The organism is Labrys methylaminiphilus subsp. lupini, from assembly GCF_051161885.1.
Classification (GTDB): domain Bacteria; phylum Pseudomonadota; class Alphaproteobacteria; order Rhizobiales; family Labraceae; genus Labrys.
On record NZ_JBMDIH010000001.1, the window covers coordinates 1,073,056 to 1,185,488 of the forward strand.

At 62.3% G+C, this 112,433-nt stretch carries 107 protein-coding genes, 1 tRNA gene and 1 other RNA gene (2 of these 109 only partly in view); 51 read left to right on the forward strand and 58 right to left on the reverse strand.

The genetic code is table 11. The features are described from left to right. The 3 genes from ACN6KF_RS04975 to ACN6KF_RS04985 all read right to left on the reverse strand — a co-directional run. Positions 1-23, reverse strand: the 5' end (the start) of a protein-coding gene (locus ACN6KF_RS04975) for a quaternary amine ABC transporter ATP-binding protein (protein ID WP_434955771.1). The gene continues 1,054 nt to the left of window position 1, outside the view; 23 of the gene's 1,077 nt are visible here — the first part of the coding sequence; it begins with the start codon at positions 21-23; its stop codon lies off the left edge, out of view. Between the two features lie 232 nt (positions 24-255). Beyond that, the gene (locus tag ACN6KF_RS04980) at positions 256-1,227 is read right to left on the reverse strand and encodes an ABC transporter substrate-binding protein (protein ID WP_434955772.1); all 972 of its coding nucleotides are present in this window, start codon (positions 1,225-1,227) and stop codon (positions 256-258) included. A 108-nt stretch (positions 1,228-1,335) separates the two neighbouring features. Then, positions 1,336-1,515, reverse strand: coding sequence for a hypothetical protein (locus ACN6KF_RS04985; RefSeq protein ID WP_434955773.1), 180 nt, complete (start codon positions 1,513-1,515; stop codon positions 1,336-1,338). A 32-nt stretch (positions 1,516-1,547) separates the two neighbouring features. Between ACN6KF_RS04985 and ACN6KF_RS04990 the strand changes: the two genes are divergently transcribed. Then, the gene (locus ACN6KF_RS04990; RefSeq protein WP_434955774.1) at positions 1,548-2,357 is read left to right on the forward strand and encodes a DUF817 domain-containing protein; all 810 of its coding nucleotides are present in this window, start codon (positions 1,548-1,550) and stop codon (positions 2,355-2,357) included. On the opposite strand, the gene ACN6KF_RS04995 is transcribed toward ACN6KF_RS04990, so the two are convergent. Further along, positions 2,340-2,858 carry a thioesterase family protein gene (locus ACN6KF_RS04995; protein ID WP_434955775.1) on the reverse strand — a complete coding sequence of 173 codons (519 nt, stop codon included), beginning with the start codon at positions 2,856-2,858 and terminating at the stop codon, positions 2,340-2,342. The two genes, ACN6KF_RS04990 and ACN6KF_RS04995, sit on opposite strands and share 18 nt — an antisense overlap. 303 nt (positions 2,859-3,161) lie before the next feature. Between ACN6KF_RS04995 and ACN6KF_RS05000 the strand changes: the two genes are divergently transcribed. Further along, a complete protein-coding gene (locus tag ACN6KF_RS05000) occupies positions 3,162-4,574 on the forward strand; it encodes an FAD-binding oxidoreductase (protein ID WP_434955776.1) in 1,413 nt (470 codons plus the stop codon). 312 nt (positions 4,575-4,886) lie between these two features. On the opposite strand, the gene ACN6KF_RS05005 is transcribed toward ACN6KF_RS05000, so the two are convergent. Next, on the reverse strand, positions 4,887-5,048 hold the full coding sequence (locus ACN6KF_RS05005; protein ID WP_156771335.1) for a hypothetical protein: 162 nt from the start codon (positions 5,046-5,048) through the stop codon (positions 4,887-4,889). Between the two features lie 722 nt (positions 5,049-5,770). On the opposite strand from ACN6KF_RS05005, the gene ACN6KF_RS05010 reads away from it, so the two are divergent. Further along, complete coding sequence (locus ACN6KF_RS05010; RefSeq protein ID WP_434955777.1) at positions 5,771-9,466, forward strand: AsmA family protein; 3,696 nt, start codon at positions 5,771-5,773, stop codon at positions 9,464-9,466. A gap of 311 nt (positions 9,467-9,777) precedes the next feature. On the opposite strand, the gene ACN6KF_RS05015 is transcribed toward ACN6KF_RS05010, so the two are convergent. From ACN6KF_RS05015 to fumC, 3 genes are all read right to left on the reverse strand, one after another. Continuing rightward, entirely contained in the window at positions 9,778-9,993 is a 216-nt protein-coding gene (locus ACN6KF_RS05015; protein ID WP_068282176.1) for a ribbon-helix-helix domain-containing protein, read from the reverse strand. A gap of 9 nt (positions 9,994-10,002) precedes the next feature. Further along, complete coding sequence (locus tag ACN6KF_RS05020; protein ID WP_434955778.1) at positions 10,003-10,191, reverse strand: DUF4169 family protein; 189 nt, start codon at positions 10,189-10,191, stop codon at positions 10,003-10,005. A gap of 112 nt (positions 10,192-10,303) precedes the next feature. Beyond that, positions 10,304-11,713: a class II fumarate hydratase gene (gene fumC / locus ACN6KF_RS05025; protein ID WP_434955779.1), complete on the reverse strand. Its 1,410-nt coding sequence runs from the start codon at positions 11,711-11,713 to the stop codon at positions 10,304-10,306. Positions 11,714-11,908: 195 nt separating this feature from the next. Here fumC and ssrA point away from each other — a divergent pair. Beyond that, positions 11,909-12,259, forward strand: a transfer-messenger RNA (tmRNA) gene (gene ssrA / locus ACN6KF_RS05030). Positions 12,260-12,364: 105 nt separating this feature from the next. Further along, entirely contained in the window at positions 12,365-12,985 is a 621-nt protein-coding gene (locus ACN6KF_RS05035; protein ID WP_434955780.1) for an SspB family protein, read from the forward strand. 270 nt (positions 12,986-13,255) lie between these two features. Here ACN6KF_RS05035 and ACN6KF_RS05040 read toward each other — a convergent pair whose 3' ends face one another. Further along, positions 13,256-14,758 (reverse strand): Do family serine endopeptidase, encoded by a 1,503-nt coding sequence (locus ACN6KF_RS05040; protein WP_434955781.1) that lies wholly within the window; start codon positions 14,756-14,758, stop codon positions 13,256-13,258. 173 nt (positions 14,759-14,931) lie between these two features. After that, positions 14,932-15,135: a DUF2065 domain-containing protein gene (locus ACN6KF_RS05045; protein WP_434955782.1), complete on the reverse strand. Its 204-nt coding sequence runs from the start codon at positions 15,133-15,135 to the stop codon at positions 14,932-14,934. A 168-nt stretch (positions 15,136-15,303) separates the two neighbouring features. Between ACN6KF_RS05045 and ACN6KF_RS05050 the strand changes: the two genes are divergently transcribed. Next, on the forward strand, positions 15,304-15,468 hold the full coding sequence (locus tag ACN6KF_RS05050) for a hypothetical protein (RefSeq protein WP_434955783.1): 165 nt from the start codon (positions 15,304-15,306) through the stop codon (positions 15,466-15,468). A 61-nt stretch (positions 15,469-15,529) separates the two neighbouring features. On the opposite strand, the gene hflC is transcribed toward ACN6KF_RS05050, so the two are convergent. From hflC to miaA, 3 genes are all read right to left on the reverse strand, one after another. Beyond that, positions 15,530-16,450, reverse strand: coding sequence for a protease modulator HflC (gene hflC / locus ACN6KF_RS05055; protein ID WP_434955784.1), 921 nt, complete (start codon positions 16,448-16,450; stop codon positions 15,530-15,532). Continuing rightward, complete coding sequence (gene hflK / locus ACN6KF_RS05060) at positions 16,447-17,577, reverse strand: FtsH protease activity modulator HflK (protein WP_434955785.1); 1,131 nt, start codon at positions 17,575-17,577, stop codon at positions 16,447-16,449. Before hflK ends, hflC begins: the two co-directional genes overlap by 4 nt. Positions 17,578-17,848: 271 nt before the next feature. Beyond that, on the reverse strand, positions 17,849-18,781 hold the full coding sequence (miaA, locus tag ACN6KF_RS05065; RefSeq protein WP_434955786.1) for a tRNA (adenosine(37)-N6)-dimethylallyltransferase MiaA: 933 nt from the start codon (positions 18,779-18,781) through the stop codon (positions 17,849-17,851). A 17-nt stretch (positions 18,782-18,798) separates the two neighbouring features. Here miaA and serB point away from each other — a divergent pair, with 17 nt between their 5' ends. From serB to ACN6KF_RS05085, 4 genes are all read left to right on the forward strand, one after another. After that, positions 18,799-19,689 carry a phosphoserine phosphatase SerB gene (serB, locus tag ACN6KF_RS05070; protein WP_434955787.1) on the forward strand — a complete coding sequence of 297 codons (891 nt, stop codon included), beginning with the start codon at positions 18,799-18,801 and terminating at the stop codon, positions 19,687-19,689. 51 nt (positions 19,690-19,740) lie between these two features. Next, a complete protein-coding gene (locus ACN6KF_RS05075; RefSeq protein WP_434955788.1) occupies positions 19,741-20,289 on the forward strand; it encodes a DUF4256 domain-containing protein in 549 nt (182 codons plus the stop codon). 180 nt (positions 20,290-20,469) lie between these two features. Then, on the forward strand, positions 20,470-21,423 hold the full coding sequence (locus ACN6KF_RS05080; RefSeq protein ID WP_434955789.1) for a thymidylate synthase: 954 nt from the start codon (positions 20,470-20,472) through the stop codon (positions 21,421-21,423). A gap of 7 nt (positions 21,424-21,430) precedes the next feature. After that, positions 21,431-21,943 (forward strand): dihydrofolate reductase, encoded by a 513-nt coding sequence (locus tag ACN6KF_RS05085; RefSeq protein ID WP_434955790.1) that lies wholly within the window; start codon positions 21,431-21,433, stop codon positions 21,941-21,943. A gap of 186 nt (positions 21,944-22,129) precedes the next feature. Here the strand turns inward: ACN6KF_RS05085 and ACN6KF_RS05090 are convergent, their stop codons facing one another. Then, positions 22,130-23,197, reverse strand: coding sequence for a DUF1963 domain-containing protein (locus ACN6KF_RS05090; RefSeq protein WP_434955791.1), 1,068 nt, complete (start codon positions 23,195-23,197; stop codon positions 22,130-22,132). A 393-nt stretch (positions 23,198-23,590) separates the two neighbouring features. Between ACN6KF_RS05090 and ACN6KF_RS05095 the strand changes: the two genes are divergently transcribed. From ACN6KF_RS05095 to ACN6KF_RS05120, 6 genes are all read left to right on the forward strand, one after another. Then, entirely contained in the window at positions 23,591-25,354 is a 1,764-nt protein-coding gene (locus ACN6KF_RS05095) for an acetolactate synthase 3 large subunit (protein WP_434955792.1), read from the forward strand. 129 nt (positions 25,355-25,483) lie between these two features. Next, positions 25,484-26,020: an acetolactate synthase small subunit gene (gene ilvN / locus ACN6KF_RS05100; RefSeq protein ID WP_434955793.1), complete on the forward strand. Its 537-nt coding sequence runs from the start codon at positions 25,484-25,486 to the stop codon at positions 26,018-26,020. Between the two features lie 149 nt (positions 26,021-26,169). Beyond that, positions 26,170-27,189 carry a ketol-acid reductoisomerase gene (ilvC, locus tag ACN6KF_RS05105; protein WP_434955794.1) on the forward strand — a complete coding sequence of 340 codons (1,020 nt, stop codon included), beginning with the start codon at positions 26,170-26,172 and terminating at the stop codon, positions 27,187-27,189. Between the two features lie 248 nt (positions 27,190-27,437). Next, on the forward strand, positions 27,438-28,733 hold the full coding sequence (locus ACN6KF_RS05110; protein ID WP_434955795.1) for an MFS transporter: 1,296 nt from the start codon (positions 27,438-27,440) through the stop codon (positions 28,731-28,733). 172 nt (positions 28,734-28,905) lie between these two features. Next, positions 28,906-29,175, forward strand: a complete 270-nt coding sequence (locus ACN6KF_RS05115) for an usg protein (protein WP_434955796.1) — start codon at positions 28,906-28,908, stop codon at positions 29,173-29,175. A 156-nt stretch (positions 29,176-29,331) separates the two neighbouring features. Continuing rightward, positions 29,332-30,639, forward strand: coding sequence for a class I SAM-dependent methyltransferase (locus ACN6KF_RS05120; RefSeq protein ID WP_434955797.1), 1,308 nt, complete (start codon positions 29,332-29,334; stop codon positions 30,637-30,639). Between the two features lie 22 nt (positions 30,640-30,661). Here the strand turns inward: ACN6KF_RS05120 and ACN6KF_RS05125 are convergent, their stop codons facing one another. Further along, the gene (locus tag ACN6KF_RS05125) at positions 30,662-31,921 is read right to left on the reverse strand and encodes an FAD-dependent oxidoreductase (protein WP_434955798.1); all 1,260 of its coding nucleotides are present in this window, start codon (positions 31,919-31,921) and stop codon (positions 30,662-30,664) included. A 319-nt stretch (positions 31,922-32,240) separates the two neighbouring features. On the opposite strand from ACN6KF_RS05125, the gene ACN6KF_RS05130 reads away from it, so the two are divergent. The 4 genes from ACN6KF_RS05130 (at position 32,241) to ACN6KF_RS05145 (ending at position 36,412) form a co-directional block, all read left to right on the forward strand. After that, on the forward strand, positions 32,241-33,278 hold the full coding sequence (locus tag ACN6KF_RS05130) for a sugar ABC transporter substrate-binding protein (protein WP_434955799.1): 1,038 nt from the start codon (positions 32,241-32,243) through the stop codon (positions 33,276-33,278). Between the two features lie 224 nt (positions 33,279-33,502). After that, positions 33,503-35,029, forward strand: coding sequence for a sugar ABC transporter ATP-binding protein (locus ACN6KF_RS05135; RefSeq protein WP_434955800.1), 1,527 nt, complete (start codon positions 33,503-33,505; stop codon positions 35,027-35,029). 41 nt (positions 35,030-35,070) lie between these two features. Continuing rightward, positions 35,071-36,114 (forward strand): ABC transporter permease, encoded by a 1,044-nt coding sequence (locus ACN6KF_RS05140; RefSeq protein WP_434955801.1) that lies wholly within the window; start codon positions 35,071-35,073, stop codon positions 36,112-36,114. Positions 36,115-36,163: 49 nt separating this feature from the next. Next, complete coding sequence (locus ACN6KF_RS05145; RefSeq protein WP_434955802.1) at positions 36,164-36,412, forward strand: putative hemolysin; 249 nt, start codon at positions 36,164-36,166, stop codon at positions 36,410-36,412. Between the two features lie 96 nt (positions 36,413-36,508). On the opposite strand, the gene leuA is transcribed toward ACN6KF_RS05145, so the two are convergent. Continuing rightward, complete coding sequence (leuA, locus tag ACN6KF_RS05150) at positions 36,509-38,215, reverse strand: 2-isopropylmalate synthase (protein WP_434955803.1); 1,707 nt, start codon at positions 38,213-38,215, stop codon at positions 36,509-36,511. A gap of 400 nt (positions 38,216-38,615) precedes the next feature. Between leuA and ACN6KF_RS05155 the strand changes: the two genes are divergently transcribed. Beyond that, the gene (locus ACN6KF_RS05155) at positions 38,616-38,888 is read left to right on the forward strand and encodes a hypothetical protein (RefSeq protein WP_434955804.1); all 273 of its coding nucleotides are present in this window, start codon (positions 38,616-38,618) and stop codon (positions 38,886-38,888) included. A gap of 15 nt (positions 38,889-38,903) precedes the next feature. On the opposite strand, the gene ACN6KF_RS05160 is transcribed toward ACN6KF_RS05155, so the two are convergent. The 3 genes from ACN6KF_RS05160 to pdxY all read right to left on the reverse strand — a co-directional run bounded on the left by ACN6KF_RS05160 (position 38,904) and on the right by pdxY (position 41,496). Next, positions 38,904-39,608, reverse strand: coding sequence for an NUDIX hydrolase (locus ACN6KF_RS05160; RefSeq protein WP_434955805.1), 705 nt, complete (start codon positions 39,606-39,608; stop codon positions 38,904-38,906). Next, positions 39,601-40,503 (reverse strand): PhzF family phenazine biosynthesis protein, encoded by a 903-nt coding sequence (locus ACN6KF_RS05165; RefSeq protein ID WP_434955806.1) that lies wholly within the window; start codon positions 40,501-40,503, stop codon positions 39,601-39,603. Before ACN6KF_RS05165 ends, ACN6KF_RS05160 begins: the two co-directional genes overlap by 8 nt. A gap of 144 nt (positions 40,504-40,647) precedes the next feature. Next, on the reverse strand, positions 40,648-41,496 hold the full coding sequence (pdxY, locus tag ACN6KF_RS05170; protein WP_434955807.1) for a pyridoxal kinase PdxY: 849 nt from the start codon (positions 41,494-41,496) through the stop codon (positions 40,648-40,650). A 245-nt stretch (positions 41,497-41,741) separates the two neighbouring features. On the opposite strand from pdxY, the gene ACN6KF_RS05175 reads away from it, so the two are divergent. Further along, a complete protein-coding gene (locus tag ACN6KF_RS05175; RefSeq protein ID WP_434959616.1) occupies positions 41,742-42,752 on the forward strand; it encodes a S1C family serine protease in 1,011 nt (336 codons plus the stop codon). Between the two features lie 30 nt (positions 42,753-42,782). On the opposite strand, the gene ACN6KF_RS05180 is transcribed toward ACN6KF_RS05175, so the two are convergent. The 7 genes from ACN6KF_RS05180 to ACN6KF_RS05210 all read right to left on the reverse strand — a co-directional run bounded on the left by ACN6KF_RS05180 (position 42,783) and on the right by ACN6KF_RS05210 (position 52,494). Then, the gene (locus ACN6KF_RS05180; protein ID WP_434955808.1) at positions 42,783-43,679 is read right to left on the reverse strand and encodes a hypothetical protein; all 897 of its coding nucleotides are present in this window, start codon (positions 43,677-43,679) and stop codon (positions 42,783-42,785) included. A gap of 433 nt (positions 43,680-44,112) precedes the next feature. After that, complete coding sequence (locus ACN6KF_RS05185; protein WP_434955809.1) at positions 44,113-44,949, reverse strand: methyltransferase, TIGR04325 family; 837 nt, start codon at positions 44,947-44,949, stop codon at positions 44,113-44,115. Between the two features lie 320 nt (positions 44,950-45,269). Next, positions 45,270-46,013, reverse strand: coding sequence for an outer membrane protein (locus ACN6KF_RS05190; RefSeq protein ID WP_434955810.1), 744 nt, complete (start codon positions 46,011-46,013; stop codon positions 45,270-45,272). A gap of 434 nt (positions 46,014-46,447) precedes the next feature. Further along, positions 46,448-47,242, reverse strand: a complete 795-nt coding sequence (iolB, locus tag ACN6KF_RS05195; RefSeq protein ID WP_434955811.1) for a 5-deoxy-glucuronate isomerase — start codon at positions 47,240-47,242, stop codon at positions 46,448-46,450. A gap of 145 nt (positions 47,243-47,387) precedes the next feature. Continuing rightward, positions 47,388-48,278, reverse strand: coding sequence for a myo-inosose-2 dehydratase (gene iolE / locus ACN6KF_RS05200; RefSeq protein WP_434955812.1), 891 nt, complete (start codon positions 48,276-48,278; stop codon positions 47,388-47,390). A gap of 303 nt (positions 48,279-48,581) precedes the next feature. Beyond that, on the reverse strand, positions 48,582-50,408 hold the full coding sequence (gene iolD / locus ACN6KF_RS05205; protein WP_434959617.1) for a 3D-(3,5/4)-trihydroxycyclohexane-1,2-dione acylhydrolase (decyclizing): 1,827 nt from the start codon (positions 50,406-50,408) through the stop codon (positions 48,582-48,584). 166 nt (positions 50,409-50,574) lie between these two features. Beyond that, entirely contained in the window at positions 50,575-52,494 is a 1,920-nt protein-coding gene (locus ACN6KF_RS05210; protein ID WP_434955813.1) for a bifunctional 5-dehydro-2-deoxygluconokinase/5-dehydro-2-deoxyphosphogluconate aldolase, read from the reverse strand. A gap of 465 nt (positions 52,495-52,959) precedes the next feature. Between ACN6KF_RS05210 and iolG the strand changes: the two genes are divergently transcribed. Then, entirely contained in the window at positions 52,960-53,946 is a 987-nt protein-coding gene (iolG, locus tag ACN6KF_RS05215) for an inositol 2-dehydrogenase (protein WP_434955814.1), read from the forward strand. A gap of 106 nt (positions 53,947-54,052) precedes the next feature. On the opposite strand, the gene ACN6KF_RS05220 is transcribed toward iolG, so the two are convergent. Both ACN6KF_RS05220 and ACN6KF_RS05225 read right to left on the reverse strand, forming a co-directional pair. Beyond that, positions 54,053-54,880 (reverse strand): MurR/RpiR family transcriptional regulator, encoded by an 828-nt coding sequence (locus ACN6KF_RS05220; protein WP_434955815.1) that lies wholly within the window; start codon positions 54,878-54,880, stop codon positions 54,053-54,055. Positions 54,881-55,060: 180 nt separating this feature from the next. Then, positions 55,061-55,213 carry a hypothetical protein gene (locus ACN6KF_RS05225; protein WP_434955816.1) on the reverse strand — a complete coding sequence of 51 codons (153 nt, stop codon included), beginning with the start codon at positions 55,211-55,213 and terminating at the stop codon, positions 55,061-55,063. A gap of 219 nt (positions 55,214-55,432) precedes the next feature. On the opposite strand from ACN6KF_RS05225, the gene ACN6KF_RS05230 reads away from it, so the two are divergent. Next, the gene (locus ACN6KF_RS05230) at positions 55,433-56,575 is read left to right on the forward strand and encodes a Gfo/Idh/MocA family protein (protein WP_434955817.1); all 1,143 of its coding nucleotides are present in this window, start codon (positions 55,433-55,435) and stop codon (positions 56,573-56,575) included. 70 nt (positions 56,576-56,645) lie between these two features. On the opposite strand, the gene ACN6KF_RS05235 is transcribed toward ACN6KF_RS05230, so the two are convergent. The 3 genes from ACN6KF_RS05235 to ACN6KF_RS05245 all read right to left on the reverse strand — a co-directional run bounded on the left by ACN6KF_RS05235 (position 56,646) and on the right by ACN6KF_RS05245 (position 58,644). Beyond that, positions 56,646-57,125: a hypothetical protein gene (locus ACN6KF_RS05235; RefSeq protein ID WP_434955818.1), complete on the reverse strand. Its 480-nt coding sequence runs from the start codon at positions 57,123-57,125 to the stop codon at positions 56,646-56,648. Between the two features lie 286 nt (positions 57,126-57,411). Beyond that, positions 57,412-57,972, reverse strand: coding sequence for a GNAT family N-acetyltransferase (locus tag ACN6KF_RS05240; protein ID WP_434955819.1), 561 nt, complete (start codon positions 57,970-57,972; stop codon positions 57,412-57,414). A gap of 198 nt (positions 57,973-58,170) precedes the next feature. After that, positions 58,171-58,644: a hypothetical protein gene (locus ACN6KF_RS05245; RefSeq protein WP_434955820.1), complete on the reverse strand. Its 474-nt coding sequence runs from the start codon at positions 58,642-58,644 to the stop codon at positions 58,171-58,173. A 167-nt stretch (positions 58,645-58,811) separates the two neighbouring features. On the opposite strand from ACN6KF_RS05245, the gene ACN6KF_RS05250 reads away from it, so the two are divergent. Beyond that, positions 58,812-59,738 (forward strand): PfkB family carbohydrate kinase, encoded by a 927-nt coding sequence (locus ACN6KF_RS05250; protein WP_434955821.1) that lies wholly within the window; start codon positions 58,812-58,814, stop codon positions 59,736-59,738. Positions 59,739-59,989: 251 nt separating this feature from the next. Here ACN6KF_RS05250 and ACN6KF_RS05255 read toward each other — a convergent pair whose 3' ends face one another. From ACN6KF_RS05255 to ACN6KF_RS05265, 3 genes are all read right to left on the reverse strand, one after another. Continuing rightward, positions 59,990-60,337, reverse strand: coding sequence for a GCG_CRPN prefix-to-repeats domain-containing protein (locus ACN6KF_RS05255; protein ID WP_434955822.1), 348 nt, complete (start codon positions 60,335-60,337; stop codon positions 59,990-59,992). A gap of 156 nt (positions 60,338-60,493) precedes the next feature. Continuing rightward, the gene (locus ACN6KF_RS05260; protein WP_434955823.1) at positions 60,494-61,243 is read right to left on the reverse strand and encodes an arginyltransferase; all 750 of its coding nucleotides are present in this window, start codon (positions 61,241-61,243) and stop codon (positions 60,494-60,496) included. Positions 61,244-61,360: 117 nt separating this feature from the next. Then, positions 61,361-62,698 carry a branched-chain amino acid ABC transporter permease gene (locus tag ACN6KF_RS05265; protein WP_434955824.1) on the reverse strand — a complete coding sequence of 446 codons (1,338 nt, stop codon included), beginning with the start codon at positions 62,696-62,698 and terminating at the stop codon, positions 61,361-61,363. Positions 62,699-62,896: 198 nt separating this feature from the next. Between ACN6KF_RS05265 and ACN6KF_RS05270 the strand changes: the two genes are divergently transcribed. Further along, on the forward strand, positions 62,897-63,178 hold the full coding sequence (locus ACN6KF_RS05270) for an Rdx family protein (protein WP_434955825.1): 282 nt from the start codon (positions 62,897-62,899) through the stop codon (positions 63,176-63,178). An 18-nt stretch (positions 63,179-63,196) separates the two neighbouring features. Here ACN6KF_RS05270 and hemB read toward each other — a convergent pair whose 3' ends face one another. Further along, positions 63,197-64,234 carry a porphobilinogen synthase gene (gene hemB / locus ACN6KF_RS05275; RefSeq protein WP_434955826.1) on the reverse strand — a complete coding sequence of 346 codons (1,038 nt, stop codon included), beginning with the start codon at positions 64,232-64,234 and terminating at the stop codon, positions 63,197-63,199. Between the two features lie 226 nt (positions 64,235-64,460). Here hemB and ACN6KF_RS05280 point away from each other — a divergent pair, with 226 nt between their 5' ends. The 9 genes from ACN6KF_RS05280 to thiL all read left to right on the forward strand — a co-directional run bounded on the left by ACN6KF_RS05280 (position 64,461) and on the right by thiL (position 72,855). Further along, the gene (locus ACN6KF_RS05280; RefSeq protein ID WP_434955827.1) at positions 64,461-64,868 is read left to right on the forward strand and encodes a DUF6163 family protein; all 408 of its coding nucleotides are present in this window, start codon (positions 64,461-64,463) and stop codon (positions 64,866-64,868) included. A 291-nt stretch (positions 64,869-65,159) separates the two neighbouring features. Next, positions 65,160-66,404 (forward strand): L,D-transpeptidase family protein, encoded by a 1,245-nt coding sequence (locus ACN6KF_RS05285; protein WP_434955828.1) that lies wholly within the window; start codon positions 65,160-65,162, stop codon positions 66,402-66,404. 175 nt (positions 66,405-66,579) lie between these two features. Next, a complete protein-coding gene (glyA, locus tag ACN6KF_RS05290) occupies positions 66,580-67,875 on the forward strand; it encodes a serine hydroxymethyltransferase (RefSeq protein ID WP_434955829.1) in 1,296 nt (431 codons plus the stop codon). Positions 67,876-67,998: 123 nt separating this feature from the next. Then, complete coding sequence (gene nrdR / locus ACN6KF_RS05295) at positions 67,999-68,475, forward strand: transcriptional regulator NrdR (protein WP_434955830.1); 477 nt, start codon at positions 67,999-68,001, stop codon at positions 68,473-68,475. Positions 68,476-68,577: 102 nt separating this feature from the next. Next, positions 68,578-69,729 carry a bifunctional diaminohydroxyphosphoribosylaminopyrimidine deaminase/5-amino-6-(5-phosphoribosylamino)uracil reductase RibD gene (gene ribD, locus ACN6KF_RS05300; protein WP_434955831.1) on the forward strand — a complete coding sequence of 384 codons (1,152 nt, stop codon included), beginning with the start codon at positions 68,578-68,580 and terminating at the stop codon, positions 69,727-69,729. A gap of 9 nt (positions 69,730-69,738) precedes the next feature. Beyond that, on the forward strand, positions 69,739-70,374 hold the full coding sequence (locus ACN6KF_RS05305) for a riboflavin synthase (RefSeq protein ID WP_434955832.1): 636 nt from the start codon (positions 69,739-69,741) through the stop codon (positions 70,372-70,374). A 254-nt stretch (positions 70,375-70,628) separates the two neighbouring features. Then, positions 70,629-71,156, forward strand: a complete 528-nt coding sequence (locus ACN6KF_RS05310; RefSeq protein WP_434955833.1) for a 6,7-dimethyl-8-ribityllumazine synthase — start codon at positions 70,629-70,631, stop codon at positions 71,154-71,156. Then, positions 71,153-71,614, forward strand: a complete 462-nt coding sequence (gene nusB / locus ACN6KF_RS05315) for a transcription antitermination factor NusB (RefSeq protein WP_434955834.1) — start codon at positions 71,153-71,155, stop codon at positions 71,612-71,614. The genes ACN6KF_RS05310 and nusB overlap by 4 nt, the downstream gene beginning before the upstream one ends. 254 nt (positions 71,615-71,868) lie before the next feature. After that, positions 71,869-72,855, forward strand: a complete 987-nt coding sequence (gene thiL / locus ACN6KF_RS05320) for a thiamine-phosphate kinase (RefSeq protein WP_434955835.1) — start codon at positions 71,869-71,871, stop codon at positions 72,853-72,855. A 72-nt stretch (positions 72,856-72,927) separates the two neighbouring features. On the opposite strand, the gene ACN6KF_RS05325 is transcribed toward thiL, so the two are convergent. Then, positions 72,928-74,475 (reverse strand): esterase-like activity of phytase family protein, encoded by a 1,548-nt coding sequence (locus tag ACN6KF_RS05325; protein WP_434955836.1) that lies wholly within the window; start codon positions 74,473-74,475, stop codon positions 72,928-72,930. Between ACN6KF_RS05325 and ACN6KF_RS05330 the strand changes: the two genes are divergently transcribed. The 5 genes from ACN6KF_RS05330 (at position 74,474) to ACN6KF_RS05350 (ending at position 81,084) form a co-directional block, all read left to right on the forward strand. Continuing rightward, positions 74,474-74,743, forward strand: a complete 270-nt coding sequence (locus ACN6KF_RS05330) for a hypothetical protein (RefSeq protein WP_434955837.1) — start codon at positions 74,474-74,476, stop codon at positions 74,741-74,743. The genes ACN6KF_RS05325 and ACN6KF_RS05330 overlap by 2 nt on opposite strands. A gap of 159 nt (positions 74,744-74,902) precedes the next feature. Then, positions 74,903-77,053 (forward strand): sodium-translocating pyrophosphatase, encoded by a 2,151-nt coding sequence (locus tag ACN6KF_RS05335; protein ID WP_434955838.1) that lies wholly within the window; start codon positions 74,903-74,905, stop codon positions 77,051-77,053. Between the two features lie 95 nt (positions 77,054-77,148). Continuing rightward, on the forward strand, positions 77,149-78,081 hold the full coding sequence (locus ACN6KF_RS05340) for a LysR substrate-binding domain-containing protein (protein WP_434955839.1): 933 nt from the start codon (positions 77,149-77,151) through the stop codon (positions 78,079-78,081). A 62-nt stretch (positions 78,082-78,143) separates the two neighbouring features. Further along, entirely contained in the window at positions 78,144-78,584 is a 441-nt protein-coding gene (locus ACN6KF_RS05345) for an NIPSNAP family protein (RefSeq protein WP_434955840.1), read from the forward strand. 226 nt (positions 78,585-78,810) lie between these two features. Then, positions 78,811-81,084, forward strand: a complete 2,274-nt coding sequence (locus tag ACN6KF_RS05350) for an FdhF/YdeP family oxidoreductase (RefSeq protein ID WP_434955841.1) — start codon at positions 78,811-78,813, stop codon at positions 81,082-81,084. 27 nt (positions 81,085-81,111) lie between these two features. Here ACN6KF_RS05350 and ACN6KF_RS05355 read toward each other — a convergent pair whose 3' ends face one another. After that, entirely contained in the window at positions 81,112-81,705 is a 594-nt protein-coding gene (locus ACN6KF_RS05355) for a TetR/AcrR family transcriptional regulator (protein ID WP_434955842.1), read from the reverse strand. A 304-nt stretch (positions 81,706-82,009) separates the two neighbouring features. On the opposite strand from ACN6KF_RS05355, the gene ACN6KF_RS05360 reads away from it, so the two are divergent. From ACN6KF_RS05360 to ACN6KF_RS05370, 3 genes are read left to right on the forward strand one after another with little or no spacing between them, the layout of a single operon-like run. Continuing rightward, positions 82,010-82,507, forward strand: a complete 498-nt coding sequence (locus ACN6KF_RS05360) for a (2Fe-2S)-binding protein (protein ID WP_434955843.1) — start codon at positions 82,010-82,012, stop codon at positions 82,505-82,507. Continuing rightward, positions 82,504-83,562 carry an FAD binding domain-containing protein gene (locus ACN6KF_RS05365; RefSeq protein WP_434955844.1) on the forward strand — a complete coding sequence of 353 codons (1,059 nt, stop codon included), beginning with the start codon at positions 82,504-82,506 and terminating at the stop codon, positions 83,560-83,562. Before ACN6KF_RS05360 ends, ACN6KF_RS05365 begins: the two co-directional genes overlap by 4 nt. Continuing rightward, the gene (locus ACN6KF_RS05370; RefSeq protein ID WP_434955845.1) at positions 83,555-85,819 is read left to right on the forward strand and encodes a xanthine dehydrogenase family protein molybdopterin-binding subunit; all 2,265 of its coding nucleotides are present in this window, start codon (positions 83,555-83,557) and stop codon (positions 85,817-85,819) included. The genes ACN6KF_RS05365 and ACN6KF_RS05370 overlap by 8 nt, the downstream gene beginning before the upstream one ends. 97 nt (positions 85,820-85,916) lie before the next feature. Here the strand turns inward: ACN6KF_RS05370 and ACN6KF_RS05375 are convergent, their stop codons facing one another. From ACN6KF_RS05375 to ACN6KF_RS05405, 7 genes are all read right to left on the reverse strand, one after another. Continuing rightward, on the reverse strand, positions 85,917-87,548 hold the full coding sequence (locus tag ACN6KF_RS05375) for a phytoene desaturase family protein (RefSeq protein WP_434955846.1): 1,632 nt from the start codon (positions 87,546-87,548) through the stop codon (positions 85,917-85,919). A gap of 285 nt (positions 87,549-87,833) precedes the next feature. Beyond that, positions 87,834-88,490 (reverse strand): MerR family transcriptional regulator, encoded by a 657-nt coding sequence (locus ACN6KF_RS05380; RefSeq protein WP_434955847.1) that lies wholly within the window; start codon positions 88,488-88,490, stop codon positions 87,834-87,836. A gap of 306 nt (positions 88,491-88,796) precedes the next feature. Then, complete coding sequence (locus tag ACN6KF_RS05385) at positions 88,797-89,114, reverse strand: integration host factor subunit alpha (RefSeq protein ID WP_434955848.1); 318 nt, start codon at positions 89,112-89,114, stop codon at positions 88,797-88,799. A 255-nt stretch (positions 89,115-89,369) separates the two neighbouring features. Next, positions 89,370-90,347: a beta-ketoacyl-ACP synthase III gene (locus tag ACN6KF_RS05390; protein WP_434955849.1), complete on the reverse strand. Its 978-nt coding sequence runs from the start codon at positions 90,345-90,347 to the stop codon at positions 89,370-89,372. Further along, positions 90,347-91,420, reverse strand: coding sequence for a phosphate acyltransferase PlsX (gene plsX, locus ACN6KF_RS05395; protein WP_434955850.1), 1,074 nt, complete (start codon positions 91,418-91,420; stop codon positions 90,347-90,349). The genes ACN6KF_RS05390 and plsX overlap by 1 nt, the downstream gene beginning before the upstream one ends. Before the next feature lie 220 nt (positions 91,421-91,640). Then, on the reverse strand, positions 91,641-92,180 hold the full coding sequence (locus ACN6KF_RS05400; RefSeq protein WP_434955851.1) for an ATP-binding protein: 540 nt from the start codon (positions 92,178-92,180) through the stop codon (positions 91,641-91,643). 138 nt (positions 92,181-92,318) lie between these two features. Then, positions 92,319-93,683, reverse strand: coding sequence for an L-serine ammonia-lyase (locus ACN6KF_RS05405; RefSeq protein WP_434955852.1), 1,365 nt, complete (start codon positions 93,681-93,683; stop codon positions 92,319-92,321). 148 nt (positions 93,684-93,831) lie between these two features. Here ACN6KF_RS05405 and ACN6KF_RS05410 point away from each other — a divergent pair. Next, positions 93,832-93,907: transfer RNA gene (locus ACN6KF_RS05410), tRNA-Thr, on the forward strand. 222 nt (positions 93,908-94,129) lie between these two features. Here the strand turns inward: ACN6KF_RS05410 and ACN6KF_RS05415 are convergent. Further along, positions 94,130-94,576, reverse strand: a complete 447-nt coding sequence (locus tag ACN6KF_RS05415; RefSeq protein ID WP_434955853.1) for a VOC family protein — start codon at positions 94,574-94,576, stop codon at positions 94,130-94,132. A 706-nt stretch (positions 94,577-95,282) separates the two neighbouring features. Beyond that, positions 95,283-95,642 (reverse strand): helix-turn-helix transcriptional regulator, encoded by a 360-nt coding sequence (locus ACN6KF_RS05420; RefSeq protein WP_434955854.1) that lies wholly within the window; start codon positions 95,640-95,642, stop codon positions 95,283-95,285. A 1,461-nt stretch (positions 95,643-97,103) separates the two neighbouring features. On the opposite strand from ACN6KF_RS05420, the gene ACN6KF_RS05425 reads away from it, so the two are divergent. Further along, complete coding sequence (locus tag ACN6KF_RS05425; protein WP_434955855.1) at positions 97,104-97,688, forward strand: TetR/AcrR family transcriptional regulator; 585 nt, start codon at positions 97,104-97,106, stop codon at positions 97,686-97,688. Positions 97,689-97,735: 47 nt separating this feature from the next. On the opposite strand, the gene ACN6KF_RS05430 is transcribed toward ACN6KF_RS05425, so the two are convergent. The 5 genes from ACN6KF_RS05430 to ACN6KF_RS05450 all read right to left on the reverse strand — a co-directional run bounded on the left by ACN6KF_RS05430 (position 97,736) and on the right by ACN6KF_RS05450 (position 101,671). Continuing rightward, complete coding sequence (locus tag ACN6KF_RS05430; protein ID WP_434955856.1) at positions 97,736-98,266, reverse strand: metallophosphoesterase; 531 nt, start codon at positions 98,264-98,266, stop codon at positions 97,736-97,738. A gap of 72 nt (positions 98,267-98,338) precedes the next feature. After that, positions 98,339-100,288: a threonine--tRNA ligase gene (gene thrS, locus ACN6KF_RS05435; RefSeq protein WP_434955857.1), complete on the reverse strand. Its 1,950-nt coding sequence runs from the start codon at positions 100,286-100,288 to the stop codon at positions 98,339-98,341. Positions 100,289-100,351: 63 nt separating this feature from the next. After that, positions 100,352-100,651: a membrane protein insertion efficiency factor YidD gene (gene yidD, locus ACN6KF_RS05440; RefSeq protein ID WP_434955858.1), complete on the reverse strand. Its 300-nt coding sequence runs from the start codon at positions 100,649-100,651 to the stop codon at positions 100,352-100,354. A 43-nt stretch (positions 100,652-100,694) separates the two neighbouring features. Further along, positions 100,695-101,024 (reverse strand): hypothetical protein, encoded by a 330-nt coding sequence (locus ACN6KF_RS05445; protein WP_311935428.1) that lies wholly within the window; start codon positions 101,022-101,024, stop codon positions 100,695-100,697. A 203-nt stretch (positions 101,025-101,227) separates the two neighbouring features. After that, positions 101,228-101,671, reverse strand: coding sequence for an iron-sulfur cluster assembly scaffold protein (locus ACN6KF_RS05450; RefSeq protein ID WP_434955859.1), 444 nt, complete (start codon positions 101,669-101,671; stop codon positions 101,228-101,230). Between the two features lie 146 nt (positions 101,672-101,817). Between ACN6KF_RS05450 and folE the strand changes: the two genes are divergently transcribed. The 3 genes from folE to hisI all read left to right on the forward strand — a co-directional run bounded on the left by folE (position 101,818) and on the right by hisI (position 104,726). Further along, positions 101,818-102,465, forward strand: coding sequence for a GTP cyclohydrolase I FolE (folE, locus tag ACN6KF_RS05455; RefSeq protein WP_434955860.1), 648 nt, complete (start codon positions 101,818-101,820; stop codon positions 102,463-102,465). A gap of 148 nt (positions 102,466-102,613) precedes the next feature. Continuing rightward, positions 102,614-104,245, forward strand: a complete 1,632-nt coding sequence (locus tag ACN6KF_RS05460) for an NADP-dependent glyceraldehyde-3-phosphate dehydrogenase (RefSeq protein ID WP_434955861.1) — start codon at positions 102,614-102,616, stop codon at positions 104,243-104,245. Positions 104,246-104,315: 70 nt separating this feature from the next. Beyond that, positions 104,316-104,726: a phosphoribosyl-AMP cyclohydrolase gene (gene hisI / locus ACN6KF_RS05465; RefSeq protein WP_434955862.1), complete on the forward strand. Its 411-nt coding sequence runs from the start codon at positions 104,316-104,318 to the stop codon at positions 104,724-104,726. Positions 104,727-104,754: 28 nt separating this feature from the next. On the opposite strand, the gene ACN6KF_RS05470 is transcribed toward hisI, so the two are convergent. From ACN6KF_RS05470 to ACN6KF_RS05480, 3 genes are all read right to left on the reverse strand, one after another. Next, the gene (locus ACN6KF_RS05470) at positions 104,755-105,090 is read right to left on the reverse strand and encodes an ArsR/SmtB family transcription factor (RefSeq protein ID WP_434955863.1); all 336 of its coding nucleotides are present in this window, start codon (positions 105,088-105,090) and stop codon (positions 104,755-104,757) included. Between the two features lie 2 nt (positions 105,091-105,092). Continuing rightward, on the reverse strand, positions 105,093-105,539 hold the full coding sequence (locus ACN6KF_RS05475) for an SRPBCC family protein (RefSeq protein WP_434955864.1): 447 nt from the start codon (positions 105,537-105,539) through the stop codon (positions 105,093-105,095). 78 nt (positions 105,540-105,617) lie between these two features. Continuing rightward, on the reverse strand, positions 105,618-106,919 hold the full coding sequence (locus ACN6KF_RS05480; RefSeq protein ID WP_434955865.1) for an MFS transporter: 1,302 nt from the start codon (positions 106,917-106,919) through the stop codon (positions 105,618-105,620). A gap of 111 nt (positions 106,920-107,030) precedes the next feature. On the opposite strand from ACN6KF_RS05480, the gene ACN6KF_RS05485 reads away from it, so the two are divergent. After that, on the forward strand, positions 107,031-107,633 hold the full coding sequence (locus ACN6KF_RS05485) for a class I SAM-dependent methyltransferase (RefSeq protein WP_434955866.1): 603 nt from the start codon (positions 107,031-107,033) through the stop codon (positions 107,631-107,633). Between the two features lie 162 nt (positions 107,634-107,795). After that, positions 107,796-108,692 (forward strand): cation diffusion facilitator family transporter, encoded by an 897-nt coding sequence (locus ACN6KF_RS05490; RefSeq protein WP_434955867.1) that lies wholly within the window; start codon positions 107,796-107,798, stop codon positions 108,690-108,692. 16 nt (positions 108,693-108,708) lie between these two features. Here the strand turns inward: ACN6KF_RS05490 and ACN6KF_RS05495 are convergent, their stop codons facing one another. From ACN6KF_RS05495 to ACN6KF_RS05510, 4 genes are all read right to left on the reverse strand, one after another. After that, complete coding sequence (locus tag ACN6KF_RS05495; protein ID WP_434955868.1) at positions 108,709-109,185, reverse strand: DUF2867 domain-containing protein; 477 nt, start codon at positions 109,183-109,185, stop codon at positions 108,709-108,711. Positions 109,186-109,301: 116 nt separating this feature from the next. After that, entirely contained in the window at positions 109,302-110,006 is a 705-nt protein-coding gene (locus ACN6KF_RS05500; protein ID WP_434955869.1) for a L,D-transpeptidase, read from the reverse strand. Positions 110,007-110,236: 230 nt separating this feature from the next. Continuing rightward, entirely contained in the window at positions 110,237-111,154 is a 918-nt protein-coding gene (locus ACN6KF_RS05505) for a hypothetical protein (RefSeq protein WP_434955870.1), read from the reverse strand. A 31-nt stretch (positions 111,155-111,185) separates the two neighbouring features. Then, on the reverse strand, positions 111,186-111,584 hold the full coding sequence (locus tag ACN6KF_RS05510; RefSeq protein WP_434955871.1) for a transcriptional regulator: 399 nt from the start codon (positions 111,582-111,584) through the stop codon (positions 111,186-111,188). 108 nt (positions 111,585-111,692) lie between these two features. On the opposite strand from ACN6KF_RS05510, the gene ACN6KF_RS05515 reads away from it, so the two are divergent. Continuing rightward, a protein-coding gene (locus tag ACN6KF_RS05515; RefSeq protein ID WP_434955872.1) for an MFS transporter crosses the window boundary here: on the forward strand, positions 111,693-112,433 show its 5' portion. It continues 474 nt past the right edge of the window; the window shows 741 of its 1,215 coding nt (coding positions 1-741); it begins with the start codon at positions 111,693-111,695; its stop codon lies off the right edge, out of view.

Below are 112,433 nucleotides of genomic sequence, written 5' to 3' on the forward strand. Positions count from 1 at the left end.
GGCGAAGCGATCGCGGCTTGCATCGGTGCCTCTTGGTTGCATCGGGAGATTGAGAGACGGGCCTCCGGAGCCTGACTTGGAAATCGAGGCCAGAACGCGGGTGTTCTGATTTTGTCATGCCCTGGCCTGTCCCGGGCATCCAGATGCCGCAGCCTGGAGGGCGCGTGGATCTCCGGGACAGCCCGGTGACGACAAAAACCTTGAGGTTCCTGCGATTTTTCGTTCAGCTTCTCCAGGCTCGCCCGTCTCGGCGAGTCATTGGGCCCAGGCTTTCCAGGCCGCTTCGTGGTCGGTGACCCACTTGGCCGCGATCTCGTCCAGGCTCTTGCCTTCGAGATCGACCTGGCCGCTCAGCTTGTTGAGTTCGTCGGTCTCGATCGTGTAGGCCTTGGCAACCTTGTAGGCCACGGGCCATTTGTCCTTCATGCCGGCCCAGGCATATTTCCAGATCTCGCCATGCGGCTTGCCGCAATCATATTTGGCATCCGGGTTGGTACCCCATTTCGGATCGGTGTAGCAGGCCGGCTCATATTCGGGGAATTTCACCCATTCGCCCTGATATTTCGCCGTGGCCCAATGTGGCGAATAGATCCACAGCATGATTGGGGCCTTGCGCTGATAGGCGGAATCGAGCTCGGCGAACATGGCACCGTCCGTGCCGGCATGGATGACCGTGAAGGGCAGCTTCAGGGCTGCCACGCGCTCGTCATCGAAGCCTTCCCAGGTCACGGGTCCGCCGAGGTAGCGGCCTTTGGGAGCGGTATCGGGCGTGGAGAAGGCCTCGGCACATTTGGGGTCCAGCAAAGCCTTCCAATCGGGCAGACCGGGGCATTTCTCCTTCATATAGATCGGGTACCACCATTCCTCCTTGGCCTTGGGACCAAGCTTGCCCAGGCGTTCGGTCTGCTTGGTGGCGTCGGAGGCCTTCATGGCCTCGCCGGCGGTGGTGTCCCAAAATTCGACGCCGAGGGTCAGATCGCCATTGGTAAGGCCGGTCGACAGGCTGGAGAGATAGTCGGCGGTGGGATATTCGACGGTGTATCCCAGCTTTTCCAGGATGCCGCCCAGGATCTTGGCATTGAGATTGACACTGGTCCAGTCGAACAAGGCGATCTTGATGGGATCGGAGGATTCCGGCGAAGCCGCCGAAGCCGGTGAAATTCCCACGAGCAAAGCGGCCGCCACGGCCGCAAGGCCGCTGCGTCGAAATACTTTCAGGCAGTCCATAATAGGCACCCTTCCGTCTCTCTGAATGGCCGGCCGGCGCTTGTGCCTCTTGTGGGGCGAGGTCTTCCGCCCAAGGTCTGTCGCCAATGCCGATCCTGGAAGTGTCGCTCAGACAAAGCCCTTGGGCAAGTTATTTTCGTGCCAAGAATATTGTTTATATTTCAAAGCGTTGATGGTGATTATTTGGGCGCTTTGCTCGAAAAGGCGGCGCAGCGGCGCGCCCATTTTCCGCCATGGCGTACGCCGATCCTGCGCCCGGATTTCACGGGCGCGCCATTGCATCTGCATCGAGGCTGCAAACGCGCCTGCAAGGATTGGGCATGGCAATGTTCAGGCTCTTCCTTCGCGAATTCTGGCTCTTCGGCCTCAAGCAGGGCTGGGCCTGCCTGTTCGGCGGTTCCTTTCTCGCCCTCATCCTGGCAACGCGCTTCTATTATCCCGAGGGGGCCTGGGTCAGCCGCTATGATTTCCTCTGCTTTGCGGCGCTGGGTATCCAGGGCCTGTTGCTTGCGCTCAAGCTCGAGACCTGGGAAGAAGCCGCCGTGATCGCGGTCTTCCATGTCGTCGGCACCGTCATGGAGATCTACAAAACGCAGGCCGGTTCCTGGGCCTATCCCGAGCCGAGCCTGCTGAAGATCGGCGAAGTGCCGCTGTTCTCGGGCTTCATGTATTCGGCCGTCGGCAGCTACATCGCCCGCGCGGCCCGCCTGTTCGACTTCCGCTACAGTTTCTATCCCCGCATGCGCTGGACGATCCTGCTGGCCGGACTGATCTATGTGAATTTCTTCACCCACCATTTTCTGCCGGACATCCGCCTCGGCCTGTTCGCCGCCATAGTCATCCTGTTCTGGCGCACGCAGATCTATTTTACGGTGGACCGGGAACCGCGCTCCATGCCGCTGCTGCTTGGTTTCTTCCTGGTTGCCTTCTTCATCTGGATCGCCGAGAACATCGGCAGTTTCGGCCAGGTCTGGATCTATCCCAACCAGCGCCACGGCTTCGCTTTGGTTTCCTTCGGCAAGCTCGGGGCCTGGTATCTGCTGATGATCGTCAGCTTCGTGCTGGTGTCGCTGGTGCACCGGCCGGTGCTGCTGGCGCGTAGCGCCCGCTGGCTATTGCCGGCTGACTAGCGCCGGGGTGCGGATGGCCCGGCCGACGATCTCGGGCGTGGGCAGATAGCCATGCGAGGAGCGCATCTCGGCGAGATTGTCGATGATGTCGTGAGGGAAGGGAGCCACCCGCCGGGTCGCCATGTCGATATTGAGCGAGATCAGTTCACAGGTGGCCGACACCCAGCCTTCGGTGGCATGACAGAGTTCTTCATAGATATGCAGACGCTTTTCGTCATAGCCGACCAGTTGCAGGCGCACACGCACGGGATCGTCGAGGTGAAGTTCACGCTTGTAGATAACGTGTACTTCCCCGGTGAAGAAGGACATGCCGCGCTCACGGATATAATCCTCCCCCAGACCGACGAGCGCCAGGGCTTCGCCAAGGGCGTTGTCGAACAGGACGTGATAATAGGCCATGTTCAGATGGCCGTTATAGTCGATCCAATGGGGCTCGATGCGCATCTGTGACGATACGAACGGCGCGAAGAACAATGCTGGCAATTTGCTGGTGTCAAACATTTCCGCCTCCACGCCACTAGAGCAAAGCACGTTTTGAAAAAAAACGCACTTTTGCTTCTAACTCCTTGTTTCGCGGCGCCTCTACGACTCTTGGTAGTCGCAAAAAGCCCTCGATCTTCTGCCCTCTCACCCACTTCAAACTGAATATCCGAACCTGTTGGGCAGGCTCGGATATTCAGTCTCGTTCCAGGTCTGCCCACACTGGATGGGCGACGATCGATCACGATCGCGATACCCTCTGGCGCAGGGCTTCCAAGTCAGTGTATGCCAAATGGCTGATACCTCAAGACAAAGTAACATATTATGGTCAATTCCGGCGCAAATTCCCGGCGCTACCAGCCCGAAGATCTCTCTGCCGTCTGCGATGCCCTGGCCGGACAATTCGGTCCGCGCTTTTCGGCAAGCCAGGCTTTGCGCGACCAGCATGCAAGCACGCTGACCTGGCTGCCCGCCCAGGCGCCGGATGCCGTGGTTTTCCCTGAGAATGAAAATGAAGTGGCTGATATCGTCAGGTTGTGTGCCGGCCATGGCGTGCCCATCATTCCCTACGGCACCGGAACCGGTCTGGAAGGGCATGTCAATGCACCGGAAGGCGGCGTCTCCGTCGATACCAGCCGCATGAACGCCATCGTTGCCGTGCATGCCGAGGATCTCGACGCCGTGGTGCAGCCGGGGGTCACGCGCAAGCAGCTCAATGACTATCTGCGCGACCAGGGGCTGTTCTTTCCCATCGATCCCGGTGCCGACGCTTCCCTGGGCGGCATGGCGGCAACGCGTGCCTCCGGCACCAATGCGGTGCGCTATGGCACCATGAAGGATAATGTTCTTTCGCTGCGGGCGGTGCTGGCCAATGGCGAGATCGTCTCGACGGCGAGCCGGGCCAAGAAGAGCTCGGCCGGCTATGACCTTACGCGCTTGCTCGTCGGTTCGGAGGGAACGCTTGGCCTCATCACGGAAGTGACCCTGCGCCTGCATGGCATTCCCGAGGCCATCAGCGCCGGTATCTGTCCCTTCGGCAGTGAGAAGGCCGCCTGCGATGCCGTGATCGCCACCATCCAGTCCGGCCTTGCCGTGGCGCGCATCGAACTGCTCGACACGTTGATGGTGAAGGCGGCCAATGCCTATTCCGGCCTGGGCTTGCCAGAGACCCCGATGCTGTTCCTGGAATTCCATGGCAGCGATGCCGGCGTGGCCGAGCAGGCCGAACGCTTCGGCGAAATCGCGACCGAGTTCGGCGGCGGTCCCTTCACCTGGGCCACCAAGCCCGAGGAGCGCACCAAGCTATGGGCGGCGCGCCACAACGCCTATTGGGCGGTCAAGTCCATGTGGCAGGGCGCGGAGATCGTTGCCACCGATGTCTGCGTGCCGCTGTCGCGCCTGGCCGAATGCGTGGCCGAAACCCGCCGGGACATCGATGCCACCGGTCTGATCGCGCCAATCGTCGGGCATGTCGGCGACGGTAATTTCCACGTGCAGCCGATGGTCGACATGAGCGATCCTCGCGAGGTCGCGGCCTGCGAGGGCTTTCTCGAACGGCTGGTGGAGCGGGCGCTGGCCATGGAAGGGACCTGCACCGGCGAGCATGGCGTGGGGCAGGGCAAGCGCAAATATCTCAAGGCCGAACACGGTGCCCCGGCCCTGGCGGCGATGCGGGCGATCAAGCAGGCCTTGGATCCGGCCGGCATCATGAATCCTGGCAAGATCTTTCCCGATTGAGCGGCCTGCCGGAGCCGGACACCCGTTCGAGCGTACCGGCTTCAGGAACCGCCGCAAAAAGCAACAGGCGGATGCTTCTCCTCGAAACATCCGCCCATCGTCTTCATTCATCTTGGGCACGTATCCGGGTGCCTGTTGAACCTTGCCTGCGATCGGGCCCGGCTCTGTTTGCTCAAGGATAGTTCCGGCCCGGTCCCTCCTAGAACTAAGTGCGTTCATGGCTGAACGCTCTCCTGCTCTAACTCCCGTTTCGACGCGTCTTTGCGATCCCGTCCAATCGCAAAATGCTTTGGCCGTTGAATCTATCCTCTCCTATGGCGTCACCACCACCGGCTGACCAGCGGCCTTTCCTTCGGTAGCGTCCTTGGGTTTGACACGAACGATGATCGGCATCGTCAAACCGGAAGGAACGGGCCGGCCGTCGAGATAACCAGCCTGCTGCGTTTGCTTGTCCACCGAAAGAAAAACCAGCATGTTCGCTGCTGCTACACGGCTTGTCGGCTCACTACGGGCCAACGGAGACTGCCCCGTGCTAGTCCCAACCGTATAGAAGCCTGCGCCGAAGACACCTAACGCCAATACGACTCCGACGGAGCTGATCAAGCGTAACATTGTGTACCCACCTCACTGAAAGCGAGAGATACCGTTCCTCTATTGACGCGACGCTGTTGTGACGAACGGCCACGAATTCGACCGCCCCTTTTTTGCCCGCTGCTCATTCTTTTGTGGGGGAGCATTCAGGCACAGCCCAGCCGGCTCATGCTTTAGCATTTATTCCGGCGGAGGATGTCATAGCACAAATTTTGTACGGGTCTTAATGAAATCTAAAGACTTGGTGAAAATGTGAACATGGCGGGTCGTTCGTAAGACAATTGCTGCCGAATCTGTTCATAATGACGGTTTCGATCGGGATTTCGACCGTTTGGGACCATCTCCCGCCGCCCTGTGCAGTGACCCGGGACCACAGTTTCTCCACGTTCCCGGTTTCGTCTCGCCGCGGTTTTCGCGTATGGTCGTCGCTGGCAGGGAAGGGACCTCGAAACCGGATTCACCATGGCGCCATCGGCGGGGTGAAACATTTGCCGGTCGAGGGCAAAGCGTGTTCTGACGGAACGCATTTGCTCTAACCCTTCGTTTGGAGGCACCTTTGCGATTCCCGGTACTGGATTGCAAAGGCATTGGAAAGGACGTGCGGCGTGCGCGAGGCGCTCACCGTTATCGGATTTTTGTTGATCGTGGCGTTCGCGGCTGTGTTCACCGCGCCCCTCTACGTCGACTGGAACGCTTGGCGCGAGGATATCGGCAACCGCCTCACGCAGCATTTCGGCACAACCGTCATCATTCGTGGCCCGATCGAAGCGCGCCTCTTGCCCCAGCCCTGGCTTTCGCTCTCGGATGTCAGCATCGGAGACCCCTATGGCACTACCAGGCTGAACGTTGCGCGCATCGATGGAGACGTCAGCCTCGGCGGCCTGCTGCGCGGCGATGTCGATCTTTCCAATGTGGTGGTGCGTGATCCCGCCCTGTCGGTAGCGGCCGATGACGAGGGGACGATCGCTCCCCTATCGAAATATCCGGTGTCGCTCGGGGCCGCGGTCGAAAGCTTCGAGGTCAGTGGCGGATCGCTTCATTATGTGAACAAGGTCGACGGCCAGGACATCAGCCTGACCGGCATCAATCTGGTCGGTGAATCCGGTTCGGTACTCGGTCCCTACAAGGCCGAGGGCGGCATCAAGATCGCCGGCGTGCCTCATACGATAAAGATCGCGACGGGCGTTGCCGAGAAGGGCAGCCTCAATCTGCGCATCACCGCGGTGCCGGCGGACAAGCCGGTGACGCTCGATCTCGACGGTCAGGTCAAGCTTCAGGGTGGCAAGCCGACCTTTGTCGGGATGGCGACGCTGCTGCGTCCGACCTTCTCCGCGAAGGCGGCGGGAGAAGGGGACCCGGATGATCAGGCCGCTGGCGAGCAATTGGCCTGGAGTATGTCGGGGCCGGTGACCGCTACACCCGCAGGCGTGGCCTCCGACAAGGTGTCGATCCAGCTTGGGCCGGACGAGCGGGCCCTCAAGCTTGCCGGCAGCGTGAACCTGGCTTTCGGCGCCACGCCGGTGCTGGAGGCGAACCTTGCCGGCAAGCAGCTCGAACTCGATCGTTTCGCCGGTATCGGCCCCGACAAGCGCCAGCCACCGGCCGCGGTGCTGGCCAGGCTTGCCAGGACCATACCGACGCTTGCCGGAGCCGCCACCAACGCCCAGATCGATCTTGCCGCCGATGGCCTCATGCTGGGCGGCGAGTTGATCCAGAATGCCCGGGCGAGCCTCAGGGTTGCCGAGGGGAAATTGCAGGTCGATCGTCTCGAGGCGACATTGCCGGGCAAGAGCCATCTCTTGCTGGCCGGCGACGTCAATGACGAAGGAGGCGGGTTCAAGGGCAATCTCGACCTCAAATCGGGCCAGGCCACCGGCCTGATCGGCTGGCTGCAGGGCCAGCCCGTTCTGGGGCGGCCGGATGCCGCCCGCAAACTGTCCCTGAAGGCAGCCCTCGACGCCGACGCCGACAAGGTGGACTTTTCGCAGCTGACCCTCGCCATCGACGATGCCGCGGTCAAGGGCAGGCTGGCCTGGAACCGCCTGGCACACGGCCGGTCCGCCGGGCGGGTCGAAGCCAATCTGGCCGCGCAGCGTATCGATCTCGACGTGCTGCCATCGGTGGCCGCTCTCCTGCCCGGCAGCAGCGATCTGTTCAGCGAAGCCGATATCCGCTTGCAGGCGGAAGCGTTGGCCCTGTCGGGAATCGAGGCCAAATCGGTCAGTGGGCATATCAAGGCGGGCGGCAAGCTGATCGCGCTCGAGGATGTGGTCGTCAACGACCTCGGCGGCGCCAATCTCACCGCCAATGGCCGCATCGACAATATCGGTGCCGAGCCACAGGGCGAGATCCGCATCGTATTGAACGGCAAGGATCTTTCGGGGCTGGCTACCACGCTCAAGCGCAGCACGCTGCCGGTTTTCTGGGTCAATGCCTTTGCGGCCCGCGCGGCCTCGCTCTCGCCGGCCAATGCCAGCCTTTCCGTTGCCTTCGGGGCTGCGCGGCGTTATTCGGTCGACGGCAAGTTCGGCGGCAGCGTTCTGCAACTCGACACCCAATTCGCGGGCACGGGCGCAGGCGAGAACGCCGATATCAGGGTGAAGGCCGACAGCCTCGACGTCGCCACGCTGATGCGCCAGGCTGGGCTCGACTATGCGGTGGGTTCCGTGCCCGGGCGTGCCTCGCTGGAGATGGCCCTGTCGGGTCCGCTCAACGGCGCGATGCGTTGGAACGCCAGTTTCGAAGGAGCGGGGCTGCAACTCTCCGGTACCGGCAAGATGACCGGTTCACTCGAAGCGCCGGCTTTCGACGGGCGCCTGACGGCCAGCACCGACGATGCGCTGGTGCCGGCCCAGCTACTGAGCCTGCCGCTTCCGGGCGTGGTTCCTTCCCAGAGTGCCACGCTGGACTCCGGTTTTCGTGCCAGGGCAGGTCGTTATGTCTTCGATGATCTGACGGGGACAGTGCTCGGCATGCCGGTCAGCGGAGCGCTCACCATCAATGCCGGCAAGCCGACGCGCCTCGACGGTCGCCTGAATTTTCTCAAGGCTGATGGGCAACTGCTCGGCTCGCTGTTCTCGGGAGCGGATCTGGGCGCGGGGAACACCAATGGCAATGCCTTTTCCGATGAGAGCTTTGGTGCGGGAACCTTCGATGCCTTCGCAGGTCGGCTCTCCGTCTCGGCCAAGACGTTGCGCCTGTCTCGACGCCTGCCCGAACTCGACAATGCGCGCGCGGTGCTGAATTTCGGCAATGGCAAGGTGGCCGTCGATGATTTTGCTGCAAAACTCGCCGGCGGTGATGTCAGCGGTGCCCTCCAGCTTTCGCATGCCGCCCTCGATACTGCCGCAAGCGGACATTTCTCGTTGCACAAGGTCGCGCTGCAGGGACGTCAGCTTTCTGGCGAACTGGCCATGGGCGTTGAATTCCAGGGCAATGGCCGCTCGCCCGACGCGTTGATGTCCTCCCTCACGGGGGGAGGAACCGCCGAACTTGCCCAGGCATCGCTGGCGGGGCTCTCCGAAAAGGCCTTCGGCCAGACGGTGGTGGCGGTAGATGGTGGACTTTCCGGCGACGCCGGTCACGTCAGGGAAGCCTTCGAACGCAGCTTGGATGAAGCTCCGCTGAAGACCGGGACGATCAACGGCAATCTCTCGCTCGCGGGCGGCGTGCTCCGTCTCTCCTCGACCCGAGCCACCTCGGCGCAGGGCAGCATTGCCCTCTCCGGTCTGCTGGATCTCTCGGACCTGACGGTGAAGGCCGACATCGCGCTCTCCCCCACCAATCCGGCCGATGGCTTCGGGGGCCCGGCCCCAATCATCCCGGTGCAATTGCGCGGCACCATCGACGCCTTGCAAAAGCAGGTCGATGTATCGAGCCTTGTCGCCTGGCTCAGTATTCGCGGTGTCGAACAGCAGGCCCGCAAACTCGAGGTATTGGAGGCACAACGGCGGATCGAGGAGAAGGCTCAGGAGGACGCGCGTCGCGCGGAAGCCTTGAAGATGCAGAAGGCGATCGAAGATGCGCGTCGGAAAGCCCAGCTTCAGGTCCCGGCACCCACCAGTCCACCTCTGCAACTGAGGCCGGGAGCACCGGTGCCGGCAACGGGCGGGGCGGGGGTCCCGCTGGCGCCCACGGCCGGGCTTCCCGGCGTGCCGCCGGTGAAATTGCCTTCTCTCGAAAACCTGCCCGCCTCGTCGGTAACCCCCGGCCACACCACGGTGGTGCCAGCCCCGCTTCTGCCGAATTCCGGGCCGGCCTTGCCGCAGGCTCCCATCGGATCACCGCCGATCGGCCCCTGAGGCGGGGGAGGGCCGTTGCTTACCGCTATTCCAGGTTGAAAGCAGATGTCGGTGGTTGCGGGTGGTATTATAAGGCCGTCTATTTTGCGTTACACACAAGACAGCAGATCTAGCCTTTATGGACGCGCTAAGTCTGAAGCAAGCTAGGTCTTCAATTGTTCGAATGGGCTATGGCCGCTGCCGTAGAGACAAACTCCTGCAACATGATGAAGGCAAGCATCAAGCGGGAGCAAAACCAGGCCTGCCGGATGGAACCTGCTTTCCATCAATCAGGCGAACGCGACTGCAGGCCGGGCCGAATCAAGCCACCCTCATCCTCGGCGCACATTCTCCAGGACGAAGAGCCGGATTGCCGAAGACAGATTTCCTTGGGCGCGTGTGGCATCGATCTCGGCAACGACGTCCGAGAGCGTGAGATCGCGCTTGGCGGCCAGTTCTTTCAAGGTTTCCCAGAAGGCATCCTCCAGGGAAACGCTCGTCTTGTGGCCGGCAATGACGATGGAACGTTTAACGACTTTGCTTTTCATGGCAGCCCATCACTCTACATTATTGGGCTTCAGGCGGTGTCTGTCGAGGTGCCTTTCGGCCTCCTGCTTATCCGCCTGCAGCCTTTCTCTATCGATGCGCGAGAGTCCATGGATCGAGCGTTTCCGGGCAGCTTCCTGCTCGGCTTCGGCCCTTGCCCGAGCCTTGCGTACTCTCCTCAAATTCACGATCTCAGTCATCAGCTTACCGGAAAGGAACTTTCTCTCAAGTGAACAACTTCACTATCGACTTGAGGCCCGATCTGGGCACATCTTGTAAGACATATGCCTTGATTGGAAAACAACGTTCCTGTCATTCTTTATCTGGCGTTATCATCCGTGCAAGGCTCATCGCATTTTCAAAAGCTCTTTCATCCATTATTTTTGCCGCCAATATTTCCTGAAGTAGAGTGGTACCGTTATGGTGCGCTGTCTTCGCAATATAAGCTGCCTTATCATAGCCGATGACAGGTGTTAGTGCCGTCACCAGCATGAGGGAACGCGCCACGAGATCGCTGATTCGGGAAGTGTCGGCCTCGATTCCGCTGACGCAGTGATCGGTAAAGCTGTTGGCTGCGTCGGCAAGCAGGCGGATAGACTGCAATGTCGCGTCGGCGATCACCGGCTTGAACACGTTCAGTTCCAAATGCCCCTGGCTGCCGGCAAAGGTGATGGTGCTCTGATTGCCGAACACCCGTGTGCAGACCATGGTCATCGCCTCGCATTGGGTCGGGTTGACCTTGCCCGGCATGATGGAAGAGCCCGGCTCGTTTTCAGGCAGAATCAACTCGCCGAGGCCGGCTCGAGGGCCCGAACCGAGCAGCCGGATGTCGCTGGCGATCTTGAACAGGCTGACGGCCACGGTGTTGAGCGCACCATGGGCCGCCACCAAAGCATCATGCGTGGCGAGGGCCTCGAATTTGTTGGGGGCGGTGACGAAGGGTAGGCCAGTCAGGGCAGCAAGTTCAGCCGCGATCCGTTCGGCGAACCCCTCGCGGGTGTTGAGGCCGGTGCCGACCGCCGTGCCGCCCTGCGCCAGGGGCATCAATTCGGCAAGGCCAGCCTCGATCCGCCGGATGCCCTGCTGCAACTGCGTGGCATAGCCTGAGAATTCCTGACCGAGCGAGAGTGGGGTCGCGTCCTGCAAATGGGTGCGGCCGATCTTGATGATGTCCTTGAAGGCTTCGGCCTTCTGTTCCAGGGCGGAAGCCAGATGGCGCAGTGCCGGCAGCAGCCGGTCATGGATCTCCCGGGCGGCAGCCACATGCATGGCGGTGGGGAAGGTATCGTTGGACGATTGGCCGCGATTGACATGGTCGTTGGGATGCACCGGCTTCTTAGAGCCCATGGTGCCGCCGAGCATCTCGATGGCGCGATTGGAAATCACCTCATTGGCATTCATGTTGGTCTGCGTGCCGGAGCCTGTCTGCCAGACCACTAGGGGAAACTCGTCATCAAGCCTGCCGTCGGCGACCTCGCGAGCCGCGCGCTCGATGGTCTCGGCCAAAGCGGGGTCGAGCACGCCGAGCTCGCGATTGGCGCGAGCGGCCGCCAGTTTGATCAGCCCGAGAGCGTGAATCAGCGGGCGGGGCATCTTCTCGGCGCCGATGCGGAAATTCTCGAGCGAGCGCTGGGTCTGTGCCCCCCAATAATGCCCGGCGGGCACCTCGATCGTCCCGAAGGAGTCGCTTTCCTGGCGGCTGGCGGGGGTGGCTTCAGTCATGATGGTCTCCTGCAACTGGCCCCATGCGGTCAGCCCTGGATTTGGGGAGCGCATGGCGGCTCGTATTCGAGTCTCCGGTGGGGCATCCAAGGCCGCTGCCGCATGCCGATTGAGGATGGCACGGGCAGGGCGAGACGCCCTCTCTCTCAAATAAGGCATGTCAAGCCTGAGGAAAGCTCCGTCAAACCGCAATCGCCTCTTTTTTCTGCCGAACAGGCAGCCTATATTCCCTTTGCCGGCTCGCGCCGGCTATGGCGATAAATGGTCATCGAAATAAACCTTTCGGACCCGGGGGCAGTACCCGGCGCCTCCACCAGAGCCCGTCAGGGCGGGCTGCGGCGGGGGCGAAACAGGATCGACGAGGGTGTAAAGGGTGTGCTTTCGCTCGGCATGGTTCCGCCGATATCGGGCCTTTTCAATAGTTGCCAACGACAACTATGCTCCGGTTGCGGTTGCCGCGTAAGCGGTAACTAGACCGAAATCAAGTCCTGACGGGTAGCACCGGCAGGCGGGGTTCGGAGGCACCTGGCAACAGAAGCCTCCACTTCATTCCGGTCTGCCTGCAGGCCATCCGAAGATGCGGTCTGCAAGGCGTATGAATGTGCCAGCGGGCCTGATGTAATCAAAAGCTGGCCTGGTAAGAATTGCGCGATGAGTATTGACCATATCCGGTATGATCTTCTCACTCAGGATGCGCTGCGCGGCATGGTTCGCCGCGTGCTGGCCGATGCTGCCCGCATCGGACTGCCGGGCGACCATCATTTCTTCATTTCCTTCAAGACGCAGTTTCCCGGCGTCAGTATTCCGGCGCGTCTGGCGGAAAAGTTTCCGGAAGAGATCACGATCGTCCTCCAGCATCAGTTCTGGGATCTCACAGTCAGCGATTACGGCTTCGAGGTTGGGTTGTCTTTTGGCAATGCCCCCGAGCGGCTGGTCGTGCCTTTCGCTGCCATGACGGCCTTCTTCGATCCGTCAGTGGATTTCGGCGTGAAGTTCGAGGTCGACGAAGTCGAGACGGAAGAGGAAGCCGCACCGGTACCGGCGCCGGCTGCGATTCGCGCAGTTCCGCGTAGTGACGAGGGCGAAGCCGGCAAGCGTGCACCGGCCAAGGAAGCCGGGACCAAAGAGGTTGCGGCCAAGCCTGCTCGCAAGAAGGCCAGCGCTCCTGTTGAAGAGCCGGTTACTGCGACGGCAGGCGAAGGCGGTGAGGACGAGCAGCCCGCCGAGAGCGAGAAAATCGTCAGCCTCGATCATTTCCGTAAGAAGAAGTAAGCGGCCTCACACGAGTGACATCCTCGCCAGCATGAGCGGGGTCACGTCCTGCTCTGCATCAAGCTGACGGCTTGGTTGTCGGCTGAGGCCGCAGATGCCTCGTCCGCCTCTCCCTTCCCCGCACACGCTGCGTTTCCAGGAGCAGGCGAGACGCCCGCAGTTTCAGGCACATTGCTTCCCCGCACACCTTTAATTGGATCGCCCGAAGCAATTACGAATGGGCCTCCGCAAGGCGGAGACCCATCGTCTTGTAAGATCTGAAGCTCAGGCTCAGTTCAGGCTAAGTGCCACGAAGCGCAGCTCACCCTGCGTGTTCGACAACAGCAGCAGAGCCTGCTTGGTGCCGGACTTCTTCAACTCCTCGATGCGCTTGCTCACATCCTCAGGGTTGGAAACCGCTTGCTGGCCGACCTGGAGGATAACGTCGCCGATCTTGACCTGCTTGTCCTCGGCCGAGGAGCCGTTGTCCACCTTGGTCACCACCACGCCCTTGGCATCGGTGGCAAGCTTGTATTTGTCGCGCAGCTCCTTGGTGATGCCGGACATTTCCAGGCCGAGGGCCTTGGTGATCTTCGGTTTTTCAGGCGTTTCGGTGCCGCGGGTGGATGCCTTGATGGCGGCGTCGCTCTCGTCGAGGCGTGCGACGGTCACCGTCTTGGTCAGGGTCTGGCCCTTGCGCAGAATCACCACCTCGACCTTCTTGTCCACCGCCGTGTCGGCGACGAGGCGGGGCAGGTCCCGCATTTCCTTGATGTCGTGGCCGTCGAATTTCATGATCACGTCGCCCGGCTCTAGGCCTGCCGGCTTGGCCGGGCCCTTGTCGTCGACGCCGGCGATCAGCGCGCCCTGCGCCTTTTGCATGCCCAGGCTTTCGGCGATGTCGTCACTAACGCCCTGAATACGTACGCCCAGCCAGCCGCGCCGCGTCTCGCCATAGAGCCGAAGCTGCTCGATCACGGGCTGCACCGTCGCCGACGGCATGGAGAAGCCGAGACCGATCGAGCCGCCTGTGGGCGAGATGATCGCCGTGTTGATGCCGATGACGCCGCCATCCATGTCGAACAGCGGCCCGCCGGAATTGCCCTTGTTGATGGCGGCGTCCGTCTGCAGATAATTGTCGTAAGGCCCCGAATTGATGTCGCGGTTGCGGGCCGAGATGATGCCCAGCGTCACCGTGCTCGACAGGCCGAAGGGATTGCCGATAGCCATGGCCCAGTCACCGACGCGGACCTTGTCGCTGTCGGCGAACTTCACCGCTTTCAGCGGCTTGGGCGGGTCGACCTTGAGCACGGCCACATCCACCTTCTTGTCGCGGCCGAGCAGTTTGGCCTTGAGCTTGGAACCGTCGTTGAAATTGACCTCGATGTCGTCGGCGTCGTCGATGACATGGTTGTTGGTGACGATGATGCCGCTGGGGTCGATGACGAAGCCCGAGCCGAGAGCTTCGGTCTTGCGGGGACGCTGCATCCCCTTGCCTTCCTTGTTGAAGAACTGGTTGAAGAATTCCTCAAAAGGCGATCCGGGCGGCAGCTTGGGCATCGGGGCCCGCGGCTGGTCCTCGCCGTCTTCGTCATTGCTGCCGGAGGCTACCGTCTGCGAGGTCGAGATATTGACGACGGCATCGATCAGTTCGGCCGAGAGATCAGCGACGGAGGGCGGGCCCGCCGCGGCCATGGCAGGCGGCGCCACCAGGGTTGCCGGGCTGGCGGCGATCAAGGCGGCGATGGCAACGGCGCCGCTGCGGCGCATCAGGCTGTTGAGTTGAATCGGCATCAAGTCCTCGGATGGTCACCCGCATCGGTGTTGATGTGGGGCGCGGTCGGATTGAATTTCAAGTGCGGAATGCGGCGCGAGCGTGACGCACTCGTAAGTTCACGCAAAGTTGGGGCTTGTCAGTTTCGTCTGCAACAGGAAGCGGCGGTGCGGCCCAACACCGGGCCGACACGTCACATGCCCCTTACAACCCAGATTATGATGATACCGATGATGGCGGAAATGAAGCCGGCGAGGCGAAGCTGTGCGTTGGGGGAGTTGGCGACCGAGACCATCATGCGCCGTACCGGCTCGGGAAAGGCCAGAAAGAACAACCCTTCGATCGCAAAGGCCAGTCCGAGCGCCGTGATGAAATCACCGAAAGAGAAACTATTCATCCGCCCCACACATTATATGAACCTCACCCGAACCTTCCGACGGCTCGCGATCCTAAGCAGGTTCCTCCTGATCGAGCCACGGGCGCGATCAGGAGGAACCTGCAAGATATCAACATTTGCGTAGTTCCCTGGCGAGGCCCATCCGCGGACCTCGCTAGGAAACTACGCTTGAGCAAAACGCGTTCATACCTGAACGCTTGTTTGCTCCAGTTCCTTGTTTCCAAGCCAATCCAACGGATTGGCCAGAGCGTTTTTGCGATTCTTGCTGAACTCGTCAAATCGCAAAACGCTTTTGGCAAGGGCGCCGACGGAATGTTCGCGGCGGTCCTATGAAAACGCCGGCCGCAACGAGGCGGCCGGCGCAATGGAGCTTTATCTAGGGCCGACGTCAAGCCTATTGCGCCGGAGCAGCCTGAGCAGTCGGGGCCGCAGGCGCCGGTGTTCCTGCTGGGGCAGCCGGTGAGCGAAGATAACGGAAGTAATCCCAGTCCGGGCTGATGAAGACCTGCGTGTTGTCAGGCTTCATCGCATCGACGTAGTTACGCATCGACAGGTAAAACTGGAAGAATTCCGGGTCCTTGTTGTAGGCGTCTGCCAGGACCTTGATGCGGCTCGAGTCGGCCTGGCCGGTTGTCTCCGAGGCCTTGCCGCGTGCTTCACCGAGGATCTTGGCGACCTGCCTGTCGGCGTCGGAACGGATAATCTGCGCCTGTTGCGTACCCTGCGAGCGAATCTGCTGGGCCTCCGTCTGGCGCTGCGACTGCATGCGCTTGTAGACGGCCTCCGAGTTGGCCTGCGGCAGATCGGCGCCGCGGATGCGTACGTCGACCACCTCGATGCCGAGGCCGGCGGCTTCGCGATTGACCTCGGCGCGGATCTTTTCCATCAGTCCGGCGCGCTGGTCACGCACGACGGCAGCGAAGGTCGACTGGCCGAGAATTCGGCGAACCGCCGAGGACAGGATCGAGGAAAGCTGCAGTTCCACGCCCTTTTCCGTACGCGAGGTCTGGAAGAAGCGCAGCGGATCCGAGATACGGTAGCGGGCGAAGGCGTCGACCTTCAGGCGCTTCTGGTCGCTGGCGATGACTTCCTGCGGCTGGCTGTCGAGGTCGAGCACTTGCTTGTTGATGTACTCGACATTCTCGATGAAGGGCCATTTCCAGTAGAGACCGGGCTGGGTCTTCGCCGGCTGCGCCTCGCCGAAGCGCAGTGGCAGGGCGTAGTCGCGCGGCGTCACCGTGTAGGCCGACAGATAGGCCAGGACCAGGACGGCACCGGTCGTGATCAAGGCAATGGTTCCAAGCGGGGATTTCATTGCGCCGCTCCCTGCTGGGGTTGCGCCGAGCCGGCCGGCCGCTTCAGCACACGGTCGAGTGGCAGATAGGGTACGATACCCTGGCCCTGCGTCTTGCTGTCCAAGATCACCTTGTTCGTATCGGTGAGGATGGCTGTCATGGCTTCCAGATACATGCGCTCGCGGGTGACCACGGGGGCCTTCTGATAGGCGCTGAAGACTTCGTTGAAACGGGACGCCTCACCGGCAGCTTCGGCGACGGTGCGCGCACGATAGGCCTCGGCCGCCTGGGTGATACGGGCGGCTTCACCGCCAGCTTCCGGGATCACCTTGTTGGCATAGACCTGCGACTGGTTGATGGTGTTTTCCTGGTCGGCACGAGCGGCCTGCACGTCGCGGAAGGCGTCGATCACCTGGGGCGGCGGATCGACATTCTGCAACTGCACGAGGCGGACCATGACGCCGGCCCCGTAGCTGTCGAGAGCCCGCTGCATTTCACCCTGCACCTGCTGTTCGATCGCCTGGCGATCGCCCGTCAGGATCGGCGTGATGTTGCGCTGGCCGACGGCCTCGCGCATGGCGCTCTCCGCCACGGCTCGGATCGTTCCCCTCGGATTGGCCAGATTGAAGGCAAACTTGTCCGCCGCCGACGGGTTGATCTGCCACTGCACCGTGAAGCCGATATTGACGAGATTCTCGTCACCGGTCAGCATTTCATTGGCGCTGTCGCTGTCGCCGCGCGTGCCGATATTGATGGTCTCGACATTGGTGACAGTGAGCTTTTCGACCGCACCGATCGGGTAGGGCACGTTGTAGCGCAGGCCCGGCGGGCTCAGCGTCTTGTAGCTGCCGAAGACGAGATTGAGGCCGACCTCGTTGGGCTGCACGCGATAGAAGCCGGTGAGCAGCCACAGGCCGATCAGCGCCACGGCGCCGATTGCGATGTTGCGCGGCGTGAAACCGCCGCCACCCTGGAGATTCTTGAGGCCGTCCTTGCTGCGGCGAAGCCAATCTTCGAGATCCGGGGGCTGGGAACCGCCGGATGGACCGCCACCCCAGGGGCCACCGCCCCCCGGTCGCCCGCCGCCGTTGTTGCCGCCGCCGCTACCCCAGGGGCCACCACCGCCGCTCTGGTTACTCCAAGGCATGTCTTGGTCCTTTGATTGTTCGCCTGCCTGAAGCAGGACGAAAGCCCATTCCAAAGAACGGAATAAGCTGGAGAGAAGCTGCATATAGGAATGCAACCCCCCCGATCAATCCGAAACCATGTTTGAAAACAAGCCTCTAAATCCACCAAACCCTATTGGGATGAAGCTGTCTTCGCATGGCAAAGCTGCAGAAATTCATATGCAGCCCCTTGAAATTCCTATGTAAACCCGACGCTGGACTGCGATTGCCGGCCATCGTGATGATCACGTGTTAAATTTCGTTCATCAGCGCGGCTGAGGCAATTGCAAGTGCCTGATCAGGCTCGACGAAGCGCCACCCCGGCATCTGGTGGCGGAACCAGGTGAACTGGCGCTTGGCGTAATGGCGCGTATCGGCCTTGGCGCCCGCAATGGCCTCTTCGAGCCCGATTTCGCCGGCGAGGTAGCGGCAGAGCCCAGGCACGCCATGGGCCCGCATGACGGGCAGGGCAGGATCGAGCCCCCGCTGCGAGAGTGCGCGAACCTCCTCGATGGCGCCTTGCCCGACCATCAGGTCGAAGCGCCGATCGATCCTGGCATAGAGTTCGGCGCGCTCGGGGCTGAGAAAGAGGCGCAGGCATTTGTCGGCATCGAGCAGAGGCGGCGAATGCGGTTCGCTCTGCCATTGCGACAGGGAGCGGCCGGTCGCCTCGAAAATTTCGAGGGCACGGATTAGGCGCTGGCGATCGCTGGGCCGCAGACGATTCGCCATGGCCGGATCCTTCTGGTTCAGCCAGGCGTGCAGGGCCCCGGTCTCCATGCCTTCGGCCTTGCCGCGTATCGCGTCGCGGACGCTGTCGGGAACGGCCGGCATCTCGGCGAGCCCTCTTTCCAGGGCCTTGAAGTAGAGGCCGGTGCCGCCGATCACGATGGGCAGGCGTTCCTGCCGCCGGACACTGTCCAAGGCGGCGGCCGCGTCATCGCGCCAGCGTCCCACCGAATAATTGATGGCTCCGTCGACATGACCATAGAGCAAATGGGGCGCGCGCGCCGTCTCGCTCGCATCAGGTCGGGCACTGAGCACGGCGAGATCGCGGTAGACCTGCATGGAATCGGCGTTGATGATGCTGCCGCCGAAGCGTTCGGCGAGCGCCAGGGCCAAAGCTGACTTGCCGCTCGCCGTCGGACCTGCGAGAAGCACCGCGTCATATTGAATGGCTGTCACTCCGGATACCTGCCCTCATGTCCCTTGTCGCCACGCTGATCTCCCATCCGGACCGTCCCGCCCTTGACGCAGCTACCCTGTCGCACGCGGCGCAGTCGCTGGCCTCCCCCGGAGCTCCCGTCGTCCTGGCACCCGGCGTGGCAGTAGACATAACCTGCACGGCCGATGCACCGATCGTCGAGATCGAGGATCGTTTGCGCGAGGCCCTGGCAGGCAGCGCGGTGGATCTGGTGGTGCAGGAAGCCGAGGGGCGGCGCAAGCATCTTTTCCTCGCCGACATGGACTCCACCATGATCGGCCAGGAGTGCATCGACGAATTGGCCGATTTCGTCGGCGCCAAAGCGGTGGTGGCCGAGATCACCGAGCGTGCCATGCGTGGCGAGATCGCCTTCGAACCGGCTCTGCGCGAGCGTGTGGCTCTGCTGAAGGGACTGCCGGAGAGCATCGCCGACGAGGTCATCCGGGAACGCCTGACCCTGACCTCGGGCGGACCGGAACTGGTGCGCACCATGCGGGCGAACGGGGCCTATACGGCGCTCGTCTCGGGTGGCTTCACCTTGTTCACCGCCAAGATCGGGGCAATGGTCGGCTTCGACGAGCATCAGTCCAACCTTCTCGTGGTGAGGGATGGCCGCCTTACCGGTGAGGTGGCCGAGCCGATTCTCGGCAAGGAAGCCAAGCGCGCCAATCTCGATCGCTTGCGGCAGGCGAGGGGGCTGGCGGCCTCCGATACGATGGCGGTCGGCGATGGCGCCAATGATCTTGCCATGCTGGGCGAAGCCGGTCTCGGCGTGGCTTATCGTGCCAAGCCCGCGGTCGCCGCGGCGGCTCGGATGCGGGTGGAGCATGGCGACCTGACGGCGCTGCTCTATGCGCAGGGATATCGCAACCAGGATTTCGTGCGCTAGACATTGGGCGCCCGGACGGGGCCACGTCCACCAACGGGAAGCGGGAGCTGCATGATGATCAACGACGGCAATCAGGACTTGCTGGACGTGCTGAAAGCCCGCTTCGAAGCCAATATGAAACGCCACAAGGGCCTCGACTGGGCCAAGGTGCGGGCACGTCTGGAGGCCGATCCCAAGAAATTGCACGCCCTTGGCGAGATGGAGCGCACAGGAGGCGAACCGGACGTAATCGGCCACGATTCGGGGACCGGCGAATACGTCTTCTACGACTGCTCACCCGAAACGCCCAAAGGCCGCAGAAGTCTTTGCTTTGACCGGCAGGCGCTCGATGAAAGGAAGGAGCACAAGCCGGAGGGCAGCGCGGTCGACATGGCCGCCGCCATCGGCATCGAGCTCCTGACGGAAGAACAATATCGTGCGCTACAGGAACTGGGTGCGTTCGACCTGAAAACCTCGAGCTGGGTGAAGACGCCGCCCGAGATCAGGAAAAAGGGCGGAGCCCTGTTTTGCGATCGCCGCTATGACCATGTTTTCTTGTACCACAACGGGGCATCTTCCTATTATGCCGTGCGGGGGTTTCGAGGCGTGCTCAAGGTGTAATCCGAAGATCGGCCAGATGTCGGGCTAAAGCGACCGTCGGCGTTCGTACATAGTTTAGCAGGAAATCCGCGCTAGCCTTTCAAGAGCCGCCATCTCGACATGGCCGCGCAGACTGAAAGATTGCGTGCACAATTCTCTCAGGGGGGTCGCGGAATCGGACGCCGCGGCTAAGATCAGGCCATGCTCGACCGCACCCACAAGCCGCACCCTGAACAGGGCTATCTTGACCTCCTCGACCGCGTCTGGCGCGAGGGCACGCCGCGGGTCGACCGCACCGGCGTCGGCACACGCGCGCTGTTCGGCCAGAGCCTGCGCATCGATCTGTCCGATGGCACGCTGCCCTTGCTCACCACCAAGCGGGTGTCCTGGAAGACGATCGTGCGCGAGTTGCTGTGGTTCCTCGATGGCGGCACCAATATCCGGCCGCTGCTGCAGAACAAGGTGACGATCTGGACTGATTGGCCGCTCGCCAAATATCGCCAGGCAACCGGCGAGGCGATCAGCCAAGAAGATTTCGAGGCGCGGATCGTCGCGGACGAGGCTTTCGCGGAGCGCTGGGGCGATCTCGGGCCCGTCTACGGTGCGCAATGGCGCCATTGGCCGCTTTTCGTGCCGACCGACGTGCCGGGCGAGGAGGGGCTCTATCGCAGGGATCCCAAGGGGATCGACCAGATCGCGCGGCTGGTGCACGACATCCGCAACAATCCGACGTCGCGACGCCTGATCTTCACCGGCTGGAACGTGGCGGAACTCGACGGCATGGCCCTGCCGCCCTGCCACACAACCTATCAATATTTCGTCGCCGATGGCCGGCTGTCCGGCCTGCTGCACCAGCGCTCCTGCGACGTCGGCCTCGGCGTGCCCTACAACCTCGTCACGGCCTCGCTGTTGATCCACATGCTGGCCCAGCAATGCGACCTGGAGCCCGGCGAGTTCGTCTGGTTCGGCGGCGACGTGCATGTCTATCAGAACCATGGCGATCTCGTCGCCCAGCAATTGAGCCGCACGCCGATGCCCTGGCCGAAGCTGCGCTTTGCCCGCAAGCCTGCCTCGATCCTCGATTACAAGTTCGAGGATTTCATCGTGGAAGGCTATGAAGCCCATCCGGCGATCTCCGCGCCGATCGCGGTATGATCGGGGCATGATGGCTATTCCCGTCATCATGGTTGCCGCCATGGCCCGCAATCGCGTCATCGGCGTCGATAATGGGCTGCCGTGGCACATGCGCTCGGATCTCAAGCAGTTCAGGGCCGCCACCATGGGCAAGCCCTTGATCATGGGCCGCAAGACCTACCAGTCGATCGGACGACCGCTGCCGGGGCGTCGCACCATCGTGGTGACACGCGATCCCGCTTTTCAGGCAGAGGGGGTAGAAGTGGCCGCCAGCCTGGAAGCGGCACTCGAGCGCGGGCAGCAGGTCGCAGCCGAGATGAAGGCCGACGAGGTCGTCATTGCGGGCGGGGCCGCGATCTATGCCCAGGCCCTGCCGAAGGCGAGCCGCCTGCTGCTGACGGAACTGGACCTGGAAGCGCAGGGCGACGCTGTCTTTCCCGCCCTGCCGGTCGGGGAGTGGCGGGAGGTATCGCGCACTCCTCATCCCCAAGGGGAGGGGGACGATGCCCGTTTCGAGGTCGTGGCCTTGGAGCGCATTTGAGCCTGCGATGTCGTCGCCGACTTGAATTAAGGTCATTGTCCGGAAATAACTGAAGCACCACCTTTGTCATGCCCGAGCATCCAGGGGCATCCTCTTCGAGGTCTGGAGGGAGGGACCGGATTGCCCGGGCAAGTTCGGCAACGACAAAGGTCGAGCCAATTCGTTTCGTTTATTGACGGATGAATCCTAAGTCTGCTGATAGACGGCAATCACCTCATCGAAGTGGCGCTGTTCGAGATCCTTCCTGCGCATGAGGAAGTAGACGGTGCCTTCGCCCCAGGTGCCACCGCTCCAATCGGCGAGGTCGAGTTGGAGTAGCAGCATCCAATCATGGGCTGCGGTCATGACGGCGGCGCGTTCTTTCTTCCATTCGTCCGACGACAAGTGCTGTTTGCCGAATTGCGAGACCACGACGGCATCGTAGCGAGGATCGTCCTGCTCGGGCTGGGGGCTGCCGAGAAGCTGCTGGCGGTGCCAGCGTCCCGCGGGCTTGAGCTTGCCACCGGCGGTGAGCGCTTCACCATAGGCGTCCTCGAAGCTCTGCCCGTTCTTGCCGCTTTGTGTTCCATTAGACGCCGAATAGGCGGCATAAAGTTTGGCCGATGCCTCCATCTCGATGGCGCTGGGGTCGGGCAGGCTCAGCCCCGCACGCAGCGTCATGGCGCGTTCGGGCGCGTCGTAGTTGCTACCTTCCGGCTGCGATGGTTCGGGCAGCTTGTATTTGACCCGATTTTCGGCGGCGTCGCGGCGCGCCTTCTCCGCTGCTTGCACCAGGTCTTCGGGCATGGCCAGCGTGGCGAGCTTGTCGTTCGGTGCACGATCCCAGATCACCTTGGCCGGTCGCCTGCCGGTTTCCCAAGGCCCGACGGCAAGATCGTAGAAGAACAACAGGCGCCCGTCCGCTGGAAGCGGCGAGGCAACGCTGCCGAGCTTGGCGGCGTCCGCGAGATCGATCTGGGCGATGAAAGTGTAAGGAAGGCCCTGAGCCAGGTGTCGGCGCATCTCCGCACCCGCTTCCGCATTGCCGCGTTTGGCGATTTCCTCTGGATCGGCCGGCGCCGGCGGGCGGGGCCAGGCTGTGCCGGCCGGCAGGTCCGGCCTGCCGCCGAATTTGGTATCGCCAAGCACGATGCGTTTGCCGGGCGCTATCTCGAATACGAGGCTCGGCACCAGGGCCTCGACCAGCATTTCCACGCGCGGCGTGTCGAAATAGGCCTGCAGCGCCAGTCTGGCGTCGGAGGGGCTGTCGAACATCGTGACTTTCTTTTCATCGAGCCTCTCCCGAGTGCGCCAATGTCGAGGCGGGAGAAGGCAGGTTGCGGTCCTGGAAGATGACGGTTGCCAGATGTTGCGCAACAATTGGCAGTTTCTGCAAATCAGCGCTTGACCGCCTGTTTTTCAACCCTTACAACCCCGTAACTTTCGCAAAAAGGAGCGCTCCGTTGCGCAACATTCTTATCGTAGGTTTGGCGTTGTCGGTGGAGCGGGTATAGCCCGAATCTCCTTCGATGACGCACATGGGCCCCTTGAGGGCCTTTTTTATTGTCCGAAATCTCAGAGAACGATACTCGAAGTCCGAAAAGCCCGAGAAACCCGGAAGATAACCCAGGAAACTTGGAAGCAATTCGGAAGCCAAGGAAAAAGGCAATGTCGACGAAGCAAATGACCGGCGCGGAAATGGTGGTGCAAGCCATGATCGACCAGGGTGTGGACACCTTGTTCGGCTATCCGGGCGGTGCTGTCCTGCCGATCTATGATGCAATCTTCCAGCAGGAGCAGCTTCGTCACATTCTCGTCCGGCACGAGCAGGCGGCCGTCCATGCTGCCGAGGGCTATGCGCGTTCCACCGGCAAGGTGGGTTGCGTGCTGGTGACCTCGGGTCCGGGCGCCACCAATGCCGTGACTGGGCTGACCGACGCCTTGATGGATTCGATCCCGCTGGTGTGTATCACCGGCCAGGTGCCGACCCATCTGATCGGTTCGGATGCCTTCCAGGAGGCCGATACTGTCGGCATCACCCGCCACTGCACCAAACACAATTACCTGGTGAAGCGCATCGAGGACCTGCCGCGCATCCTGCACGAGGCCTTCCTGATCGCCGCGTCGGGTCGCCCGGGGCCGGTGCTGATCGACATTCCCAAGGACATCCAGTTCAAGGCCGGCGAATATTTCAAGCCGACCGACAACATCCACAAGACCTATCGCCCCCGGCTGGAAGGCGATCAGGACAAGATCAAGGCGGCGGTGGCGATGATCGCCGGCGCCAAGAAGCCGGTGTTCTACACAGGCGGCGGCGTGATCAATGCCGGTCCGCGCGCGACGGCGCTACTGCGTGAATTCGCCAAGCTCACCGGCTATCCGGTGACCTCGACCCTGATGGGCCTGGGGGCTTTCCCGGCGGCGGATCCGCAATGGCTCGGCATGCTGGGGATGCACGGCACCTACGAGGCCAATCTGGCCATGCATGATTGCGACGTGCTGATCAATATCGGTGCCCGCTTCGACGACCGCATCACCGGCCGTATCGATGCGTTTTCGCCGCATAGCCGCAAGATCCACGTGGATATCGATCCCTCTTCGATCAACAAGAACGTCAAGGTCGATATCGGCATCGTCGGCGACTGCGCGCATGTGCTCGATCAGATGCTGGCGGCCTGGCGCGAGCTGAAACCCGATGTCGACAAGGCGGCACACAAGAGCTGGTGGGAAGAGATCGCGGGATGGCGCGCGCGCAAGTCGCTCTCCTATCGCAACTCAGAAGAGACGATCAAGCCGCAATACGCGATCGAACGCCTCTATCAGCTCACCAAGGAGCGCGACGTCTACGTCACCACGGAAGTGGGTCAGCACCAGATGTGGGCGGCCCAGCATTTCCACTTCCAGGATCCGAATCGCTGGATGACCTCGGGCGGTCTGGGCACCATGGGTTATGGCTTCCCGGCGGCGATCGGTGCGCAGCTCGCGCATCCGGAGGCACTGGTCATAGACATTGCCGGCGAAGCCTCCATCCAGATGATGCTGCAGGAGATGTCGACAGCGGTGCAGTATCGCCTGCCGGTGAAGATCTTCATCCTCAACAATGAATATATGGGCATGGTGCGCCAGTGGCAGGAATTGCTGCATGGCGGCCGCTATTCGGAAAGCTACTCGGCCGCCTTGCCCGATTTTGTCAAGCTGGCGGAGGCCTATGGCGGGGTCGGCATCCGCTGCACCAAGCCTGAAGATCTCGATGCGGCGATCATGCAGATGATCGACACCCCGCATCCTGTGATCTTCGACTGCCATGTCGACAAGTCCGAGAACTGCTTCCCGATGATCCCCTCGGGCAAGGCACATAACGAAATGATCCTGGGCGACGCGGCCGTCGACATCGGCAGCGTGATCGACGCCAAGGGCAAGCAGCTGGTGTGATCGCGCACGCACTTGCGTGCGCTGGGGGGCGCGGGCGTCTCGCCCGCTCTTCCTCTCCTGCATCCTCACTGTTTCCAAGATGCGGACGAGATGTCCGCGCACCCGGGAACGCGCTATGTGGAATATCAAATGACCGGATCTGCCTACTTCATGGCCTCGACGGCCGAGACCATCGTGACCCACACCCTCGTGGTGGAGGTCGACAACGAGCCGGGTGTTCTTGCTCGCGTCGTCGGCCTGTTCTCGGGCCGTGGCTACAACATCGAAAGCCTCACCGTGTCCGAGACGGAGCATGCCGAGCATGTCTCGCGCATCACGGTGGTGACGACCGGCACGGCCAACGTGATCGAGCAGATCAAGGCGCAGCTTGACCGCCTGGTACCCGTGCACAAGGTCGTCGACCTCACCTTGACCGGCAAGGCGCTGGAGCGGGAGCTCATGCTGATCAAGGTCCGCGGCAAGGGGGAAGCGCGCAGCGAGGCCCTGCGCATTGCCGATGCCTTCAGGGCCCGGGTGATCGACGCCACCGTCGAGAGCTTCGTGTTCGAACTGACCGGCAAGGGCGAGAAGCTCGACCAGTTCATCGAGCTGATGCGCCCGATCGGCCTCGTCGAGGTCTCGCGTACCGGCATCGCGGCGATCGCCCGCGGCCCAGAGCCTCTCTAGACCATTCTTTCCATGCGCGTAGCAGGCGTTGGGCGAAAGAAATGGAGCCCAACGCGCTTTTTCTCATCACAAACATTGCTTCAATTCCGATGTCGGGCTATTCGCCCGCATCATTTCCCTCATCATGAACTGTCTGAAGGACAAGGACCATGCGCGTTTACTATGATCGCGACGCCGATCTGAACCTGATCAAGACCAAGAAGGTTGTGATCGTCGGCTACGGTTCGCAGGGCCGTGCTCATGCGATGAACCTCAAGGATTCGGGCGCCAAGGAGATCGCGATCGCGCTGCGCCCGGGCTCGACCACCGCCAAGAAGGTGGAAGCCGACGGCCTCAAGGTCATGACCGTGCCGGAAGCCGCCAAGTGGGGCGACCTGTTGATGATGGCGACGCCCGACGAACTGCAGGCCGACATCTATCGCGACGAGATCGCCCCCCACATCCGGGACGGTGCGGCCATCGCCTTCGCCCACGGCCTCAACGTGCATTTCGGCCTGATCGAGCCGAAGAAGACCGTCGACGTCATCATGATCGCACCGAAGGGGCCCGGCCATACCGTGCGCGGCGAATACCAGAAGGGCGGCGGCGTGCCCTGCCTGATCGCTATCCATCAGGATGCCTCGGGCAATGCCCATGATATCGCTTTGTCCTACGCCTGCGGCGTCGGCGGCGGCCGTTCGGGCGTGATCGAGACCAACTTCAAGGAAGAATGCGAAACCGACCTGTTCGGCGAGCAGGTTGTGCTCTGCGGCGGCCTGGTCGAGCTGATCCGTGCCGGCTTCGAGACGCTGGTGGAAGCCGGTTACGCGCCCGAAATGGCCTATTTCGAGTGCCTGCACGAAGTGAAGCTGATCGTCGACCTCATCTATGAGGGCGGCATCGCCAACATGAACTACTCGATCTCGAATACGGCCGAGTGGGGTGAGTATGTCTCCGGTCCGCGTATCATCACCGATGAGACCAAGGCCGAGATGAAGCGCGTGCTCAAGGACATCCAGACCGGCAAGTTCACGTCCGACTGGATGCAGGAATACCGTGCCGGTGCTTCGCGCTTCAAGGGTATCCGCCGCCTGAACGATTCCCACCAGATCGAAGCCGTCGGCGAAAAGCTGCGCGGCATGATGCCCTGGATCGGCAAGAACAAGCTGGTCGACAAGGCCCGCAACTAAAATCTCGGAGATATTCTTTTCCGAATCTTGAAGTGTAATACCGAGAGTCGTTGTGAATGACTCTCGGTCCCGTCTTCGTGAATGGGTCAATCTTTCGCGAGTTGTTCAAGTCTTTGATGCGTCGGCATCTTCGAGATTTGATGTAATCCTTGCGCCTCCTGCTGTGCCGGAATCGGGAGGCGCACTGGACAGCGCCCGTTTCCACCTATCAAATGTCATACCAAACCGCTTAAACGGAGAAATTTGGTATGACGGTCGAAGCATCCGCCGGAATTCTCGTTTCCGATCGCAAGCGACGGCACGCCATTGTCGCGGCGACCATCGGCAATGGCCTGGAATGGTTCGATTTCACCGTCTACGGTTTCTTCGCCGCCCTGATCTCGCGGCAGTTTTTTCCCAAGGAAGACCCGCTGACCGCCATCCTCCTGACCGTGACGGTCTATGGTGTCGGTTTTTGCATGCGCCCGGTTGGGGCCATCGTGCTCGGGGTCTACGCCGATCGCCATGGCCGCAAGGCGGCGCTCACCATCACCATCCTGACCATGGCACTCGGCACGGCCTTGCTCGGCTTTGCGCCGACCTATGCCCAGGCCGGCGTGTTCGGCGCGGCCGTCCTGATGCTGGCCCGCTTGATCCAGGGGTTTTCCGCCGGCGGCGAGGTCGGCAGCGCCACCTCCTATCTGGTCGAATACGCCAGGCCCGAGCAGCGCGGCCTGGCGGCGAGCTGGCAGCAGACCAGCCAGGCTCTCGCGGTGGTGCTGGGCGGGCTGTGCGGCGTCGCCATCACCCAGTTCCTGCCGCAGGAGGCGGTGGAGAGCTGGGGCTGGCGGGTGCCGTTCTGGTTCGGCTTGCTCATCGGTCCGGTCGGACTCTATATCCGGGCTCGCCTTGACGAGACCCCGGTTTTTGCAGCCGAGACGACGCGCAAGAGCGAGAGCCCCTTGCGCGAGACGCTGAGCGTCCACGGCCGCGGCGTTCTCTCCGGCTTCGGTGTCACCATTCTGTGGACCGTCTGCACCTATGTGCTGCTGTTCTACATGCCGCTCTATGTCGAGAAATTCCTGGGCATCCCGGCCAAGGACGCCTTCATCTCCACCACGCTGGGTGGCATCGTGCTGATGTTCGGCTGTCCGATAGCCGGCAGGCTGTCGGATCTGATCGGCCGCAAGACCCTGCTGCTCGTCGCCGCCATCGGCATCGGCATCCTGGTGATACCATTGTTCGCCTGGCTCAATGCCAATCCGACCTTGCCGGTGCTCGTCACCGTGCAGGTCGTGCTCGGCCTCCTGCTCGCCGCTTTCACCGGCCCCGCGCCGGCGCTGCTGGCCGAACAGTTCCCGGCGGCCCTACGCTCGACCGGCCTGTCGCTTGCCTATAATTTCGCTGTTGCCCTGTTCGGAGGCTTTGCTGCGCTGATCGTGACGCTATTGATCGAAAAGACAGGCCTGAAGATCGCGCCGTCCTTCTATGTAGCGGCGGCGGCCCTCGTGAGCGTTCTGACCCTTGCCACCATGCGTGACCGTACCGGACAGACGATCGATTGAAGGCGGGGCGGGCGAGACCGCCCTCTATTCCTCGATAGGCAAGTTTGGCAGCACTCTTTCTTGATGAGTGATAAGATATTGATTCTTATGGATTAATTCCAATTGGATATTGCCATTTCGTTAAGGTTGCGGTGCAATCATGCTGTCTCCGATCACCATGGAGGTGACAGAAATGGTGTCTGTTGCGTTTCGTCGTCAGTTGGAAGGGTACGGCCTCACCACGGCCAATATTCTCTATCGCCTGCCAGACCATCCGGCCCTGCTGCAGGCCTATGTCTGGCAGGAATACGATCTTGCCCCGGCCTTTCCGGAATTGCATAAATTCCTGGCTTTCTGGCGCGACAAGCTGGAAGGGCCTCTGCATTCGATCACCGTCTCGCATAGCGGCCTTATCAAGCCAGCCGAATTGCGGGCGATCGGGCAGGAGTTTCGTATCCACTGAGACACCAAAGCGTTTTGCGATCCGACGTATCAGGCATGAATCGCAAAGACGCGTCGAAACAAGGAGTTAGAGTAAAGGGGTTTTCGTGAAAACGCGCTTTGCTCTGGCATCGTCCACGGATCGCGGTATAACGCCCCGCAAGCGTGCGGAGGCTCCGTGGACAAATATATCAATGCCGCCAGGCGGCTGATTTCGCATCTGGCCGACCAGTTGCAGGCTGATCTCGCCGTTGAGCTGTGGAATGGCGAGGTCATTCCACTCGGGCCTAGCGCCCGCACGGATCTGCGCCTGAAGATTTCGGACGCCGATGCGATCACGCGTCTGGTGCGTCGGCCTCATGCCCTTTTCGACCAGCTCATCCAGCTTCTGGCCGATGGCAGCCTGCGAATCGAAGGCGGCACGCTCCTTGACGTGGCCGAGCGGCGCGGGAGCATGAACACCAAGGGCCTGTTCAAGCGCCTGAGCAAGCTGCAACTCGTCCGCGGCTTGTGGCCCTTCGTGACACGTTCGCTGCCCAAGCAGGGCACCGCGGAGAAGCACGATTTCGAGGGCAAGATCGAGGGCAAGGTCGAGAAGGGCAGGGACGACAAGCCGCTCGTGCAGTTTCATTACGACCTGTCGAACGATTTCTACGGGCTCTTCCTGGGTCCGACCATGGCCTATACCTGCGCCTATTGGCCGAAGCCGGAAACCACGCTCGACGAAGCGCAGACGGCCAAGTTCGACATGATCTGCCGCAAGCTGCGCCTGCAGCCTGGCGAACGCTTCCTCGATATCGGTTCGGGCTGGGCGGGGCTGATCTGCCACGCCGCCCAGCATTACGGCGTCACTGCCCATGGCGTCACGCTGGCGCAAGAGCAGTTCGATTTCGCGCAGGAACGTATTGCCCGGCTCGGCCTCAAGGACCGGGTCACCGTCGAACTCAAGGACTATCGCGACCTGACGGGTACTTTTGACAAGGTTGCCTCCATCGGCATGTTCGAACATGTCGGCCTCGACAATCACGAGGCTTATTTCAAGAAGATCCACAGCCTGCTACGGCCGCGCGGGCTTTATCTGCATCACGCCATCGCGCGCCCGGCTAAGCGCGACATGAAGAAGTTCCGCAAGAAGCGGCCCGAATTCGCGGCGCTGACGCGCTACATCTTCCCTGGCGGCGAACTCGATACCGTCGGCATGTCGGCCAACGGCCTGGAAGGCAACGGCTTCGAGGTGCATGACGTCGAGGCCTGGCGTGAGCATTATGCGCGCACCACCAAGGCCTGGGCCGAAAATCTCTATGCCAGGCGCGACCAGGCCGCCGCCGAGGTGGGCGAGGCCAAGACCAGGATCTGGCTGCTTTATCTCGCTGGCTGCTCACTGGCTTTCGAGCGCTCCGCCGTCGGCATCTTCCAGACGCTCGCCTCGCGCAAGGCCAAGGGCCCTTCGGGCCTGCCGCCGACGCGTGAGGATCTGTACCGCTAAATGGTCTGGAAGGTCGCCGCGATCAGGCTTCTTGCCGCTGGAAGGCGATGGGTGGCTGTCCGGTGGCCGCTTGGCCAGCGAGGTCTTCGGGGCGGCTCCAGGAGAAAGGCCCTGTCTTGAGGCCGGCGAGGGTCTTGACCATTTCGGTGCGCAGCCAGGGCAATCGACTCATGGGGCCGAAGGCCAGGTTCCGTATCGGTCCGGTCAGGCGCGAGTGCGACTGGAAGAACTGTGTCAACACGGTGCTCGCCATCTGATAGAAGCGGATATGGTCGCGACGCATGCGGACGAAGGCAGGTAGGGCCTTGTCGATGTCGGCATGGAGGGTGAGCGCATCGGCGAGGGCAGCCGCGTCCAGCAGCGCCATATTGGCGCCCTGGCCGAGTTGCGGGCTGGTCTGATGCCAGGCATCGCCGATCATCACGAGGCGGCCGCTTATCGGGTTGGCAACGGTCAATTGGGCATAGCGAGCCGGTGTCAGCTGCTCATGTCGGGTGAACTGCTGCGTTAGCGGCTCCGTTTCCCCCCAGATCGCCGCGACCACCGCCCGCCAGGCGGCGAGATCGGTCTGGGGCCAGCGATCCAGCTCCTCGACCGGCATGCTCCAGAAGAAGGCACTCAGCGGCGTCGGGTCATGGGGTAACCGTCCGACCGGCAGCACGCCGATCATGAAGCGCGCCGTTCTGTAGCGCTGCTGCAGCGCATCGCGGGCAAAGCCGGTATCCTCAGCCACGCCCCAGACCGCGCCATGCCGGTAGGGCCGGCGTTGCGACAGTCCGAGCTTGTCCCTGAGCCGTGAGCGCGCGCCGCTGGCGTCTACCACCAGATCGAATGGGCCGTGGCGCCGCCCGGCCCCGTCCTCGATCATGGGACGGTTGTCGATATCGCTGATCTCGGTGATATCTGCCGCCTGCTCCAGTGCTATGCCCCGCGCTTCAGCCGCGCTCATCAGCAGATGGAACAAGCTCGCCCTATGAATGCCGATGCCATGCAGCCCGGGCAGGAGCTCGTCATAGCGCCGGTCGAAGATCAACGGGCCTGTCGGGCCGCAGCGCCCGTAAAGGCGTTCGATCCGGCTGCCCAGAATGGCGGCTCCCTCGCGCAGACCGAGGCGTTCCAGCACCGCCAGGCCTGTCGGTTGCAGCAAAAGCCCTGCGCCAACCGGCTTGGCCTGGTCGAAGCGCTCGAACACCACCACGCGGTGGCCCGCATCGGCGAGGCAGGAGGCTGCTGCCAGACCGGCAACGCCCGCCCCGACGATGGCTATGGAAAGACTGACCATGCCCGCGACCCTACCGTGACGAGGCAGGCCTCGCCATCGGGGTGCCGTACTGGTCCACAGCGCATGTCTGCATGAAGAAACTATCCGCTCAAAAGAATAGCGGTTGTCAATTGTCGGAACAAACATAAGATGGTGTCAGCGCAGCGGATTCAACCGCCTGCGCCAGGCTCGCAAAGAGCCGCGTCGGTGTCGCGCACCGAAAGCAAAATGCCAGAGCTTTTGCGATTTGGCGGCGTTGCCCGCAAACGCAAAGACGCGTGGAAACAAAGGGTGAGAGCAAACAAGCGTTCCAAACGCGTTTGCTCCAGGGAGGAAATGAATGCCCAAGGATAGGACGCCGCATACGCGGCGCGATTTTATTCGTTCTGCCTCGTTCTCCGCTGGCGCTGCCGCGGCCTTGTTCGGGGGATTCGGCCTTGACCCAGCTTTCGCCGCCGAGGCTGCGAAGGTGGCCGGCCGCTCCGAAAAGCCGCTCAAGGCTGCCTTCTCCAATGCCGGCCTGCAGGCGACCTGGTGCGCGCAGGGCAAGGAAGCGGCCGAATATTGGGGCAAGCTCTTCAATGTCGAGGTGACCTGGTTCGACGGCCAGCTTGACGCGGTCAAGCAGCGCGCCGCCATCGACAACATGGCTTCGCAGAAATGGGACTTCGTCGCGATCCAGGCCTTCGGCATCGGCACGCTGACGCAGCCGGTGCAGAAAATGATCGACGCCGGCATTCCCGTCATCGACATGGACACGCTGATCGCCCCGCTCGACAAGATCAACGTGCATAGTTTCCTGGCCCCGAACAACGAGTTCATGGGTGCTTCGGTCACGCAGGCTTTGTGCACTGCCATTGGCGGCAAGGGCAAGATCATCATGACCCAGGGCGCCCTCGGCCATACCGGGGCGCAGGGACGGGCCAAGGGCTTCGAGAGCGTGGTGAAGCAGTTCCCCAATATCGAGGTGCTGGATACGCAGCCCGCCGATTGGGACGTCACCAAGGCGGCCCGCCTCTGGGAGACCTACCTGACCAAATATCCGCAGATCGATGCGGCCTTCTTTCACAATGACGACATGGCGCTGGCCGCCTACAACATCATGAAGGCACGCAACCGCACCGACATCAAGATCGGCGGCGTCGACGCCATGCCGCCGGCCATCTCGGCGGTGGCGGAAGGGCGCATGTTCGCCACCGTGCGCAACCCGTCCTGCCGCATTCATGGCGGGGCGATCGTGGCTGGTGTTGCCGCTGTGGTCGGCGGCGAGAAGTCCGGCGAAGGCGGCATCCCCAAGCAGGTCGTCACCGACGGCCCCGTGGTGACCAAGGACAACGCGGCCGGCATGCTCTGGATGGAAAAGCACTATCTGATCTGAGATCGGCGTGCCGGTTTGAACGACCAAGCCGGAAGAATGGTGGGAACCTCCACTTTTTGTCATCACCGGGCTCGTCCCGGTGATTCAGGGCCACGGACCCATCGGGTTGCGGTATCTGGATGCCCGGGACGAGCCTGGGCATGACAAAAGTGGCGTTTCTCCCAATTGGCCGCGACCTTTCGATTCCATTCCGAAACCAGGCACACCACCGCGTTCCGAGAGGCATGATGGCGCTAGACGAGAAGCAAGCGGCGACCGGCGCTCCCCCGCGCCTGAAGATGACGGATATTTCCAAGTCGTTCGGCGGCGTGGCTGCTCTCAAGGGCGTGGATTTCACGCTGCAGGCCGGCGAGATCCACGGGCTGGTCGGCGAGAACGGCGCCGGGAAGTCGACGATGATGAAGATCATCGCCGGAGTGCATACCGAATATCAGGGCAGCCTGGAGATCGACGGCAAGCAAGTGCATTTCCGCTCGGCGCATGACTCTCTCGCTGCCGGCATCAGCATGGTGCATCAGGAACTCAGCATCGTTTCCGATCTCACCGTCGCCGAGAACGTCTATCTCGGCAAGCAGCCGCTCAACGCCTTCGGCCTGGTCGATTGGCCCGCCATGGTGAAGGGGGCGCGTGAGCAGTTGCGCAATCTCGGCATCGAGGTCGATCCGCGCATGCGTATCGGCGCCTTGCCGATCGGCCTGCAGCAATTGATCGAGCTGGCGCGCGTGCTGTTTTCAGGCGCTCGCATCATCATCCTCGACGAGCCGACATCGGCGCTATCGCCGCCGGAGGTGCAGCGCCTGTTCGAGGTGTTGCGCAAGGTGCGGGCCGATGGTCGCAGCATCGTCTTCATTTCGCATTTTCTCGATGACATTCTCAGCATTTCCGATGCGGTGACGATCTTCCGCAACGGCCGTCATGTGATCTCCCATTCGACGCAAGGCATCGACAAGAACTGGGTGATCGAACACATGATCGGCCGCGGCCATGAAGGGCTGGAAGAGAGTTATTCGGGTCTGATCTCGCTGCCGGCCAGGCCCGAAGGCTCCCCGGTTCTGGCGACGCAGGGCCTCTCCTATGGTCGCGCCTTTGCCGATGTGTCGCTGGACGTGCGCGCCGGCGAGGTGCTCGGCGTCTACGGCTTCATGGGCTGCGGCCAGCTCGAATTCGCCCGCACCTTGTTCGGCAAGCTCAAGCCGGCGCATGGGCATATCGAATTGGAAGGCAAGACGCGGACCCTGCGCAACACGGCGCAGGCGCGCGCGGCGGGCATTGCCTTCGTGCCGGAGAGCCGGCGCTCGATGCTGTTCCATCATCAACCACTCTATCGCAACATCTCGATCAGCATTCTCGAGAGGATCTCGCGCCTGTGGCTGAAGCCTGGCGTGGAGCGCAAGACCGCGCAGGGACATATCGAGGCCCTCCATATCCGCCCACCACGAGTGAATGCCTTGCTCGGCTCGCTGTCGGGCGGCAACCAGCAAAAGGTCGCGTTGGCCAAATGGCTGACCCACATGCCCAAGGTGCTGATCCTCTCGGAGCCGACGCGCGGCATGGATGTCGGCGCCAAGGACGATGTGGTCAAGATCGTGCGCGACCTGCGCGACAAGGGACTGGCGGTGATCGTGGTCTCGGCCGAGCCCGAGACGGTGTTGTCGCTGGCCGATCGGGTCGTGGTGATGAAAAAGGGGCGGATCGTCCGCGAGTTTGCCGCCGAGACGATCTCGAAGGACAAATTGCTGGAAGCGGCCTGAGGCGGCAAACCCGCCTGTCTTCAGCTTGGGAGTTTTGAGGAATGAGCACACCGGTTCAGGATGGCAGCCAGGCGACGTTCGGCCGCCAGGGCTTGGGGGCGATCTTGCGCAACCAGATGCGCAACATCGCGCCCTTCGCCACCTTGCTGGCGCTGGTGATCTTCTTTGCGGTGGCGAGTCCATCCTTTGTGACGCTGGACAATCTAGCCAATATCCTGGTGCAGATCTCGGTGACCGGCATCATCGCCGTCGGGCTGACCTTCGTGATCCTGTGCGGTGAGATCGATCTGTCGGTGGCCTCGATCGCCAATGTCACCGGTGTGGCGGTGGCGTTCTTCACGGCGCAAGAATCCTATGTGAACATCGCCAATGCCAATTTCATCATGCCCGGCGGCGTGGCCATCGTCTTCGCTCTTATCGCATGCGCGGCATTGGGACTGGTCAATGCCTTCGGCCTGACGCGGATCGGCATTCCCTCCTTCATCATGACGCTGGCGATGATGCAGATCGCCGACGGCATCTGTGCCTTGCTGCTGCGCGGCCAGATCGCCTATGCCGTGCCGGATCTGGTCTCGACGCTGGGCTCGGGCAATATCGGCGGGCTGCCGTGGATCGTGATCGTGCTGGGGATCTTCCTCGGTGTCGGCCACATCGTGCTGACCTATACGCGCTTCGGGCGCTACATCTACATGGTGGGCGGCAACCGCGAGGCGGCGGAGTTCTCCGGCATCAATGTCAGGACGATCCTGGCCGCCGTGATGGTGATCTCGGCGGTATGCTCGGGCGTGGCGGGTATGGTCGGCGTTGCGCATTTCGGCAGCGCGCAGCAGAACGAATTCACCGGTTATCTGCTCGACGCCATCGCGGCCGTGGTGGTCGGTGGCACCAGCCTCTTCGGCGGGCGCGGCGGCATCGGCAACACCATTGTCGGGCTGTGCGTGCTCGGCGTGCTCAACAATGGCCTCGATCATGTCGAGATCGACAGCTTTCTCAAGATCCTGATCCGTGGCGTCATTCTGTTGATCGCCCTGATCATCAACGTCTATGCCCAGCGCTTGCGCGACGAAAGTGCAGCGGCGGGATAAAGGTGCCAGATAAGGTCTTATCAATCCACCCAGAAGCGCCGGAGGCGAGATGCATAAGAAGATCTATCCGGTGGTCTTCATTTGCCTGACTCTGACCGTCTGCATAGCGCGGCGAGGGCCGGATCCAATTTTGTCATCGCACGCCGTCGGTATGGCAAATCCCGCATCGGTGTACTGTGCGCAGCAGGGCGGGAAGTCCATTCCCGTGCGGACCGACGCGGGGGAGAGCGCCGATTGCCAGCTGCCGGACGGCAGGCGGGTGGAGGAATGGAAGCTCTATCGCAGCAGCCACAGGTGAAGGCGCTACCGGGAGTTTGGTTTGGCCCTTGCCGCATTTCCAAACAGAAACCGGCCCTGAGGGGCCGGTTCCGGTCGCTGAAGCAAAGCGTTCCGATCAGCGCTTGAGGATACGGTTCACGCCGGAGATTACGGCCTTGAGGGCCGACTTGGTGGTGTCCTTGTCGATGCCGACACCGAACAGGGTAGAACCGTCGGCGATGCGCAGTTCGACATAAGATACCGCCGCCGCATTGGCGCCCGATCCCATGGCATGCTCGCGATAATTGGCGACGTCGAAGTCGAGACCGCTCTCAGCGCGCATGGCGGTCACGAAGGCATCGATGGGGCCGTTGCCGATGCCGGTTATGGTCTTGTCCACCCCCTCGTCGCGAATGCGCGCGGTGATGGTCCGCTCTTCTCCCTCGCCATCGCTGACGATCTGATGGGAGATGAAGGTGTAGCGGCCATTGTCGAGATATTCGCGGGTGAAGGCATCCCACAGCCTGTCGGCGCCGAGTTCAACGCCTTCGCCATCGGCGATGCCCTGCACCGCCTTGGAGAATTCGACCTGCAGAAGGCGCGGCAGTTCGATGCCGTGTTCCTTTTCCAGAATATAGGCGATGCCGCCCTTGCCGGACTGGGAGTTGATGCGGATTACCGCTTCATAGGAACGCCCGAGATCCTTGGGGTCGATCGGCAGATAAGGCACTTCCCAGACGGGGGAGGTCGCCGTTTCCAGCGCCTTGAAGCCCTTGTTGATGGCGTCCTGATGCGAGCCCGAGAAGGCGGTGAACACCAGTTCGCCGGCATAGGGATGGCGCGGGTGGATCGGCAGCTGGTTGCAGTGCTCGGCCACGCGCACCAGGCCGTTGACATCGGAGAGATCGATCTGGGGGTCGACGCCCGACATGATCAGGTTGCCGGCCATGATGACGAGATCGACATTGCCGGTGCGTTCGCCATTGCCGAACAGCGTGCCCTCGACACGGTCGGCGCCGGCCATCAGGCCGAGCTCGGCCGCCGCGACACCGGTGCCGCGATCATTGTGCGGATGCAGGGAAATGATGACGCTGTCGCGGTTCTTGATGTTGCGCGACATCCATTCGATCTGGTCGGCATAGATGTTGGGCGTCGACATCTCGACGGTGAGCGGCAGGTTCAGGATCAGCTTGTTGTCGGGGGTGGGCTGATAGACGTCCATCACCGCCTCGCAGATCTCCTTGGAGAAATCGAGTTCGGTGCCCATGAAGCTCTCGGGCGAATACTGGTGGCGGATATTTGCCTCCATGCCCAGCTCCTTGGTGAGCTGCATGATCAGCTTGGCGCCGTTGACGGCGATGTCCCGGATGCCGGCGCGGTCCTGGCGGAAGACGACGCGGCGCTGCAGCTCCGAGGTCGAGTTGTAGAGATGCACGATGGCGCTTTTGACGCCCTTCAGGCTCTCGAAGGTGCGGCGGATCAGCTCCTCGCGTGCCTGCGTCAGCACCTGAATGGCGACGCCATCGGGAATACGTCCCGTCTCGATCAGGAAGCGGACGAAATCGAAATCAGTCTGCGAAGCGGAGGGGAAGCCGACCTCGATCTCCTTGAATCCCATGCCGACGAGCGTGTCCCACATGCGCAATTTGCGCTCGTGGCCCATCGGTTCGATCAGGGCCTGGTTGCCGTCGCGCAAATCGACGGCGCACCAGGTCGGCGCCTGGCTGATGGTGCGGGACGGCCATTGGCGATCCGGCAGGTCGATCGGCGGCCAAGGCTTGTATTTGGCTGATATATCGACCTTGGGAGCGGAGAACTGAGAGACCTTGCCTGCATATGTCATGATAAAAACTCTTTAGCCAAAGGAAGGGGTGGCGAAGTAGGGCCTGACAACAGGCCCAGTCGACCGCATTCATGTCCCCTGAGCGCCCAGGCTGAAGCCCGGCCGGCCCTCAGGGGCGGCTAAGGAGGAGGCTGGAAAGGAGGGCGAACGCCAGCGCCGGCGCCGGATGCGCGAGCGTTTCAAATTTGGCGGGCGATATCGCCACGGTTCATTCCCTTTCCTGAGACGGCCCACGGCCATCAGGTGCAAGGGCTTGTACAGTGCCGTGACGGAGCCGGCAAGGGGAAATGCCGGGAAGGGGCGGGCATCATGGCGCGTTTGCAGTGGAGAGGAAGGCCGAAGGGCTTGAGAGTGACGCCCTTGCCTGCGATCACAAGGCGTCAATCATTGGAAGACCCCGATGCGTCTGTTGATCTGCGCCGCTGTGTTCTCGGCCCTGACTTCCTCGATCCTGCCTTCGGCGGCCTTGGCCGCTTCCTGCTTCGAACGGATCACCTTCGTTCAGCGCGTCATCGACGGAGACGCGAAGACCGGCTTCGTCGACAAGAAGGTGCATGATGTCATGAGCCGGGACCTGGCTGAAGCGGGACAGGCCTGCAAGGCGGGCGACGACGCCAAGGCCCAGTCGCTGATCTCCTCGACACAGCGCCGTCACGGCTATCCCGTCCGCTGACGGCGGGACCGTGCATCACACTTTGAGCCGATGCGCCAGATAGGCGCATTGAAAAGCAGGCATGCGGTCGGCCCGAATGTCCGCCCGCGTGGCGACAACATGCATGCGGGAGAGTTCCGGGCGCTCCTCCCGGGCGAGAAAATGCTCGATCCTGTTCTTCAGTTCCCCCGATTGCAGGGGCGATCGCACCGATTTCATCAGGGCGATGCGCTGGCCGTGAAAAATCGCGGTCCATCCGGAAGCGATATCGACGCCAGCCGGCGAAACGCCGGTCTCCTCCTCCAGTTCCCGGGTCACGCTGCCGGCGAGATTGACGGTAGTCCCATCGAGGTCGGAGGGATCGGGCGTTCCGGCGGCGAAATAGATCGCACCGGCGTTGGAGGTGTGCTCGGCCATCTCGCCGAGCAGGAAGGCGCCATCGGCGGCCTCGAGCGCGGCCATGGCGAAACAGTTCCATCGGGCCTCGCCCGGCGTGCCGAAATCCCGCCAGGCCAGGAAGCTGGCATAGTCCGTCATCAGATAGGCGCCGCGAAACCGGCGTTCCACGATCTGCCAGCGGTGCAGCAGCAGGATCTTGCCGTTGAAGCTCGCCGGCTTCGCTTCGATCACCTTTTGCCAATGCGCTTCTATCGCTTCGGCATTCTCCTCGGCGAACTGCCAGGGCTGTTGTTCCAAGCGGCAATCGATGGCGTCGAGCGCGACGATCTCCGGCTCAGACATGCAGGTTTCCCTCGCTGACGATCACGGCGGAGCCGCCGATCGAGGCGCCGGCCAGACGCGTGCCCTTGATGATCATGGACAGGTCAATCAGGGAAGGGCGGCCCATTTCGAAGCCCTGCTCGATGCGGAAATGGCGGGTGCCGTCGGCGAGGTCGTCGAAGCGGGCAATCACGCCGGTAAGGCCGGCCACCGCGGAACCAGTCGCCGGATCCTCGGGGATGCCGTCGCCGGGCGAGAACATGCGGGCATGAAAGCTGGAGCCGGCCTCAACGGTTTGGCGGGTATAGGCATAGGCGGCGCCGAGGCCTTCCTGGCCAAAAGCCTCCGTCCACAGGCTCGTATTGATCCGGATACGCCCGATCGCTTCCAGCGAACGCACGGGAACGAAGGTGTAGGGAAAGCCGGTGCCGAACACGGTGGGATGGTGGTTTTCGAAGCCGATCTGCTGTTCGCTCAGGCCCAGCGCTTCGGCGATCAAGCTCGTGGCAGCCGGCGCCCCGCGCTCGGTCGGCAGGGCCGGTATGTCGAAGCGGGCATAGGCGCTGCCGTCCTTGAGGGAGACCGCACAGGGCACGATACCGATCTGTTCTTCCAGGCCGAAGAGGTAGTCGCCCGGCCGGCGGTCATGGTCGAGCAGCGCCAAGAGCACGGCCGTGCCCACGGTGGGATGGCCGGCAAAGGGCATTTCGAGGCCCGGCGTGAAGATGCGGATACGAGCCCGGTGGCGGCCATCATCCGGTGGCAGGACGAAGACGGTTTCCGACAGGTTGAATTCGCGGGCGATCTGCTGCATGGCCGCAGCATCCAACCCTTCGCAATCGAGCACCACCGCAAGAGGATTGCCCGCAAGGGCGCGATCGGTGAAGACGTCGAGCGTGTAGAAACGACGGGGCATGGTGGGCTCCTCGCAAGGCAAAGGGACAAAAGGACCGTTCCGGTAGAAACGAAAGCGTTTTTCAGAAAAGTCGATAGACTTTTCGATTAAGAAAGCACCTTAAAACAATGAGTTAGAGCAAAGTGCGGGAAAACGCCCTTTGCTCTATACCGCGACCACCTCGAAGCGGTGGCTCGGCGTCACGAATTCGTCCTGTGCCGCCACGGTGAGGATCTCTCGCGAACCCGCCTCGGCAGTGCGCTTGAGCAGGCCGTAGATCGAGGCGCTGGCCAGGTCCAGGGCCTGTGCCGCCGAGCCCGAGCGCTTCCAGTGCAGATTGAACAGTGCGGCGATCGCATCGCCTGCTCCGTTGATATCGAGCCCGAGGCGGGGTGTGCGGACCCGGTAGAAGCCGCTGCCATCCGATGCCAGCAGGTCGATGGCGTCATCCGGGGTGTCGTCGGTGTCGAGGGAGGTCACCAGTACGACCTTGGGACCGGTGGCCTGCAAGGCGGTGACAGCGGCCTTGGCATCGGCCAGGGTGCGGACTTCCCGCCCGGCGAGATATTCGAGCTCGAACCTGTTGGGAGTGATGACGTCGGCGGCCGGGACCGCCTGGTCGCGCATGAACTCGGGAATCCCTGGGCGCACGAAAACGCCGCGGCCGATATCGCCGATCACCGGATCGCAGCAATAGGTCGCGGCCGGGTTGGCGGCGCGGACCTTGCCGACGGCGGCGAGAATGGCGTTGCCGATGTCGGAGGAGCCCATATAGCCGGAGATCACGCCATCGCAGCGAGGCAGGACTCCACGCTCGGCCAGGCCCTCGACCAGTTCGTCCACCATGGTGCCGTCATAGACCCGGCCTTTCCAGGCGCCATAACCGGTGTGGTTGGAAAACTGCACGGTGTGGATGGCCCAGACCTCACAGCCGAGGCGCTGCATCGGGAAAACCGCCGAGGCATTGCCGACATGGCCATAGGTGACCCAGGACTGGATGGACAGGATGTTCATGATGACTCGGACAAACAAGCACTGAGCATGACACAACAGACGAAATTCAGGTCGGGCGCAACGGTTTGGCGCGAACGCCATTCATGATCATTTTTGATCGCTTCGATCAAGCGTAGCTATGCAAAGGCGAGGGGACCCGCTTTGCCGCCATGACGGCGGCGAGGGGAAGGGGACTTCCGCGAAGGCGGTGGCATTCCCATATCGGTGCTCAGTATTCATTTTCTTTGTCTTGGGTCGATACAATGTTGCTCGATATCGCACCGTCCGCCATTCTGGATGAGGACACCCATCCTCAACGGACTTCATCTCTTTCGACGCCCGAAGACGGGTTTTTGCTTGACGCTTATTCGAACGCCGTCATCGACGTTGCCGAAAAAGTCGGGCTCGCCGTCGTGAAACTCGACATCCGCAAGGGCGGTAAGCCGGCGGGGTCGGGCTCCGGCGTCATTCTTTCGCCGGACGGCCTCGTACTGACCAACAGCCACGTTGCGCAGGGCACCTCCCGGGTTTCGGTGCAGACCCAGGACGGACGCCATTTCGACGCGCGACTGATCGGCGATGATCCCGATACGGATCTGGCTCTCGTTCATATCGAGCAGCCGGTCAGCCTGCCCTCGGCGCGGCTCGGCAATTCCAGCCTGCTGCGGCGTGGGCAGGTGGCGATCGCCATCGGCAATCCGCTCGGCTTCGAGGCCACGGTGACGACCGGCGTGATCTCGGCGCTCGGGCGCTCGCTGCGCGCCAAGAGCGGGCGGTTGATCGATGACGTCATCCAGACGGATGCTGCCCTCAATCCGGGCAATTCCGGCGGGCCGCTGGTGTCCACGCTCGGCGAGGTCATCGGCATCAACACCGCGGTGATCATGGGAGCGCAGGGGATCTGCTTTGCCGTCGCGTCCAACACCGCGAGCTTCGTGATGGGGCAACTCATCAGGCATGGTCGCGTGCGCAGGGCTTCCATCGGTATCGCCGCCCAGCAGGCGTCGATTTCACGCCGTGTTCAGATGGCGGCGGGCATCGAGCAGGGCGTGGGGGTGATGATTGCCAGCGCCGAAGCCGGCGGTCCTGCGGACGGCGCCGGGCTGTTGATGGGCGATATCATCGTCGCGCTCGACGGGCGTCGTGTCGCGGCGGTGGACGATCTCATCCGCCTGCTCGGCGAAGAGCGCATCGGCAAAGCGACGCGTTTCGACGTGCTGCGCAACGGCAAGCCCCGCTCTCTCGACGTAACGCTGAGGGAGCGGCAGGGGTCGTGAGGGCAGCGGGTCGGTTGCGTCCGATCCGCGTCAGTGTCCTGAAACCTGCCTGACGACCTTGCGCACGCCTCGCAATGTCGGCGTCACCACCTGCATGACCGCGGCCTTGGCCCGGTCGGCGCCCGGGTTGGGACCTGGGCGCTGTGGCTGCATGCCGATGGCGCGCAGATAACGATTGGCTGCGCGGACGTGCCCGCGCCCGCGGCTGGCATCAGTCTCGAAGGAGAAGGCGTAGGAGATGCTGCGAACGCCGCCGGTCCGCACCCAATGGGGAGCATCCTGCGGTTGATGGAAACCGCGGCCCGGCTCCAGGTCGAAGACATGCTCCTGCTGGGGATCGCAGCCTTCGAGATCGAGCTGGCCGATGTTCACCGTGCCCCTGACATAGAAGCGTTCGAGATCACTCTCATCCACCACGTTCGGCGGAAAGACGTGATAATGCTTGGGCCCCTCGATCTGGAAGAAGTGCGTAATTTCCGGATCGAAGTGGAAGGGCGTGGTGGATGCGGCCGAGGAAATGAAGATGGCGGATTCGAGCCGGGCGATTCTCTCGTCACTTAGGCCGCCACGCAGTGCGGTGATCTTGCGGAAGAGTGTGTCCAGGAGGTCGCGGAAGCCGGAATCATGGTTCTCAAGGCGTTTCAGCAGGACGCGGGCGGGTGCATCGCTCAACTGAGCCAGGACCTCGTGCGGCCTGGCCCTATTCTGCTCGACATCGTAGAACTTCGTGCCCGGCGTCGGCGCTGACCCCGCGATGAAATAATCCTGAGGACTGTCGGCGTAGCGCTCGGCCAGGGTCGCCAGCGCATCGGGCTGGAACATCGGCAAGCGATGAAGACTGTGCTCGAAAGCCATGGGCACGCGATCATAGGCGTCGCGATAGCCGTCTGCATCGATGGTAATGAGTTCGTCGGCGGAAAAGCTCATGGCCAGGACCGTTCGTGAAGAGAGAAGATATGCACTAATTTTGAAAGTATCCTGCTCGTTACGACAGATGGTTACAAGCTGGGAAAAATGTGAATAAGCAGCAGGCTTAGTGGATAGGTACGGATATACTGAGGCTACTCCGAATTGCATGGTATGCCATATCCGAACGTAAGATAGCCCTTATTTGGTCGGTTGCGTGCGCCCACTTGACGGAGTGCTGTCTACTACTTTTGGCGACTGGACGCGGGAATGGCCTCATAAAGGTTGAGGCTTGCCGCCAGCAGTGCCCCAGTGAGGGATCTTGTTGAATCGCAGTTCGGCCCAGGCAGATTCCTCCCGATCGAGCCATGGACACGACCACGAGGAATCTACCGAGCCTCAAACATTTGCTGGATGTCTCGACGATGCCCGTTCTTGGGCAATTGCGAGAAGTTCAGCCCTGCCGCCGCAAATAAAAGCCTTCGAAATAGGTCAGTGTGCGCTCGGGATGGAACGGGATTTCGGCCTGGAGCTCGGGCACCAGCCAGCGATCCTGCAGGCGATAGCCGCGTGCCTCGAAATAGGCCAGGAACTTGGCGCGATTGAACAACCGGCACGGGATGACGGAGGATACATGGTTCTGAGCCGTCCAGGCGTCGGGCGCATCTGAGATCGGAATCTTGTTGATCAGAATGTGCTCAGGCAAGGCCGGGATCGTGTCGAGAATGCCGGGGCCATGCTCGCCGAAGGGGTCCGGCAGATATTGGATCATGCCCAGCATGAGCATGATGTCAGGGGCTGGTGCCTCTGCCAGCTCCGAGCCGAAGCTGATCATGGTGGACTCCAGCCTTGCATGCCGCTGCCGCCCACGCTCGACCATGTCGGGCATGTCGACGACATGCCAGTTCAGAGGCGGCTTCAGAAGGCCGTAGCGCTCGCACAGTTCATAGAAGATGCCGCCCGCGCCACCGAAATCGAGCACGTTGCTGCCCGGCTGGAGCAGTTTCGACAGCCACAGCATGACGGCAAATTGCGAGGTCTGGAACACGGTGGGTGCTTCGACCTCGGCGTCGCGAACCAGCAATTCGGCGAGAGCGTCGTCATGCCAGCCGACCTTGCCGATATTTGCGGAAAATCGCTCGGCTTCGGCGTAGCTGCCGAAGACGCCGTAGAACAGATCCATCCGTCCCGCCCAGACATGCCTGATGTAAAGTCCTTTCACGAAGGGAAGTTTCCCCAGCCAGGCGCCAATGGCGCTGTGCATCATGAGGGCTTTGAAGAGCTGTTTCATGGAAGTCCCGGCGGTGAGGGGGCGGCATGCTGGCGAAGCTGGGTGTCGAGTTCCGACGGCACCCCGAACGTGCCTTCATACTGTGGTCGCGCCCGATTTGCTTCATTCCGATTGGGATATGAAGATTAATTGCGTGCAATGAAAGTGGATTGCGGTCGATCAGCATGCCTGCGCTGAATAATGCGAAGGCCGATCGAGACGAGGGACAGGCGGCATAAACAGACCGTCAGAGCGCAAAGAGAAACGCGCCGGCGTGGCCGGCGCGTATCAATTCTTCCTGGTCCTCGCTATCGCTAGATAGCGAGTGGGGTAGAGGTCGATCAGAACTTGTAGGAAATACCCGCGCGGATCGTATGGGTTTTCAGATTGATCCGATCATTGTAATTTCCGGCTGCCGTTGTTGAGTAGTTGAAATAATCCTTTTTGCCGTAATCGGCATAACGATACTCGACGCGAGCGATCAGATTATCGGTGACGGCATATTCCAGGCCAGCACCCACGGTCCAGCCCACGCGGGTGCTGGAATAACGCAGCGGGCCGTCGACATTCCAGATGGGCGCGAAGTCATATTTCCCGAATGCGACGCCGCCAGTGATGTAGGGCAGGAAGCGATCGATGGCATAGCCGACCCGCAGACGAACCGAACCATCCCATTTCAGCTCTGCTCGCTGCTTATAGGTCGTGATCGGATCTGGGGCTCCATGCGAGAAGTTGAGGTTGCCTCGAGCCCTCGCGCTTCCCTTCAGGGAGTCATAATTGATGTCGCCTTCGACACCGACCACCAGATTGTTCTGGAACTGGTAATTGTAACCAGTATAGACGCCGGCCGTGAAACCGTTGGCAGTCAACTTGCCCTTGTAGTCCCACTCGCCGCTGGCGATCCAATAGTCCGAATAGTCGGACTTGCCCCAGGTATAGCCTGCCTGAACACCGCCGTAGAAGCCGGTCCAGGAATAGGGGGCTGCGACCGGAGCGATCGGTTCGACAGGCTGCGGAGCGAGATCAGCGGCGTAGACGGCCGTTGAGGAAAGCAGGATTGCCAGAGCTGCGGCAGAAATTTTCATGGCTACATGTCCTAACAACATTTTCCGAATAGTGACGTTTCTCGGACGTTGAGTCTGTAACAAGAAAGACACACCCGGTTGATTTTTATAGATACCGTGGAGATGGCGGTATATAATTGCCATTCAACGGTGGTTGCAATTAAAAATTCGGGGAGTATCTCCTAGCTTTAGGTTAAATAAAGCTCATTATTTAGAAATATTAACCTTCAATCGGTTCCAAACGACCTACGGAGACGTAGGTCTTGCTATCGATGGGGGATGGGTTTTGAGACCAAGCGGACAGGGACGCTACCTCCAAGGTATTATGTCAGTATCTTTTGTCGGTGGGCGCTTGAACGTATCGTCATCGTGAAATGACGAAAGGCCCGCAAGCCGGGCGCTTGCGGGCCTTAGAAGAACGAATAGTCGACGGGGAAGTATCGGTAGACCGAACCTCAGGCCTGGACGAGCCAGGCGTGATCAGGATCGTTGTGGAACTTCCACACGCGTTTGGGACCCGCCATGACGTTGAGATAATAGAGGTCGTAGCCGTGGGCCGCGCCGACAGGGTGATATCCCTTGGGCACGAGTACGACATCACGATCAGAAAAGGCGATCACCTCGTCGAGCGAACGGTCATCCGTGTAAACGCGCTGGACGCCATAGCCCTGGGCAGGGTTGAAGCGGTGGTAATAGGTTTCTTCCAACAGGCTTTCGGCAGGCAAATTGTCCTGGTCGTGCTTGTGAGGCGGATAGCTAGACCAATTGCCGGACGGTGTGATCACCTCCACCACCAGCAGGCTCTCGGCCGGTTCCCATTCCGGTAGGATGTTGCGGACATGGCGTGTGTTCGAGCCCTTGCCGCGTGTTTCCTGGCCGACCTGATCCGGGCCGATCACGCGGGCAGGCAGGGCGCCGGTGCCCGGTGCCGCACATATCGCGAGTTCGACCGGCGTTTCAGCCTTGACCTCATAGGACGAGCCGGCGGGGACGTAGACCGACCAGGGCGCGCCCTCGAAGGGATTGGCGCGTTCGCCCAGCACGCCGAAATCCTGGCGGCCGGCCTTGATCGAAGCCTTGCCGGCCACCAGCACGAGGCAGATTTCGGTGGCGCCGGTCTCGGCGCTTAGGCTTTCGCCCTCCGCCAGATCGTGGACTTCGAAGCCGACATAGGTCCAGCCGGCCGATTGCGGCGTGACCCGGTGGATACGGGAGCCGGACCGGCCGGGCTTGAGGAGAAGTTTCGACATCATGGCCTCCTGGCGCAAAGTGCGATTCCTGCGAACCGCACTTTGCTCTGACTCTTTGTTTCGACGCATCTTTGCTATTTGAAGTGACCCAGTGAAATCGCAAAATGCCTTAGGGCTCATTGCTGCTGGTGTATCGAAGTGGCCGTCAGGCCGCCTTCAATCCCGTCTCGCCGAGCACCTTCCGCAGATGGGCGTAGCCGGCCTTGGCGTAGGCCAGCGGATTGGCCTTCTTGGGGTCCTGCTCGGCCTCGACGATGATCCAACCGGAATAGCCCTGGAGTTCGCGGAACACGCTCGCGAAATCGATCATGCCGTCACCGGGAACCGTATAGACCCCGGCGAGCACGCTATCGAGGAAACTCCAATCCTCGGCATCGGAGTGGGCCCTGACCTCTGCGCGCACATCCTTGGTGTGGACATGGCTGATGCGGTTGCGATAGCGGCGGGCGAGATCCGCCGGATCGGAGCCGCCCCAGGTGGCGTGGCCGGTATCGAGCAGGAGGTGCACGGCCGGGCCGGTCACTGCCATGAAGGCATCGATGTCGGCCTGCGACTGCACGATGGTGCCCATGTGATGGTGATAGTCGAGCTGCAGCCCCTCGGCCTTGAGCATCTCGGCATAGGCGGTGATGCGACGGCCATATTCGGCCCAATCGGCGGACGCCATCACCGGACGCTGCGACAGCGGCCTGGCCTTGTCGCCATGGATGGCGTTGGAAGTTTCGGCAACGATGAAGACGCTGGTACCCGCAGCCTTGAGCAGGTCGATGTGGGCCCGCGCCGCCGCGAACTCGGCGTGCTCGTCCCGGGTCAGCAATTCGATCGAGTGCCAGCCACCGACGCAGGCGAGGCCGAAGGGCGCGAGTGCGGCCTTGAGCGCATTCGCCTCGCGCGGGAACTTGTTGCCGAGTTCCATGCCCTCGAAGCCGACTTCCCTGGCCTCGGCCAGGCAGGTTTCCAGCGGTGTGTCGCCACCGATCTCAGGCATGTCGTCATTCGACCAGCCGATGGGGTTGGCGCCAATACGGATAGGCATGGATAGGCTCCGGTATGTGCTGTTTCGGGGGGCGGGTCTTCTTCAGACCCGTTGTTTATCTGCAAGAGTAGGTGAAGTGATACCAAGTCGCATTAATGCTGACTCTTGACGCATCTGGCGGGATTGGTGTGCCGGGCTTCTCAGCTCCATCGAGAGATGGAGCGGGACCGGCATTTCCGCGCCAAGAATGCAGGTCTGAAGACCGGCACACCAATTACCGTCATCGCAGACCATGGGTCGATCTTTCTGCGACTTGGTATGATTTGACGAAGGCGGGCCTGAAGACCCGCCCCCAACTCAGGCTCAGTCGCCCACGCGCTGCAGCGCCTTTTGGGTCACATAGGCGGCATGGGCGGCCTCGACCTCACGACGCTGGGAAACCTCGGGCACCGCGACATCCCACCAGGTTCCGCCCGCATCGGTCGATTCGAGAGGATCGGTATCGATTACTACGACGGAGGTTCTGACATGGCCGCGCGCGGCGGTGACGGCGGCCTCCAATTCGGCCAGGCTCTTGACCTTGATGGCATGGGCACCAAGGCTGGCGGCATGCGCGGCAAAATCGATGTCCGGCAGCACGTCGTGGCGGGTGTCGCGCAGGAGGTTGTTGAAGCTTTCGCCGCCCGTCGCCCGCTGCAGGCGGTTGATGCAGCCATAGCCCCTGTTGTCGAGCACGACGATGGTCAGCTTGGCACCGGCCATGATCGAGGTGGCGATCTCCGAATTGGCCATCAGATAGGAGCCGTCACCGACCATGACGATGACCTCGCGGTCGGGCTCGGCCATCTTCACGCCCAGCCCGCCGGCGATCTCGTAGCCCATGCAGGAATAGCCATATTCCATGTGATAGCCACCGGGAGCACCGGCCTGCCAGAGCTTGTGGAGTTCGCCCGGCAGGCCACCAGCGGCGCAGACCACGACGTCGCTGGGCTTGCCGACCCGTTGCACGGCGCCGATCACCTGGGCGTCGGACGGCAGTTCGGCGTTGCTGGCGTCGGTGTAGCGGGCTGATGTCTTCAGCCATTCTTCGCGGCCGGACACCGCCTTGCCTGTCCAGTCCTCCGGCGCCTTCCAGTTGCCGAGCGCGCTCGACAGCAATTCGAGACCCACCCTGGCATCGCAGACCAGCGGCAAAGCCCGGTGCTTGGCGGCATCGAAAGGCTGGGTGTTGAGGCCAACGATGCGATGCGTGTCGGCCTTGAACAGAGACCAGGAGCCGGTGGTGAAGTCCTGCAGGCGGGTTCCCACGGCCAGAACCAGATCGGCTTCCTCGGCCACCGTATTAGCAGCGCCGGTGCCGGTCACGCCGATGGCTCCCATGCCGAGAGGATTGTCCTGCGCGATGGCGCTCTTGCCGGCCTGGGTTTCGCCGACCGGAATGCCGTGCTTTTCGGCAAAGGCGGCGAGGGTGGCTTCGGCCTGCGAATAGAGCGTGCCGCCGCCGGTGACGATCACGGGCTTGCGGGCAGCCTTCAGGGCCGCAACGGCAGCCGCCAATTCGTCCTCGTCGGGACGTGTACGCCGACTGGTCCAGATGCGCTCCTCGAAGAAGGAGGCGGGGTAGTCATAGGCCTCGGCCTGCACGTCCTGGCACAGCGCCAGAGTGACCGGACCGCAATCGGCCGGATCGGTCAGCACGGTCATGGCTCGAGCCAGGGCCGGGATGATCTGTTCGGGCCGGGTGATGCGGTCGAAATAGCGCGAGACGGGTCGGAAGGCGTCGTTCGGGGTCAGAGTGCCGTCGCCGAAATCCTCGAGTTGCTGCAGCACCGGATCGGGCCGGCGATTGGCGAAGACGTCCCCGGGCAGCAGCAGGAGCGGCAAGCGGTTGACATGGGCGACGGCCGCGGCCGTGACCAGATTGGTCGCGCCCGGTCCAATGGATGTGGTGCAGGCCATCATGCGGCGGCGGCGCATCGCCTTGGCATAGGCGGTGGCGGCATGGGCCATCGATTGTTCGTTATGGGCACGATAGGTCGGCAGGGTCTCGCGGGCCTGATAGAGAGCCTCGCCGATGCCGGCGACGTTGCCATGCCCGAAAATAGCGAAGACGCCGGCGAAAATCGGCACCGTCTCGCCATCGACGACCGTCTTTTGGGCGGTGAGAAAGCGGACCAGGGCCTGGGCCATTGTAAGACGGATGGTAGCCACGAAATCTCTCCCTGAGCGTATTGGACTCAACTATCAAAATGGTTGAGTGGCCTGCTCCGAATGCCATTTATCGAAAAGTGGAGGCCCTGCGCCGCCCCTGCCTGGGATGCCGGACCATAGCGCGCACGAACCCGCTTCGCGAGGGCTATTGGGCAGCCGCCGCCTGCCCGGAGGCGCTCTGCCAGGCCTGAACCAGCCGGGCGAAGCGCGATGCCATGGCATCGACGGCGTCTTCATCGCTGAGGGCGCCGCGCAGCCAGGCCCTGGCCGGTTCGTTGAAGATGGTGCGTCCGACGGCAAAACCCTTGACCATGGGCTGGCTCGCCGCCACCGCGAAGGCGGCTTCGAGATCCTCCTCAGGCGCTTCCAGGCCGAGCAGCACGATGCCGCGGCAAAGCGGATCGTTGCGTTCGATCACCTCAGCGACGGCACGCCAGGCCGCGGCGGTCTTCAGCGGCTCCAGCTTCCACCAGTCCGGCTTGATGCCGAGATCATAAAGGCGTTGCACCACGCTCGACACGGTGTCGTCCTCGAGCGGACCATGCTTGCCGGCGATGATCTCGATCAGCAATTCGCGTCCCACCGTGCGCGCCGCCGCGTGAAGACGCAGCAATTGGCGTTCCTGCTGCTCCCTGAGGGCAGCGGGGTCGCTCGGATGATAGAAGCAAAGGCATTTGATCGTGTGTCCGACCGGCCATTCGATCAGGCTGGTGCCGACGTCTGGGCCGCCTTCGAACTCCAGCGGCCGGGAGCCTGGAAGTTCAACCGGCCGACCGATCCAGAAGGGATGGTCAGCGGCACGGAACAAGGCTTCGCGGCCATAGATGCCGTCGATCAGCATGCCGTAACCAGGTCGCCCGGCTGCGATCCTGGCGGCGGCCTTGACCGCCAGGGCCTTGAAGACGGAGATGCGCTCCCGCGATACGCCGATTTCGTCCGCCATCGCCTCCATCTGGGCGCGGTGGTCGACGGCGAGCGCCATCAACCCTTCGGGGGCTGGGCGGCGGGTGGTGGCCCAATGAATGTGGTTGATGGCAGCATCCTTGCGCAGGGCGCGCTCCTTGCTGCCATGGTCGAGGAAATAGCTCAGCTCGGTGAAAGTCGGAATTTCCGGCGAGCAAAGCAGACGGGAAACCGCGAACGCACCGCTGGCATTGGCATAGGCGCAGGCGGTTTCGAGCGGCTCGCCGCGCAACCACCCGCGCAGGAAACCCGAGAGGAAGGCATCGCCCGCGCCTAGGACATTATAGACCTCGACCGGAAAGCCCGGTCCACGGATACCGTCGTCGAGACTTGCCGGGATGGCGCCTGGAAAGACGACGCAGCCCATCGGCCCGCGCTTGCAGACGATGGTGCCGGCGGAGATGGCCCGGATGCGCCGCAACGTTTCGAGCGTGTCCTCCGAACCGCCGGCAATGGCGAGTTCCTCTTCCGTGCCGACGATCAGGTCGCAGTCGGGCAGGATGGTCTGCAGATGCGCGGTGACGTGATCGGCTTTGATGTAGCGCTCCTCGCCGGCGCCGTGGCCGGCGAGGCCCCAGAGGTTGGGCCGATAGTCGACATCGAACACCACCTTGCGGCCATGCTTCTTGGCAAGGCGTATGGCCTTGCGCTGGGCGGCGTCGGTGTTGGGCTTGGAAAAATGCGTGCCGGTGACGACGATGGCCGCAGCCGAGGCGATCAGCGTCTCGTCGATGTCGCTTTCGTCGAGCGCCATGTCGGCGCAGTTGTCCCGATAGAAGATGAGGGGAAATTGCTTCTCGTCGCGCACGCCGAGAATCACCAGGGCGGTGAGGCGGGCGGGATCGGTATGGATCCCTTCGATGGCAACACCCTCGCGCTGCATCTGCTCGCGGATGAAGCGGCCCATGGCTTCGTCGCCGACCCGGGTGATCAGGCCGGATTTCAGGCCCAGGCGGGCGGTGCCGATGGCGATATTGGCGGGGCAGCCCCCTACAGCCTTGGTGAAGGAGGACATGTCCTCCAGCCTACCGCCGACCTGCTGGCCATAAAGATCCACCGAAGCGCGGCCGATCGTGATGACATCGAGTGCGGGCGTGCTCATCCTTGACCTCCAGACAGGCAGGCCACCTGATCCCTCGGTCCCGGCTGCAAAGTTGCAACCGCGTCGGGCAGGAACGGCCGGCGCATAACGCTTCCTCTTGGCGACGCCATGGCGAGCCGCCGCCTTGTTTTTGTCGCCGCGCTCGGTGGGCGTTGCGGCGATTGCCGCGCCCTTCGGTCGGCGCTTCAAAAATGAAACATATATTCTATTGTGTTGTCAATATAGAATAAAAATGCCATATTTTGGAACGAAGCAGGCGTTGCCACCGCCTCCGCATGAAAGATTGCGATTCGAGGGCGTGGCGCGATTGCCCCAGCAGAATTTCACGGCACTGCCCATGAATGAGCAATATCGGGAAATTCCGCAAGCGTTTGGAATTCTGCAGATTCCTCAGGAATCTGCGTGTGATTATCGTACAGCAAAGAGGCCCGGTCCTCGGGTCAAATCGACAGATTGGGGAGAGAAATGGTTCGTCTCGCAGTTCTCGGCGCCGGCCGCATCGGCAAGATCCATGGCCGCAACGCGGCGTTGCACCCGCAGGCCAGGCTGATTTCGGTTTCCGATCCGCATCAACCCTCCGCCGAGGCGCTTGCAGCCGAGACCGGCGCACGTGTCAGCACGATCGACGAGGCTATCGCGGCCGACGACGTCGACGCGGTGCTGATCTGCACGCCGACCAGTACGCATGCCGATTTGATCGAACGCGCGGTGCAGGCGGGCAAGGCGGTGTTCTGCGAGAAGCCGGTCGATCTGTCTTCCGACAGGATCCGCCGCTGCCTCGCCGAGGTCGGCAAGGCCGGCAAGCCGCTGATGATCGGCTTCAACCGCCGATTCGACCCCAATTTCGCAACGCTCAAGCAGCGTATCGTCGACGGATCGGTCGGGGAGGTGGAACTGGTCACCATCATCTCGCGCGACCCGGCGCCGCCGCCTGTCTCTTATATCGAGAGCTCGGGCGGTCTCTTCCGCGACATGATGATCCATGACCTCGATTTGGCCCGCTTCCTGCTGGCCGAGGAGCCGGTCGAGGTGCATGCGGTCGCCTCCGCGCTCGTCGATCCGGCGATCGGGAGGGCGGGTGACGTCGACACTGCCGCCGTGCTGCTGAAGACGGCTTCGGGCAAGATCGCCCAGATCTCGAATTCGCGACGCGCGACCTATGGTTATGACCAACGCATCGAGGTGCACGGTTCCAAGGGGTTGATTCGTGCCCACAACGTGCCGAAGACCACCGTGGAAGTGGCGACGGGAGCCGGCTTCCTCGCCGATCCCGTGCAGGACTTCTTCCTGGAACGCTATGCCGAGGCCTACCGCCTGGAGATGACGGCCTTCGTCGATGCCATCCTGGCGGGCAAGGTTCCCAACCCCTCGGGCGAGGACGGGCTGAAGGCCCAGATCCTGGCGGATGCCGCCACGCAGGCCGCCCAGACGGGCAATGCGGTAAAGCTGTAGGGCAGGCGCGGGAGATACGGCGTGTCGATCCCCTCAGTTCCATCGAAAGATGGAGCGGGATCGACACTCCAAGTGCTGGCCTCGGCCGCGCTCGCAGTTTGCCCCCTCAGTCGCGTCCCTTGTGTTCGGCCGTGCCGACGGCAAGCGTCATGGCCAGGGCGAATGTCGCCGCCAGCGAACGGAAGGCACCATGATCGGCCTCTTCCACATCCAGGCGAACGCGCGCGAGGCGTGCGAGAGGGCTCGCCGGGCTGTCGGTAATGGCCAGGATGGCATTGCCGCGCTGATGCGCGATGCCGGCCAGTTCGATGGTATCGGGCGAGTAGGGGTTGTAGGAAATCGCCAGCACCACGTCCCTGGGGCCGGCCAGCGAAATCTGTTCCTTGCCGAGCTGGCCGACATGGTCGACCAGCGCACAACGCTGGCCGAGATTGCCAAAGGCATAGGCGAGATAGGCGGCGACCGAGAAAAGCCGGCGGGCCGCGACCAGATGGATGATGTCGGCACCGGCAAGCAATTCGATGGCTGCGTCGATCTTTTCGGGATCGGCGGACGCACGCAGGCGTTCGATCGAAAGCGTGGCGGCATCGGCAAAGCCGTTGAGCAGCGGTGCCGAAAGCGAGCCTTCGTTCGGCTCGGCCCGCAGCAAGGCCACTCTCTGTCGATAATCGGGAAAACGCTGCTTCAGGCGGGTGAGAAAGACCTGCTGCAGGTCGGAAAAACCGGAATAGCCCAGCGTCTTGGCAAAGCGAACCAGGGTGGAAGCCTGCACACCGGCATTTTCGGCGATCGCGGCGGCCGTGCCGAGCGCAATCTCGTCGGGATGGTCGTTGGCAAAATGAGCCACTTGCCTCAGGCGTTTGGGCAATTGGTCGATCCGGTCGGCGAGGCGCGCGGAAAAGTCGGCAAAGTCGCGCGTCTCGTCCTCAGCCATGGTCCTATCCCGTTCCAGAAGCGGGGCAGAGTTCTCGCTGCCCTCCCTATCATTGACGCCGCTGGCGGTGATGCCACGCGACTGCGATGCCGGATCGTGCCGCAAAAGCGCGCCCCAGGGAAGGTTAGTGCAACTGGAAAGGCTGCGAAACCCGTTTCGCAATCGGGGGTGTGGATCAGCTCAGTGTCGGCGCGTGAGCGGATCGACACTGTCGGTTGTCGGTTTTTCCTCATCCCGGTCGCGTGGTGCGTCGGAGGAGGGCGGCGGCAGATGCCGGGCCGGGTCGTCGGTGAAGCGGGCAATCAAGGCCGCGATGATGCCAGTAAACAGCATGGCAGTTGTCCCCTTGGCTGCGACGGCGAACGGCGCGAGCCAGTATGGATATCCTTTCTTCCTCCGAGAGGCCGCACGAGCGCTCCCGGTGAGTCGAATCGATCTATGCCGATTTTGATGCACTGCAACATACAGCAGATCTGTGCTGCGATGCACAATGAAATGGAATGACGGCCATACCATGGCGGTATGGCGGATGAACGCGAATGGAGGCAGGTGATGGACGCGTTGGCCAAATCGGACGGCAGGGGGCTTGGAATCGGCCTGATCGGCACGGGCTATATGGGCAAATGTCACGCCCTAGCCTGGAATGCGGTGGCTTCGACCTTCGGCGATCTCGCCCGGCCCCGCTTGCTCGCACTTGCCGAGGCTTCGGCCGATCTCGCCCACGCCAAGGCGGAGGAACTCGGCTTTGCGGCCTCGACAGGCGATTGGCGTGAACTCCTGGCCGACCCGCAGATCGACGTGATCTCCATAACCACGCCGAACCGCTTCCATGCCGAGATGGCAATCGCTGCGCTGGAGGCGGGCAAGCATGTCTGGTGCGAAAAGCCGATGGCGACCGCTTTTGCCGACGCGCAGGCGATGCACGCCGCCTGGCGCCGCAGCGGCAAGGTCGCGGTGCTGGGCTATAATTATATACAGAACCCCGCCATGCGGCTGATCCGCAAGCTGATCGGCGAGGGCGCGATCGGCGTCGTCAACCACGTCCGCCTGGAGATGGACGAGGATTTCATGGCCGACCGGCAAACCCCCTTCGCGACCCGCAACGAGGCCAGCGCCGGGTACGGGGCTCTCGACGACTTTGCCGTGCATCCCCTCAGCCTGCTGCGTTTCGTCCTTGGCGGGGTCGCCGAAGTGTTCGGGGAGATGGCCAGGCCCTATGCGGACCGCCCGCATCCAGACGGTGGCAGGCGGGCCATCGAGAATTATGATATCGCCACGGCCCTGCTGCGTCTCGAGGGTGGCGCCTCGGGTGTGCTCACCGTCAACCGCGCGGCCTGGGGGCGCAAGGGGCGGATCCAGCTGCAGGTCTTCGGTGATGCCGGGGCCGTCGTGTTCGATCAGGAGCGTTTTAACGAGGTGCAACTCTTTCGCCGTGAGGGGGCCGAGGAAACCCAAGGGTTCCGGACCATCCTCAGTGCGCCCGTGCACAGACCCTATGATCGCTTCATTCCGGCGCCAGGCCATGGGCTCGGCTTCAATGATCTGAAAGTGATCGAGTGCCGTGAACTGATTGCCCGCATCCAGGGCAAGGAGGCGTCGGTTTTCGATTTCGATGATGGCCTTGCCATTGAACGCACTGTCCATGCCATCGCGGAGAGCTTTACAAAGGGAAGCTGGGTCAAGGTCGGAGGTTGATTGTTTTGCCCTTATCGCAAAATAAAACGGCCGCGGAGGGTATCCGCGGCCGCATGAAAAAGGAAGGAGATCAGCCCTTCAGCTTCTTGTTGCATTCGCTGTAATAGCCACCGCCCTTCTGAATCCATTTCAAGCCGCCATTGCCATTGCTGGTCTTGTTGGCGTTGTACTGGTCGAGGCAAGTGTGCATGCGCTGCTTGCCGGCAGATTCCTTGGCATATTTCGGATCGATGGCCGACGGAAACACCGCGTTGCCCGATGCTGCGGCGGTCGGAGCCGGCTTGGCGGCTGGAGCCGGTTTGGCAGCCGTTGTCGTGGCCGGGGCCGGGGCCGCAGGTGCTGCCGGCGCCGTGGCAGCCGGCGTCGCTTCCGTGCCGCATTGTGCCTTGCGGAAATCGTTCCAGCTCGCGCCATTGAGCGTGTTGCCAGTTTTGGCGGCCTGATATTTGTCGCTGCACTCCTTCATGGTGAGCGCCTGAGCCGGCGCAGCAAGAGCGACCGCGCTAGCGATCAGTAGTCCGGTACCAATGATGGCGGAACGAAGCATCATTCTAACTCCCTCATTTTCGGCGGATATTGCCCGCCGCCGACTCTGGATAAGCCTCAGCCGGAATGCCTATTTTTGTGATCAGGAATGCGGCGAAGGTACGGCACACCCTGGTGATAGACCGAGTCTGCCAAAGAAAAAAGCGGAACCTTCATCAGCTCGGATCAGTTTCCACTTCGGCGAAAGCTTGCCGACGCTCTGCGCCCGCAAGCTTTCCCGATCGAATCTCAGTCAAGGCCTTGCTGTCCCTAACGTCATCGAGCCGATCAAGCCATGGTTCCACATTGCTTCATGGCGAGGGAGCGATGACTCTACGCCGGCGAAAGATCGCGACCGGAGAACCCAGATGAATGGACTGGCGCAGATAATCATAACCGCATTTGAGGGCGACCCGCTGGGAGTGGATATTGTCGGGGCTTGTCATGCAATTGGTATGCGGCAGGTCGATATGACCGTCGAACCAGTTCAGCACGGCCTTGGCCGCCTCGGTGGCATAGCCCTTGCCATGGGCTGCTCCAATCAGGGAGTAGCCGAGTTCCGGCGTACCTGAAAATTCCGGTTCGATGTCGCGTTCGAAATTATGAATGCCGACTTCGCCGAGGAAACGGCCGTCGGCCTTATCGGTCACGATCCAGAAGCCGAACCCCATCCAGAGCCAATGGCCGGCATAGCGCAGCATCCGAGTCCAGACTTCCTCGCGCGGATAGGGGGACTTACGCACATAGCGAAGCACCGCGGGCTCTGCCCACATAGCCGTGACGCTCTCCAGATCGCCGGGTCGGTGCGCCCGAAGAATCAGGCGCGACGTTTCGATGGTGGGAGCGACGGTGAACGCCGACAGAAGGGGCATAGGTGAACTTTCCTCGATCTCATCCGTGCGATCGGTCGTATTGATAGGTGCAAAATGCGTGTTGGTTCCCTTCGACAATTCGGAGGGCGGTTGGTTAGTCAGGTAGGCGATAGTCCTAGCTCCTGGGTTTGGGCTGTTGCGAAAAGGCCCACATGATAGCCATGCGCTCGCATCGCTATAGGGCCGGTCTGGCGCATGTTATGTTGCACCGCAACAAACGGTGAATTCGAGAAAATGACGATGATTGCTGCCAGCGTCCTTGCCGATCTGCGCATCCGCTGTCAGGCGTACCGGGCCTATCAAAAGCGCCTGGAGGCCTGTCGGATGCGGACCCGAAAGGATCTTGCCGAAATCGGTTTCAGTCGCAGCGACATTGCGGATCTGGCCGGTCGCGGTTGATCTGACCCGGCGATTGAATGCCCTATTCGAGCCATCCGACCGCCCGACAAGCCCGGCCGCGTTTGCATGGACCGGGCTTTTCATTGCCTCTTGAGGAGCGCAAGCGACCAAGTCCGCCGGTAATTTATTACAGCATTGCAAGGCGAGCGCTTTTGTCCATAGCTGCAACATGCGCTCTTCCTCGATCCCCGAACGTTGGTCTGACAACACCAGCACGAGCGTGACGCGAGTGTTATATCGGTAGGGAAACTGACGTTTGGTAAGACTTGCCAACCCGATCCGATCATGGTTGGCGCTGCCCGCAAGGCCCTTCGGGAGAGCCGATCACCATATTGTTTTGTCTGACAAACTGGCCTTATATCACCGCGAGGAAACATCCTGAAAGGACCCGCGGGCGGAACGCCCCGGGCGGCGAAGACAAGGCTATCATGCAAGAGCCGATGAGAACGAGGGGGCCTGTCATCTGTGTCGGCACCACAACGGTGGATCAAGTGCTGGAGATCGACGAAATGCCACGGCAGGCGATCAAGGTCACGGCCCGGCACCATTTCAAGCGGGGCGGGGGGCCGGCAGCGACGGCGGCTGTGGCTTGTGCCCGTCTCCTGCAGCCGGTTGAATTGTGGAGCCGCCTGGGCAGCGATGCCGAGGCGTCCTTCCTATGCGAGCGCCTGCGCCATCACGGTGTTGGGATCGATGGCGTGAAATGCAGTGGGGAGATGGATACGATCACTGCCGTAGTGATCGTCGATCGCCAGGGCGAACGTTTCATCGTTGGGCATGATCATACCGATCTGCCGGCCTCGCCGGCCCATCTGCCGTTGCAGGAGATCGCCAAGGCCGGCGCGGTGCTGGCCGACATCAATTGGCACGAAGCCTCTCTTGCCGTGCTGAATGCGGCCGCTGCGGCCGAAGTCCCGTCGGTGCTCGACGCGGAGGTCACCGATCCGGCGGTGCTGTTCGACCTGGCGCGACGGGCAAGTCTCCCGGTGTTCTCCGAGGATGGATTTGCGCTTGCCAGCGCCGGAGCGCAGCCGGATACGGATGGCTGTGAAGCGCTGTCGCGGCGCCTCGGCGGCATGTTCGGCCTTACATTGGGTGCACGAGGCTCACTGTGGTGGGTCGATGGCGCTTTGACCCTCGTGCCCGCCTTGCCGGTGAGCGTGCTGGATACTACCGGTGCGGGAGACGTGTTTCACGGCGCCCTGGCGGCCGGGCTGGCGGAAGGGCGGTCGGTGATCGACGCCGCCCGCTTTGCCAGCGCTGCCGCGAGCCTCAAATGCGAACTCGGCAATGGCTGGGACGGCATGCCCGAAAGGCGAGCCGTCGAGGAAGCGGCGGCCCGACTGGACCCGCTTCGCGTCTCCTGAGGCGCGGCGCCCCTGCCAAAAAGCCTATCATCGTACTCTCCGGCGCGACGCAGTTTTGCATGTGACGCGGGAACGATTGAAATGCAAAACGGTGCCGTCAGGCGCCTGCATGTGTCTTGCTTTCGCAAGGCGGGCGTTTGCCTGGGGCACCGTTTTTACGCGTGAGCCAGTTACGCAGGACACCGGTGGCTCAACCGGATGAGGAGGGCAGGTTCGATCCAGCCGCCCGCCTCATGGCTTGCTTTGTCGGATCAGTAGTCGCGCCACTGACCGCGGCCATAATAGGGGCGTTCCCAGCCGCCACGGCGGCCGCGACCCCAGTCGTCACCCCACCCTCTGCGGGGGCCGTGACCCCAGCCGTAGCCACCGCCGTAGCCATAGCCACCGCCATAGCCGTAATAGGGGCGGCGAACCGGGACGCAGCGGCCCCAGCGATTGGGCTGCCAGCCAGGGCCACAGCCCCAGCGGACATCCTGGACCAGCGGCGAGGCGCCCGGCGTCGTGGGAGCAACGTTCATGGCGGAGGACGAGCCGACACTGGCCATCAGGCCCGTCAGCGCGAAGGAGGCCGCAATCATGGTCTTGCCGAGAAGATTCATCGGTTACCTCATTGAGGGATCCCGAGTTCTTGGGAACTCGAGGAGCAATGAAGACACGATGCCATTTCCTGCCTGAACGCGGCGCGAACGCCCTGGTCATCTGGCGTTCAGAAACATGATGGCGGGATGACGGGCCGTGCCCGGCCGATCCGACGCCTATTTCTCGACGCGATCCCAACCATTGGGACCGAGCCGCTCCTGGGGCAGGAAGCGGCCCTTATAGGCCATCTTGCGTGATCCCTCGACCCAATAGCCCAGATAGAGATAGGGCAGTCCCATCGCCTGTGTGCGGGCGATATGGTCCAGTATCATGAAAGTGCCGACGCTGCGCCCCGCCATGGCGGGTTCGTAGAACGAGTAGACCATGGACAGGCCGTCGGCGAGCACATCGGTGAGGGAAACCCCGATCAACGGACCCTCGCCCTGACGGTTCAACGGCAGGCCGGCGCCGGACAGCCGGTACTCCACCAATTGAGTGTTCACATGGGTATCCTCGACCATCATGGCATAGTCGAGCACCGTCATGTCAGCCATGCCGCCATCGGCGTGGCGCTGGTCGAGATAGGCCCTGAAGGTGGAATATTGTTCCGATGTCGGCGTGGCGCTGCGCATCTGCGAGGTGACGTCGCGATTGTCGGCCTGCACGCGGCGGAAAGATTTCGTCCTGACGAAATCGGCAACCGGTACGCGCACCGAAACACAAGCCTTGCAATTCTCGCAGGCCGGCCGATAGGCGATGGTTTGCGAACGGCGGAAACCGCCATGGCTGAGCACGTCATTGAGGCGCGCGGCCCGTTCACCGATCAAGTGGGTGAACACTTTGCGCTCCTGTTTGCCCCTCAGATAGGGGCAGGGCGATGGTGCGGTCAGATAGAATTGCGGTGAGTCGCGTATTTCAATGCTCAACGCCATTCTCCATGCATGAAGGCGAAAGTTACCACCGGGCGCTGCGTCTCGCCAGAGTCCCCCTGCCTGGCGACATCAAATTATCGCGCTGAAGGCCGTTTTTGAAGCCGCCGCCTCTCATACCTGCCGGGGCGTGGTGTCAGCAAAGCCGAACAGCCCGCCCGGGCGGAAGATCAGCATGAGAACGAGAAAGATCATCACGGCCACGTCGCGGTGCTCAATCGGAAAATAGGCCTGCCAGATGACCTCGAACAGGCCGAGCACGAGGCCACCGAGCAAGGCTCCTTCGATGGAGCCGATACCCCCGATGACGGCTGCGACCAGGCCTTTCAGGCCGATCATGGCCCCGCCATAAGCGTCGGCCCCGCCATAATAGACGGTCATGATGAAACCGGCGAAGCCGGCCAGCGCCGAAGCGAGGCCGAAGGTCAGTGCCAGCATGCCTCGGCTCGAAATCCCGACGAGGTTGGCCATGAGCGCATCGTCCGATATGGCCCGCCAGCGCCGGCCGAGTTCGCTGCGGCGCATCAGCATGACGACGGCGATGGCGACGATGGCGGCCGCCGCGCCGATCGACATCTGCATAACCGTGATGTGGGCGACGAAATTACCCGACCGCACCACGGGCAGATAGGGGCTGGTGATCGGCGGCGCCCAGCGATCGTTGGGCCCCTGGGCGACACGCATCGCCTCGCGCATCACCGAGGCCACTGCCACCGTAGCGATCAGGATGGTCTGGCCGCGCCGGAAGGCGAGGGGAGCGAAGACCAGTTTCTCGACCATGTGGCCGGCCAGAACCACCAGCCCGACGGCGGCTGCGAACACGATGATGAGGTCCAAGGCCGGCGAGCGGGAGCCCAGCGCCAGCATGATCAGCATGATCGAGACGCTCATCACGCCGCCGAGCGTGGCAAAATCGCCGAAGGCCAGGTTGATGCGCTGGACCAGGCCGAACACGAGGGCATAGGCGACGGCGATCAGCATGGTCATCGCCGTGGTCGGCACGCCATTGCCAAGACTCTGCACCAGAAAGGCGACACTGCGGGGAACCTCGGGGACGTCGGCTATGGTTTCGCCGGCGCCGGGATCGGCGAGGACAGCCTCGGGCCGCTCGAGCCAATAGCGTTTGAGGAGGTGGAGCCTCCAGGGAGGAAAGGACCTGCCATCCGCAGCCAGGGCACTCAGCTCGATGAACCGATTATCCTGCGAGCTCAACCCGAAGGCGCAAAGCACGGTATGATCGGTGGTGCGCCCGTCCTGCAAAGCCCGATAGTCGATGCGCATCTTGAACGGTGCGGAAGCCGGGGCGATGGCAGTGACCGTGAACTCATCGGCCTCGAGCGTCACGGCAGGCAATGTCTGCCGGCAGATGCGAACTTCCTGCGGGTCGAGGCTGTCACGGCAGGAAGCCAGGCATAAAGTGACGAGAACCAGGGCGATGACACGATGGATCAATGGTGCCGCCTGAATCTTCGCGCCAGATCGGTTGACCCGAGTTTTGATATCGGCGCTGTCTATCGGCGAGATTACAGACTCGCCGCGATTCGGACAGCAAGCCTCGCCGCTCCGGATGGCAGGTCACTTAACCGCGAGCTTTTCCTGGCGCGGCTACGGGGATATCGTACAACTCCCGTTCTTGGTTCGAGACTCGTGATGCGTGACGGCAAGCCTAGTGTGACCATCGTTTATTGTCGGCAATGCCAATGGCTGCTCAGGGCGGCATGGATGGCCCAGGAACTGCTCTCGACCTTTTCCGAGGATCTGGGCGAGGTCACGCTGGTACCGGCCACCGGCGGCGCCTTTCGCATCGAGTATGACGGCCAGGAGATCTGGGAACGCAAGCGCGATGGCGGCTTTCCAGATGTGAAGGCGCTCAAGCAGCTGGTGCGGGACCGGCTCGATCCCGACCGCGACCTCGGCCATATCGACCGGTAGGGCTGCAAGCACGGCCTGCTATTTGCCGCGCAGATATTCGGCGGCGCGCGGTGCGAAATAGGTGAGGATGCCGTCGGCGCCGGCGCGCTTGAAGGCGGTGAGGCTCTCGATCATCGCCTTTTCGCCGTCGATCCAGCCATTCTGGGCGGCCGCCATGATCATCGCATATTCGCCCGAGACCTGATAGGCGAAGGTCGGACGGCCGAAGCTCTGCTTGAGGCGGGCGACGATGTCGAGATAGGGCAGGCCCGGCTTGACCATGATCATGTCGGCGCCTTCTGCGATGTCGAGTTCGGCCTCGCGCAGGGCTTCGTCGGTATTGGCGTAGTCCATCTGATAGGTGCGCTTGTCGCCCTTGAGCGCACCGGATGAGCCCACCGCCTCGCGGAAGGGGCCGTAGAAAGCCGACGCATATTTGGCCGAATAGGCCATGATCTGCACGTCGAGGAAACCGGCGGCATCGAGCGCAGCGCGGATGGCGCCGACGCGGCCGTCCATCATGTCGGACGGCGCGATGATGTCGGAACCGGATTCGGCCTGGACCAGGGCCTGGCGCACCAGCAAAGCGACGGTCTCGTCATTGAGGATGCGTCCGGCTTCCAGCAGCCCGTCATGGCCGTGCGAGGTGTAGGGATCGAGTGCGACGTCGGTCAGCAAGCCGATTCCCGGTACCTTGGCCTTGATGGCGCGGCAGGCCCGGCAGGTCAGATTCTGCGCGTTCAGCGCCTCGCTCCCGGTGGGATCGCGCAGGGAGGGATCGGTGTAGGGGAAGATCGCCACCACGGGAATGTCGAGGGCGGCGGCCCGCTGGGCCTCCTCGACGGCAATGTCGATGCTGACCCGGTCGACGCCCGGCATCGCTGCCACAGGAGTTCTGAGATTCTCGCCTTCCTGCACGAAGATCGGCCAGATCAGATCATTGGTGGTGAGCACATTCTCCTTCACCAGCCGGCGGGCCCATTCGCTCTTGCGGTTGCGGCGCGGGCGTTCGACCAGGTCGAGACGGTCCGAGGCGGAGGCGAGGGCTGATATGAGCGGGGTGACGGAGGAGGGCATCGCAGTCTCTTCGAATTGAACTTTGCACGGGTTTTATCACATCCAGGCAGGCGCAGGCATGTCCTCATGTCACACCCCCGCAGCTCGGAACGCACAGGTCAGGATTGCTGCTCCAGCCCGCCGGAAGGACGCTATTGGCTTGCAGCCGATTTGCCCTCGGCGGCGCACGCCGTTAGAACGGCCTCCAGCAATGACGACGCGCCCAAGACAAGAGTGATCCAAGGACATGAGCGATATCGAGTTTGACCGCGACGGCCCGCCCTATGGCGCCTATCTGTTGTGGTTCATGCGCGCCGTCGCCGTGCTGTGGATGGCCAAGGGTATCATCCATTGGTGCCTGATCCTCGGGATCGGCCAGGCCGATCCGGATCGTTTCCTCGGCATGCCTGTTCTCACCCAGAGCGCCGTGATCGTGTTTGCCGTGTTCGACCTGGTCGCGGCGGTCGGCCTGTGGATGGCTGCGACCTGGGGCGGGGTCATCTGGTTGATCGCTTCCGGCAGCTATTTCATCATCTCGTTGTTCCGGCCCGAAATTTTCGGACGGCAATATGCGATGATGACGACGATCGGCGTCTTGATCGTGCTCTATATCGGTCTTGCCTTTCTCGCCTCGCGCGAGCGGCGCCATCCGTGAGTGGCGATGAGCAGGCTGTTGCAACTATGTCACGCGGGCTTAATTCGCGCTCACATGGCGGTGATCGTGACAGGGCTTGCCACATTTGTCCCGGTTTTGCCGCTTTCTGGCGGTAGGGCTTCTCGCGAGTTTCCTATATCGGGATTGTGAATGGGGGATGTCGAGGCCTGATTTTGGTCTCGGTTCGTTTACCTCTCCCGTGTAAAGAGCTTCGTTAATTCATGGCCGCAGGAAATTACCGGTACGGTAGGTGTGTGATGCAAGCGGGCTTTGCTGCAGGATTGGAACAAGATGTCTGACTATTCTCGTCGTGGTTTTCTCTCCACTCTGGCCTTGGGCGCCGCTGCGACCGCATTGGCGCGTCCGGCTGCCGCGCAAGACTACGGCCTGGGCCAGATGGAGATGAAGGAACGCTACGATTCAGTGGCCAGCCCCATCGGGCAGGCCAGCAGTTCCTCGCCCACCTTCTCGGCCTATACCTTGCAGGCCACGCAGAACGCCCTGCAGAAATATAGCGAGATCGCTGCCCAGGGCGGTTGGCCGCAAGTGACCGGCAAGGGCCGCCTCCAGCTCGGCTCGCGCAGCCCCGACGTCGTCTCGCTGCGCCAGCGCCTGATCGCCTCGGGCGATCTGGCGCCTTCCCTCGGCGGCTCGCCCGTCTTCGATTCCTATCTCGACGGCGCGGCGAAGCGCTTCCAATCGCGCCACGGCATCCTGTCCAGCGGCGTCATCGGCGACACCTCGCGCGCCGCTCTCGCTATTCCGATCGATGTGCGCATCAAGCAGCTTCAGATGAACATCGTGCGCCTGCGCTCGATGGGCAATCTGGGCAACCGCTACATCATGATGAATATTCCTGCGACCGAGCTGGAAGCGGTCAACAATGGCGCGGTCGAGCAGCGTCACTCCACGGTGATCGGCAAGCCCGATCGGCCTTCACCGATCTTGTCGACCGTGGTGCAGAACATCAATTTCAACCCGTATTGGACGGTGCCGCTCTCCATCATCAAGAAGGACCTGATCCCTCTGATGCAGAAGGAGCCGAGCTATCTGGCTGATCACCACATCCGCATCTTTACGCCGCAGGGCCAGGAGATCACGCCCGAGCAGATCAACTGGAACACGGACGAAGCCACGCGCATGCGCTTCAGGCAGGATCCGGGCTTCGGCAATTCGCTCGGCCAGGTGCGCATCAATATTGCCAACCAGTATGGCGTCTACATGCACGACACGCCCTACAAGTCGGTGTTCGGTTCCGATTACCGCTTCGATTCTTCGGGCTGTGCTCGCGTGCAGGACGTCCGCGAACTGGTGGCCTGGATCTTGTCGGGCACGGAATATACCCGCGACCGCATCGACGAGGTGATCCGTTCGGGCGCGCAGACGACCGTGAACCCGACCGCCAAGGTGCCGGTTTTCTGGGCCTACATTACCGCTTGGGCGACGCCGGAAGGCTTGGTCGAGTTCCGCGATGACATCTACAACAAGGACGGCTTCGCCTCGCTTTCCGTGGTCACCAAGGAAGAGCAGGGCTGATCGGGGAACGCACTTTCAACCTCTTGAGATTTGCAACGCCGCAGCCTGTCTGCGGCGTTGTTGCGTTTCAGACCCACCTCTCCAGCTCTGACGCAACTTTGGTCGCTTGCAGACATGACTTTGCGACGTAAGTCCGTTATGTCGTCTGCCTCTTCTCCAACGAGGCCCGCCAACGATGAATGACGCCCGCTCCGCTTCTCTGTCGAACAGCTTCTTCGCCGCCGATCTCAAGTCTGCCGATCCGGAGCTGGCGCGGACCATCGATCTCGAATTGGGCCGCCTGCGCGACCATATCGAGCTGATCGCCTCCGAGAACATCGTCTCGAAGGCGGTCCTGGAAGCCCAGGGCTCGATCATGACCAACAAATATGCGGAGGGTTATCCAGGCCGCCGCTATTATGGCGGTTGCGAATTCGTCGACATGGCCGAGAATCTGGCAATCGAGCGCGTCAAGAAACTGTTCGGCTGCGCCTATGCCAACGTCCAGCCCAATTCCGGCAGCCAGGCCAATCAGGGCGTGTTCCTGGCGCTGATGAAGCCGGGCGACACCTTCATGGGCCTGAACCTCAATGCCGGCGGCCATCTCACCCATGGCTCGGCCGTCAATATGTCCGGCCGCTGGTTCAATGTGGTGCCCTACAATGTGCGTCCCGAGGACCAGCGCGTCGATATGGACGAGGTCGAGCGCCTCGCCCATGAGCACAAGCCCAAACTGATCATCGCCGGCGGTTCGGGCTATGCCCGCCATTGGGACTTCGCCCGCTTCCGTCAGATCGCCGATGCGGTGGGCGCTTATTTCTTCGTGGACATGGCCCATTTCGCCGGCCTGGTTGCCGGCGATGCGCATCCTTCCCCATTCCCGCACGCGCATGTGGCGACCTCGACCACCCACAAGACCCTGCGCGGGCCGCGTGGCGGCATCATCCTCACCAATGACGAGGAGATCGCCAAGAAGGTAAACTCGGCGGTGTTCCCCGGCCTGCAGGGCGGGCCGCTGATGCATGTCATCGCCGCCAAGGCCGTCGCCTTCGGCGAGGCGCTGCGCCCCGAGTTCAAGGCTTATGCAAAACAGGTAGTGGAGAATGCCGCTGCGTTGGCCGCCAATCTCAAGGGCAACGGCTTCGACATCGTCTCGGGCGGCACCGACAACCATCTGATGCTGGTCGACCTCAGGCCCAAGAACCTGACCGGCAATTTTGCCGAGAAGGCGATGGAGCGGGCCCACATCACCTGCAACAAGAACGGCATCCCCTATGACCCGCAGAAGCCGATGGTGACCTCGGGCATCCGCCTGGGCACCCCCGCAGCTACCTCGCGCGGCTTTGGCGTCAAGGAATTCCAGGAAGTCGGTGATCTCATCACCGAGGCGCTGGAAGGCCTGGCCAAGAACGGAGCCGACAACAATGGCGCGGTGGAAGAAGCTGTGCGCACCAAGGTCAACAAGCTGACGGGCCGTTTCCCGATCTACTGATCGCTGCCGGGAGCGCGGACAGCCTGTCCGCTTCCTGGAAACATATCGTGTGCGGTATAGGAAGTGCGGACATCGCGACATGCGAGCATGTCGTCGAGATGTCCGCGCTCCCGGGAATAATTCATGAAATGCCCTTATTGCGGCGCGCCCGACACGCAGGTGAAGGACAGTCGCCCCACCGATGACGGAACCTCGATCCGCCGCCGCCGCGTCTGTTCCGATTGCGGCGGGCGGTTTACCACCTTCGAACGTGTGCAACTGCGTGAACTGACGGTGGTGAAGCGTTCGGGCCGCAAGGTCACCTTCGACCGCGACAAGCTTTCGCGCTCGATCAGCACGGCCTTGCGCAAGCGGCCTGTTGACGAAGAACGCGTCGAACGGCTGGTCAATGGCCTGGTGCGCCAGATCGAGAGTCTCGGCGAGAGCGAGATCACATCCGAACAGATCGGCCGCATCGTGATGAAGGGGCTCAAGGCCCTCGACGACGTTGCCTATGTGCGTTTTGCCTCCGTCTATCGCAATTTCAGCGAAGCCAAGGATTTCACCGCCGTCCTGGATGAATTGAGCATCGAGGATGAGACGCGGGCAGACGAAGCGTGAGTTCGACCGGCAGGTGACGGCATGGCCGTGCTTTGCTTGCATGACGCGTGCGGCAAGCCTATCTGCTGTTTCGAACATTCAATGCCGGTTTGATGACGTCCCGTGACTATTGCCCTGCCCAATCCCGCCATCGACTCCTTGCGGCGTGACGAGCGCTTCATGCGGGCGGCGCTGGCGCTGGGGCGGCGGGGGCTCGGCAATACCTGGCCCAACCCAGCCGTCGGCTGCGTGATCGTCAGGCGGGTCGGTGACGCCGATGTCATCGTCGGCCGGGGCTGGACCCAGCCGGGCGGACGGCCGCATGCGGAGACCCAGGCGCTGGCCGAGGCGGGGCCTTTGGCCAAGGGCGCCACGGCCTATGTCACCCTCGAGCCCTGCTCGCATTACGGACGCACCGGCCCCTGCGCCGATGCCCTGGCGCGAGGCGGGATTGCGCGTGTCGTCGGCGCTTTGCGCGATCCGGACCCGCGCGTGGGAGGGCGTGGCTTCGACATGCTCCGGCGCTATGGGCTCGAAGTCCGTGAGGGGGTGCTGGCCGAGGAAGCCTTTCAGGCCCATGTCGGGCACATCACGCGCGTGACCTTCGGCCGGCCCGGGGTCACCGTGAAGATCGCCGTATCCGCGGATGGCAAGCTGGCCGGTCCCGGTGGACGGCCGGTGCGCATCACCGGTGAGGAGGCGAGCGCCCATGTCCACATGATGCGGGCCCAGAGCGATGCCATCGCCGTCGGCATCGGCACCGTGCTGGCCGATGATCCGATGCTCACCGTGAGATTGCCCGGCATGGCCGCCCAGTCGCCGGTAAGGATCGTCTTCGATTCAAAGCTCCGGCTCCCGCTCGCCTCGCGACTGGTGCAGACGGCGCGCCAGGTACCCGTATGGGTGCTGGCCCGTGCCGATGCACCGGTTGCACCGGAACGGACCCTGGTCGAGACGGGCGTTGAGGTGATGCGGATCGGCTGCTCGGCCTTGCCGCCCGGCGAGGGGGCATCCCTCGATCTCGGCGAGGCCTTGCGCCTGCTCGGCACACGCGGCGTCACGCGCCTCCTGGTGGAGGCCGGGCCCCGGCTGGCGGCCGGACTGGTCGAGGCCGATCTCGTCGAGGAATTCGTGCAGTTCACCTCGCCCGAACCGATCGGCGAGGGGGTAGTAGCTCTGACACCACAGCTTCAGGCGAAAATCGACGGGCAATTGCCCAATCTCGCCGCACGCATGGTCGGACATGATACGATGACCATTCAACGCAGGAACTGAAGGCCCACCATGTTCACCGGCATCATCACCGACATAGGCGAGATCGTCGCGCTGGAGGATCACGGTTCCGCCAAGCGCATCACGTTCGCCTGCTCCTATCCTTCCGACACCATGACGGTAGGGGCCTCCATGGCGGTGGCCGGCATCTGTTTCACTTTGACCAGCCTGGCGCTGCGGCCGGGCGGCGATACGCTCTTCACCGTCGATGCTTCTTCCGAAACGATCGGGCGCACCACGCTGGCCTCCTGGCGCGTGGGCCACAAGCTCAATCTCGAGCGGGCGCTCCGGATCGGGGACGAACTCGGCGGGCATATCGTTTCCGGGCATGTGGACGGGGTCGCCACCGTGCTGGATCGCAAGGACCAGGACGGCACCTCGCAATTCACTTTCCGCGCCCCTGGCGATCTGGCGCGCTTCATCGCCCAGAAGGGATCGCTGGCGCTCGACGGTACCTCTTTGACCGTCAACAGGGTAGACGGGCAGGATTTCGGCGTGATGATGATCCCCCATACGCTGTGCGTTACCACCTGGGGGAAGGTGCGGGCGGGGGACGAGATCAATATCGAGATCGATACCATGGCGCGCTATGCCGCGCGGCTGGCGGATGTCGGCACGGAGCGCTGGAGCGATCGCGCGGAAGGCTGAGACAGGCTCCGCGCCGCCATGCTTTGCGGTCACATCCCTCCTGCTCAAAACCGGCTTCCCCTTTTCGGCATGATGCTCTAGAGCAAAGCGCGTTCATGACTGAACGCTTGTTTACTCTAGTTTTTCGTTCCGACACGCCTTTGCGATTCGAGACGCTTCCGTCTCATCGCAAAACGCTCTAGGAACGCCGTCAATCCAGTTGTTTTCGGGCAGTCTTCCCTAGGCCTGCCTTTTCCTCCGAGACGAGATTTCCCATGGCCGGTCCCAGGCGTGTATCCAGTTCTTCCGCTCCTTCCTTCGAGAACACCGACTCCGGCCTTGGTGGCCCGCTGCCACCGCATATCCTGATCGTCGAGGCCCGGTACTACGAAGAAATCGCCGACGGCCTGCTCACCGGCGCAACCGGCGCCATCAAGGCGGCCGGCGGCAGCTTCGACGTGCTCACCGTGCCGGGCGCCCTGGAAATTCCCTCAGCCATCGTGATGGCCCTCGATGCCGCCGTGCAGCGCGGCCGGGCCTATGACGGCGCGGTGGCCCTCGGCTGCGTGGTGCGCGGCGAGACCACCCATTATGACATCGTGGCCGGCGAAAGCTCGCGCGCCTTGATGGACATCTCGGTGCAACGTGCCCTGCCGCTCGGAAACGGCATCCTCACTGTCGAGAATGATGAGCAGGCCCGGGTCCGCGCCAGTATTGCTGAAATGAACAAGGGCGGCGGCGCGGCCGATGCGGCCTTGCACATGGTTGCCCTGAAACGCCGCCTGCATGGGGTGGAGGCATGAGCCGGGCCCAGAAACGCTCCGCTGCGCGCCTTGCCAGCGTGCAGGCGCTCTACCAGATGGACATCCGCGGCAGTAATGTCGTCGAGGTGCTGGCGGAGTTCGAAAACCATTGGATCGGCCAGGAAATCGACGGCGTTGAATATTCGCCTGCCGAGGAGAGCTTCTTTCGCGACATCGTCGGCGGTGTCGTGCGTGAACAGCGCGATATCGATCCCAAGGTCGACCAGGCCCTCGCCGATGGCTGGCCGCTCAAGCGGGTGGATGCCATTCTGCGCGCCATCCTGCGCGCCGGCGTCTATGAACTGCTGCACCGCAAGGACATTCCGCCGAAGGTGACGATCTCCGAATATGTCAGTGTCGCGCATGCCTTCCTCGACCGCGAGGAGGCCGGCATGGTCAATGCCGTGCTCGACAAGATCGCCAGGGCCGAACGCAACGACCATCTCCAGGCTTCCTGATCCAGAGCAAAACGCGTTCATGACTGGACGCTTATTTGCTCTAGTGCCAGGTTTCCAAGCCAATCCAACGGATTGGCTGAAATGTCTTTGCGATTCTAGCGGACTCCGTCAAATCGCAAAACGCGAAGCAGAGTTTCCCGGCCGGGCCCACGGACGGGCCTCGCCGGGAAACTCTGCAAATGTTTGATATCTTGCGGATTCCTCTTGATCGAGCCACGGGCACGATCAAGAGGAATCCGCTTGGGGGTGCTCGCATGACGCGGCTCACCGAAGACCAGTTGATCAGCCGTTTCTTCGCCCCGCTCGCGACCCATCCCGGCGCACGCGGACTGACCGATGACGCGGCGACGCTGAGCGTACCGGCGGGGGCGCATCTGGTTGTCACCACCGATGCGCTGGTCGCCGACATTCATTTTCTTGCCGATGACGATCCCGATCTCATCGCGCGCAAGGCCTTGCGCGTGAATCTCTCCGACCTGGCCGCCAAGGGAGCGCAGCCCTATGCCTATACGCTCTGCCTGGCTTTGCCGCCCGGCTGGCGCGAGGACTGGCTGGTTCGTTTTGCGGAGGGACTGGCGGTGGATGGTCAGGAATTCTCCTTCGCTCTGCTGGGAGGCGACACCGTCAAGACCACGGGGCCGTTGACGATCGCCGTCAACGCCTTTGGCCTGGTGCCCTCCGATCACATTCCCCGCCGGGACGGTGCACGGCCGGGCGACAACCTGTATGTCAGCGGCTCCATCGGCGATGGGGCTCTGGGCCTGCTGGCGCGCCGCGGAGCCCAAGCCTTGGCGGGGTTGTCGGAGCTGGAGCGCGATTATTTGGCCAGGCGCTACCTCCTGCCACAGCCGCGCACGGCTTTGGCGCCGGCGGTGCTCTCTCATGCATCGGCCTCGATGGATATTTCGGATGGCCTCGTCGGCGATCTCGCCAAGCTGCTGCGGACTTCCGGGGCGTCAGCCGATCTCGAACTCGGTGTAGTGCCGCTTTCACCGGCCGCCCAGGCGGCATGCAAGCTCGACTCGGACCTGCTGGAAACGGCCCTCACGGGGGGCGACGATTACGAGATCCTCTGTGCAGTGCCTTTCGAACAGCGCGTTGCCTTCGAGGCGGCAGCACAGGAGTCCGGCGTGCCGGTCACGCCGATCGGTACGGTGACATCAGGCCACCGCGCCCCGAGATGGCTCGACGACGAGGGTGAGGAACTTCACTTTGCCCGGGGCAGCTTCAGCCACTTCTGAAGCCGCCGGAGAGATAAGTTAGGCCGGGCTCCCTCTCGCGATTCGAGAGAGGGATGGACCCTATTTTCATTCTCACTTTGCCGTCAGAGCCTTGGCGAGATCTTCAGGCAGGGTCAGACGATAGGCCAGCACCAGGGTGTCGTTGGTGAGACCGGCATCATAGCTCTGGCCCTTCATCACCCCCTTGCGGGTGAGAAAGTCGTTGTCGTTGCCGACGAACAGGAAAGCGTCGTTCGGAGCGGCCGGATCGAGGGCCGGCACCAGCGTCATGGCTTCCCACTTCTCCGACAGCGTGAGATCATTGGATTTGGCGTTGTCGATGTTGAGGCCGAACTTGCCGAGCTGGGTGGCGTTCAAGAGGTTGACCAGCACCTGCGAGCGGGCAGGGGTGATGGCAGTGTCCAGGACGTTGCGCTCATCCTTGGCGGGCGCGATCGGCTTGGTGCCGGTTTCATAGTCCGTGCCCGCGAGGTTGGTGGCGCCGCTGGTGTCGACCACCAGGATGGCCTTGAACATTTCGGGGTTTTTGCAGTCGCAGCCATGGCCGGCGCCATCACGCGCCAGTAGCAGGAAGCGATGATCGTCGAGCGCTACCATCTCGCTCTGGGCCGCGGTGCTGTCGATCTTGCCGTCGCCCTTCTTGGAATAGACCGGAAGCTCGATCGCATAGACGGCCTTGGGGGTCTTGGGTAGCGGGTCGGAGGCCACGTCGTAGACATAGATGCGCGTGGTGGCGCGGTTCGCCTGGTTCTTGCTGGCGGAGCTGTCCTGCAGCGTGCCGCTCTGTAGCACGGCATAGAGTGTCTTGCCGTCCGGTGTCAGCGAGATTGCTTCCAGGCCCTGATTGTTGCGCCGGCCGGTATCGGGCGCGTCCATCGAGGTGAAGTTGATCTTGCCCTTCTTGGTGGGAGTGAGTGCCGGCCCGGGCGGGATGAGGCCCTTCAGCCTGCCGTCGGCACCGAACAGATAGACAGCCGCTGCATATTCGTCCCCGACATAGAAGCTGCCGTCGGAGCGGTAGGCGATCGACTCGGCGTCGAAGGACAGGGAGCCGGCGCCAAGCGCTCCGGCCGGCGGCACGGGCAGGGTATAGCCATTCATCTCGACGGTGTTGTCGGCGGGATCGGCGCCTGTCGTCGGCTTGCCGTCGAGGCCGGTGAGGAAGGCGCCCTTGTCGTCGAGTGGCTTGAGTTCGATCTGCTCCTGCGAGGTCGCCGCAGTGGGCAGAGTGGGGCCGGAATAGGGCGTGAAGGCTAAATCAAAGGCGAGGACACGGCCCTGATAATCGAAGAACAGGCCCTTGTCGGGATTGTTGTAGCCACGGTCCGGCAGGGACCGAAGCTGGCCCTTATAGCCGTTGGCGGTCTTGCTCCAGCTCTTGGGATCGATCGTCATGGAGGAGAAGGAACCGAGCGTATCGCCCTTTTCGTCCTTGAGGTCGGCGCTCAGCCGGCCGACGCCGACCAGACCGTGATTGACGAAGCTGCCGCCGGCGAAATCGATCTTCTCCTCGCCCGGGGCGGAGGAAACGAAAGGTTCCTTGACGACGAGTGGCTCGGCCGCGGCCAGCGTCGGCAGAACCGAGAGGGTGGTGAGGAGGACGGTCCGGAGAAGGCGCATGAAAATCTCGCTTGGTGGCCAGAACGCCGGCGCGCCAAGAGAAAACGCGCCTTTATTCTCGGTCTTTGTTGTTTCGATGAGTCTTCGCGATTTCGGCGAGGGAGCCAAATCGCAAGACACGTCAGCGTGGACTTCCTTGGCAAGAGCCGATGACAGGGGCGTGACAGTTTTCCGGCGGGTGACGCACCAGGAGGTTCTTCGAAAGAAACCTGGGATCTTTGAAAGAACTTGCCGCCAACGCACTGCGTCGGTTGCGCTGCCCGTGTGATTTTGGCAGCATCGCGGCAATCCGGACAATCAAACGGCTCCGGTGGGAGGATTCGCCGCACCTGCAATATCCTGGCCTTCGATACGAAGGGCAGGCGTGGTTCGTTCGTGCGATTTGTTCAGCGGCTTGTGAGAGTAAAGAACAAGGAAAATATAGTCCATGCTTTCTCTGTGGGTCATTATTGCGTGCGGGGCGCTTTCCCTCGTTTACGGAGTCTGGGCATTCCAGTCGGTGATGGCGCAGCCTGCCGGCAATGCCCGGATGCAGGAAATCGCCGGTTACGTGCGCGAAGGCGCGCAGGCTTACCTCAGGCGCCAATACATCACCATTTCCGGTGTCGGTATCATCATCTTTGCCCTGGTTGCCTATTTCCTTTCGATCCCGAGTGCCATCGGCTTCCTGATCGGCGCGGTGCTCTCGGGGCTTGCAGGCTTCATCGGCATGAACATGTCGGTGAGGGCCAATGTCCGCACGGCACAAGCCGCGATGAACTCGCTGGGGCAGGGGCTCGAAGTCGCCTTCAAGGCCGGCGCGGTCACCGGCATGCTGGTAGCCGGTCTCGCCTTGCTGGGTGTCTCTGTCTACTACTATGTGCTGACCGGGCCGATGCAGCTCTCCTTCGCTGATCCCAAGCAGGCGCGCGAGATCATCGATTCGCTGGTGTCTCTCGGCTTCGGCGCCTCGCTGATCTCGATCTTCGCCCGTCTGGGCGGTGGTATCTTCACCAAGGGCGCCGATGTCGGCGGCGATCTCGTCGGCAAGGTCGAGGCCGGCATCCCCGAGGATGATCCACGCAACCCCGCCACCATCGCCGACAATGTCGGCGACAATGTCGGCGATTGTGCCGGTATGGCCGCCGACCTGTTCGAAACCTATGCGGTCACCGTGGTCGCCACCATGGTGCTGGCGGCGATCCTGTTCGCCGGCACGCCGGTGCTCTCCAATGTGCTGCTCTATCCGCTCGGCATCGGCGCGGCCTGCATCGTCACCTCGATCATCGGCACCTTCTTCGTCAAGCTCGGTGCCAACCAGTCGATCATGGGCGCACTCTACAAGGGCTTCATCGCTTCGGCGGTACTGTCGGTCGGGGGCCTGGCCGTTGCCACGCATTTCCTCATCGGCTGGGGTTCGATCGGCACCATCGCTGGGCATGATGTCACCGGCACCGCTCTGTTCGCCTGCGGCATCGTCGGCCTGCTGGTAACCGGCCTGATCGTCTGGATCACTGAATATTACACGGGCATCGGCTATCGGCCGGTGCGCCAGATCTCGCAGGCCTCTGTCACGGGGCACGGCACCAACGTCATCCAGGGCCTTGCCGTCTCGCTCGAAGCGACGGCGCTGCCGACCATCGTGATCGTCGCGGGCATCATCGCGACCTACTCGCTGGCCGGCCTGTTTGGCACCGCCATCGCAGTGACGACGATGATCGGCCTCGCCGGCATGGTGGTGGCGCTCGACGCATTCGGCCCCGTTACCGACAATGCCGGCGGCATAGCCGAAATGGCCGGCCTGCCCAAGGAAGTCCGCAAGTCGACGGATGCACTCGACGCCGTCGGCAATACCACCAAGGCCGTGACCAAGGGCTATGCCATCGGTTCGGCCGGCCTCGGCGCCCTGGTGCTGTTCGCCGCCTATACCTCGGACTTGACCTACTTCGCCGCGAACTCGACACAGTATCCCTATTTCGCCGGGGTGCAGCCGAACTTCTCGCTGGCCAATCCCTATGTGGTGGTCGGCCTGCTGCTCGGCGGCCTGATCCCTTATCTGTTCGGTGGTATCGCCATGACTGCCGTGGGCAAGGCAGCCTCGGCCATCGTCGAGGAGGTTCGGCGTCAGTTCCGCGAGAAGCCTGGTATCATGCAGGGTACCGACAAGCCGGATTACGGCAAGGCGGTTGATCTTCTGACCCGCGCTGCCATCAAGGAGATGCTGGTCCCCTCGTTGCTGCCGGTGCTCTCCCCGATCGTGATCTATTTCCTGGTTCTGTGGATCACCGGCTCGAAGTCCGACGCCTTCGCTGCCGTGGGCGCCATGCTGCTCGGCGTGATCGTCACCGGCCTGTTCGTCGCGATCTCGATGACGGCGGGCGGCGGTGCCTGGGACAATGCCAAGAAGTCCTTCGAGGATGGCTTCATCGACGCCAACGGCACCAAGCACCTCAAGGGTTCCGAAGCCCACAAGGCCTCGGTGACCGGCGATACGGTCGGGGATCCCTACAAGGATACGGCTGGTCCCGCCGTCAATCCGGCGATCAAGATCACCAACATCGTCGCGCTGCTCCTGCTCGCCATCCTGGCCCATCACTGAGTTTTTGCGATAGATTATGGTCGTGTGGGGGAGGGCATTGCCCTCCCTCATTCGTTTTGAAATGGCCGAAGCCGCGGCCAGAATGGTTCTGACCGATGATCGAGACGCGTCTCCTGCACCAGTTCGTCGTCCTCGCCGAGGAACTGCATTTCCATCGCGCCGCCGAACGCCTGCATATGGCCCAGCCGCCGCTCAGCCAGGCCGTGCGCAAGCTGGAGGAGAAGGTCGGCGCACGTCTGTTCACACGCAGCAATCGGCATGTCGCCTTGACCGAGGCGGGGGTCGCGTTCCTGGAGACGGCGAAAGCGTGCCTGGCAAACCTGGAGCAGGGGGCTTTGCGGGCACGCCGGATCGAGGCGGGGCTGACCGGCCGGCTTGCCATCACCTTTGTCGGCACGGCCCGTCGTGACCTGGTTCCGTTGGCACTGCGGACGTTCCGCTCCCGTTTCCCGGATGTGGAACTCATTCTGCGCGAGGCGACAACGGCCAAGCAGATCGAGACCTTGCGAGGCAAGCAAGCCGATATCGGCTTCATGCGCTGGCCGGGGGTTCCTGCCGACGATATCCATTTTGAGCGAATCGAGCGGGAGCCGGTCCTGGCTGCCTTGCCCGACGATCATCCCCTTGCGACTGGTGCGGCGATAAGGCTGGAGCAATTGGCCGGGGAAGGCTTCATCATGACCCCTCGCAACGAGGGGGTGAGCTTTCACGACCAACTGATCGCCTTATGTCGCCACGAGGGATTCGAGCCGCGCATTACCCAGGAAGCCTGCGAAATGCAGACCGTCGTCGGCCTGGTTGCAGGCGGCCTCGGGGTCGCGCTGGTGCCGGCCTCGGCCTGTCAGGAGAACCGCAAGGGGGTGGTTTTTTGTCCGATCATCACTGCCGCACCGGATGAATTGAGCTATATGGACATGATTCTCGGTTGGCGGGCCGATATTGCCTCGCCGATCCGCGATAGCTTCGTTGAAGTTGTCAGGCAGGTGGCAAAGCTTGATACTCAAGAGGTATCAATCGCTCATCTATAATATATTTTACATTGATCGCCGAGTGACCAAAATCGCTTCCGAGTTGAGTTGGAGCGGTTGCCATGAATCTTCAGACCACGGACCGACGTGATGTCCTGAAATTTGCGACGGCTGCCGTAGCGACGGCCTTTGCCCTCCAGACCGGCTCCAGTGATGCCCGAAGGAGCAAGAATTCGATGATCTATCAATTGCGCATCTACGAGATATTCGAGCACAACAAGGCGGCTTTTCATGCCCGCTTTCGCGACCATGCCATCCGCATCATGAAGACCTATGGCTTTGACTTCGTCTCGCTGTGGGAGACAGCCACGCCAGAGCGGACGGAATTTGTCTACCTGCTGCGTTGGCCGGATGCTGCGACCATGAAAGCGAGCTGGGACCGCTTCATGGCCGATCAGGAGTGGCAGCGTATCAAGGATGAAACCGCGGCGCGTGACGGCAAGATGGTGGGCGCTATCGAAGACCGCGCCATGCAGGCTGTCGATTACGCACCCCAGATCTGAGGGGCTGAAATCGTCCGGGAACGCAGGCGTCTTCGCCTGCCTTCTCAGTGCCCCCAATGGGCCGTCGGCGAACGCCTTTTTATGTTGGTTGACACGATGAGGAGAACGCGCAAGCTGGATCGGGGTTGAGCCGAGACAATCCGGGAGGCTCCTCGATATGCGAGGGCTGCCTGGCTGGCCGCGACCCGCGACGATCCAAATGGGATACATAGGAGCGGAGGGACATATGGCCCGCAAGCGCGACGTTCCTGGCATCAGGCCGTATGACAGCCCCGCCGGCGGCTGGGGCGCACTCAAGGCTACGGCAGCGGCCGTGCGCACGCAGATGGAAGTGCTCGAAGCGCCGCTGACCTTCTTGCGGATGAACCAGCCGGAGGGTTTCGACTGTCCCGGCTGTGCCTGGCCGGACAAGGAGCACAGCTCGACTTTCCAGTTTTGCGAGAACGGCGCCAAGGCCGTGACCTGGGAGGCGACGAGCAAGCGCGTTACGCCTGAATTCTTCGCCGATCACACGGTGACCGAACTCCTGGGCTGGAGCGACTATCACCTCGAGAACGAGGGCCGCCTTACCCACCCGATGGCCTATGATTCGGAGACGGACACCTATCAGCCGATCGAGTGGGACGATGCTTTCGCGCGTATCGCCGCTGCATTGCACGCTCTGCCCGATCCGAACATGGCGGAATTCTATACCTCCGGCCGCGCCTCCAACGAGGCCGCTTTCCTGTTTCAGCTCTTCGCCCGCGAATTCGGCAGCAACAATTTCCCCGATTGTTCCAACATGTGCCACGAGGCCACCAGCGTCGGCCTGCCGCAATCGATCGGCATCGGCAAGGGCACGGTCTCGCTGGAGGATTTCGACCATTGCGAGCTGATCCTCTCGCTCGGGCACAATCCGGGTACCAACCATCCGCGCATGATGGGAACGTTGCATGAATGTTCGCGGCGTGGCGTGCCGATCGTCGTGTTCAACCCGCTGAAGGAACGGGCGCTAGAGCGTTTCGCCGACCCCCAGAATGCCATCGAGATGGGAACCTTCGGTGCCACGCGGATCGCCTCTTCCTACTATCAGGTCAAGGTCGGCGCGGACGCCGCAGCCCTCAAGGGGGTCATGAAGGCCTTGGTCGAGATGGACGAGGCCTCGGGCAACCAGGTGCTCGACCACGACTTTATCGCCGCCCACACCCGCGGCTTTGCCGAGTTCTCCGCCGATCTGAAGGCGACGTCCTGGGACGCCATCGAGGCCATCAGCGGTTTCGGCAAAGCCCAGCTCGGTGACGTTGCCGAGGCCTATGCCCGTTCCAATGCTACCATTGTCGCCTATGGCATGGGCATCACGCAGCACAATCGGGGAACCGCCAACGTCCAGCAGATCGCGAACCTCCTCCTGCTGAAAGGCAATTTCGGCAAGCCGGGAGCCGGCATCTGCCCCTTGCGCGGCCATTCCAACGTGCAGGGCAACCGCACGGTCGGCATTACCGAAAGACCCAACACACCGTTGTTCGAGGGCATCGAACGTACCTTTGGCTTCAAGCCGCCGACGCATCACGGCCATGATGCGGTGGCCACCATGGAAGCGATCGACGCGGGCACCTCGAAAGTCCTGATCTGTCTGGGCGGCAATTTTGCCGTCGCCATGCCGGACCCCGAACGCTGTCACGCCGCCATGCGCAAGCTCGACCTTGCCGTGCATCTCGACACCAAGCTGAACCGCTCGCAACTGCTCGTCGGCAAGCACTCGATCATCCTGCCGGTGCTGGGACGGACCGAGCGCGACATGCAGGCGAGCGGGCCTCAGGCTGTCACGGTGGAGGATTCGATGTCGATGGTGCATGCCTCGCGTGGCAGGTTGCCGCCGGCATCGGAGCATCTCCGCTCCGAGACGGCCATCGTCGCCGGCATGGCCATGGCGACGCTGCCCAACAGCAAGGTCTATTGGGCCGAGATGGTCGCCGATTACGATCTCATCCGTGACGCCATCGAGAATGTCCTGCCGGATTTCAAGGACTACAATCAGCGCATTCGCATCCCCGGCGGCTTCCGCCTGCCCCTACCGCCGACCGAGCGAATCTGGCCGACCCCGTCGGGCAAGGCCGAGTTCCTGCCCTTCAAGGGGTTGGAAGAGGACCCAGCCAGCGCCGATACCAGCATCCTCAAGCTGGCGACCATACGCAGCCACGACCAGTACAACACCACGATCTATGGCTTGAACGACCGCTATCGCGGTGTGTTCGGCCGGCGCGACGTGTTGTTCGTGAACGCGGATGATCTATCCCGATCGGGCCTGGAGCATGGCGATCTCGTCGAGGTCGAGACAGCGCTGCCGTCGGGCGAACCTCGGCGCCTCAGCCTCACGGCCATTGCCTATGATATCGCCCGTGGCTCGGTCGCGGCCTATTATCCCGAAGCCAATGGGCTGGTGCCTCTCGACTACAAGGATGAGGAAAGCGGTACGCCCTCCTACAAATCCGTGCCGGTGCGGATCCGGAAGGCAAGTTGATCGGCAGAAGGCTCCCCGATCGGATACTCACCCTGCCTTTGCAGCTCCAACGCACAGGCCGTCGACGAAAACGTCGACGAGTCGCTGTACCGCTTCCAGCCAACCGGGATGGTCGCGCATGTAGCACATGCCCACCAGGGCCCGCAGCAGGTCTTCCGGCGCGACGTCCGTCCGCATCTGGCCTGCGGCAATGGCGCGGTCCAGGAGGGCGCCGAGCGCCTTGGTCAGGCGATCGAAGGAATAGGCATAGAGTTCGGATGGTGCATAGGCGGCGAGCGCCAAGGCCGTCAGCATGCCTTTCTTGGTGGCGACCAGCTGGACATTGGCATGCAGCCAGCGGCGGACGGCATCGACCGGCTCCATCTCGTCCTTCAGCTGCTCCGCCAATTCGCTCAGATGGTCCACCTCTTGCCGGTAAACCGCCTCGAACAGTGATTCGCGGGTAGGAAAATGGCGGTAGAGCGTGCCGATGCCGACTTCCGCCTGCCTCGCGACCGCTTCCAGGCTCGCCCCGGATCCCCCCAAGCTGAAGACGGTCTTGGCGGCCGCCAGCAGCCGCTCTCGATTGCGGATCGCATCGGCGCGCGGTCTGCGGCTTGTTTTCTCGGTTCGCTCCACCATCTGAATTCAGTCAGCCTGCCTCTTGCAAAACGGAGGATCCCTCCGTATAAATACAGCATGAGCATCAAATCAGACAGATGCTTTCCAATCAAATCGATGCCCGATCCCGTTGGGCACCCCGTTTGCATCCGGCCGCCCAGATTGTGTCTCGCGGCTTGAAGCCCGGAGTTCGATCCATCCGGATCGCGCTCCTCCGGAGACTCTGAAGAGACAAGCGCTTTTCGATCCGAGGAATCGGCCACACCCAAAAGCGCTTTGCTCTTGGCAGCCTCGACAGCCAGAAATCAGTCGATTGGAGCAGTGTATGACTTTCTCCATTAGCCTCACCGTGAACGGTGAGCAACGTCACGTCGAACTCGACGATCCCAGGGTGACGCTTCTCGACCTCCTGCGGGAGCGCCTCGATCTCACCGGCACCAAGAAGGGCTGCGACCGCGGGCAATGCGGCGCCTGCACCATTCTAGTCGATGGCCGCCGTATCAATTCCTGCCTGGCACTTGCCGTCAGCCATGATGGTGCGGAGATCGAAACCATCGAAGGCGTAGCACAGGGCGACCATCTTCACCCCATGCAGGCGGCCTTCATCACCCATGATGGTTTTCAATGCGGCTTCTGCACGCCAGGCCAGATCATGAGCGCGATCGGCCTGATCCGCGAGGGCCAGGCCGGGGAGGATCCCGAGCGTATCCGCGAGGGCATGAGCGGCAATCTGTGCCGCTGTTCCGCCTATGCCGGTATCACCGAGGCCGTTCTGGAAGCCCACCATGTCCTCGCCGAGAGCGGACGGAGGAAATCGGCATGAAGAGCTTTGATTATGTGAGGCCGGCGACGATCGCCGATGCGGTTGCGGCGGCCTCCCAGCCTGGCGCTGCCTTTCTTGCCGCCGGTACCAATCTCCTCGACCTGATGAAGACCGGCGTGAGCCGTCCCGACCGGCTCGTCGACGTCACCCGCCTGCCGGATCTCGGACGGATCGACTGGCTTCCCGACGGTGGTGTCCGGATCGGTGCGCTGGTGCGCAATGCCGACCTTGCCCATGATCCGGCTTTCGCAAAAACCTATCCTGCGGTCGCCGAGGCTCTGCTGTCGGGCGCATCCGGGCAGTTGCGCAATGCGGCTACGGTCGGCGGCAATCTGATGCAGCGCACGCGCTGTGCCTATTTCTTCGACGTTACCGGCGCCTGCAACAAGCGCGCGCCGGGTTCCGGTTGTGATGCCCATGGCGGCGAGAATCGCCTGCACGCGATATTGGGCTGGAGCGAGGCCTGCATTGCCACGCATCCATCCGACTTCTGCGTGCCGCTGGCGGCTCTTGGCGCGGTGGTGGAAATCGAGGGCAAGGCAGGGGCTCGCGAGATCTTGCTTGCGGATCTGCATCGCCTGCCGGGTGAAGCGCCGGAGCGCGATACCGCTCTCGACGCCGGCGATCTGATCGTGGCAGTGCGGCTGCCCGCCGATGCCGCCCTCTTTGCCGCCCATGCACGCTATCTCAAGGTTCGCGAGCGGACGTCCTATGCCTTTGCCGTGGTGTCGGCGGCGGCAGCCTTGCGCCTCAAGGACGGTGTGATCGAAGCGGCTCGGCTGGCGCTCGGCGGCGTCGCGGCAAAGCCGTGGCGCTCCAGCGAAGCCGAGGCGATCCTGGTCGGCTCGGCGCCGGACGAAGCCGCCTTCCAACGCGCGGCACAGGCGGCTCTCGCCGAAGCGAAGCCCTCGGGCGACAATGAATTCAAGATCGAACTGGCGCGCCGCACGCTCGTGCGCGCCTTGGCCGAAGCGGCCGCCGGCACGCCGGATCGCGTTCCTGCTCTGCCAGGTTCTCCCTTCTCAACGCAGCCCGGAGCACGCCGAGATGCCTGAACCCGTCACGCCCGACCTCAAGCTCAACCGTGCTCCGGCTCATGTCCGGCACGGTTCCAATATCGGCCAACCCCTGACGCGCCGCGATGGCGTCCTCAAGGTCACCGGGGCCGCGCGCTATGCGGCCGACAATCATCCTGCCGGCATGCTCTATGCCGTAACGGCTGTGGCGCAGATTGCCCGCGGCCGGGTTGCCTTTCTCGACATCCAAGCCGCCAAGGGCCATCCGGGCGTGGTGGAGGTGATGACATCAGACCACAAGCCCGCCTTGGCGCAGGATCCGGATGCCAAGGACCATCCCTTCATGTTCCGGCTCGATCTCCTGCAGAACGATCGCGTGCGCTATGCTGGCCAGCCGATCGCAGTGGTGATCGCGCAATCGCTGGAAGCGGCTACGGAAGGCGCCGCGCTGCTGGCGCCGCGCTACGAGGCCGAGACGGCGCGAGTTGGGCTCGACGGCGACAGTTTCGTGCCGTCGGCCGTGGGCGTCGGCAATCCGTCGCAAGCCATTCATGGTGATATCGAGGCCGGCTTTGCCAAGGCGGACAGCCAAGTGGAAGCCGTCTACGAAACCCCTGCCCAGTATCACAATCCGATCGAGCCGCATGCCATCGTCGCGCATTGGCAGGGCGACACCCTGTCGATCGATACGCCCAGCCAGGGCATGGCGATGGCGCAAGGCCGCATTGCCGGGCTTTTCGGCATAGCTCCCGACAAGATCCACATCCGCAGCCCGTTTCTCGGTGGCGGCTTCGGCTGCAAGGGGCTCGTTTCCGGTCCCCAGATCCTGGGGATCATGGCCGCCCGCCTGGTCGGCCGGCCGGTGAAGCTCGTGCTGAGGCGCGATCAGATGTACGGGCCGGTGGGTCATCGTGCCCCGACCCGCCAGACCTTGCGACTCGGAGTTGCCAAAGACGGGACGCTGACGGCGCTGGTCCATCACGCCCTGACGGCCTCGTCGACCTTCGACGATTTCTTCGAGCCAGCGGCCGGTGCCTCGCATGCGCTTTATGCCAGTCCCGCCATCGCCACCACCTATGACGCCGTGCGGACGGATACGGGAACGCCGCTGTTCATGCGTGCGCCCGGCGAGGCCTCCGGCTCCATTGCCCTGGAAAGCGCGATGGACGAGGCGGCCTGGGCAAGCGGTATCGATCCGCTCGAGTTCCGGCTCAGGAACTATGCGGAGATCGAGCCAACCACTGGCAAGCCCTTCTCCTCCAAGGCCCTGCGCGAATGCTATGCCGAAGGCGCCAAGCGCTTCGGCTGGGCCGGTCGGCCGCTTGCTGCCCGCCAGATGCGCGATGAGGCCGGCTTTCTAGTCGGCTGGGGCATGGGCACAGCGATCTTCCCGGCCTTGATGTTCCAGGCCGAGGCGCGGGCCGTGATCCGGCAAGACGGTTCCGGCCTGATGGAAACCGGCGCCCATGACATGGGGCAGGGCGCCTGGACTGCCCTGGCCCAGATCGCCGCCGATGGCCTGGGGCTCGATCTCGATCGCGTGGAATTCCGCGCCGGCACCTCGGATCTGCCGGATGCGGGCATCGCAGGTGGCTCAGCGCATACGGCCACGGCCGGCTCTGCGATTCATGAGGCTGGCGCGGCGGTAATCGCCAGGCTGGCCGAACTGGCTGTAGGCGATGAGCGCTCGCCGCTGTTCGGGGCCGGCAATGCCGGTGTGATCGCCCGCGAGGGGCGGCTCTTCCGCCGCGACGACGAGAGCCGCAGCGAGAGCTATGGCGACATCCTCGTCCGGGCGGGGCTGTCGGAGATCGAGGCTCGGGGGCGCAGCAGCGCCGATCCGGCGTCGCAGGCCAATTATGCCATGCATGCCCACGGCGCAGTTTTCGCCGAGGTCAAGGTCGATCCCGAGCTCGGACAGGTACGTGTCAGCCGCCTCGTCGGCGCCTTTGCCGCGGGCCGGATCGTCAATCCGCATCTGGTTCGCAGCCAATATCTGGGGGGCATGATCTGGGGCGTGTCCTTCGCCTTGCACGAGCATGCGGTTGTTGACCACCGTTCGGGGCGGATCATGAATGCGGATCTCGCCGAATACCACGTGCCCGTCAATGCCGACGTGCCGTCCCTGGAGGCCATCCTGGTCGAGGAGCACGACCCACATGTGAACGCGCTCGGCATCAAGGGCGTCGGCGAGATCGGCGTCACCGGTACGGCGGGCGCGGTGGCGAATGCCGTCTGGCATGCGACCGGCAAGCGCGTGAGAAGCTTCCCGATCGCCATCGAGGAGTTGTTGTGATCGCGGCTGCGTAACGGCTCACAGCACCGTGGGCAATTACGTGGCTCAGTGATGGGTGGCGGGGCGTCTGGCCGCCACCGCTACCACTACCACTCAATCAGACCCGGTCGCAGAGCATCTCCCGAGCGGCGTTGTGGCCTGGGGCGCCCGTGACGCCGCCGCCGGGATGGGTGCCGGAGCCGCAGATATAGAGCCCCTTCACGGGCGTGCGGTAATCGCCATAGCCAAGCATGGGCCGGGCCGAGAACAACTGATCGAGCGACAATGTACCGTGGAAGATGTCGCCGCCGACGAGGCCGAACACCCGTTCGAGATCGAGCGGCGTCAGCACCTGGCGTCCAAGCACGCTCTGCTTGAAGCCGGGTGCGTAGCGTTCGACCGTGTCGATCATCAGGTCGGCGACTTCCTCGCGATGAGCATCCCAGCTTTCGCCGTTCGGCAGTTGCGGTGCCACATATTGGCAGAACAGGCTGGCGACGTGCTGGCCCCGGGGCGCAAGCGTATCATCGAGCGTGGAGGGGATCAGCATCTCGACGATGGGCTGCCGGCTCCAGCCATGGCGGCGGGCCTCGAGAAAGGCATCTTCCATGTAGTCGAGGCTCGGCCCGATGATGATGCCGGCAGTGTGGTGGACACCTTGTTCGCGTCCCGGCAGGGCGGTGAAATCAGGCAGCTCGGAGAGCGCCACGTTCATGCGCAGCACGCCCGAGCCGCATTTGAAGCGTCTGATACGCTGCAGGAAGTCGGCCGGTACGGCGTCTTCGGGCACGATCTTGTCGAAGAGCAGGCGCGGTCCGATATTGGCGGCGACGGCTTTGGCGCGGATGACGCGGCCATCTTCCAGCTCGACACCGGCCGTAACGCCCTTTTCGACGATGAGCCGGTGGACCGGGGCGTCCGTCTCGATCTCGGCGCCGGCCTCGCGGGCAGCCTTGGCCATGGCCTGGGTGATGGCGCCCATGCCGCCGATGGCGTGGCCCCAGGCGCCCTTCTTGCCGTTCACCTCGCCGAAGACGTGATGCAGCAGCACATAGGCCGAGCCCGGCGTCGAGGGGGCGGCATAGGACCCGACGATGGAATCGAAGCCGAACAGCACCTTGGCCTCGGGGCTCTCGAACCAGCCGTCGAGATAATCGCTCGCCGATTTGGTGAAGAGGTCGAGCAGGACGCGGCGATGGTGCATGTCGAGCTTGGACAGGCGGTGGCCAAGTTTGCCGGCGCGCAATAATTCCGGCAGCGAGCCGAACCAGCCATCGTCAGAGACGTTGGGAGGCGTCTCCAGGATGAGATCGCGCAGCACGTCGGCGATGGTGTCGATCTCGTCGCAATAGGCCGGGAAGCGGGCGGCGTCCTTCTCGCTGAACTTGGCGATCTCGGTCTGGGTGCGGCCTTCGCCCGAGAGGATGTAGCGCCCGTCGGGGAAGGGAAAGAAATTGGAGGCTTGGCGCTCGACCACCTTGAGGCCGTGGCGTTCCAGCTCCATGTCCCGGATGACCTTGGGATTGAGCAGGCTCACCGTGTAGGAGGCCACCGAATTGCGAAAGCCCGGATGGAACTCCTCCGTCACCGCGGCGCCGCCGACAACGGAGCGGCGCTCCAACACCTTCACCCTTCGGCCGGCCCGGGCGAGGTAATAGGCGCAGGTCAGGCCGTTGTGGCCACCGCCGATGATGACCGCGTCATAGGGAGCGTTCGCGCTGCGGACCGCGGGCGTAGATGCGTCAGCCAATTCTTCGAAGCCTTTTTGTTGTGACGCTGCGGCTGGGACCGCGGGCGTCTCGTCCGCTCGTTCTTATGCGGCATGCGCAACGCTTCCAAGGGCCGGTCGTCGCAATCGACGAACACATGGCTGCGACGTCCATGGTCCCGGGCGCCATGCCGTCCGGTTTCCTAGAGCAAAGCGCGTTTAGACGGAAACGCTTGTTTGATCTAGCTCTTTGGTTCCAAGCCAATCCAATGGATTGGCTTGAGCGTCTTTGCGATTCTTGGCGTGACCGCCAAATCGCAAAACGCTTTAACCGCGCGCGGCTTCGAGTATGTGTTTGCACTCGCCGAGTTCCAGCAGCACCGTCTGCAGCCGCCGGCGACGTTCGTCGCTCAGCGACAATCCGCTGCCGCTTTCGGCGCGAGTGGCCGGGGGCGGTGCAGGGCGCGGCTCGGCTCGCATGGGCGGGCCTGCGAGAGACGACAGCGGCAGCGAGGCCTGGGCCGATGGTGACTCATAGGTTTCGGGCTCGTCGTCGAAAACCGGCTCGACTCGATCGTCGGCCTCATCGTAATCGCCCGCGGGATCAGCGGGCGCAGCGGCCTCCGCTTCGGGCCATTCGGCCCGCTCGCGGCGACGCTCTTCCTCGTCCGCCCGTGGGATCACGGCGACGGGCGGCACATAATCCTCGTTCTGGGCCCGGCCGATCTCGATCACATGCCGATTGCCGCGCTCCTTGAGGATGCGCTGGACACCCTTGATGGTGTAGCCCTCGCCATAGAGATAGTAGCGAATGCCCTTGAGCAGATCGATGTCGTCGGGGCGATAATAGCGACGCCCCCCGCCGCGCTTCAGCGGCTTGATCTGGCTGAAACGGGTTTCCCAGAAGCGCAGGACGTGCTGGGGCAGGTCTAGATCTTCGGCGACCTCGCTGATCGTGCGAAATGCGTCAGGTGCTTTTTCCATGCTGCCGGACTCCCGAGCGGAAAGCGGCGAATCGTGCCTTTCCACTATCACTCGTCCGATTCTGTGATGAAAGACAAGCGTTTATCACTTGTTTCCAACCCAAAACATCACCGAGTGGTAGCGTGAAACCGTCAGAGGGAAGGGGATGGCCGCTGTCAGCGGGCGAGAGCAGCTACGATTGCCGGCTGATTTCAGGGGTGCCTGAACATGAAACCGGCCTTCGCCCGCGAACCAGAATGTGCTGCTCGCAGAGTATCGGACAGAACGGTCCAATACCGGTTTGGCTGGCTCATGCCAATAGAGTGCCTATTCGTCGACGATGCCGTCGACATTCTCGCCATTGATCTGGGCCTTGAGAATGTTGGAAGGCTTGAAAACCATGACGCGGCGTGGGGAGATCGGCACTTCCTTGCCGGTCTTTGGATTGCGGCCGATGCGCTCGCCCTTCGAGCGGACGACGAAGGAGCCGAAGGATGACAGCTTCACCGTCTCGCCCCGCTCGAGGCAACTGGAGATTTCATGCAGGACCATCTCGACCAGTTCCGATGACTCGGTCCGCGACAGGCCTACTTTCTGGTAAACCGCTTCGCAAAGATCTGCTCTTGTGACGGTATTTCCCGCCATCGCTTTCATGCCCCACGTTGGACAGGCGCCATGGAGAGGCCACCTGTCTGTTATCCGTTCGATGCAACCCGGAACTGCGGGAAGCCTGTCCCGCCACGAATCCGCCCCGCAAATCATCCCAGCAGGGCCGGCACTGAAGTCCCGACTCTATGTCACTGAAAACGCGAAGCTATTGACGAAATCGGTCAAGGTCAACCACCAATCGAAACCGGTGTTCGCTTCCGCCTCTCTCAGGCAACCGTCAAATTCGTCAGACTACCAGCGGATCAGGGCTGCGCCCCAGGTGAAGCCGCCGCCCATGGCTTCGAGCAGGACAAGGTCGCCCCGCTTGATGCGCCCGTCCTTGACCGCGGTATCGAGCGCCAGGGGAATCGAGGCGGACGAGGTGTTGGCGTGCTCGGCCACGGTGAGCACGACCTTCTCCGGCGGCAAGCCGAGCTTCTCGGCGGTGGCATGGATGATGCGGGCATTGGCCTGGTGCGGCACGAACCAGTCCACGGCGTCATAGGCCAGGCCGAGATCATCCATGGTGTCGATGATGATCTGCGGCACCATGCCGACGGCGAGCTTGAAGACCTCCTTGCCGTCCATGCGCAGCTTGCCGACGGTGCCGGTGGTGGACGCGCCGCCATCGACGTAGAGCTTGGACTTGTGGCGCCCGTCCGAGCGCAGCTTGGTCGCCAGCACACCCTGGTCGTGGATCGAACCGTCATTCATGGTGGCTTCGACCACCACGGCGCCTGCACCGTCGCCGAACAGCACGCAGGTGGTACGATCCGACCAGTCCAGAATGCGCGAATAGGTCTCGGCACCGATGACGAGCGCATGCTTGGCCGAGCCGGAGCGCAGGAAATTGTCGGCGATGGAAAGACCGTAGACGAAGCCGGTGCACACCGCCTGAACGTCGAAGGCAGCGCCGCCGGTCATGCCGATATTGGCCTGCACGGTGGTGGCCGTGGCGGGGAAGGTGTTGTCGGGCGTCGATGTCGCCAGCACGATCAGGTCGATGTCGGAGCCCTTCAGGCCGGCATCGGCCAAAGCGCGCTCGGCGGCTTTGGTGGCGAGATGCGAGGTGAATTCGCCCTCGGCCGCCTGATGGCGCGCGCGGATGCCGGTGCGCTGTACGATCCATTCGTCGGTGGTGTCGACGTGCTTCGACAGTTCCTCATTGGTAACGCGCTTTTCGGGCAGGTAGGAGCCGATGCCTCGGATGACGGAACGAATCGTCGCCATTATGCCGCGTCCGGATTGCTGGCAGCGACCATCACGGCGCGATGGTCGAAGCTCAGGCTTTCGGTGATTTTCTTCATGAGATCTTGCTTCACCATATCATAGGCCAGATCGATGGCAGCCGCGTAGCCTTCGGCATTGGCGCCGCCGTGGCTCTTGATCACGATGCCGTTCAGGCCAAGAAAGACCCCGCCATTGACACGGTTGGGGTCGAGTTTATCGCGCAGGGCCTGAAAGGCGCCGCGGGCAAAGAGATAGCCGATGCGCGCCATCAAGGTGCGCGACATGGCCGAACGCAGATAGGAGGCGATCTGCTTGGCCGTGCCTTCCGCGGTCTTGAGAGCGATATTGCCGGCAAAGCCCTCGGTCACCACCACGTCGACGGTGCCCTTGCCGAGATCGTCCCCCTCGACGAAACCGTGATAGGTCAGATCGGGCAGGCTGGTCTCGCGCAGGATACGGCCGGCTTCGCGCACCATTTCGAGGCCCTTGACCTCCTCGACGCCGACATTGAGCAAGCCAACCGTGGGTCGCTCTACGCCCAGCACGATACGGGCCATGGCCGCCCCCATCACCGCCATGTCGATCAGGGCGTTGGAGTCGGCTCCGATGGAGGCGCCGACGTCGAGGACGATCGATTCGCCCCGCAAGGTCGGCCACAGAGCGGCGATGGCGGGGCGGTCGATTTCGGCGAGCGTGCGCAGGCAGAAGCGCGCCATCGCCATCAACGCGCCGGTATTGCCGGCCGAGACGGTGGCGTCGGCCTCGTCCTTGTTGATGGCGTCGATGGCCAGCCACATCGAGGATTTCTTGCGGCCATAGCGCAGGGCATGGCTCGGCTTGTCATCCATGCGGATGGCGACATCGGTGTGATGGACGCTGGAAACGGCTTGAAGGCGCGGATGGGCCGTCAGCAACGGGGCGATGGTGGCCTCGTCGCCATAGAATGAGAAGCTCAGATCGGGATGGCGGGTGAGCGCCAGCTCGGCGGCTGGAATCACGACCGTGGGGCCGTGGTCGCCCCCCATCGCGTCGAGAGCGATACGAATTTTCGAAGCCCGATTATCGGAAGCCATGAAGTGTTCGGTTGCCCTGTTGCGTCTGGCCGCTTCGCACGGCGGGGAGGCGCTGCGTTTTGCAGCAAAAGACCATGCACCACAAGAGTGTAGCGAAGGTTGACGGCCGGAATTTAGGCTCGTCAAAGATGTAGAAGCCTTCGACTGACCGATTCTCACGTCAAAATCATGGTGATGACGGCCCGAAACGCAAGAAATTGCCGAAGCTTCACCGGGCCCGTCAGTGTGCCAGCCGGAACGAGCCGCTGGCCGCAGCCTGGCGGACGGCCATGAGCGTGTCGGACGGGGATTGCCCCGCGGTCGGGATGACGTGGCGCTCGAGCGGCCCCAGCGAGGAGAACTGCTCGTGCAGGGCAGTGATCGGTTCGGGATCGCTGAGCGTGTCGCCGCCGCGAAGGCGGCAGCGTTCGATGGCGGCCGAGAGCGGCGGGCGCAGCACCACATAATGCAGCGGTGGGGCGAGTGTTCTGAAGGGCGGCAGGAACCAGGGGCCGATGATGCCGTCCACGATCACGAAATAGCCGCCGCTGGTATAGGCTTCCGCGGTACGTGCGAGCACGTCGATCACGACTTCGTTCTGCCGATGCGCCTGCGGGAGATAAGGCGGGATCGCTCCATTCTTGATGAAGTGCCAGAAATCGTCGGCATGCAGATGCACCGCGGGTGCGCCGGGCTCGGCGGCCAGGGCACGGGCAGTGGTGGTTTTTCCCGATCCCGGAGGCCCGGTGAGAATGAGGATCTGGCCAGCGAGATCAGGCATGGTTCAGGCAAGGGGAGGAAATGGCGTTCAAAGCGTTCTGGACCAGGCACGAGAGGAGTGCAAGGTTTTCGAACTCTGCATTGAAGGTCGTCGGCCTTGCTGGGCGGAAGGCAGTTCCGGGGAGCGCGCTGAAAAGCGTCAGCACTCCACCGCATTGACCGCGAGGCCGCCCTGCGAGGTTTCCTTGTATTTGGACTGCATGTCCGCGCCGGTGATGCGCATGGTGGTGATCACCTGATCGAGGCTGACCTTATGGGTGCCGTCGCCGCGCAAGGCGAGGGATGCGGCGGCAATCGCTTTGTTGGCACCGAAGGCATTGCGTTCGATGCAGGGAATCTGTACCAGGCCGCCGATCGGGTCACAGGTCATGCCCAGATGATGCTCCATGCCGATCTCGGCGGCATTCTCGACCTGGGCGATATTGCCGCCGAGCGCGGCGGCAAGGCCCCCCGCAGCCATCGAGGCGGCAACTCCGACTTCACCCTGGCAGCCGACCTCGGCACCGGAGATCGAGGCATTCATCTTGAACAACATGCCGATTGCGGCAGCTGTGAGCAGGAACTCGTCGGCGCCGGCTTCCGAATAGTCACAGAAATCCCGGTAATAGCGCAGCACTGCCGGCACGATGCCCGCCGCGCCGTTGGTAGGCGCCGTCACCACGCGCCCGCCGGCGGCGTTCTCCTCATTCACGGCGATGGCGAAGAGGGAGACCCAGTCCATCATCTCATGGGGGGCACGGACATTGCGGCCGATATCGGTGAGCAGGCGGTCATGCAGGGCCTTGGCCCGGCGCTTCACGCGCAATCCGCCTGGCAATTCGCCCTCCTGGCGCATGCCGCGGTCGATGGCCGCATCCATCACGACGCGGATTCCGGCGAGCCGCTCGCGCACGGTGGCTTCTGGTTGGTTCGCCATCTCATTGGCGAGAACGATGCCGCCGATGGTCAGGTCGTGTTCGCTGCCCAGGCGCAGCAAGTCTGCACCACTGCGGAAGGGGTAGGGGACCTCTGTCGTCTCGCGCGCCGTGGCACCTTCACCCTCTGCCAGCACGAAGCCGCCGCCGATGGAATAGTAGAATTCCGTGGCGAGGGCGGTGCCGCCCTCGTTCCAAGCCGTGAAGGACAGGGTGTTGGGGTGTCCCTTGGGCGGGGTCTTGCGGTCGAAGACGATGTCGCGGTTGCGCTCGAAGCTCATGGCCCGGCGCCCACCGAGCGCGAGCATGCCCTTGCTGGTGGCGTCTTCGACGATCGCGGCGACGGTCTCGGGATCGACGGTTTCCGGTTCCTCGCCAGCGAGGCCCAGGATCACCGCGATATCGCTGGCATGCCCGTGCCCGGTCCAGGCCAGCGAGCCGTAGAGCACCGTTTCGACGCGGTGGGTATGGATGAAATGGCCCTGCTTGCGCAGCGACTGCACGAAGCGATTGGCGGCGCGCATGGGGCCGACAGTGTGCGAGGACGAGGGTCCGATGCCGATTTTGAAGATGTCGAAGACACTGATCATCGGCTCTGAGTTCCCCACCAACCGGCTACTGTTGGATCGCAACAATCGGAACGCGCCATCGCCACAGGGAGCGTAACAAATATTACACCAACTTTCATTGCACAGGAAACTTGCGCGAAGGGGCTCGAATTGCTACCCCAAAACCGACGCCGGTTTAGCTCAGCTGGTAGAGCAACCGCCTTGTAAGCGGTAGGTCGCGAGTTCAAGTCCCGCAACCGGCACCACCTTCCCACTTCCCTTGGGTTTCAATTGTTTGGGCCGTGCCGTCGCAGGCTGGTGGAGTGGTTTTGTTCTAAAGCTTGACGCTCTGGCATCGCTTTCATGGTGAGCGCCACGGGCCAGTCGCTCGTGACAGTTGCCTGGAAAGTCGCCAGGGTTTCAAAGCCAGCTATTGGGCACCGGCGATGACGGCGGATCGGGCCGCGTCACTCCTCGTCATTGTCGCCTTATTGTGCGGGGCCGAGTTCCTGGGCGAGTCCGATCAGAAGCCCCCCAGGCCCGCGGATGTAGCAGAGCCGATACGCGTCTTTATACTGGACGACCTCACCTACGAGTTGCGCGCCGCGATTGCGGAGCCGTTCGAGCGTCTCGTCGATGTCGTCGACGGTGAACATGGCGCGGAGGTAGCCTAGAGCGTTAACCGGCGCGTTGAGGTGATCGGCGATGACAGGCGGCGAGAGGAAGCGGGATAGCTCGATCCGGCTGTGACCGTCCGGCGTGCGCATCATGGCAATCTCGACGCGCTGATCGCCTAGCCCAGTGACACGTCCCGCCCATTCTCCTTCGATCGTGGCACGTCCTTCGAGCTCGAGGCCGAGCTCGCGAAAAAAATCGATCGTCCCTTCGAGGTCATCGACGACGATTCCTACGTTGTCCATCCGTTTGAGCGCCATGTCACAAATCTACAAGGTGTCGTCTGAGCCGTAAACTCCTAAAACTGCTTGCTAGGGCAGGGAAGCAAGTGGTGATTCAGGGCACTGGTTAGGAGCCTTATGATGCATCGCCGGCTCGATCTGAGGGATTTTGGTTGGTCGCTGGTCGAGCCAATGCCGCCGCAAAAGAGCCGGGGTGTTGCGCGGGTCGACGACTTGCCTCGATTGGCAGGCGAGGATCCTCGCCTGCTGTCCCTTGGTGCCGGTTCTTCCGCTATTTGCGGATGAGGCGGACAAGGCACTGCGGAAATTGGTTGCGAGCATAGCTGAAAAAGCGCTCTGCACCGCAGCGTATCGGATGCTCGGCAAGGTGTCCGTCTTTGGCACGCAACCCATACGGAGTGGATTTTCATCGTCGCGAAGGCTGATGTAACATTGGCTCGACGGCGATACGGATGCCGAGCGTCTCTCCAATGAGATTTAGATCCGCGAGTCTCGTAACTGCGATCTCGACATGGGTCCATCCGGCCCCTCGGCTGCTCAAAGCAAGTCGAGATACAGCGGTTCAGGATCGCTCATACACCCTAGGATGCAACCAGCAACACCGGCATGGACCTTCGGTTCGCCAGAATATGCCGTCCACGCGTCGGTGATTGCTCGGTCACGTGATGCATCCGGCCATATCGGTGGCGAGCGCCGCGGAGGCGTGCGTGGCGTCCATCTCCTCCTAGGAAATAATAGTCCTGCTCGACCCCAGTATCATAGAAATGTGAACTCTAAGTACTTTGGCGATTTTTATGTAAGTGATCATCGGCGAGTTGAATTTTCCGGTCTCGATGTCGACAATTTCCTCGATAGATACATGTGCTTTGTGTGAAAGTTCCTCCTGGCTGAGATTATTTGCTTTTCGCCACGCTTCTACGATATTGATTTCATTGCCCTCAACGTGTTCATTGGGAAGCGCGCGCGAGGATTTCAGGTGTCTTTGTATATCAGCCCGCATGCGGTAGTAGGGACTGCAGGCGACGGTGATATCTCGGTGTTCAGGCGTGTCTGAGTGGCGTAATTTGGCCGGATGCCTTTGCATATGGACCTCCATATTTGAAAAGAATGGTGTTAATCGAATTTTTACGATTTTTATTATATAGATAGATGTAATTACATTTTATTTTAGTTGAATATTATTCAAGTACGTGTAATTTTTATTTACATTCTACAGTAGAGTTATCAATTTCTCTGTGAGGGGCGGCGCATTCTTTTGCTTTTGTGAGATTGTTGCTGGAAAGTCTCATTGTCGATGTGTCCGTAGGGTATTGAACTCTCTCCATCTTCAATCTGAGGCCATCTGCTGCAGCGTCTCGAAGAGAATTCGCTGCGTAACCACATCCAAAAATCGTCGCGACGATGGCTGTAACAGCGACGAAAGAGCGGGTGTTCATATTAACTCTCCGGTGATTGCCGCACGTCTGCCGTGGGAGATGGATTGAGGGAAACGACGGCATGCCATGACTGCACGGAGGGACTAATTTATGCCTGCAACCACAAGATTTTCGTTTTTATTTCGCCAGAATATCGATCACTTAACGCATGAGTGCTGGATCAATTAAGCAAAGGGAATGATATCATCAAAAATTGCATCGACATCTTCGTCAATATTAGACAAGAAAAATGCGAATGCAGCGTCGAAACGCCAAAATATTCCCTGTTGACTTTTGTAGCACCCTTTTGGATTTGGACCTACCATTATATTTATTGGCGCGAATTCATTGAGTTTCGAAGGGCGCGCTCCGCGTCGTGCCGGCGGTCGCATTGCTGCCCGGGAAAGGGTGGGCCCTTTGCGGGCTACCTTGTGATGTTCCGAAGCTCCGAATCTCGCCCTAAGTCCTTATGCGGCTAAATATGGCCCGGCGCGTTTTCTTTCAGGACAGGCGATGACGAGTTTTCAGGGGATGCGGCGGGGGCCGAAAGGGTGGCCGTACATAGTTACCGCCAGCGGCTCGATAATATTGTTCGTCATCACCGGGGCGATTGCCAGGTGACAAAAATAAAGCGCCGCACCTGTTGGGGAGGTGCGGCGCCCGAAAAGAAATCAAACTATGCAATATCGAAAAGCGCAAACACGCCTTCATCTACACTTACGTACTAACAATCGTTACTGAACTGACGATACGCTTGAACACTCAGTCTCGGAGGAGCCGCAATCCAGAAGAATGATTGCCATCCCTTCCATGGGGTTGTTTATAAGACGGATCGTCTCCTAATGCAAGAGATATAATACGGGGCGTATTGAAATTTTCGTGAGCGGTGAGCTGTCGCTTACCCCTCCTCAATGGGCGGCGGCCGGCGCTTAGTCTCGAGCTGCTGCTCTGGCGATTTCCGCCCGCCGCCACGGGAGATAGGGTGGCCATACAAGGTCTGGTTGATTGTAAACAAGCACAGAAGCGTATATATATGAGACATTACGTCTAGATTATATTCTTGACATTTGAAGGAGTTGTCGGTGGCCATTGCGCAGCAGGCGGCACGACCCGTCGGAAGACCGCGCTGCATGGAAACGCATCAGGCGATTTTGCATGCAGCGGCGGAATTGCTTGAACGCGCTCCCTATCGCGACATTTCGGTCGAACGCATCGCTGCCCTTGCCGGGGTAGGCAAGCAGACCATCTATCGCTGGTATGACAGCAAGGCCGATCTCCTGCTCGATGCCTATCTTGCACGCTGCACCGAAGTGCTGCCACCCATGGTTGCAGGCGGCGAACCCATGGTGAATTTCCGCAACTATGTACGCCGTCTGGCTGAATATCTCAGCAACCCGATGATGGAGGGCGCCTCCAGGGCCCTCCTGGCCGAGGCGCAGTTCGAACGTCCGTTCCGAGAACGATTCAGCGAGATCGTCATGAAACGCCGCCAGGAGATCGCCAGGGCTTTCGTGATCTCAGCCATGCATAAGAAGCAGATCCGGGACGATGTCGATCCAGATATGGTACTGGATCTGATCATGTCTCCGATCTTCCAGCGGTTCCATACCACCGTGACACCGCCCGATGCGGCCTATGTCGACAAGATCTTCGATATGGTGCTGGCGGGGCTGGCTGTGCGGAACGAACCCGTGGCCAGGGTTGCCGCGGAGTAGGATAGAGGACTGACTGCAGAACGGCCTCCGCTGCCGTCTTTCAGACGTCAGGTGCCGAAAATCTGCTGACGCCCGGCCATCAGCGTGGCCACTTCCTCCGCTGCGAGGGGGGCGTAATCATGGCTGTCCACGCCGACATCGAGGCTGTAGCCGAAGGGCTCGTTGTCGAGGCGGCCATGCACATGCCCGAACAGATGCCAGGCCCCGCGCCAGGCTCCCGGCCATTCCCGCATCGGATAATGGCACATCACGATAGTCTGGCCCTTCCAGCGTAACTCCCTGATCTCGGCTATCGAACGCAAGCGCCCGGTCGATTCCAGCTTGGTCGGATCGTCGTGGTTGCCGAGGATGAGATGGATCTGGCCGTTGAGGCGTTCCAGATAGGTCTCGGCTGGTTTGCCCGCGCGAAAGCTGAAATCGCCGATGTGATAGACCACGTCGTTGGGCGCGACCTTGTCGTTCCAGCGTGCGATCAAGGCCTCATCCATCGCCTCGACGGTTTCAAAGGGGCGCTTGCACAGGCGGATGATCGATTCGTGGCCGAAATGAGTATCGGCGGTGAAGAAGAGCTTGCTCACGCCAGGGCCTGTTTCGAGGCGCCGGCCCGCAGGCCGACGCCCATTGCACAAGGGAGGGAGTGTCCCTCCGATTTAGCGCCGCAGATCCGGCGGGGTCGCTTCCTTGACCAGTTCAGTGATCGCTTCCTCGAGCGGCAGGACCGACTGGGCCTGCGAGCCGAGACGGCGGATCGAGACGGTGCGTTCAGCCCCTTCCTTCTTGCCGAGGGCGAAGATCACCGGGGTCTTGGCGAGGGAATGCTCGCGCACCTTGTAGTTGATCTTCTCATTGCGCAGATCGATTTCCGCGCGTAGTCCCGCCGCCCGCAAGGCAGCGACGACTTCCTGGGCATAGTCGTCGGCGTCCGAGGTGATGGTGCACACCATTACCTGTTCGGGAGCCAGCCAGAGCGGGAAATGCCCGGCATGGTTCTCGATCAGGATGCCGAGGAAGCGCTCCATCGAGCCGCAGATGGCGCGGTGGATCATCACCGGTGTCTTCTTCTCACCGTCCGAATCCACGAAGAAGGCGCCGAAGCGCTCCGGCAGGTTGAAATCGACCTGCGTGGTGCCGCACTGCCATTCGCGGCCGATGGCGTCCTTCAGGGTGTATTCGAATTTCGGCCCGTAGAAGGCGCCTTCGCCGGGATTGATGCCGGTCTTGATCTGGTTCGACTGCGCCTGGATGGTGTCGAGCACCTTCATCATCACGTCTTCGGCTCGGTCCCACAATTCGTCCGAACCGACGCGCTTCTCCGGCCGGGTGGAGAGCTTGATCGTAATCTCGCTGAAGCCGAAATCGGCATATGTCGACAGGATGAGATCATTGATCTTCAGGCATTCGGCAGCCATCTGCTCGTCGGTGCAGAAGATATGGGCATCGTCCTGGGTGAAGCCGCGCACGCGCATCAGGCCGTGCAGGGCACCCGACGGCTCATAGCGGTGCACCGCGCCGAATTCGGCCAGGCGCATGGGCAGGTCGCGATAGGACTTCAGGCCGTGCTTGAAGATCAGCAGGTGCCCCGGGCAGTTCATCGGCTTGATGGCGAAGACGCGCTCGTCCTCGGTCTCGTCGCCGGCCGACTTCGCCATGAACATGTTTTCGCGATACCAGCCCCAATGGCCGGAGATTTCCCACAGATGCTTGTCGAGCAGCTGGGGCGCGTTGACTTCCTTGTAGTCGGCCTTCAGGCGCCGGCGCATATAGGCGATCAGCTCCTGGAATATTGTCCAGCCCTTGCCGTGCCAGAATACCACGCCAGGGCCTTCCTCCTGGAAATGGAACAGGTCCATCTCTCGGCCCAGGCGGCGATGGTCGCGCTTTTCGGCTTCCTCGATCTGCTTGAGATAGAGGTCGAGCTCCTCCTGGTTGCGCCAGGCGGTGGCATAGATGCGGGTCAGCATCGGATTGTTGCTGTCGCCGCGCCAATAGGCGCCGGCCACCTTCATCAGCTTGAAGGCGGTGCCGATCTGGCCGGTCGAGACCATATGCGGGCCGCGGCAGAGATCGAACCAGTTGTCCTGGTAGTAGATCTTCAAATCCTGGTCGGCGGGGATGGCCTCAACCAGCTCGACCTTGAACTTCTCGCCCTTGTCGGCGAAGACCTGCTTGGCCTTGTCACGGCTCCAGATTTCGCGGGTGAAGGGCGCGTTGCGCGCGATGATTTCGCGCATCTTCGCTTCGATCTTCGGGAAATCCTCCGAAGAGAAGGGCTCGGCGCGGTAGAAGTCGTAATAGAAGCCGTTCTCGATCACCGGGCCGATGGTGACCTGGGTGTCGGGCCAGAGCGACTGCACGGCCTCGGCCATGACATGCGCGGCATCGTGGCGGATCAGCTCCAGCGCTTCCGGGCTCTCGCGGGTGACGATCTCGATGCGGGCATCCGCGCCGATCTCCTCGGCGAGGTCGGTCAGTACCCCATCGAGCTTCATGGCGATGGATTTCTTGGCCAGCGATTTGGAGATGCCCTCGGCAACGGCCTTGCCGGTCACGCCGGCATCGTAGGAACGCTGATTGCCATCGGGGAAAGTCAAAACAGGCATATGTGTCTCCGGGCTCACTCCTGCCAACCAAGCAGGTAAGCGATTTCAGGTGATAAAGAGGGCTTACTGGCCCTCGTCGCAGGTAAAAGGCCGCCGGCGGCCATAGCGCCACGGTCTATACCAGCTCGTGTCGGCGGGCAATCGTTCCGGCACGGGATCGAGGCCCGAGCTGCCCCAGGGATGGCAGCGGCAGATGCGGAACACCCCCATCCAGCCGCCCGCCCATACGCCGTGCCGCCCGATCGCCTCGTCCGCATATTCCGAGCAGCTCGGGAAATAGCGGCATTGTCGCCCGATCAGAGCCGACAGCGTGACCTGGTAGGTCCTGATGACGAGATGTGCAGCAGTGCGAGGCCAGGTCATGACGAGATGCGACAGGGGTGAGGGCCTCCAGCCGGAAGCGGAATCAAAGTTCGAGGGCGATATCGGTCTGGAAGGTCTCGACGATCTCGATCATGCGCCGGACCTGGTCGAAGGCCGATTGCAGCCTTTCCTCCAGTTCGATGAGTTCGTTGAGGGAAGTGACGGTAAACTTGGTCCCGCGCAGGAATTCGCTGCGCTTGAGCGACAGGCTGCGGTCGGCCCAGATCGACTTATAGGCGAGTACGAGTTCGTCAGGATAACCCTTGAACAAGGCGACGAGATCCTTGTCCGTCTCGATGCGGCTATGAACCTCGAACTTCTTGCCGCCGATCAGCCCCGACTTGACGTTTCGCCGCAGGATTAGTTTCAACATGGGCGCCCCCGTCCTTACCTAAACGCGATGCTCATTTCCGGAAAAACCGGCAAGTTCAAGAGCAGAATGGGGCTTTTCCGTCACAATTCGCAAGGGGTAGGGTAAGCCCTGTGGCAGCGGGCGTTCTCGCCTGCACCTTTCTTTTACGCAAACGCGGCGTTTCCAAGAGCAGGCGAGGACGCCTGCGATCCCGGGAAACTGCGCTATTCCGCCGCTTTGCTCTTGGCCTCGATACTGTCGAAGGCCGAGACGACGGCGTCGAAAGTGAGCAAGGTAGAGGCGTGGCGGGCCTTGAAATCACGCACCGGTTCCAGCACGGCGGCCTCGGCGAAACGGCCCTCCGGAGGCGGGCCATTCTCCTTGAGCATGCGGCGCATGGTCTCGCGCGCCTGCCGCAATTCATCACCGCTCGCACCGATGATGTTGCGGGCCATGATGGAGGAGGAGGCCTGTCCGAGGGCGCAGGCCTTCACGATATGGGCGAAATCAGTGACCTTGCCGCCTTCTACCGCCAGCTCCACCGAGACGGTGGAACCGCATAATTTGGAATGGGCGGTGGCTGCGGCATCTGCGCGCGGCAGATGGCCGATACGCGGAATATTGGCTGCCAATTCGAGGATACGTTTATTATAGACATCGTCGAGCATGGGTGGACGCTTGATTGTATGCGCTTCGCTCTCACCTATATAGGCATGAATGGGTCGGTTGGGGAGGGGTGCTCTCCAGACCGGTATGATCTAAACCCGCAAGGCCGATTGTGAGCAATCTGCCTTGGCGGTGGGAGTAGCTGTTGATGGATGCACTGGTGGATAAGCCTGCGGCCAAACTGGAACGAGATGACGTCGCCCGCGCCCCTATGCCTCGCCCGTCACGCAAGGAGGCCGAAGCCGCCGTGCGGACGCTGATCCAGTGGGCCGGTGACGATCCGGATCGCGAAGGCCTGATCGACACGCCCAAGCGGGTGGTCAAGGCTTGGCGCGAGATGTTCAAGGGCTATGAGCACGATGCCGGCGAAGAACTCGACACCGTCTTCGAGGAAGTCGGCGGCTATGATGACATGGTGCTGGTACGGGACATCCCCTTCTATTCGCATTGCGAACACCATATCGTGCCGATCATGGGCCACGCCCATATCGCCTATTATCCCAGCGGCGGCGTGGTCGGCCTGTCCAAGCTCGCACGCGTGGTCGAGATTTATGCCCGCCGCCTGCAGACGCAGGAGCATCTGACCGCCAACGTCACCCAGGCCATCGAGGAACGCCTCAAGCCGCGGGGACTGGCCGTGATGCTGGAAGCCGAGCATATGTGCATGGCCATGCGCGGCATCCAGAAGCAGGGCGTTTCCACGGTGACAACTGGCTTCACCGGCGTCTTCAAGTCTGAGCCGCAGCAGCAGATGCACTTCCTGTCCCTGGTACAGCGCGCCTACAAGGCACGCTGAGCGACAACTGGCTGCCTGGGCTGCTCGTCACGGCGGCGCAGTTCTGCGGTCGAGCGTCTTATTCCCTTTATGAGTTGTGCTGCACGCTGGAACGCGTGTGGCATGGATCGTGCAGGGGATGGGGCAGCCATGTCTCGAAGGAGAAGCGATGATGCCGCAGTCGACTGAGCTCAAGACTCTGTTCCCGCAGGCCGGGGATATTCCTGCCGAGTTCCGTCTTCCAGGCGAGATCCACCAGGATCGCGTGCTGGTGAACGGACAATTGCTGGCATGGACCGGCGAGAAGCAGAGCGTGATCTCGCCCATTCACCTGCGCGATGGGGAAGGACGGTTGCTGCCGGTCACCCTCGGCTCGATTCCGGTCGGCGGCATCCCGGAAGCCGATGCCGCACTGGCCGCCGCGGTCGGCGCTTATGACAATGGCCGCGGCGCCTGGCCGACGATGCGGGTCGCCGATCGCATCACCTGCATGCTGGATTTCATCCGCCAGATGGTGGCGCGCCGCAGTGAGATCGTGCGCCTGATCATGTGGGAGATCGCCAAGTCACTGCCGGATGCCGAGAAGGAATTCGATCGCACCGTCGACTATATGCGCGCCACTGTCGATGCCGCGCGCAACCTCGATAATGAGAATTCACGTTTCCAGATCGTCGAAGGCACCATCGGCCAGATCCGCCGCACGCCCCTTGGCGTCGTCTTGTGCATGGGGCCCTACAATTACCCCCTGAACGAGACCTTTGCCACGCTGATCCCGGCCCTGATCATGGGCAACACGCTGGTGTTCAAGCCGCCGCGCTTCGGCGTCCTGCTGTTCGAGCCGTTGCTGGAAGCTTTCCGCAGTGCTTTCCCGCCCGGCGTGGTCAACTTCGTCTACGGCAAGGGCGCGGAAATCGTGCCGCATCTGCTGGAATCGGGGAAGGTGAATGCGCTTACCCTGATCGGCTCCAGCAAGGTTGCCGATCACCTCAAGAAGCTGCATCCCAAGGCCAACCGTTTGCGCGCAATTCTCGGCCTTGATGCCAAGAATGCCGCGATCGTCCTGGCCGATGCCGACTTGGAACTGGCAGTGAAGGAATGCCTTGCGGGTGCGCTGTCCTTCAACGGCCAGCGCTGCACGGCGCTGAAGATGCTGATCGTGCACCGTTCCATCGTCGATCGTTTCCTGGAACGCTTCACCGAGGAGCTTGCCAAGCTCAAGATCGGTATGCCCTGGGACAAGGGCGTCAGCATCACGCCACTGCCTGACAGGACCAAAGCCGAGTACATGATGGCCTGCGTCGAGGACGCCGTGGCCAAGGGCGCCAGGGTGGTCAATGCCGGCGGCGGGGATGAGGTGGCAACGTTGTTCCGGCCGGCCGTGGTCTATCCTGTCGCCGAAGGCATGAAGCTCTATCGCGAGGAGCAGTTCGGGCCGATCGTGCCGGTGATGCCCTTCGACGACATCGAGACGGCGCTCGACTATGTCATCACCTCCGAGCATGGCCAGCAGGTCAGCATCTTTTCCACCAGCGCGGATGACATCGGCACCCTGGTGGATCCGCTGGTGAACCAGGTCTGCCGGGTCAACATCAACTGCCAGTGCCAGCGCGGGCCGGATGTCTTCCCGTTCACCGGCCGCAAGGATTCGGCCGAGGGGACGCTGTCGGTCACCGACGCGCTGCGTTCCTTTTCGATCCGCTCGATGATCGCCGCCAAGCAGACCGAGCCCAGCAAGAAGCTGCTCGACGAGATCACGCGCAGCCACAAGTCGAAGTTCATCCATACGGACTTCATCTTCTAGGGCCCAAGATCGAGGGCCCAAGATCTTCCAGGACCCGAGCCTAGTCCACATCCGTCCCCAGAGTAGAACCATGCGCACCTCGTTTCCCCCGCCCGGCGATAAGGCCTCCCTGGAGGAAGGCCTCGTCTTCACGCCGAAATTCGACCGTGACGGCCTGATCACTGTGGTGACGCTCGGCGCCGAGCATGGCGAGGTGCTGATGGTCGCGCATATGAATGCGGAGTCTCTGGGCCGCACCCTGGAGACTGGCGAGGCCTGGTACTGGTCACGCTCGCGCCAGGCTCTCTGGCGCAAGGGCGAGACTTCCGGTCAGTTGCAGCGTGTGGTGGAGTTGCGTACCGATTGCGACCAGGACGCCCTGATCATGCGCGTGGAAGTCGGCGGTGATGGCGGCTGTTGCCACACCGGCCGCCATTCCTGCTTCTACCGCGTGGTGAAGAGCGAAGAGGGCGGGCCGGCGCGGCTGGTGATAGCGGAGTAATGGCCATTGGCCGGGCAACCAGCGACCGTCACCTTTCCACCAGCGCCTTGAGGCGCCCGAGTGCGTCGTCCCATTGAACGGCAACTTCCTCAAGATAGGCCTGCGCCACGACGATGGGCTCGGGCCGATAGGCGAACTGGGTCTCGCGCCCGATACGCAGGCTCGAAACAAGCCCGGCCATTTCGAGCACATGCAGGTGCTTGGTGATCGCCTGGCGTGTCAGGCTCGTGTCAAGGGACAGCCTGGCAATCGACTGGGTCTGGCCGCTGCTCAGTCTTTTGAGCAGCGACAGACGGGTCGGATCTCCCAATGCCGCGAAGATGGCGGCGGGGTTCGATGGGGTGGCAAGGTCAGCTGTCGACATGATCAGCCGCCGATATGGGCCTTGATGTTTTTCATCTGTTCGGCCCAGCCGCCGTCATTCATGCGGAAGGCTTCGGCACGGCGGTGGGCGGGAATGGCGCCGAAGCCGGATTCAGTCACGCTGAGATGCGTCCCTGTCCCCTCCGGCCGCAGATGAAATTCCACCAGTGTCGGCTTCTCGTTTGAATAGTCGACATCCGGTTCGATCGCATAGGGATGCCAGGTGAACGAGAACAGGCGCGGCCTGTCCATGGTCACGATCTTAGCTTCCCACACGACATGCTCATAGCCGGGATAGGTGATGTGCCCGCGCGAAATCTCGCCAGGCGCGAAGGGGGCATCCAGCTTGACGCGAAACCACGTGCCGAATTCTTCATGGTCGGTGAGGGCGCGCCAGACCCGTTCGATCGGCGCGTTCAGCTCGATGGTCTTTTCAATACGATCTGACATAATTGCAACCTCCTGGTTGCGCATATATGTCAGATCGCGCCATCTTGTGCAACCATTTGGTTGCTTATTCGCAAATTTTCAGCCGCCCCGCTTCATGCTGAACACGGCGAGGAAGCTGATGATCGCCGCAACGCTGACATAATAGCCGACCCAGGGCAGGCCGCCCTTCTGCAGCAGGATCTGAGCCAGATAGGGCGCGAGCGAGGCACCCAGGATGCCGCCGAGATTATAGGCACTGGAGGCGCCGGTGTAGCGCACCTTGGTGGGGAAGAGGTCGGGAAGCAGGGCTCCGAGCGGCGCAAAGGTCAGCCCCATCAGGGCGAGCGAAAGCGACAGGAAGGCGAGGACCTCGAAGCTATTGCCGCTGCCGAGCAGAACGGGCAGGCACAAGCCCGACAATGCCGCCAGGGCACTGGAGATCAACAGGACAGGACGTGCGCCGAAGCGGTCGGAAAGCGCGGCGGAGATCGGCGTGGCAATCGCCATGAAGATGACGGCGACGCAGAGCAGGCCGAGAAAGTCGCTGCGCGAAATATGCAGCGTGTTGACGCCATAGCCCAGGGCAAAGACGGTGGAGATGTAGAACAGGGCGTAGCACACCACGATGGCGAGAGAGCCCTGGATCAGCGGAACCCAATGGTCCCTGAGTACTTCGAGCAAGGGCACCTCGACGCGCTCGTTGCGGGCCATGGCTTCGCGGAATTCAGGCGTTTCGCTGATGGAGACGCGCAGATAGAGGCCGATGGCCACCAGCGCGGCGCTGATCAGGAAGGGGATGCGCCAGCCCCAGGATAGGAAGCTTGCTTCGTCGAGGAACATCAGCAGGACCAGGAACAGGCCATTGGCCATGAAGAAGCCGATCGGGGGCCCGAGCTGGGGGAACATGCCGAACCAGGAGCGTCGCCCCGGGGGAGCGTTCTCGGTCGCGAGCAGGGCCGCACCGCCCCATTCGCCGCCAAGACCGATGCCCTGGCCGAAACGCAGGATGCACAGCAGCAAGGGGGCCAGGAAGCCGGCCTGTTCATAGGTCGGCAGCGCGCCGATCAGCGTGGTCGACAGACCCATCACCAGCATGGACGCCACCAGCGTCGATTTGCGGCCGATGCGATCGCCGAAATGGCCGAACAGGATGGAGCCGATGGGGCGGGCCAGGAAGGCGATACCGAAGGTAAGGAAGGCGTTGAGTGCCTGCGAACCGGGCGCGGTCGACGGAAAGAAGGTCTGCCCGATCACCAGAGCGGCGGCCGTTCCGTAGATGTAGAAATCGTAGAACTCGATCGTGGTGCCCACCAGGCTCGCCAGAACGATGCGGCCGATTCCACCCGGCGCTGTCTGGGTGCTGGAGCCCCCAGCAGAGCTGGCTTCCGCGTTTCCTGCCATGTTATTTTCCGTCTATTAATTGTGAAATATCGCGAGGGACCTGATTCGGCAGAAGGGCCGAAGCATTCGCGTTATCGCGCCGGGCGCGAGGAAGTGAAACAGGAAACGTAGATGCCTGCCAAAGATGATGTGACGATCGCTTTCTATGCTGAACAGGCGAGTGCCTACACCACGCGGGGACAAGTGGCACAGAAACATCGCCTGGATCAGTTTCTGTCTCATGTCGCTCCGGGCGGATCCGTCTTGGAACTTGGCTGTGGCGCTGGACAGGACAGCGAATACATGCTGGCGCGCGGCTTCGACGTCACGCCGACTGATGGCACGCCGGAAATTGCGCATGCGGCAGCCGTGCGGCTTGGCCGGCTGGTCGATGTCCTGCTGTTCGAGGATATCGAGGCGCGTGAAGCCTATGACGGCGTCTGGGCCAATGCCTGCCTGCTCCATGTGCCGCGTGCGAACCTGTCCGCGATCATTGGCAGGATCCACCGGGCCTTGAAGCCCGGCGGGGTTTTCTACGCCAGCTTCAAGGCTGGCAAAGCGGAGGGCAGAGATCAGTTCGACCGCTATTACAATTATCCCTCGGCCGACTGGCTTGAGCAGACCTATCGGCCCGGCCCCTGGGAGAGCGTCGGGATCGAGGCCGCCAAGGGCGGCGGTTATGACAACAAGCCGACCGACTGGCTCTATGTCCTGGCGCGCAAGTCGATGCCCTGATCAGGCCGAAAAACCTTGCCGTTCGGGATGGTTCGGCAGCGGTCGCAGCAGCGATAGCCCAGGCTATACTATTTGCTCTGGCCTTACGGCAGCTCATCGGAGTAGGGAGCTGCCTTTAGCGGAGGCCTTTGCGAAGGCCGTGCGCATGAACCGGGAACCATCATGAACCGCGCCCAGAAAGCCGCCCTTGCCAGTGCCGGCGTCGGCCTTGTCGTCCTCGCGCTCAAATTCGGCGCCTATTGGCTGACGGGCTCGCTGGCGCTCTATTCGGATGCCCTGGAGAGCATCATCAACGTGGTTGCGGCTGGCGCAGCTTTCATCGCCCTGCGCGTGGCCTCCAAGCCTGCCGATGGCGGCCATCCCTATGGTCACCACAAGGCCGAATATTTCTCCGCCGTGATCGAGGGCGTGCTGATCGTGCTGGCGGCGATCCTGATCCTGGTCAAGGCCTATGACGGCATTCTCGCCCCCAAGCCGTTGGAAACACCGGTGCTGGGCCTGGCGGTGAATGCTGTGGCGACCGCGATCAATCTCGGCTGGGCGGTGACGCTGCTGCGCTGGGGCCGGGCGTGGCGCTCGCCCGCCCTCGTCGCCGATGGCCGGCATGTGATGACCGACGTCTGGTCGTCCGGCGGCGTCCTGATCGGCGTTGCCCTCGTCGCCGTGACGGGCTGGCTCATTCTCGACCCGATCCTGGCTGCGATCGTCGCCGTCAATATTCTGTGGTCGGGCTGGGTGATGATCCGCGATTCCGTATCCAGCCTGATGGATGCCTCCGCGCCCCCCGAGATCCTCGACCAGATCGCCAAGATCATCGCCACCCACAGCGAAGGCGCCCAGGAGGCGCATGATGTCAGGACCCGCCAGGTCGGCAGTGTCGTCTTCGTCGATTTCCACCTGGTTGTTCAGGGCTCGATGTCGGTGACGGAGTCGCACGCCATCTGCGATCGCATCGAACTCGCGCTCCGGCAGGAGATCGAAGGCGCTCGGGTGACCATCCATGTCGAGCCGGAGGAGAAGGCCAAGCATAAGGGCGTGCCCGTCCTGCTGGCTTCCTGAGGCAAGCGCCCCGCGATCAGGCCTCGCGTGCCTGCCGCAGCATGGCGCGCACGATCACCCGGTGGAAAGGCAGCACGGCGGCAAGATAGGCGCGCCCGAGACGATTATGGGTGAGGACGAGCGTGGTCAGTGTGACGCGCTGACGCTCCGAGATCCTGGATATGTCGACGACCACCCGAAAGTCGAGATGGCTGTCGTCGAAGCCGGCGACCAGTCGGTCCGGCGTCTGGCTGAGGACGGGAAAGATGCCGAGGACACCCAGGCCTGACGGTGAGGATGGCGGGCGGGTGTGCAGGCCGAAGGGAGCGACGACGAGGTTCCTGAGAGCCAGAAGCGTGGCGATCCAGCGCGGCGAGCGGGCCATGATACGCTCAGCGGCTCGCCTTGCGTCGAGTTTCGGCGGGGCCATGTCCAGCGCATAGGCGTCGGCGAATTGGGCACCGGGAAGAAGGCGGGCGAGGCCCGCATCGGGATCGACGGCGATGGTATCCATGGAAACGATGCTCCACGCGCTCCGGCAGGATCTCGGCAGAACGGAGCGATGAGGCGGAGTATAGAGCCGTTGAGGACTGCGGGCGCGTGCCGTGATGCCGCACGCACCCGCAAATCTCAGACCATGTCGGGTAGGGGGGCTTCTTCCGGAGCCGGCGCCGAAGGCAGCACGATGACCTTGGTGCCGGTAGGCACGCGGTTATAGAGGTCGATGATGTCCTGGTTCATCAGGCGGACGCAGCCCGAGGACACCTTGGTGCCGATGGTGGCCGGATTGGTGGTGCCGTGCAGGCGATAGAGCGTGTCGCGGCCGTCGCGGTAGAGATAGAGCGCGCGGGCACCGAGCGGGTTCTCGACCCCGCCCGGCATGCCGTTGCGATAGGGTTCGTTCAACTCGGGATCGCGGCGGATCATGTCGGGCGTCGGGGTCCAGCGTGGCCATTCGGCCTTGCGGGAGATGGTGGCCTCGCCCTGGAAATTGAACGCCTCGGTTTTGCCGACGCCGACGCCATAGCGGATCGCCCGGCCGTTTTCCTGGACGAGATAGAGGAAACGCTGGTTGGGATCGACGACGATGGTTCCGGGCTGCTCGGCGGTCTCATAGGGGACCTCACGGCGCCAATATTTCGGCGGCACCTTGGCTAGGTTCACAGGCTGGACGGGAAAACGATCATCCTCGATGCCTCCGTAGAGGGACACATAGTAAGGATCAGGTGTATAGGTGGCCGGCTGCAAATTGGCATTTCTCTGGCCGCTTCTCGTTGCGCAACTTGCAAGAAAAAGTGGTGCACCCAAAAGAAGTATGCGTCGCGTCAGTATCATTTCAACCCCGAATATCCAGCGCCGTGTACCAATGGCAGCTATGAGCCAGCAAATCTGAGGAGCGGTTGCTCCAATGAATTGGGGCGATAGAGGCGCATTGCGGCAGGATTGCGCACCGAATTCGGGGTGAGGGCCGCGATTGGCAAAAGTGCACGCAACTGTGATCAAATGGCAACAGAATTGCTCGGCCAGGTTGCCGATCGGCCCTCCGGGCCACTATCGGTCCCAGTTTAGCGGGCGATCACCTCGACGTCGCCGTCATGGCCGGCCTTGACGTCGAACTCGCGCGTATAGACCCGGCCCTCATGGCGGGCGACGACGGTGTAGTTGCCTTCCGCCAGGATCAGGGAAGGAAAGGCGCCGATGGATTCGCGGATGACGTCGCCGCCTGGCGTCAGCACCGACCAGGCCGTGTTGGCGATCGCCTCGCCGCCGGCCTGGCTCACCAGCTTGAGCGTCAGCGTCGCCGCCATTTGGTGGAAGGTGGCCTGCGTCAGCTTGCCGGTACCGATCGATAGTTCGGCGGAGACGGTGGCGTTGGACTCGCCATAGGTGCATTCGACGAAATAGCGTCCCTCGGGCAGTCGCAGAATGCTGGTGGCCGGAACGCCCTCGGCGATGAGCCGGCGCTCCCCGGTCGGCTGGATCACCATGACGCGAGCGGTCAATTGCTCGGGCGGGATCGGCTTGTCGAGCACCGAAGCCTCGACCTGCAGGCCGCCCGCCTTGATCACCAGCCCCTGCCGCACGGACGCCTTGTCGACCTCGATCTCCTTGGTCGCGGCGGCAAGTCCATAGGCGGCATGAACGACATAGCGCCCGGGCGCCAGCGAGAATTCGGGAGCCGGATCGTCGGATTCAGCCATCTTGGCCGCATCGGCCTCACCCTTGCCGAGGCGGTATACCCGCCATTTCAGGCCCGATGGAATCGGCGCCCCCTTCTCGGCGAAGCTGGCGGAGAGTTCGACCTTGCGCGTGACGGCGGGTTCCTCGGCCGCGGCCGGTGGCGCAGGCTGGGCAGGCGCCTGCGGCGCCGCCGCGGGAGCGGCTTCGGAACTCGGGGGCGTCTGCGCGGCCGCCGGCATGACCACGAGAGCGCCTGCCAGCAGGAGGATCGAAGTCTTGAGGATTGAGGTCTTGGCAATCATGGCCGCCACGATTCACGGAAAGGCGGCGATTTCAAGCCCCATCTTCACGCCCGGCCTCCGGGGCTACTGCCTTGGCGGAGGATAAGGCACCGGACAAGCCTTCGGCCTGCCGCTGAAGGCGTTCAGCCCGTGCGGCAGCCAGGATTGGCGCGAGCAGGCCGGGGAAGCGCGATTCGATGTCGTCGGCGCGGAGCGTGATCAGGCGATACGTGCCCATCAAACGCGTGCGCGTCAGGCCGGCCTCGCGCAGGCGCACATAATGATAGGTCAGATTGGTCTTGGAACTCAGGCCATTGAAGGCGGAGCAATTCTGCTCGCCCTCCTCGAAGAGGCCGAGAATGATGTCACGGCGAATGGGATCGCTGAGCGCTTCCAGAACCGTCGTCAACTCGATCTGATCGGTTTCCGGGTGAAAGATCGTCTTGGCCATGACTGGGACATATCGCCTGAGGTCCATTAGTTCAAGACTCATTGAATTCATTGACAGGCGTGGAGAAGAGTCCATAAGTTCAATAATTATTGAACTTATGGACTCGCCATGTATCGGACCCTGACCTGGCTTGCACTAGGTGCCTTCGCCATCGGCAGCGAAGGCTTGATGATTGCCGGCATCCTGCCGCGCATCGCCGAAGATCTCGGCATCCCCGTCGCCCATGCTGGTCACCTCGTCACCATTTTTGCGCTCGCCTATGCGATCGGCTCGCCGCTTATCGCAGTGATGACGGCGCGCTGGGAGCGTCGCACTCTCCTGATAACGGCCATGGCCGTGTTCAGCCTCGCCAATCTGGCGGCGGCCTTCGCCACCGGCTTTCTCACGCTGGCGGCGAGCCGTATCATCCTGGCGCTATCGGCCGGAACCTTCATGCCGGCCGCCTTTGCCTATGGGGCTGTGTCGGTCGAGCCGGCCAAACGCGGACGAGCCTTGTCCTTCATCTATACCGGCATGACCGTGGCGCTGGTGATCGGCGTGCCCCTGGGAACCGCCATTGCGGCGCATCTGGGCTGGCGGGCGACATTCGTCATGGTTGCCGCCATGAGCCTGCTGGTACTGGCCGGCATCGCCCTGAAGCTGCCGGCAGTGTCGGGGCCTCCGGCGCCCGGCCTCGCCGATCGTCTTGCCGTCGCGCGTCGTTCGGACGTGCTTGAGGTCATCGGCCTGACGGTCGTGGTCCTGGCCGGCGCATTCGGCGTCTACACCTTCATTGGGGCCTATCTCGAAGCCGTGTTGGGCGCCTCGCCGGAAGCGGTCGCCGGCTTTCTGATCCTGGCGGGCCTGGCG

Coding starts and splice junctions, on each gene's coding strand:
- ACN6KF_RS05125 (WP_434955798.1), bottom strand. CDS start 31,921: ATGGTCAGTCTTTCCATAGCCATCGTCGGGGCGGGCGTTGCCGGTCTG.
- ACN6KF_RS05040 (WP_434955781.1), bottom strand. CDS start 14,758: ATGCCGATTCAACTCAACAGCCTGATGCGCCGCAGCGGCGCCGTTGCC.
- hflK (WP_434955785.1), bottom strand. CDS start 17,577: ATGCCTTGGAGTAACCAGAGCGGCGGTGGTGGCCCCTGGGGTAGCGGC.
- hisI (WP_434955862.1), top strand. CDS start 104,316: ATGCGCACCTCGTTTCCCCCGCCCGGCGATAAGGCCTCCCTGGAGGAA.
- ACN6KF_RS05250 (WP_434955821.1), top strand. CDS start 58,812: ATGAGAACGAGGGGGCCTGTCATCTGTGTCGGCACCACAACGGTGGAT.
- iolG (WP_434955814.1), top strand. CDS start 52,960: ATGGTTCGTCTCGCAGTTCTCGGCGCCGGCCGCATCGGCAAGATCCAT.
- ACN6KF_RS05420 (WP_434955854.1), bottom strand. CDS start 95,642: ATGCAAAGGCATCCGGCCAAATTACGCCACTCAGACACGCCTGAACAC.
- plsX (WP_434955850.1), bottom strand. CDS start 91,420: ATGGCTTCCGATAATCGGGCTTCGAAAATTCGTATCGCTCTCGACGCG.
- ACN6KF_RS05225 (WP_434955816.1), bottom strand. CDS start 55,213: ATGCTGTTTACTGGCATCATCGCGGCCTTGATTGCCCGCTTCACCGAC.
- ACN6KF_RS05075 (WP_434955788.1), top strand. CDS start 19,741: ATGATGATCAACGACGGCAATCAGGACTTGCTGGACGTGCTGAAAGCC.
- ACN6KF_RS05390 (WP_434955849.1), bottom strand. CDS start 90,347: ATGGCGACGATTCGTTCCGTCATCCGAGGCATCGGCTCCTACCTGCCC.
- ACN6KF_RS05145 (WP_434955802.1), top strand. CDS start 36,164: ATGCATAAGAAGATCTATCCGGTGGTCTTCATTTGCCTGACTCTGACC.
- ACN6KF_RS05280 (WP_434955827.1), top strand. CDS start 64,461: ATGAGCGATATCGAGTTTGACCGCGACGGCCCGCCCTATGGCGCCTAT.
- fumC (WP_434955779.1), bottom strand. CDS start 11,713: ATGACTGAAGCCACCCCCGCCAGCCGCCAGGAAAGCGACTCCTTCGGG.
- nrdR (WP_434955830.1), top strand. CDS start 67,999: ATGAAATGCCCTTATTGCGGCGCGCCCGACACGCAGGTGAAGGACAGT.
- pdxY (WP_434955807.1), bottom strand. CDS start 41,496: ATGAACATCCTGTCCATCCAGTCCTGGGTCACCTATGGCCATGTCGGC.
- ACN6KF_RS05345 (WP_434955840.1), top strand. CDS start 78,144: ATGAATCTTCAGACCACGGACCGACGTGATGTCCTGAAATTTGCGACG.
- ACN6KF_RS05480 (WP_434955865.1), bottom strand. CDS start 106,919: ATGGCAGGAAACGCGGAAGCCAGCTCTGCTGGGGGCTCCAGCACCCAG.
- ilvC (WP_434955794.1), top strand. CDS start 26,170: ATGCGCGTTTACTATGATCGCGACGCCGATCTGAACCTGATCAAGACC.
- ACN6KF_RS05155 (WP_434955804.1), top strand. CDS start 38,616: ATGCGTCTGTTGATCTGCGCCGCTGTGTTCTCGGCCCTGACTTCCTCG.
- ACN6KF_RS05240 (WP_434955819.1), bottom strand. CDS start 57,972: ATGCCCCTTCTGTCGGCGTTCACCGTCGCTCCCACCATCGAAACGTCG.
- ACN6KF_RS05270 (WP_434955825.1), top strand. CDS start 62,897: ATGCGTGACGGCAAGCCTAGTGTGACCATCGTTTATTGTCGGCAATGC.
- ACN6KF_RS05340 (WP_434955839.1), top strand. CDS start 77,149: ATGATCGAGACGCGTCTCCTGCACCAGTTCGTCGTCCTCGCCGAGGAA.
- thrS (WP_434955857.1), bottom strand. CDS start 100,288: ATGCCTGTTTTGACTTTCCCCGATGGCAATCAGCGTTCCTACGATGCC.
- ACN6KF_RS05350 (WP_434955841.1), top strand. CDS start 78,811: ATGGCCCGCAAGCGCGACGTTCCTGGCATCAGGCCGTATGACAGCCCC.
- ACN6KF_RS05450 (WP_434955859.1), bottom strand. CDS start 101,671: ATGCTCGACGATGTCTATAATAAACGTATCCTCGAATTGGCAGCCAAT.
- ACN6KF_RS05020 (WP_434955778.1), bottom strand. CDS start 10,191: ATGACTGAGATCGTGAATTTGAGGAGAGTACGCAAGGCTCGGGCAAGG.
- ACN6KF_RS05190 (WP_434955810.1), bottom strand. CDS start 46,013: ATGAAAATTTCTGCCGCAGCTCTGGCAATCCTGCTTTCCTCAACGGCC.
- ACN6KF_RS05045 (WP_434955782.1), bottom strand. CDS start 15,135: ATGAATAGTTTCTCTTTCGGTGATTTCATCACGGCGCTCGGACTGGCC.
- ACN6KF_RS05385 (WP_434955848.1), bottom strand. CDS start 89,114: ATGGCGGGAAATACCGTCACAAGAGCAGATCTTTGCGAAGCGGTTTAC.
- ACN6KF_RS05475 (WP_434955864.1), bottom strand. CDS start 105,539: ATGTCAGATCGTATTGAAAAGACCATCGAGCTGAACGCGCCGATCGAA.
- ACN6KF_RS05460 (WP_434955861.1), top strand. CDS start 102,614: ATGATGCCGCAGTCGACTGAGCTCAAGACTCTGTTCCCGCAGGCCGGG.
- ACN6KF_RS05495 (WP_434955868.1), bottom strand. CDS start 109,185: ATGGATACCATCGCCGTCGATCCCGATGCGGGCCTCGCCCGCCTTCTT.
- ACN6KF_RS05140 (WP_434955801.1), top strand. CDS start 35,071: ATGAGCACACCGGTTCAGGATGGCAGCCAGGCGACGTTCGGCCGCCAG.
- ACN6KF_RS05355 (WP_434955842.1), bottom strand. CDS start 81,705: ATGGTGGAGCGAACCGAGAAAACAAGCCGCAGACCGCGCGCCGATGCG.
- ACN6KF_RS05285 (WP_434955828.1), top strand. CDS start 65,160: ATGTCTGACTATTCTCGTCGTGGTTTTCTCTCCACTCTGGCCTTGGGC.
- ACN6KF_RS05230 (WP_434955817.1), top strand. CDS start 55,433: ATGGACGCGTTGGCCAAATCGGACGGCAGGGGGCTTGGAATCGGCCTG.
- ACN6KF_RS05310 (WP_434955833.1), top strand. CDS start 70,629: ATGGCCGGTCCCAGGCGTGTATCCAGTTCTTCCGCTCCTTCCTTCGAG.
- ACN6KF_RS05085 (WP_434955790.1), top strand. CDS start 21,431: ATGATGGCTATTCCCGTCATCATGGTTGCCGCCATGGCCCGCAATCGC.
- ACN6KF_RS05400 (WP_434955851.1), bottom strand. CDS start 92,180: ATGCCTGATCTCGCTGGCCAGATCCTCATTCTCACCGGGCCTCCGGGA.
- ACN6KF_RS05415 (WP_434955853.1), bottom strand. CDS start 94,576: ATGGCGCTCAAACGGATGGACAACGTAGGAATCGTCGTCGATGACCTC.
- ACN6KF_RS05255 (WP_434955822.1), bottom strand. CDS start 60,337: ATGAATCTTCTCGGCAAGACCATGATTGCGGCCTCCTTCGCGCTGACG.
- ACN6KF_RS05080 (WP_434955789.1), top strand. CDS start 20,470: ATGCTCGACCGCACCCACAAGCCGCACCCTGAACAGGGCTATCTTGAC.
- ACN6KF_RS05185 (WP_434955809.1), bottom strand. CDS start 44,949: ATGAAACAGCTCTTCAAAGCCCTCATGATGCACAGCGCCATTGGCGCC.
- ACN6KF_RS05095 (WP_434955792.1), top strand. CDS start 23,591: ATGTCGACGAAGCAAATGACCGGCGCGGAAATGGTGGTGCAAGCCATG.
- ACN6KF_RS05360 (WP_434955843.1), top strand. CDS start 82,010: ATGACTTTCTCCATTAGCCTCACCGTGAACGGTGAGCAACGTCACGTC.
- ACN6KF_RS05165 (WP_434955806.1), bottom strand. CDS start 40,503: ATGCCCCGTCGTTTCTACACGCTCGACGTCTTCACCGATCGCGCCCTT.
- iolB (WP_434955811.1), bottom strand. CDS start 47,242: ATGTCGAAACTTCTCCTCAAGCCCGGCCGGTCCGGCTCCCGTATCCAC.
- iolD (WP_434959617.1), bottom strand. CDS start 50,408: ATGGCCCAGGCCCTGGTCCGCTTTCTCACCGCCCAAAAGACGGTCGTC.
- ACN6KF_RS05210 (WP_434955813.1), bottom strand. CDS start 52,494: ATGAGCACGCCCGCACTCGATGTCATCACGATCGGCCGCGCTTCGGTG.
- ACN6KF_RS05445 (WP_311935428.1), bottom strand. CDS start 101,024: ATGTTGAAACTAATCCTGCGGCGAAACGTCAAGTCGGGGCTGATCGGC.
- ACN6KF_RS05380 (WP_434955847.1), bottom strand. CDS start 88,490: ATGGAAAAAGCACCTGACGCATTTCGCACGATCAGCGAGGTCGCCGAA.
- ACN6KF_RS04995 (WP_434955775.1), bottom strand. CDS start 2,858: ATGTTTGACACCAGCAAATTGCCAGCATTGTTCTTCGCGCCGTTCGTA.
- hflC (WP_434955784.1), bottom strand. CDS start 16,450: ATGAAATCCCCGCTTGGAACCATTGCCTTGATCACGACCGGTGCCGTC.
- folE (WP_434955860.1), top strand. CDS start 101,818: ATGGATGCACTGGTGGATAAGCCTGCGGCCAAACTGGAACGAGATGAC.
- ACN6KF_RS05180 (WP_434955808.1), bottom strand. CDS start 43,679: ATGAGCTTTTCCGCCGACGAACTCATTACCATCGATGCAGACGGCTAT.
- ACN6KF_RS05500 (WP_434955869.1), bottom strand. CDS start 110,006: ATGATACTGACGCGACGCATACTTCTTTTGGGTGCACCACTTTTTCTT.
- ACN6KF_RS05405 (WP_434955852.1), bottom strand. CDS start 93,683: ATGATCAGTGTCTTCGACATCTTCAAAATCGGCATCGGACCCTCGTCC.
- ACN6KF_RS05000 (WP_434955776.1), top strand. CDS start 3,162: ATGGTCAATTCCGGCGCAAATTCCCGGCGCTACCAGCCCGAAGATCTC.
- iolE (WP_434955812.1), bottom strand. CDS start 48,278: ATGCCTATCCGTATTGGCGCCAACCCCATCGGCTGGTCGAATGACGAC.
- ACN6KF_RS05035 (WP_434955780.1), top strand. CDS start 12,365: ATGAGTATTGACCATATCCGGTATGATCTTCTCACTCAGGATGCGCTG.
- ACN6KF_RS05505 (WP_434955870.1), bottom strand. CDS start 111,154: ATGATTGCCAAGACCTCAATCCTCAAGACTTCGATCCTCCTGCTGGCA.
- ACN6KF_RS05510 (WP_434955871.1), bottom strand. CDS start 111,584: ATGGCCAAGACGATCTTTCACCCGGAAACCGATCAGATCGAGTTGACG.
- ACN6KF_RS05470 (WP_434955863.1), bottom strand. CDS start 105,090: ATGTCGACAGCTGACCTTGCCACCCCATCGAACCCCGCCGCCATCTTC.
- ACN6KF_RS05325 (WP_434955836.1), bottom strand. CDS start 74,475: ATGCGCCTTCTCCGGACCGTCCTCCTCACCACCCTCTCGGTTCTGCCG.
- ACN6KF_RS05160 (WP_434955805.1), bottom strand. CDS start 39,608: ATGTCTGAGCCGGAGATCGTCGCGCTCGACGCCATCGATTGCCGCTTG.
- glyA (WP_434955829.1), top strand. CDS start 66,580: ATGAATGACGCCCGCTCCGCTTCTCTGTCGAACAGCTTCTTCGCCGCC.
- ACN6KF_RS05370 (WP_434955845.1), top strand. CDS start 83,555: ATGCCTGAACCCGTCACGCCCGACCTCAAGCTCAACCGTGCTCCGGCT.
- ACN6KF_RS04985 (WP_434955773.1), bottom strand. CDS start 1,515: ATGCAGATGCAATGGCGCGCCCGTGAAATCCGGGCGCAGGATCGGCGT.
- ilvN (WP_434955793.1), top strand. CDS start 25,484: ATGACCGGATCTGCCTACTTCATGGCCTCGACGGCCGAGACCATCGTG.
- ACN6KF_RS05005 (WP_156771335.1), bottom strand. CDS start 5,048: ATGCTGGTTTTTCTTTCGGTGGACAAGCAAACGCAGCAGGCTGGTTAT.
- ACN6KF_RS05135 (WP_434955800.1), top strand. CDS start 33,503: ATGATGGCGCTAGACGAGAAGCAAGCGGCGACCGGCGCTCCCCCGCGC.
- serB (WP_434955787.1), top strand. CDS start 18,799: ATGTCCCTTGTCGCCACGCTGATCTCCCATCCGGACCGTCCCGCCCTT.
- ACN6KF_RS04990 (WP_434955774.1), top strand. CDS start 1,548: ATGGCAATGTTCAGGCTCTTCCTTCGCGAATTCTGGCTCTTCGGCCTC.
- ACN6KF_RS05115 (WP_434955796.1), top strand. CDS start 28,906: ATGGTGTCTGTTGCGTTTCGTCGTCAGTTGGAAGGGTACGGCCTCACC.
- ACN6KF_RS05090 (WP_434955791.1), bottom strand. CDS start 23,197: ATGTTCGACAGCCCCTCCGACGCCAGACTGGCGCTGCAGGCCTATTTC.
- ACN6KF_RS05365 (WP_434955844.1), top strand. CDS start 82,504: ATGAAGAGCTTTGATTATGTGAGGCCGGCGACGATCGCCGATGCGGTT.
- ACN6KF_RS05490 (WP_434955867.1), top strand. CDS start 107,796: ATGAACCGCGCCCAGAAAGCCGCCCTTGCCAGTGCCGGCGTCGGCCTT.
- hemB (WP_434955826.1), bottom strand. CDS start 64,234: ATGCCCTCCTCCGTCACCCCGCTCATATCAGCCCTCGCCTCCGCCTCG.
- nusB (WP_434955834.1), top strand. CDS start 71,153: ATGAGCCGGGCCCAGAAACGCTCCGCTGCGCGCCTTGCCAGCGTGCAG.
- ACN6KF_RS05305 (WP_434955832.1), top strand. CDS start 69,739: ATGTTCACCGGCATCATCACCGACATAGGCGAGATCGTCGCGCTGGAG.
- thiL (WP_434955835.1), top strand. CDS start 71,869: ATGACGCGGCTCACCGAAGACCAGTTGATCAGCCGTTTCTTCGCCCCG.
- ACN6KF_RS05130 (WP_434955799.1), top strand. CDS start 32,241: ATGCCCAAGGATAGGACGCCGCATACGCGGCGCGATTTTATTCGTTCT.
- ACN6KF_RS05235 (WP_434955818.1), bottom strand. CDS start 57,125: ATGATGCTTCGTTCCGCCATCATTGGTACCGGACTACTGATCGCTAGC.
- ACN6KF_RS05015 (WP_068282176.1), bottom strand. CDS start 9,993: ATGAAAAGCAAAGTCGTTAAACGTTCCATCGTCATTGCCGGCCACAAG.
- ACN6KF_RS05485 (WP_434955866.1), top strand. CDS start 107,031: ATGCCTGCCAAAGATGATGTGACGATCGCTTTCTATGCTGAACAGGCG.
- ACN6KF_RS05220 (WP_434955815.1), bottom strand. CDS start 54,880: ATGGCTGAGGACGAGACGCGCGACTTTGCCGACTTTTCCGCGCGCCTC.
- ACN6KF_RS04980 (WP_434955772.1), bottom strand. CDS start 1,227: ATGGACTGCCTGAAAGTATTTCGACGCAGCGGCCTTGCGGCCGTGGCG.
- ACN6KF_RS05335 (WP_434955838.1), top strand. CDS start 74,903: ATGCTTTCTCTGTGGGTCATTATTGCGTGCGGGGCGCTTTCCCTCGTT.
- ACN6KF_RS05110 (WP_434955795.1), top strand. CDS start 27,438: ATGACGGTCGAAGCATCCGCCGGAATTCTCGTTTCCGATCGCAAGCGA.
- leuA (WP_434955803.1), bottom strand. CDS start 38,215: ATGACATATGCAGGCAAGGTCTCTCAGTTCTCCGCTCCCAAGGTCGAT.
- ACN6KF_RS05425 (WP_434955855.1), top strand. CDS start 97,104: ATGGAAACGCATCAGGCGATTTTGCATGCAGCGGCGGAATTGCTTGAA.
- ACN6KF_RS05330 (WP_434955837.1), top strand. CDS start 74,474: ATGAAAATCTCGCTTGGTGGCCAGAACGCCGGCGCGCCAAGAGAAAAC.
- yidD (WP_434955858.1), bottom strand. CDS start 100,651: ATGACCTGGCCTCGCACTGCTGCACATCTCGTCATCAGGACCTACCAG.